Origin of the sequence: Phaeocystidibacter luteus (assembly GCF_008933115.1) — a bacterium.
Taxonomy (GTDB): Bacteria; Bacteroidota; Bacteroidia; order Flavobacteriales; family Schleiferiaceae; genus Phaeocystidibacter; species Phaeocystidibacter luteus.
In genome coordinates this window covers 346,030-461,372 of record NZ_WBVO01000001.1, presented here as the reverse complement: position 1 = coordinate 461,372, position 115,343 = coordinate 346,030, and the positions used below count along the sequence as shown (strand labels likewise).

Annotated in this window: 107 protein-coding genes (2 of these 107 only partly in view); 53 read left to right on the top strand and 54 right to left on the bottom strand. The window is 46.3% G+C overall.

All coding sequences use genetic code 11. The annotated features are described in order from the left end of the window. The 3 genes from F8C67_RS02005 to F8C67_RS01995 all read right to left on the bottom strand — a co-directional run. Positions 1 to 265: the 5' end (the start) of a trimeric intracellular cation channel family protein gene (locus F8C67_RS02005; protein WP_151666114.1), read on the bottom strand. The gene continues 347 nt to the left of window position 1, outside the view; only the first 265 of its 612 coding nucleotides appear in the window; the start codon lies at positions 263 to 265; the stop codon falls past the left edge of the window. A 21-nt stretch (positions 266 to 286) separates the two neighbouring features. After that, positions 287 to 658, bottom strand: coding sequence for a VOC family protein (locus tag F8C67_RS02000; RefSeq protein ID WP_151666113.1), 372 nt, complete (start codon positions 656 to 658; stop codon positions 287 to 289). 77 nt (positions 659 to 735) lie between these two features. Beyond that, the gene (locus F8C67_RS01995) at positions 736 to 1,005 is read right to left on the bottom strand and encodes an RNA recognition motif domain-containing protein (RefSeq protein WP_151666112.1); all 270 of its coding nucleotides are present in this window, start codon (positions 1,003 to 1,005) and stop codon (positions 736 to 738) included. Positions 1,006 to 1,844: 839 nt separating this feature from the next. On the opposite strand from F8C67_RS01995, the gene F8C67_RS01990 reads away from it, so the two are divergent. From F8C67_RS01990 to F8C67_RS01980, 3 genes are all read left to right on the top strand, one after another. Next, positions 1,845 to 2,375 (top strand): hypothetical protein, encoded by a 531-nt coding sequence (locus F8C67_RS01990; protein ID WP_151666111.1) that lies wholly within the window; start codon positions 1,845 to 1,847, stop codon positions 2,373 to 2,375. 63 nt (positions 2,376 to 2,438) lie between these two features. After that, complete coding sequence (fabG, locus tag F8C67_RS01985) at positions 2,439 to 3,185, top strand: 3-oxoacyl-[acyl-carrier-protein] reductase (RefSeq protein ID WP_151666110.1); 747 nt, start codon at positions 2,439 to 2,441, stop codon at positions 3,183 to 3,185. A gap of 3 nt (positions 3,186 to 3,188) precedes the next feature. Further along, complete coding sequence (locus F8C67_RS01980) at positions 3,189 to 5,240, top strand: hypothetical protein (protein ID WP_151666109.1); 2,052 nt, start codon at positions 3,189 to 3,191, stop codon at positions 5,238 to 5,240. Between the two features lie 51 nt (positions 5,241 to 5,291). Here F8C67_RS01980 and F8C67_RS01975 read toward each other — a convergent pair whose 3' ends face one another. Then, a complete protein-coding gene (locus F8C67_RS01975; protein ID WP_151666108.1) occupies positions 5,292 to 6,395 on the bottom strand; it encodes a TlpA disulfide reductase family protein in 1,104 nt (367 codons plus the stop codon). A gap of 92 nt (positions 6,396 to 6,487) precedes the next feature. Here F8C67_RS01975 and F8C67_RS01970 point away from each other — a divergent pair, with 92 nt between their 5' ends. Both F8C67_RS01970 and sucD read left to right on the top strand, forming a co-directional pair. Further along, positions 6,488 to 8,638, top strand: coding sequence for a S46 family peptidase (locus F8C67_RS01970; RefSeq protein ID WP_151666107.1), 2,151 nt, complete (start codon positions 6,488 to 6,490; stop codon positions 8,636 to 8,638). Positions 8,639 to 8,715: 77 nt separating this feature from the next. Beyond that, entirely contained in the window at positions 8,716 to 9,585 is an 870-nt protein-coding gene (sucD, locus tag F8C67_RS01965; RefSeq protein ID WP_151666106.1) for a succinate--CoA ligase subunit alpha, read from the top strand. Between the two features lie 356 nt (positions 9,586 to 9,941). Here the strand turns inward: sucD and F8C67_RS01960 are convergent, their stop codons facing one another. Beyond that, positions 9,942 to 10,403, bottom strand: coding sequence for a hypothetical protein (locus tag F8C67_RS01960; RefSeq protein WP_151666105.1), 462 nt, complete (start codon positions 10,401 to 10,403; stop codon positions 9,942 to 9,944). A gap of 244 nt (positions 10,404 to 10,647) precedes the next feature. Then, positions 10,648 to 11,346 (bottom strand): M15 family metallopeptidase, encoded by a 699-nt coding sequence (locus F8C67_RS01955; RefSeq protein ID WP_170266315.1) that lies wholly within the window; start codon positions 11,344 to 11,346, stop codon positions 10,648 to 10,650. Positions 11,347 to 11,474: 128 nt separating this feature from the next. Here F8C67_RS01955 and F8C67_RS01950 point away from each other — a divergent pair, with 128 nt between their 5' ends. Next, entirely contained in the window at positions 11,475 to 12,485 is a 1,011-nt protein-coding gene (locus tag F8C67_RS01950) for a T9SS type A sorting domain-containing protein (RefSeq protein ID WP_170266314.1), read from the top strand. A 54-nt stretch (positions 12,486 to 12,539) separates the two neighbouring features. Here the strand turns inward: F8C67_RS01950 and xseB are convergent, their stop codons facing one another. From xseB to F8C67_RS01935, 3 genes are read right to left on the bottom strand one after another with little or no spacing between them, the layout of a single operon-like run. After that, complete coding sequence (xseB, locus tag F8C67_RS01945; protein ID WP_151666102.1) at positions 12,540 to 12,746, bottom strand: exodeoxyribonuclease VII small subunit; 207 nt, start codon at positions 12,744 to 12,746, stop codon at positions 12,540 to 12,542. Then, entirely contained in the window at positions 12,739 to 14,127 is a 1,389-nt protein-coding gene (gene xseA / locus F8C67_RS01940) for an exodeoxyribonuclease VII large subunit (protein WP_151666101.1), read from the bottom strand. The genes xseB and xseA overlap by 8 nt, the downstream gene beginning before the upstream one ends. Next, the gene (locus tag F8C67_RS01935) at positions 14,124 to 14,477 is read right to left on the bottom strand and encodes a DUF4260 domain-containing protein (protein WP_151666100.1); all 354 of its coding nucleotides are present in this window, start codon (positions 14,475 to 14,477) and stop codon (positions 14,124 to 14,126) included. Before F8C67_RS01935 ends, xseA begins: the two co-directional genes overlap by 4 nt. Positions 14,478 to 14,564: 87 nt before the next feature. Between F8C67_RS01935 and F8C67_RS01930 the strand changes: the two genes are divergently transcribed. The 6 genes from F8C67_RS01930 (at position 14,565) to F8C67_RS01905 (ending at position 21,155) form a co-directional block, all read left to right on the top strand. Continuing rightward, complete coding sequence (locus F8C67_RS01930) at positions 14,565 to 15,572, top strand: SRPBCC family protein (protein ID WP_151666099.1); 1,008 nt, start codon at positions 14,565 to 14,567, stop codon at positions 15,570 to 15,572. Positions 15,573 to 15,682: 110 nt separating this feature from the next. Then, positions 15,683 to 17,329 (top strand): DUF255 domain-containing protein, encoded by a 1,647-nt coding sequence (locus F8C67_RS01925; RefSeq protein ID WP_151666098.1) that lies wholly within the window; start codon positions 15,683 to 15,685, stop codon positions 17,327 to 17,329. Between the two features lie 36 nt (positions 17,330 to 17,365). Continuing rightward, positions 17,366 to 18,109, top strand: coding sequence for a DUF3575 domain-containing protein (locus F8C67_RS01920; RefSeq protein ID WP_151666097.1), 744 nt, complete (start codon positions 17,366 to 17,368; stop codon positions 18,107 to 18,109). Between the two features lie 126 nt (positions 18,110 to 18,235). Next, positions 18,236 to 19,033: a 1-acyl-sn-glycerol-3-phosphate acyltransferase gene (locus tag F8C67_RS01915; RefSeq protein ID WP_223277497.1), complete on the top strand. Its 798-nt coding sequence runs from the start codon at positions 18,236 to 18,238 to the stop codon at positions 19,031 to 19,033. Between the two features lie 5 nt (positions 19,034 to 19,038). Continuing rightward, on the top strand, positions 19,039 to 19,998 hold the full coding sequence (locus F8C67_RS01910) for a GNAT family N-acetyltransferase (protein WP_151666096.1): 960 nt from the start codon (positions 19,039 to 19,041) through the stop codon (positions 19,996 to 19,998). Between the two features lie 35 nt (positions 19,999 to 20,033). Continuing rightward, positions 20,034 to 21,155: an acyloxyacyl hydrolase gene (locus F8C67_RS01905; RefSeq protein WP_151666095.1), complete on the top strand. Its 1,122-nt coding sequence runs from the start codon at positions 20,034 to 20,036 to the stop codon at positions 21,153 to 21,155. 3 nt (positions 21,156 to 21,158) lie between these two features. On the opposite strand, the gene F8C67_RS01900 is transcribed toward F8C67_RS01905, so the two are convergent. The 7 genes from F8C67_RS01900 to F8C67_RS01870 form a co-directional block, all read right to left on the bottom strand. Next, positions 21,159 to 21,848: a DsbA family oxidoreductase gene (locus tag F8C67_RS01900; protein WP_151666094.1), complete on the bottom strand. Its 690-nt coding sequence runs from the start codon at positions 21,846 to 21,848 to the stop codon at positions 21,159 to 21,161. A gap of 108 nt (positions 21,849 to 21,956) precedes the next feature. Beyond that, positions 21,957 to 24,179, bottom strand: a complete 2,223-nt coding sequence (locus F8C67_RS01895) for a TonB-dependent receptor (protein ID WP_151666093.1) — start codon at positions 24,177 to 24,179, stop codon at positions 21,957 to 21,959. A 17-nt stretch (positions 24,180 to 24,196) separates the two neighbouring features. Further along, on the bottom strand, positions 24,197 to 24,568 hold the full coding sequence (locus F8C67_RS01890; protein WP_223277496.1) for a heavy-metal-associated domain-containing protein: 372 nt from the start codon (positions 24,566 to 24,568) through the stop codon (positions 24,197 to 24,199). A gap of 49 nt (positions 24,569 to 24,617) precedes the next feature. Then, positions 24,618 to 25,016, bottom strand: coding sequence for an HYC_CC_PP family protein (locus F8C67_RS01885; RefSeq protein ID WP_151666092.1), 399 nt, complete (start codon positions 25,014 to 25,016; stop codon positions 24,618 to 24,620). Between the two features lie 52 nt (positions 25,017 to 25,068). After that, positions 25,069 to 26,112, bottom strand: coding sequence for a sensor histidine kinase (locus F8C67_RS01880; RefSeq protein WP_151666091.1), 1,044 nt, complete (start codon positions 26,110 to 26,112; stop codon positions 25,069 to 25,071). A 58-nt stretch (positions 26,113 to 26,170) separates the two neighbouring features. Further along, positions 26,171 to 26,581, bottom strand: coding sequence for a hypothetical protein (locus F8C67_RS01875; protein WP_151666090.1), 411 nt, complete (start codon positions 26,579 to 26,581; stop codon positions 26,171 to 26,173). 60 nt (positions 26,582 to 26,641) lie between these two features. Then, positions 26,642 to 27,298, bottom strand: a complete 657-nt coding sequence (locus F8C67_RS01870) for a hypothetical protein (protein WP_151666089.1) — start codon at positions 27,296 to 27,298, stop codon at positions 26,642 to 26,644. A gap of 145 nt (positions 27,299 to 27,443) precedes the next feature. On the opposite strand from F8C67_RS01870, the gene F8C67_RS01865 reads away from it, so the two are divergent. Continuing rightward, entirely contained in the window at positions 27,444 to 29,171 is a 1,728-nt protein-coding gene (locus tag F8C67_RS01865; protein WP_151666088.1) for a hypothetical protein, read from the top strand. A 101-nt stretch (positions 29,172 to 29,272) separates the two neighbouring features. Next, on the top strand, positions 29,273 to 29,923 hold the full coding sequence (locus F8C67_RS01860) for a hypothetical protein (protein ID WP_151666087.1): 651 nt from the start codon (positions 29,273 to 29,275) through the stop codon (positions 29,921 to 29,923). 61 nt (positions 29,924 to 29,984) lie between these two features. Here the strand turns inward: F8C67_RS01860 and F8C67_RS01855 are convergent, their stop codons facing one another. The 5 genes from F8C67_RS01855 to F8C67_RS01835 form a co-directional block, all read right to left on the bottom strand. Then, positions 29,985 to 30,455, bottom strand: a complete 471-nt coding sequence (locus F8C67_RS01855; RefSeq protein ID WP_151666086.1) for an exosortase F system-associated membrane protein — start codon at positions 30,453 to 30,455, stop codon at positions 29,985 to 29,987. After that, positions 30,439 to 31,017 (bottom strand): exosortase family protein XrtF, encoded by a 579-nt coding sequence (gene xrtF / locus F8C67_RS01850; protein WP_151666085.1) that lies wholly within the window; start codon positions 31,015 to 31,017, stop codon positions 30,439 to 30,441. Before xrtF ends, F8C67_RS01855 begins: the two co-directional genes overlap by 17 nt. A 49-nt stretch (positions 31,018 to 31,066) precedes the next feature. After that, complete coding sequence (locus F8C67_RS01845; protein ID WP_151666084.1) at positions 31,067 to 32,179, bottom strand: PorP/SprF family type IX secretion system membrane protein; 1,113 nt, start codon at positions 32,177 to 32,179, stop codon at positions 31,067 to 31,069. After that, on the bottom strand, positions 32,154 to 40,799 hold the full coding sequence (locus tag F8C67_RS14445; protein WP_151666083.1) for a PKD domain-containing protein: 8,646 nt from the start codon (positions 40,797 to 40,799) through the stop codon (positions 32,154 to 32,156). Before F8C67_RS14445 ends, F8C67_RS01845 begins: the two co-directional genes overlap by 26 nt. A gap of 205 nt (positions 40,800 to 41,004) precedes the next feature. Beyond that, positions 41,005 to 41,652, bottom strand: a complete 648-nt coding sequence (locus tag F8C67_RS01835) for an AlbA family DNA-binding domain-containing protein (RefSeq protein WP_151666481.1) — start codon at positions 41,650 to 41,652, stop codon at positions 41,005 to 41,007. Between the two features lie 107 nt (positions 41,653 to 41,759). On the opposite strand from F8C67_RS01835, the gene F8C67_RS01830 reads away from it, so the two are divergent. Then, a complete protein-coding gene (locus tag F8C67_RS01830; protein ID WP_151666082.1) occupies positions 41,760 to 42,155 on the top strand; it encodes a hypothetical protein in 396 nt (131 codons plus the stop codon). On the opposite strand, the gene F8C67_RS01825 is transcribed toward F8C67_RS01830, so the two are convergent. After that, on the bottom strand, positions 42,152 to 42,448 hold the full coding sequence (locus F8C67_RS01825; RefSeq protein ID WP_151666081.1) for a GNAT family N-acetyltransferase: 297 nt from the start codon (positions 42,446 to 42,448) through the stop codon (positions 42,152 to 42,154). The genes F8C67_RS01830 and F8C67_RS01825 overlap by 4 nt on opposite strands. Then, positions 42,435 to 42,938 (bottom strand): acyl-CoA thioesterase, encoded by a 504-nt coding sequence (locus F8C67_RS01820; RefSeq protein ID WP_151666080.1) that lies wholly within the window; start codon positions 42,936 to 42,938, stop codon positions 42,435 to 42,437. Before F8C67_RS01820 ends, F8C67_RS01825 begins: the two co-directional genes overlap by 14 nt. A 101-nt stretch (positions 42,939 to 43,039) precedes the next feature. Here F8C67_RS01820 and F8C67_RS01815 point away from each other — a divergent pair, with 101 nt between their 5' ends. Next, positions 43,040 to 45,379: a T9SS type A sorting domain-containing protein gene (locus F8C67_RS01815; protein ID WP_151666079.1), complete on the top strand. Its 2,340-nt coding sequence runs from the start codon at positions 43,040 to 43,042 to the stop codon at positions 45,377 to 45,379. A gap of 80 nt (positions 45,380 to 45,459) precedes the next feature. Here F8C67_RS01815 and F8C67_RS01810 read toward each other — a convergent pair whose 3' ends face one another. The 11 genes from F8C67_RS01810 to dnaA all read right to left on the bottom strand — a co-directional run bounded on the left by F8C67_RS01810 (position 45,460) and on the right by dnaA (position 56,471). Beyond that, positions 45,460 to 46,518, bottom strand: coding sequence for an NAD-dependent epimerase/dehydratase family protein (locus tag F8C67_RS01810; RefSeq protein WP_151666078.1), 1,059 nt, complete (start codon positions 46,516 to 46,518; stop codon positions 45,460 to 45,462). 105 nt (positions 46,519 to 46,623) lie between these two features. Continuing rightward, entirely contained in the window at positions 46,624 to 47,511 is an 888-nt protein-coding gene (locus F8C67_RS01805) for an SGNH/GDSL hydrolase family protein (RefSeq protein WP_151666077.1), read from the bottom strand. Next, positions 47,511 to 48,962: an MBOAT family O-acyltransferase gene (locus tag F8C67_RS01800; RefSeq protein ID WP_151666076.1), complete on the bottom strand. Its 1,452-nt coding sequence runs from the start codon at positions 48,960 to 48,962 to the stop codon at positions 47,511 to 47,513. The genes F8C67_RS01805 and F8C67_RS01800 overlap by 1 nt, the downstream gene beginning before the upstream one ends. A 66-nt stretch (positions 48,963 to 49,028) precedes the next feature. Continuing rightward, complete coding sequence (locus tag F8C67_RS01795) at positions 49,029 to 49,928, bottom strand: aminotransferase class IV (RefSeq protein ID WP_151666075.1); 900 nt, start codon at positions 49,926 to 49,928, stop codon at positions 49,029 to 49,031. Continuing rightward, entirely contained in the window at positions 49,925 to 50,638 is a 714-nt protein-coding gene (locus tag F8C67_RS01790; protein WP_151666074.1) for a sulfotransferase-like domain-containing protein, read from the bottom strand. Before F8C67_RS01790 ends, F8C67_RS01795 begins: the two co-directional genes overlap by 4 nt. After that, positions 50,635 to 51,720, bottom strand: coding sequence for an AI-2E family transporter (locus F8C67_RS01785; protein ID WP_151666073.1), 1,086 nt, complete (start codon positions 51,718 to 51,720; stop codon positions 50,635 to 50,637). The genes F8C67_RS01790 and F8C67_RS01785 overlap by 4 nt, the downstream gene beginning before the upstream one ends. 109 nt (positions 51,721 to 51,829) lie before the next feature. Then, entirely contained in the window at positions 51,830 to 53,209 is a 1,380-nt protein-coding gene (gene mnmE / locus F8C67_RS01780) for a tRNA uridine-5-carboxymethylaminomethyl(34) synthesis GTPase MnmE (protein ID WP_151666072.1), read from the bottom strand. A 36-nt stretch (positions 53,210 to 53,245) separates the two neighbouring features. Further along, entirely contained in the window at positions 53,246 to 53,467 is a 222-nt protein-coding gene (locus F8C67_RS01775; RefSeq protein WP_151666071.1) for a DUF3820 family protein, read from the bottom strand. Further along, positions 53,464 to 54,198, bottom strand: a complete 735-nt coding sequence (locus F8C67_RS01770; RefSeq protein WP_151666070.1) for an SAM-dependent methyltransferase — start codon at positions 54,196 to 54,198, stop codon at positions 53,464 to 53,466. Before F8C67_RS01770 ends, F8C67_RS01775 begins: the two co-directional genes overlap by 4 nt. Beyond that, entirely contained in the window at positions 54,191 to 54,643 is a 453-nt protein-coding gene (locus tag F8C67_RS01765) for a low molecular weight protein-tyrosine-phosphatase (RefSeq protein ID WP_151666069.1), read from the bottom strand. The genes F8C67_RS01770 and F8C67_RS01765 overlap by 8 nt, the downstream gene beginning before the upstream one ends. 394 nt (positions 54,644 to 55,037) lie before the next feature. After that, positions 55,038 to 56,471 carry a chromosomal replication initiator protein DnaA gene (dnaA, locus tag F8C67_RS01760; protein WP_151666068.1) on the bottom strand — a complete coding sequence of 478 codons (1,434 nt, stop codon included), beginning with the start codon at positions 56,469 to 56,471 and terminating at the stop codon, positions 55,038 to 55,040. 222 nt (positions 56,472 to 56,693) lie between these two features. Between dnaA and F8C67_RS01755 the strand changes: the two genes are divergently transcribed. Next, positions 56,694 to 57,101 carry an acyl-CoA thioesterase gene (locus F8C67_RS01755; RefSeq protein WP_151666067.1) on the top strand — a complete coding sequence of 136 codons (408 nt, stop codon included), beginning with the start codon at positions 56,694 to 56,696 and terminating at the stop codon, positions 57,099 to 57,101. Positions 57,102 to 57,104: 3 nt separating this feature from the next. On the opposite strand, the gene F8C67_RS01750 is transcribed toward F8C67_RS01755, so the two are convergent. The 4 genes from F8C67_RS01750 to ribD are packed head-to-tail and all read right to left on the bottom strand — an operon-like array spanning position 57,105 to position 61,416. Beyond that, positions 57,105 to 58,910 carry a M36 family metallopeptidase gene (locus tag F8C67_RS01750; RefSeq protein ID WP_151666066.1) on the bottom strand — a complete coding sequence of 602 codons (1,806 nt, stop codon included), beginning with the start codon at positions 58,908 to 58,910 and terminating at the stop codon, positions 57,105 to 57,107. Between the two features lie 12 nt (positions 58,911 to 58,922). After that, positions 58,923 to 59,537: an IMPACT family protein gene (locus F8C67_RS01745; protein ID WP_151666065.1), complete on the bottom strand. Its 615-nt coding sequence runs from the start codon at positions 59,535 to 59,537 to the stop codon at positions 58,923 to 58,925. Then, positions 59,534 to 60,385, bottom strand: coding sequence for an EamA family transporter (locus F8C67_RS01740; RefSeq protein ID WP_151666064.1), 852 nt, complete (start codon positions 60,383 to 60,385; stop codon positions 59,534 to 59,536). Before F8C67_RS01740 ends, F8C67_RS01745 begins: the two co-directional genes overlap by 4 nt. Beyond that, the gene (gene ribD, locus F8C67_RS01735) at positions 60,382 to 61,416 is read right to left on the bottom strand and encodes a bifunctional diaminohydroxyphosphoribosylaminopyrimidine deaminase/5-amino-6-(5-phosphoribosylamino)uracil reductase RibD (RefSeq protein WP_151666063.1); all 1,035 of its coding nucleotides are present in this window, start codon (positions 61,414 to 61,416) and stop codon (positions 60,382 to 60,384) included. Before ribD ends, F8C67_RS01740 begins: the two co-directional genes overlap by 4 nt. A 79-nt stretch (positions 61,417 to 61,495) precedes the next feature. On the opposite strand from ribD, the gene prmC reads away from it, so the two are divergent. From prmC to porD, 10 genes are all read left to right on the top strand, one after another. Then, positions 61,496 to 62,317, top strand: a complete 822-nt coding sequence (gene prmC, locus F8C67_RS01730) for a peptide chain release factor N(5)-glutamine methyltransferase (protein WP_151666062.1) — start codon at positions 61,496 to 61,498, stop codon at positions 62,315 to 62,317. A 68-nt stretch (positions 62,318 to 62,385) separates the two neighbouring features. Continuing rightward, the gene (gene ligA / locus F8C67_RS01725) at positions 62,386 to 64,398 is read left to right on the top strand and encodes an NAD-dependent DNA ligase LigA (protein WP_151666061.1); all 2,013 of its coding nucleotides are present in this window, start codon (positions 62,386 to 62,388) and stop codon (positions 64,396 to 64,398) included. Continuing rightward, positions 64,395 to 64,916 carry a DUF6913 domain-containing protein gene (locus F8C67_RS01720; protein WP_151666060.1) on the top strand — a complete coding sequence of 174 codons (522 nt, stop codon included), beginning with the start codon at positions 64,395 to 64,397 and terminating at the stop codon, positions 64,914 to 64,916. The genes ligA and F8C67_RS01720 overlap by 4 nt, the downstream gene beginning before the upstream one ends. Further along, complete coding sequence (gene dapA / locus F8C67_RS01715; RefSeq protein WP_151666059.1) at positions 64,906 to 65,790, top strand: 4-hydroxy-tetrahydrodipicolinate synthase; 885 nt, start codon at positions 64,906 to 64,908, stop codon at positions 65,788 to 65,790. The genes F8C67_RS01720 and dapA overlap by 11 nt, the downstream gene beginning before the upstream one ends. A gap of 73 nt (positions 65,791 to 65,863) precedes the next feature. Further along, on the top strand, positions 65,864 to 66,703 hold the full coding sequence (locus tag F8C67_RS01710; protein ID WP_151666058.1) for a UDP-2,3-diacylglucosamine diphosphatase: 840 nt from the start codon (positions 65,864 to 65,866) through the stop codon (positions 66,701 to 66,703). After that, entirely contained in the window at positions 66,690 to 67,694 is a 1,005-nt protein-coding gene (locus tag F8C67_RS01705) for a glycosyltransferase family protein (RefSeq protein WP_151666057.1), read from the top strand. The genes F8C67_RS01710 and F8C67_RS01705 overlap by 14 nt, the downstream gene beginning before the upstream one ends. Before the next feature lie 38 nt (positions 67,695 to 67,732). Continuing rightward, positions 67,733 to 68,542 carry an outer membrane protein assembly factor BamD gene (locus F8C67_RS01700; protein ID WP_170266313.1) on the top strand — a complete coding sequence of 270 codons (810 nt, stop codon included), beginning with the start codon at positions 67,733 to 67,735 and terminating at the stop codon, positions 68,540 to 68,542. Beyond that, positions 68,542 to 68,874: a DNA-directed RNA polymerase subunit omega gene (locus F8C67_RS01695; RefSeq protein ID WP_151666055.1), complete on the top strand. Its 333-nt coding sequence runs from the start codon at positions 68,542 to 68,544 to the stop codon at positions 68,872 to 68,874. The genes F8C67_RS01700 and F8C67_RS01695 overlap by 1 nt, the downstream gene beginning before the upstream one ends. A 7-nt stretch (positions 68,875 to 68,881) precedes the next feature. Continuing rightward, on the top strand, positions 68,882 to 70,087 hold the full coding sequence (coaBC, locus tag F8C67_RS01690) for a bifunctional phosphopantothenoylcysteine decarboxylase/phosphopantothenate--cysteine ligase CoaBC (protein WP_151666054.1): 1,206 nt from the start codon (positions 68,882 to 68,884) through the stop codon (positions 70,085 to 70,087). Then, positions 70,080 to 70,997 (top strand): type IX secretion system protein PorD, encoded by a 918-nt coding sequence (gene porD, locus F8C67_RS01685; protein WP_151666053.1) that lies wholly within the window; start codon positions 70,080 to 70,082, stop codon positions 70,995 to 70,997. Before coaBC ends, porD begins: the two co-directional genes overlap by 8 nt. Here the strand turns inward: porD and F8C67_RS01680 are convergent. Further along, complete coding sequence (locus F8C67_RS01680; RefSeq protein WP_151666052.1) at positions 70,975 to 71,580, bottom strand: hypothetical protein; 606 nt, start codon at positions 71,578 to 71,580, stop codon at positions 70,975 to 70,977. The two genes, porD and F8C67_RS01680, sit on opposite strands and share 23 nt — an antisense overlap. Before the next feature lie 133 nt (positions 71,581 to 71,713). Here F8C67_RS01680 and recN point away from each other — a divergent pair, with 133 nt between their 5' ends. The 3 genes from recN to F8C67_RS01665 all read left to right on the top strand — a co-directional run bounded on the left by recN (position 71,714) and on the right by F8C67_RS01665 (position 75,324). After that, positions 71,714 to 73,369: a DNA repair protein RecN gene (gene recN / locus F8C67_RS01675; RefSeq protein ID WP_151666051.1), complete on the top strand. Its 1,656-nt coding sequence runs from the start codon at positions 71,714 to 71,716 to the stop codon at positions 73,367 to 73,369. A 57-nt stretch (positions 73,370 to 73,426) separates the two neighbouring features. Continuing rightward, positions 73,427 to 74,239, top strand: coding sequence for an enoyl-ACP reductase FabI (locus F8C67_RS01670; RefSeq protein WP_151666050.1), 813 nt, complete (start codon positions 73,427 to 73,429; stop codon positions 74,237 to 74,239). Between the two features lie 704 nt (positions 74,240 to 74,943). Continuing rightward, a complete protein-coding gene (locus F8C67_RS01665) occupies positions 74,944 to 75,324 on the top strand; it encodes a hypothetical protein (RefSeq protein WP_151666049.1) in 381 nt (126 codons plus the stop codon). Here F8C67_RS01665 and F8C67_RS01660 read toward each other — a convergent pair. After that, the gene (locus tag F8C67_RS01660) at positions 75,321 to 76,901 is read right to left on the bottom strand and encodes a peptide chain release factor 3 (protein ID WP_151666048.1); all 1,581 of its coding nucleotides are present in this window, start codon (positions 76,899 to 76,901) and stop codon (positions 75,321 to 75,323) included. The two genes, F8C67_RS01665 and F8C67_RS01660, sit on opposite strands and share 4 nt — an antisense overlap. 138 nt (positions 76,902 to 77,039) lie before the next feature. Here F8C67_RS01660 and F8C67_RS01655 point away from each other — a divergent pair, with 138 nt between their 5' ends. The 9 genes from F8C67_RS01655 (at position 77,040) to F8C67_RS01620 (ending at position 84,075) form a co-directional block, all read left to right on the top strand. Further along, on the top strand, positions 77,040 to 77,942 hold the full coding sequence (locus tag F8C67_RS01655) for a MerR family transcriptional regulator (RefSeq protein WP_151666047.1): 903 nt from the start codon (positions 77,040 to 77,042) through the stop codon (positions 77,940 to 77,942). 106 nt (positions 77,943 to 78,048) lie between these two features. Next, positions 78,049 to 78,558 (top strand): RNA polymerase sigma factor, encoded by a 510-nt coding sequence (locus F8C67_RS01650; RefSeq protein WP_151666046.1) that lies wholly within the window; start codon positions 78,049 to 78,051, stop codon positions 78,556 to 78,558. Positions 78,559 to 78,561: 3 nt separating this feature from the next. Then, positions 78,562 to 80,046, top strand: coding sequence for a phytoene desaturase family protein (locus F8C67_RS01645; RefSeq protein WP_151666045.1), 1,485 nt, complete (start codon positions 78,562 to 78,564; stop codon positions 80,044 to 80,046). After that, positions 80,043 to 80,882: a phytoene/squalene synthase family protein gene (locus F8C67_RS01640; RefSeq protein WP_151666044.1), complete on the top strand. Its 840-nt coding sequence runs from the start codon at positions 80,043 to 80,045 to the stop codon at positions 80,880 to 80,882. Before F8C67_RS01645 ends, F8C67_RS01640 begins: the two co-directional genes overlap by 4 nt. Positions 80,883 to 80,894: 12 nt before the next feature. Then, on the top strand, positions 80,895 to 81,410 hold the full coding sequence (idi, locus tag F8C67_RS01635) for an isopentenyl-diphosphate Delta-isomerase (RefSeq protein ID WP_151666043.1): 516 nt from the start codon (positions 80,895 to 80,897) through the stop codon (positions 81,408 to 81,410). Continuing rightward, positions 81,407 to 81,823 (top strand): 6-pyruvoyl trahydropterin synthase family protein, encoded by a 417-nt coding sequence (locus F8C67_RS01630; protein WP_151666042.1) that lies wholly within the window; start codon positions 81,407 to 81,409, stop codon positions 81,821 to 81,823. The genes idi and F8C67_RS01630 overlap by 4 nt, the downstream gene beginning before the upstream one ends. Next, positions 81,777 to 82,493 carry a GTP cyclohydrolase I FolE gene (gene folE, locus F8C67_RS01625; protein WP_151666041.1) on the top strand — a complete coding sequence of 239 codons (717 nt, stop codon included), beginning with the start codon at positions 81,777 to 81,779 and terminating at the stop codon, positions 82,491 to 82,493. Before F8C67_RS01630 ends, folE begins: the two co-directional genes overlap by 47 nt. A 95-nt stretch (positions 82,494 to 82,588) precedes the next feature. Continuing rightward, complete coding sequence (locus F8C67_RS14255; RefSeq protein ID WP_170266312.1) at positions 82,589 to 82,738, top strand: hypothetical protein; 150 nt, start codon at positions 82,589 to 82,591, stop codon at positions 82,736 to 82,738. 38 nt (positions 82,739 to 82,776) lie between these two features. Beyond that, on the top strand, positions 82,777 to 84,075 hold the full coding sequence (locus tag F8C67_RS01620) for a cryptochrome/photolyase family protein (RefSeq protein WP_151666040.1): 1,299 nt from the start codon (positions 82,777 to 82,779) through the stop codon (positions 84,073 to 84,075). A gap of 9 nt (positions 84,076 to 84,084) precedes the next feature. On the opposite strand, the gene F8C67_RS01615 is transcribed toward F8C67_RS01620, so the two are convergent. Further along, on the bottom strand, positions 84,085 to 85,518 hold the full coding sequence (locus tag F8C67_RS01615; RefSeq protein ID WP_151666039.1) for a TonB-dependent receptor: 1,434 nt from the start codon (positions 85,516 to 85,518) through the stop codon (positions 84,085 to 84,087). Between the two features lie 84 nt (positions 85,519 to 85,602). Between F8C67_RS01615 and F8C67_RS01610 the strand changes: the two genes are divergently transcribed. Next, positions 85,603 to 86,376 (top strand): MBL fold metallo-hydrolase, encoded by a 774-nt coding sequence (locus tag F8C67_RS01610; protein WP_151666038.1) that lies wholly within the window; start codon positions 85,603 to 85,605, stop codon positions 86,374 to 86,376. Here the strand turns inward: F8C67_RS01610 and F8C67_RS01605 are convergent. Genes F8C67_RS01605 through F8C67_RS01575 form a run of 7 tightly spaced genes read right to left on the bottom strand, consistent with a single transcriptional unit; the run spans position 86,371 to position 93,317 of the window. Then, positions 86,371 to 87,648 (bottom strand): dihydroorotase, encoded by a 1,278-nt coding sequence (locus tag F8C67_RS01605; RefSeq protein ID WP_151666037.1) that lies wholly within the window; start codon positions 87,646 to 87,648, stop codon positions 86,371 to 86,373. The genes F8C67_RS01610 and F8C67_RS01605 overlap by 6 nt on opposite strands. Before the next feature lie 10 nt (positions 87,649 to 87,658). Continuing rightward, the gene (locus F8C67_RS01600; protein ID WP_151666036.1) at positions 87,659 to 89,665 is read right to left on the bottom strand and encodes a vWA domain-containing protein; all 2,007 of its coding nucleotides are present in this window, start codon (positions 89,663 to 89,665) and stop codon (positions 87,659 to 87,661) included. 9 nt (positions 89,666 to 89,674) lie between these two features. Further along, the gene (locus F8C67_RS01595) at positions 89,675 to 90,658 is read right to left on the bottom strand and encodes an alpha/beta hydrolase (RefSeq protein WP_151666035.1); all 984 of its coding nucleotides are present in this window, start codon (positions 90,656 to 90,658) and stop codon (positions 89,675 to 89,677) included. Continuing rightward, a complete protein-coding gene (locus F8C67_RS01590; protein WP_189660804.1) occupies positions 90,658 to 91,095 on the bottom strand; it encodes a DUF3299 domain-containing protein in 438 nt (145 codons plus the stop codon). Before F8C67_RS01590 ends, F8C67_RS01595 begins: the two co-directional genes overlap by 1 nt. Then, entirely contained in the window at positions 91,092 to 91,511 is a 420-nt protein-coding gene (locus tag F8C67_RS01585; RefSeq protein ID WP_151666034.1) for a hypothetical protein, read from the bottom strand. The genes F8C67_RS01590 and F8C67_RS01585 overlap by 4 nt, the downstream gene beginning before the upstream one ends. Next, complete coding sequence (locus F8C67_RS01580; protein ID WP_151666033.1) at positions 91,504 to 92,679, bottom strand: ABC transporter permease; 1,176 nt, start codon at positions 92,677 to 92,679, stop codon at positions 91,504 to 91,506. Before F8C67_RS01580 ends, F8C67_RS01585 begins: the two co-directional genes overlap by 8 nt. Next, entirely contained in the window at positions 92,676 to 93,317 is a 642-nt protein-coding gene (locus tag F8C67_RS01575; protein WP_151666032.1) for an ATP-binding cassette domain-containing protein, read from the bottom strand. Before F8C67_RS01575 ends, F8C67_RS01580 begins: the two co-directional genes overlap by 4 nt. Between F8C67_RS01575 and F8C67_RS01570 the strand changes: the two genes are divergently transcribed. Then, positions 93,316 to 93,699, top strand: coding sequence for a CoA-binding protein (locus tag F8C67_RS01570; RefSeq protein ID WP_151666031.1), 384 nt, complete (start codon positions 93,316 to 93,318; stop codon positions 93,697 to 93,699). The two genes, F8C67_RS01575 and F8C67_RS01570, sit on opposite strands and share 2 nt — an antisense overlap. Here the strand turns inward: F8C67_RS01570 and F8C67_RS01565 are convergent. Beyond that, a complete protein-coding gene (locus F8C67_RS01565) occupies positions 93,696 to 94,169 on the bottom strand; it encodes a DUF456 domain-containing protein (RefSeq protein ID WP_151666030.1) in 474 nt (157 codons plus the stop codon). The two genes, F8C67_RS01570 and F8C67_RS01565, sit on opposite strands and share 4 nt — an antisense overlap. A gap of 141 nt (positions 94,170 to 94,310) precedes the next feature. Here F8C67_RS01565 and F8C67_RS01560 point away from each other — a divergent pair, with 141 nt between their 5' ends. The 5 genes from F8C67_RS01560 to F8C67_RS01540 all read left to right on the top strand — a co-directional run bounded on the left by F8C67_RS01560 (position 94,311) and on the right by F8C67_RS01540 (position 98,192). Then, a complete protein-coding gene (locus F8C67_RS01560) occupies positions 94,311 to 94,916 on the top strand; it encodes a hypothetical protein (protein WP_151666029.1) in 606 nt (201 codons plus the stop codon). A 17-nt stretch (positions 94,917 to 94,933) separates the two neighbouring features. Further along, positions 94,934 to 96,238: an exonuclease domain-containing protein gene (locus F8C67_RS01555; RefSeq protein WP_151666028.1), complete on the top strand. Its 1,305-nt coding sequence runs from the start codon at positions 94,934 to 94,936 to the stop codon at positions 96,236 to 96,238. Positions 96,239 to 96,345: 107 nt separating this feature from the next. Further along, positions 96,346 to 97,071, top strand: a complete 726-nt coding sequence (locus tag F8C67_RS01550; RefSeq protein ID WP_151666027.1) for a pirin family protein — start codon at positions 96,346 to 96,348, stop codon at positions 97,069 to 97,071. Between the two features lie 11 nt (positions 97,072 to 97,082). Then, positions 97,083 to 97,922: a dienelactone hydrolase family protein gene (locus tag F8C67_RS01545; RefSeq protein ID WP_151666026.1), complete on the top strand. Its 840-nt coding sequence runs from the start codon at positions 97,083 to 97,085 to the stop codon at positions 97,920 to 97,922. A gap of 30 nt (positions 97,923 to 97,952) precedes the next feature. Next, positions 97,953 to 98,192, top strand: a complete 240-nt coding sequence (locus F8C67_RS01540; protein WP_151666025.1) for a TIGR03643 family protein — start codon at positions 97,953 to 97,955, stop codon at positions 98,190 to 98,192. A 68-nt stretch (positions 98,193 to 98,260) separates the two neighbouring features. Here F8C67_RS01540 and F8C67_RS01535 read toward each other — a convergent pair whose 3' ends face one another. Further along, the gene (locus F8C67_RS01535) at positions 98,261 to 100,843 is read right to left on the bottom strand and encodes an ATP-dependent Clp protease ATP-binding subunit (protein ID WP_151666024.1); all 2,583 of its coding nucleotides are present in this window, start codon (positions 100,841 to 100,843) and stop codon (positions 98,261 to 98,263) included. A 240-nt stretch (positions 100,844 to 101,083) separates the two neighbouring features. On the opposite strand from F8C67_RS01535, the gene gyrA reads away from it, so the two are divergent. The 7 genes from gyrA to F8C67_RS01500 all read left to right on the top strand — a co-directional run bounded on the left by gyrA (position 101,084) and on the right by F8C67_RS01500 (position 110,082). Further along, positions 101,084 to 103,615 carry a DNA gyrase subunit A gene (gene gyrA / locus F8C67_RS01530; protein ID WP_151666023.1) on the top strand — a complete coding sequence of 844 codons (2,532 nt, stop codon included), beginning with the start codon at positions 101,084 to 101,086 and terminating at the stop codon, positions 103,613 to 103,615. A gap of 39 nt (positions 103,616 to 103,654) precedes the next feature. After that, the gene (locus F8C67_RS01525) at positions 103,655 to 104,968 is read left to right on the top strand and encodes a tetratricopeptide repeat protein (protein WP_151666022.1); all 1,314 of its coding nucleotides are present in this window, start codon (positions 103,655 to 103,657) and stop codon (positions 104,966 to 104,968) included. A 163-nt stretch (positions 104,969 to 105,131) separates the two neighbouring features. Continuing rightward, on the top strand, positions 105,132 to 106,121 hold the full coding sequence (locus F8C67_RS01520; RefSeq protein ID WP_151666021.1) for a hypothetical protein: 990 nt from the start codon (positions 105,132 to 105,134) through the stop codon (positions 106,119 to 106,121). A gap of 38 nt (positions 106,122 to 106,159) precedes the next feature. Next, on the top strand, positions 106,160 to 107,539 hold the full coding sequence (locus F8C67_RS01515) for a LamG-like jellyroll fold domain-containing protein (protein WP_151666020.1): 1,380 nt from the start codon (positions 106,160 to 106,162) through the stop codon (positions 107,537 to 107,539). A 126-nt stretch (positions 107,540 to 107,665) separates the two neighbouring features. Next, positions 107,666 to 109,267 (top strand): ABC-F family ATP-binding cassette domain-containing protein, encoded by a 1,602-nt coding sequence (locus tag F8C67_RS01510; RefSeq protein ID WP_151666019.1) that lies wholly within the window; start codon positions 107,666 to 107,668, stop codon positions 109,265 to 109,267. Next, the gene (locus F8C67_RS01505) at positions 109,267 to 109,449 is read left to right on the top strand and encodes a CPXCG motif-containing cysteine-rich protein (protein ID WP_151666018.1); all 183 of its coding nucleotides are present in this window, start codon (positions 109,267 to 109,269) and stop codon (positions 109,447 to 109,449) included. The genes F8C67_RS01510 and F8C67_RS01505 overlap by 1 nt, the downstream gene beginning before the upstream one ends. A gap of 87 nt (positions 109,450 to 109,536) precedes the next feature. Further along, on the top strand, positions 109,537 to 110,082 hold the full coding sequence (locus F8C67_RS01500) for a hypothetical protein (protein ID WP_151666017.1): 546 nt from the start codon (positions 109,537 to 109,539) through the stop codon (positions 110,080 to 110,082). Here F8C67_RS01500 and F8C67_RS01495 read toward each other — a convergent pair. From F8C67_RS01495 to dinB, 4 genes are all read right to left on the bottom strand, one after another. Further along, a complete protein-coding gene (locus F8C67_RS01495; protein WP_151666016.1) occupies positions 110,079 to 111,125 on the bottom strand; it encodes a PA0069 family radical SAM protein in 1,047 nt (348 codons plus the stop codon). The two genes, F8C67_RS01500 and F8C67_RS01495, sit on opposite strands and share 4 nt — an antisense overlap. After that, entirely contained in the window at positions 111,122 to 114,124 is a 3,003-nt protein-coding gene (locus F8C67_RS01490; protein ID WP_151666015.1) for a DNA polymerase III subunit alpha, read from the bottom strand. Before F8C67_RS01490 ends, F8C67_RS01495 begins: the two co-directional genes overlap by 4 nt. 37 nt (positions 114,125 to 114,161) lie before the next feature. Further along, positions 114,162 to 114,989 (bottom strand): SOS response-associated peptidase, encoded by an 828-nt coding sequence (locus F8C67_RS01485; RefSeq protein WP_151666014.1) that lies wholly within the window; start codon positions 114,987 to 114,989, stop codon positions 114,162 to 114,164. Positions 114,990 to 115,091: 102 nt separating this feature from the next. Then, a protein-coding gene (gene dinB, locus F8C67_RS01480) for a DNA polymerase IV (protein ID WP_151666013.1) crosses the window boundary here: on the bottom strand, positions 115,092 to 115,343 show its end. 1,023 nt of this gene lie beyond the right edge of the window; only the last 252 of its 1,275 coding nucleotides appear in the window; its start codon lies beyond the right edge, outside the window — the gene reads right to left on this strand; it ends in the stop codon at positions 115,092 to 115,094.

The following is a 115,343-nucleotide window of genomic DNA, read 5'->3' as shown; positions in this document are numbered from 1 at the left end:
TCTTCTTCAATTTGATTACCCATTTGAAGAAAATGATGGCTGTGAGCACACCGGCGAATACGGAATAGAGTACGTAAGGGTCTCCGATCCAAACGAGAGGATGACTGTCCAGAATCAAATCTCGAAGTGTACCTCCGCCGATAGCGGTGAGAAAACCTGTGAAGCTTGCGCCGAATAGGTCGTTCTCAACATCGGCTACCGCAAGTGCACCCGAAATGGCGAAGAAATAGGTTCCGATTAATTCAAGTACGTATTGCGTGCTCATTTTGCGAAGGTAGGAAGGAAGTTATTCGGCGCCTATAAAACCGACACGATTTCCTTCGGAATCGCGCATTACTCCCATGAAACCAACCTCGTCGCTCACTTGAGTAAGCGGGACGATAATGGCTCCTCCTGCCGACTCGACTCTGCGAAGGCAATCGCTTACACTATCTACGTTTAAATAAATGACTGGTCCGGTTTCCCCGGGGTGATAAAAGGCGGGTAGACAGGCTAGAGCGCCTCCTACTTCATCTGGCTTATTGGGGAATAAGGAGAGGATTAAACCGTTGGCCAAGTTCATTCTCTTGAAGTCGATATGTAGAACCTCTCCGTAGAATTTTTCGGCTCTATCGATATCCGTAACGGGGATTTCAATCCATGCTGGTAGGTGTGCCATAATCGCGATAGCTTTCTACCAAAATAAAAAACGTCCCGCAATTGCGGGACGTTGTATCAATTCGAACAGTATGCGGCTTAGTATCGAGGTCTTCTTTCTCGGCGCTCTTTTTCGATAGCTTGATTCACTCGAAGTGGACGACCGTTAAGATCAAATCCGTTAAGTGCTTCAATTGCGCTGTTTGCGTCAGTGTCGTCATTCATCACAACGAATGCGAATCCACGACTACGACCGGTTTCGCGGTCTTTAATAACGCGGGCAGACTCAACGTCACCATACTGGGCGAAGAGATCCGCCAAATCCCCATCTTCAACTCCGTAAGATAGGTTTCCAATAAAAATGTTCATAGAACTAAAAATAACAATGAGCGCCAAAGGTAATTTAATTCCCGTTATGTTGACGTTAATGGAAGATTATTAGAATGTTGGGGGTGGAATTGCGGTGCAATAAGGCATTCTGAGAATGCAAGGCTCCTACGTCGCAAGATTGCTGCGCATTAAGACATTCTGTGAATGTAAGGCTCCTGCGTCGCAAGAATGCTGCGCATTAAGGCATTCTGCGAATGTAAGGCTCCTGGCGTCGCAAGGTTGCTGTGCAACAAGACATTCTGCGAATGTAAGGGGTTAGTTGATGCTTAGGCTTGGGTCTGACCTTACGAGCGAAGCGAGTCTTGCGCGGAGCGCCTTATCCCGCTGAAAGCGCGGATTCTTGTTCGACGAAGGAGAACCTTTGCCTGACGAAGGAAGGCATTCTGCGAATGTAAGGGCTCCTGGCGTCGCAAGGTTGCTGTGCAACAAGACATTTTGCAAATGTAAGTGCTCCTGACGTCGCAAGGTTGCTGCGCAACAAGACATTCTGCGAATGTAAGGGGTTAGTTGATGCTTAGGCTTGGGTCTGACCTTACGAGCGAAGCGAGTCTTGCGCGTAGCGCCTTATCCCGCTGAAGGCGCGGATCCTTGTTCGACGAAGGAGAACCTTTGCCTGACGAAGGAAGGCATTCTGCGAATGTAAGAGGGGTACCGCATACTATTAAGGTTAAGTCTTACGAGCGCAGCGAGTTTTGCGCGTAGCGCCTTATTCCGTGACAGCGGAATCCTTTTCCCGCGATAGCGGGAACCTTTCCCGCGCCAGCGGGACCCTTTCTCCGAGGAACGAGGAGAACCTTTCTTTTTCCTAGCTTTGCTACATGTTCGTATCTCGAGAAACTCAGGAGAGGTTAGATAACCTCGAACAGGAAAACTCAGATCTCCGAAAGCAAATCGGAGAAATGGAGAATTCAAAGCCCAATACCACACCATTGCGAACGGCAATGATCATTGGTTGGGTTATGTTTGTGTTGGCTACCGCTCTAGCCATCTACCTTTACGAAAACCCTATTGAGGTTGAGAAGACGGATACCGTAGAGATCGTTACCGCTTCAGGTCCACAAGATTGGAATGTGATTCCGGATTCAAACATTGTCTATACCGTACAGATTGGCGCTTTCGCTGAGTTTGATATTAAACCATATGCGGCCGATCTTGAGGGCGTGTATATGTTCGAGAATGATAACCTTCAAAAGGTGAGTCTCGGTACTTTCTCCACATTCAACAAAGCCCAAGAGTTTTTAAGCAAGATGTCTGAAATGGGACTAGAGTTCGCCTATGTAGTTGCATACGAGAATGGTAAGCCAATCGGACTTATGCACGCGGTGAAGAAACAAGCTAGTGAAGAATAGAATCTGCTTGCGTGTGTAACCGCTATCCTTATTTTTGTCTACAACTGAATTGATACAATCCCCATGAAAATACTAGAAGGAAAAACCGCTATCATCACAGGTGCCTCAAAAGGTATCGGTAGAGGAATCGCCGAAACATTCGTTAAACATGGCTGCAACGTAGCCTTCACCTTCTTGTCGTCTGTCGAAAAAGGCAAGCAAGTAGAAGAGGAGCTAGCCGGTGGCGATGTTAAAGTCAAAGGGTATCGCAGCGATGCTTCTGATATGGCCCAAGCCGAAAAGCTTATCGAAGATGTTCTCGCTGATTTCGGTCAGATCGATATCGTTATCAATAACGCCGGAATTACCCGCGACAATCTCCTCATGAGAATGGGTGAAGATGATTTCAACGAGGTGCTTCGCATCAACTTGAATTCGGTATTCAATATGACAAAAGCCGTTCAGCGTACTTTCCTCAAGCAGCGCAGCGGAAGCATCATCAATATTAGCTCGGTTGTTGGAGTTAAAGGAAACGCTGGTCAGGCCAACTACGCAGCCTCTAAAGCTGGCGCTATTGGATTCACTAAATCAGTTGCTCTCGAGCTAGGTTCACGCAACATCCGTTGTAATGCCATCGCTCCTGGTTTCATCGAAACGGAAATGACAGCTGTTCTCGACGAGAAGACCGTACAGGGCTGGAGAGATGCAATTCCATTGAAGCGCGGCGGATCGCCAGAAGATGTGGCCAACGCTTGTCTATTCTTGGCATCCGACATGAGTGGATATATTACAGGACAAGTATTGAACGTTGATGGTGGAATGCTCACCTAATTTATGACGTTTCAATCTCCATATGCATTTGGATTTATCCTAATCATCCTAGGGGTGGCCGCTTTGGTCACCTTTTTTGCTTACCGCAATTCAGGATTCGATAAGCCATTCAACATCGTGCTTCCAGCTCTGCGATGGATTGGTCTTACAGCTGTTGGACTCCTCTTATTGAACCCAGTGATTAGAGATACCTCAGTGACGGAGGAGCGTCCATTGTTAATCTGGCTTCAAGATGAATCGGAATCGGTAATCCTCAATGAAGATTCTGCCGAGTTCGTCGAATCCTATCAAGAGTGGGCAAATACCTCCATCAATCGTTTAGAAGAGAAGTACGATGTGCTTCAGTACGGATTTGACAAGGAAGTGACCGCCGCCTCGGGTGTTTTTGATGGCACAGCTTCAAATATCGAATTAGCCGTAAGAGAAGCTCTACTTCGATTAGATGGTAGAAATGCCGAGGGAATTGTACTGGCTACCGATGGCATTACGAACAGTGGAAGACCGTTGACCTCTGTTCAAACCAATCTTCATCCTATACATAGCATAACTTTAGGTGATACATCGGAGTATTTTGATATTCAAGTTGTTAGATTAACGGGGAATAAGGTTGCGTATACGGGAAATACTACGCCTATTCGTTTAGATTTTGAAGTACTTGGTGGCACAGCACGTTCTGTGAATGTCGCGTTGAAATCAGGCGGCATGCAGGTCGCTCAACAGCGTGTTTCCGTCAATAATCAACGAGGTTCAACGACCTTCGAGGTATCGTCGGATTCATCTGGAATAAGGGTGTATTCCGTCGAGATCGAAGCGCTCGAAAACGAATCCAACTTCGCCAACAACAGCAGGACGATCGATATCGAGTTTACGGATAAGAAGAAGCGCATCCTACTAGTAAGCCAGTCACCCCATCCGGACATTGCGGCTATTCGACTTCCGCTTTTGGAGGACGAAGCCAATGAAGTTGAGGTGATCTCCATGGAAGGTTGGAGCGAGGCGAACGCTCCCAAGTATGACTTGGTTGTCTTTCATGGAGTGGTTCCAAATGGCGAGCTCGCTGAGTTTGTTGAAATAACTGACGTCAGCATTCTGCTTATGACCACGGTTCAGGCGCCATTTATGGAGTGGGAGGTGAGTCTCAATCGCTTGTCTGGAGCTCCTATGCTTGACCGTTTTGCCGATGTGACACCGCGAATCAACGAATCTTTCGGTTCTTTTGAGGTAGATCAAAGTTGGGTGAGGAAGCTGCGCTCCTACCCACCGCTAAATGCTGAAATTCACGGTGAGTCGAGCTTTGGCTTCTGGACTCCTGTGCTCTTTGCAGATTTTGGTAACGTTTCTACACAGACACCTTTGGTAGCGCTTTCTGAGAAAGAAGGCCGTCGTTTAGCCTGGTTAAACGGTGAGGGATGGTGGAGGATACGAACCTACAGTTATGCTGAGTTTGGCACGCATCAACCTTATGACAAATGGATCCTAGGGCTTTACGACTGGCTTCTAACCAAACCTGGGGCAGATAGATTAGAGGTTGAGGTTCCGCGAAATGCAAGAAGGAATGAAGCGATTCGCTTTGTGGCACGTCCAAAAGACGAGGCGCTCAATCCTGTGAAAAATGCGTCGGTGAAGTTTACAGTTACACGCAATGGCGAACCTGTAGCTGAGCAGAATATGGCTGAAGCAGGTACGGGCCGGTATGTAAGCCAGTTGGAGTCATTGAGCCCCGGAGACTATCGCTATCGAATATCGACAGACATTGGAGGTGAAGTGTTGTCAGAAGCGGGTGTATTCTCCGTTTCAGATATCAAATTGGAAGAACTCGACACCCGCGCTCGATCAAAGGAACTTGCAGCCATTAGCGGTAATTCTGGTGGTGTAAATGTGCACTTCTCACAACGCGATAATCTGATTGATCAACTGATGGACAGAGAAACCAAGGTTGTGTTGCACGAAAGTGAATCAACAGAATCGCTACTTTCGAAATGGTGGCCTTATGTTTTAATCCTGCTCGTCTTCACAGCTGAGTGGGCATTGAGAAAACGTGAGGGCAGGGTATAAAAAAAGCCGATGAATCGACTTCATCGGCTTCTTTGTAGTTCTATTTCACGTCTAGTTCAGACGTTCCGCTAGCCAATCTTGCAATTCTTGTTCGCGAAGATCTTTGGCTACGATTACGCCGTTTTCATCCAACATTACGTTACTCGGAATAGAGCGCACGCCATATTTGGCTGCAGGCTCACTGTCCCAGAACTGAAGGTCGCTCATGTGCGCCCAAGTTAGATTGTCGTCGTTGATAGCTTTTACCCATTCTTCCTTTCCTCGGTCAAGCGAGATGCCTACTACAGTAAAGCCCTTGTCTTTGTAAAGCTCGAAAGCTTTCACCACGTTTGGATTCTCCGCACGACATGGTCCACACCATGATGCCCAGAAATCCACCAACGTATACGAGTCGCCAAGTTGCTCTGATAAACGCATGAGTTGACCTGTGGTGTCAGGTTGTGCAACATCCACAAGTGGTTCGCCGATGCGGACTCTTTTGAGAACCTCTACGCGCTGCTTGAGCTCGGATACCATTGGGCTCTTTCCGGCAGAAACTGGGATGTTCTGATAAATTGTGTCGAGCGTCAATGCCTCAGCTGAGTGTAGTTCGTTGAGGGCGATAAATGCACCGAAAGCACCATTTTCTTTGGCGATATCAATGAGTGCGCGCTGGTGTTGCGCCATCATTTTTTCGAATCCTTGAGAAAGATTGACGATCATGATGCTATCTCCCATCATGCTAGCCTGCTGAAACTCTTGATTGAGCTGTTGGCTATTCATCTGAAAGTTCATCTTCTCGTTAAAATACCCGTTCAACGCTTCGGCAAACTCTCCATCAGCATACGTGTGCTTTGTTTGAGCACCTTCTTTCGAAGCGTTTATTGTGAGATTACCGCTCTTCCCAAATACCAAGAATCGCTCACGAGAGTCAGGAAGGTTGATGAGCATCAACGTTGGGTATTCAAGTGAATCGACATCGAGTGTAACGGTGCCGTTTACAAGAGTTTCGGTATCTGCTTTCTCAAACCCTTTATCTGTACTTACTTGAAGCTCTACCGTTTGGCCTTCAATATTCGGATAATTAAGTGTTACGTGGAATGCAGTTTCCTCAGCGGAAGGCTGAGAACAAGCGGCTATCAATGCGATAGGCGCCAAGTATAGTAGCTTCTTCATTAATTGATGTGAATTTCCCCAAAATTAGTGGTAGTTCTTTCATCACACAAACGCACGTGTATCTTTGTGGACCTAGCAAAAAGAAATTACGTATGAAATTCAAATTTCAACTCGCCTGTGCGATGATGTCCATTTCGGCCATTGCAAGTGCGACGGAAGGAATGTGGCTTCCTTACATGCTGTCGGATCGCGAAGCAGAGATGCGCGAGATGGGTATGATGATTAGCGCAGAAGACATTTACAGTATCAACAACGGCAGTTTAAAAGACGCCATTGTAAGCTTTGGTGGATTCTGTACAGGTGAAATCATTTCCGATGAAGGCCTCGTGCTTACCAACCACCACTGCGGCTATGGAGCCATCCAATCGCATTCCTCAGTCGAGCACAACTATCTCGAAAACGGGTATTGGGCAATGTCTAGAGACCAAGAACTTCCAAACCCTGATTTGCACGTGCGCTTTGTGAAGTACATTGAAGATGTGACCACCCTCATACTTGATGGCGTCGACGATTCAATGAGCGAGGAGGAGAGAGAAGCTAAAATTGCAGAGAATGTCGAGAAGCTCAAAGAATCTCGCAGTGCTCAAGCCGACTATGAGTATGAGGTAAAGGAGATATACTACGGAAATCAATTCATCATTGTAGCATCCGTACGTTACAACGATGTTCGTTTGGTAGGTGCACCACCAAGCAGTATTGGAAAGTTTGGAGCGGATACAGACAACTGGGTGTGGCCGCGTCATACTGGCGACTTCAGTATGTTCCGTATTTATGCCGACAAGGATAATCAGCCTGCGGAGTACAGTGAGGACAACATTCCTTTCGTTCCATACAGAAGCTTGTCTATTTCTTTGAAAGGTACACAGCCAGGTGATTTCACGTTCGTTTATGGCTTCCCTGGTAGAACCGAAGAGTATCTGCCTTCAATTGCCGTTGAGCAAATGATGCACGAGTTGAATCCAATGAAGATTGCGATTCGCGATATCATTCTCAAGGATAGAAAGATGTACATGATTGAGGACGAGTCAATCGACATTCAATACGCTTCAAAGTACGCTTCAACTTCGAATGCGTGGAAGAAATGGATTGGTCAAGTTCAAGGAATCGAGCGTACACATGGTATTGATTCAATTAGAAGGGCGGAGGCGAGATTGCAGTATGCCTTGGCATCTGACGACCTCCTCTGGAATGAATACGGACACATTCTTCATGAAATGGAAGTGGCCTATACAGAAGCATTGCCGGTATTCAAGCAACGCGACCGATTTATAGAGATGGCCTACTTGGGCAATGAGGCGATGCGTTTCATTTGGGGAATAAGACCGTGGTTACTAGCTGCTGCTAGAGAAGATTCTACAGCTGTGATTGAAGGAAGTGAAAAGGTAGCGCAAGCACTTCAAGGCTTCTACAAAAATTACAGTGCTAAGGTAGATTCAACAGTTGCATTTGATCTATTCACACACTGGATGTCTACTGCCGAAGTAACTCCAGAATTCCTAATCGAGAGCTTCGCAACTGTGGATGGGGTAGATGTTTCAAAGATGTACAACGCCAATTTCTATTTGAGAAATACGGAGGCCGAACGAGTGTTGCAGCTTCTTGAGGAGGACCCTATGGCGTTTGCTCAAGAGGTATTGTACTCTGATGCATACAACATGACCAACGGTGCCTTCGCGCACTATATCGATAACGTAAGTCCTGCTTACCAAGCAGCTCAGGCTAAGATTTCCCGTTTGCAAGCCGAATACATGGCCTCACAAATGGAGGTAATGGATCCTTCATCGGTATATCCAGATGCTAACAGCACGATGCGCATCACTTATGGTTCGGTGGATGGTTTTTCTCCGGCTGACGGTGTGCGTTACAACACCCATACTTACTTAGATGGAGTGATTGCAAAGTACGTACCTGGAGACTACGAGTTCGATTTGCCAGCACGTATGATTGAGCTCTACGAGCAAAAGAACTATGGGGACTATGCCGCGGCAAACGGTAAGCTTCCGGTTTGCTTCATAGCATCGAATCACACTTCTGGAGGAAACAGCGGTTCGCCAGCCTTGAATGCCAATGGAGAACTGATTGGATTGAATTTCGACCGTGTATGGGAAGGTACCATGAGCGATGTTTATTTCGATCCTTCAATCTGTAGAAATATCATGGTAGACATTCGATATGTGCTATGGGTAGTCGATGTTTACGCCGGTGCTGGTCACCTTGTAGAAGAGATGAATACTATTCAGTAAATAAAGGGCTGACAAATTTCAGAATTGAGCTTACGTTGGCTACTTTTGCCGTGCCTCAAAAATGAGAAATTACAACCATGAGCGTACTCGTAAATAAAGACTCCAAAGTAATCGTGCAGGGTTTCACCGGTAAGGAAGGAACTTTCCACGCAGAGCAAATGATCGAATTCGGTACCAACGTTGTTGGTGGTGTAACTCCAGGTAAGGGTGGACAATCTCACCTTGACCGTCCAGTTTTCAACACAGTTGAAGATGCGGTAAAAGAAACTGGAGCTGACGTATCTATCATTTTTGTTCCGCCTGCTTTTGCTGCAGACGGTATCATGGAAGCTGCTAATGCTGGTATCAAAGTGATCGTAGCGATTACGGAAGGTATTCCAGTTGCGGACATGATTAAGGTGAAGGATTACATCTCTGGAATGGACGTGACATTGATCGGTCCAAACTGTCCAGGTGTTATCTCTGCCGGTCAGGCTAAGGTTGGCATCATGCCAGGCTTTGTTTTCAAGGAAGGACGTATTGGCATCGTTTCGAAGTCAGGTACGCTAACCTACGAAGCAGCTGATCAGATCGTAAAGGCCGGATTGGGAATCAGTACGGCAATCGGTATTGGTGGTGATCCAATCATCGGTACAACAACTAAAGAGGCCGTTGAACTTCTTATGAACGATCCTGAGACGGATGGAATCGTTATGATTGGTGAGATTGGTGGAAACCTAGAGGCTATTGCAGCGAACTGGGTTAAAGAGAATGGAAACAAGCCTGTAGTAGGTTTCATCGCTGGTGAAACTGCACCTAAGGGTCGTACCATGGGCCACGCCGGCGCTATCGTTGGAGGAGCAGAGGATACGGCTCAAGCCAAGAAAGCAATTATGCGCGACTGCGGCATTCACGTTGTAGATTCGCCGGCTGAGATTGGTGTTAAAATGGCGGAAGTAATCGGTTAATCCCGATTCAACCTGATAAAACAATCCCCTCTGTCTAACGGCAGAGGGGATTTTTTTTGTCTTAATGTGCGGAAACTACGTAGTAATTCGGGTGGAATTACGGTTTTACGGTCGGTGGATTGGTCGGAATTTTACAGTATTCAACCAATAAGCCTAAGCCATTATGAGAGAGATTGAATTGTTACTCGGTTCCCACAGCCACGTTCTGATACCTGATTGTATGGACGCGCTGCTAATCGAAGTAGAAGATCAAGATAGTTTCGACCATCCTCTCTTCATTGGATAGGCTTTACTACAACCAACCTAACCTGACCAATTCAGGTTGAAAGTGACCGCTTCGTGCGGTCATTTTTATTTTAAGCAGATTCCTGACCCCAATCGGCCGTGTCCATTACGTACGGTTTAAAGTATTGCATCGAGGTGTAGCTGAGCACTATACAACTTGCCAATCCTTCAAATAGAATAGCTATGCCTGTTTGGAATAAACTCAGCTTACCACCCCAGATTCCGCTATCCTCCGCTAGCTCAATGAACTGTGGGTCGATGATAGAAGCGTACAGGCTTAAGAATACCATAAAGAACACAATCGCCATTGCGCTCATGCGTATCCCAGAGAAGAATCCACTGAAGTACCCATGATTCCCATCCTTGAGAAACATCTTTCTGTGCAGCGAAAAGGTTCCGATTAGTACAATTACGAAATTGAAGAGCCTCAATTCGTGGTGCTGTTCTAAGCCAGCAAGTTTCATCAGCATAAAAAATCCGATGAGACCAGCAGCTGTTTTCAATGCGTAGCTCACAAGGTCTCGTATGTTCATAACTTGGGTTTTAAAATGTTAGTTTATTCATTAACAGCTTTTTACCCAGTATTGTTTAAAGGAATCCTCTTGTGCGAACTTTCTGAGGCGTGCACTATTTCAATTTTAATCCCGCTTACTTTGTAGTACCAACATCATACAAACCAAAGCACACTATCATGTTAAGCGACGAAAACCTCAGCGAGGATCACGCTCATATCTTACCCGAGCTTCAGGATGTTTTCTTCTCTGAAGAGGAAGTACCTCAATCGGCAGAGGAGGATTTTAATTGAGCAAATGATAAATCCATGATTTCATATTGATCCCAACCGGAGTAATCAAAATGCCACCATTCGTAGTTGTAGACTTCAAATCCGAATTCCGTCATCACCTTGCGTAAGAATACTTTGTTATACTGGGCTGTAGAGTCGGGCGACTCTGTGGTTTGATGGGCCGCCGAACTGAAGTCGTCGTACTTCGTTGGCATCTGCAGTTCACGGCCTGTTTTCAAGTCGTACAACGAAAGGTCTATCGCACACCCACGGTTATGTCTACTTCCCGAATATGGAGAGGCCACATAGTTGGTGTCTTTGTAAACTTGGTAGAATTTAACTGTTGCGGCATAGGGGCGGTACGCATCGAAGATGATGAGACCTAATCCATGTTTCGCTAAAGAGTCCTCTATCTGCGATAGCGATTTAGCAACGTCAATTCTGGTCCAGGCAGCCGCTTCAGGATATATAATTTCACTAGTAAAGTTATTCGCCGTGGCGTACCGGATATCAAAACGCGCCAAATTGAGCTCATTTTCTAAATCGACAAACCGATTAGAAGGCGATTTTTGGATGGATTTCTCATATTCTTCGACATCGCTCACGGGGGCGATACCGTAGGGATATTTCGGAGTTTCTGAACAAGATGTCAAAAAAATGAGCAAAGACGCGAACAGTAATTTGGCGTGCATAACTAACAGTTTTTCAGAAAAGTACGGCATGTGTTAAAATTCTGCCATTTTGTTTTTTGTGTGAATCACAAATGAGTTTGGTACGTAAATTGGTACCCGGTAACACAAATCAATTTACACAGGATGTCATGAAAAAACTACTCCTACTCACTTTGCTTCCAGCGATGTCTTTCGCTCAAGCTCAGAAGTCTCCTTCTTGGTTGAAGGCGGCTGATGCCACTGCATCAAATAACAAGGCCTTTGTTTATGTTTTCAGCAACTTTTCATCGGCTTACTCTGACCTAACCAATCAGGACTTTGTTTTAAATGGCGATTGGGATGATCCTTACATTCCAGTAGCACCTGCATTCCCGCTAACCACACTTGGTGTATCTGTGGATACCGTGTACATGGACTTTGGTTCATTCCTTTTCGGCAAGAGCAATGGTTCTAGCGACGAGGTAGTTTACAGCGCTATGTCAGCCGACCTCGTAAACCTCGGTGGCCTTACCGGTACTGGACTTTCACCTATCAGTTACGTTACTGAGGGTACTGCTCCAAACAGAATCTTCAAGTTTGAATGGAAGAATGCGGGATTCTACGATGAACTAGCGTATGGAACCAACAACAACTACATCAATCTCCAAACTTGGTTGTACGAGAATGGTACAATTGAGTATCACTTCGGTCCAAACATGGTTTCTGCCGATTTCAACGACAGCCTTTACTTTTACGAGTCTCTGATCAGCGGTGTGGCGAAGTACAATTCTAGCACATTCGACATTGAAGATATTCACATGTTGGAAGGCAACCCAGCATCTCCAACGATGATCGATTCAGTAGATCAACTTACAAGCTGGCCAGCAAATGGTACGGTTTATCAATTCGCTCTTCCTGGTGTTGGAATCGAAGATCAGCAAACCATCACCGTAAAACTCTATCCAAACCCTGCTATCAACGAGCTCAGAGTTCAGGCAGAGCCGAACCAAGTGTTCGACGTTGTTCTCCTCGACATGAGCGGGCAAATTGTTAAGAGAGGTGAACTTTCTTCGCAGACAGCTTTGAGTATTGCCGAGCTTCCTGCCGGTGTGTATCTCACCAAGCTAGTTGAGCGTGGAAGCGGTCAAACCCAAACACTTCGTCTTGTGATTCAACAATAATCACAACGCGAAAAAGATCTCGTGCCCCTTGCTCTAAAAGAGTAGGGGGCTTTTTTATTCCAGACCTAAGTCTTTGAGGATTTCGTCCACCTTCTTCTCCGTTTGATCAAGTCTCTCATAACAGTATTTGATGAGCTTGGAAGCTCGCTCAACATTCGCAGCAAGCTCATCAACACCGATTTCACCAGACTTCATATTCTCTAGAATCTCCTCAAGTTCTTTCGAGGCGCTCTCATAGGTGAGTTTTTCCTGCTTAGCCATTGTTTCTTTCTATGTGTTTCACTTCAGCCGTAACTCGGCTATCCGTTGTTTCTATTCCTATTTCTTCACCTTTTTTCAAACTTGTACCCTTGGTGACGATTGCACCTTCTCGCAGTAGGTAGGTGTACCCACGCTTGAGAGTGGAGGTCGGACTGTAAACCTCAATCAGCTCTTCAAGCATTTTGAGTTTATGTTGATTCCTAACGCGTATTTCTCTACTAAAACGATCGAGCTGAGCTAGTTGCGCGTCCGCCGTGTGTCGAGATTCACCAACCAATTCCCTAGATTCAGAGTTGATCAGATTTGTCATCATAACGAGAACCTCTCGTTTCAACGTGGAATACTTCTCGGTGTAACTCTTAAAATTTCGCGAGGTAGTTTCAAGCGAATACTTTGCCGAGCGGGTATACTCCCTTGAATAATGAGTGAAGAGTGAAGTCAGTTCGTTTTGCCGAGATCTTTGACGTTCAAGGGTAGAGCGGTAAATCTCCAATATCGACTGATAGTTTGTGGAAACTTCGACTTCAAAATCGCGTGCACGCTCTACAATCCAGGCACCAACAGCCGATGGTGTTTTTAGCGATTGTGCGGCCCACTCATCCATGACCGTTCGGTCCGTTTCGTGCCCAATGCCCACAATCACTGGGATGCTGCACTTGGCAAGTTGAGCATTCAACGCATAATCATTAAACGAATCTAAATCTAGCGCCGACCCTCCACCGCGAATGATCACAATGGCATCATACAATTGTAAGTCGATCGATTGGAAGGCCTTAACGATGGAGCCGGCGGCTTGTGTTCCTTGAACGGATGCGGGATAATGATCTAAACGAAATACGAATCCGTAGCTGTTCTTGTGTAGTTGATTCGACAAATCCGCCAAGCCCGCGCTGTTCTCAGCTGCTATGAGCGCAATTCGCTGAATGACGGCAGGTAGGTGAAGTTGTCGATTGCGAAGTAGAAGTCCTTCTTTTTGGAGGCGCGCAATCGTTTCTTTTCTCCTGCGCTCCATTTCTCCCAGGGCAAAGTTTGGGTCGACATCCACCACATGCAACGACAAACCGTAAACCTGATGATAAGTGATTCTGCATTTGCACAGTACCTCACGTCCATTCTCAAGAATGTTACTCAGGTTCAGTTTGTTGGTAAGCTCTATACTATCAGCCTGGCCTCGCCATAGAGCGGCACGAGCACGAGCAATCACCACATCATTCCGTTGCTCTACGAGGTCGAAATAATGATGGCCACTACCGTGACGTTTGTACGAGCTGATTTCGGCTTTGACCCAAACTTCATGGGGAGTGATTTTCTCCTCGAAAAGCTCGGTGATCCTTGCTAATACTCGACTTAAGCTATGTCCTGACGGTGAGTTTACACTCATTCTTTACCAATATAGCCGAGGTGCGTGTGTTTAAAACTGTCGGGGTACTTCAAGCCATACCCCATGAATCTATCCATAGAACTATGTCCAAATAGTATGATTCCCGTAAACAGCGTCCAGTCGCTCAACGTGTAGAAGCCAATCGCAGCAACTACGAGTGCCACGCCTTTATGATGAAACAGGTTGTAGAAAAATGCACCCATCTTCGTGTTTATGAGATATCCGAGCATGCCAATATCTGGAAGCAGGATAACGGCCCAGAACATCCACCAATCGTGACCTAAACGAAGGGTTAGGAGGTAGGCAAATACAAACTGAATTAGCTCTTCGAGGCGTAGTTGAGTTTTCATAGGGGCAAGGTTAAGAAATATGCTTGTGTTCGGACTCAATTTGGAATATCGTAAATTCGAGACGAATTCAACCTTAACTAGAAATTTATGAAAGCTGGAAGAATAATTTTGATTGCCGTTCTGGCAATCGTGATTCTGGGCGTGGCATCGTTCATGATTAAATCCGACTACGCAGTAGATAGAACCACCACTATCGACGCACCGAAGTCCCAAGTTTACGCTACTCTTAGCGACTTTTCACAATTTACGAAGTGGGATCCATGGTCAAAAATGGACCCGAACATGACCGTAGAGTATTACGGCGACCCTGGTACAATTGGCCATGGTTACAAGTGGAGTGGAAACGACTCTGTGGGAACCGGTTCGATGGAAATCATCAACATGGGTGAAAATACCATTGAAATACAATTGTCCTTCATGGAGCCGTATGAGTCTTCATCTCCGACAAGCTACACTATCACTGAAACCGAAGAGGGAACAAGTGTTACGTGGAGCATGACAGGAGAAGTTCCAATGGCTATGAAGATGTTTATGGACATGGAAGCAATGATTGGCAACGACTTCGACAACGGTCTTTCGAACTTGAAATCGATGATGGAGTCAATGGAAGCTGCTCCTAAGTACACGATTCAGTCAGTAGATATGCCGAATATGACGCTTGTTGGTATGCGTCAGCAAGTGAAAATTTCTGAGATGGACGCTTTTTGGTCTGAAGAGAATATCGGCGGACTTTATGCTGCGCTTGGCCAAGCTGGCGTACAATCTGGTCATCTTGTAGGTGTGTACTATTCTTGGGATGAAGCCAATGACATGAGTGATCAAGCTATTGCCGTTGTGGTTCCAGAAGGTACTACGGTAGAGGGGTATGAAACGATGATGATGCCTGCTGGAAGCGCGGTGAAAACAACGCATCACGGTAGCTGGGATAACTTAGACAAGGCGCACATGGCACTTGAAGCACATTGTGTAGAGAATGACATCCCAATGGGTGTTGCCATGCACGTTTACACTGTTTCAGGAGAGGATGTTCCGGAAGAGGAGCAAGTAACAGAGATTTACTATCCAACCCCTGCAGCCGAAGGAGAAGTGATGTAAGATCACGACCTCACGAAAACTTGAAGAGCGCCCATCGTGGCGCTCTTTTTTTGTTTGTACGTTTTAAAATCTAGGTGTTCAATTACGTCGTATGTAGAATAAACACTAGAATGAAACGTCTTTTACTTTCCACATTTATACTGTCGGTATTCCACACGTCTGCTTCCGAAATTCATTGGGAGGAGTGGTCAAGTGACATATTTGAACGCGCCGAGCAGGAGGGTAAACTCGTTCTACTTCATTTAGAAGCAAACTGGTGTCACTGGTGCCATGTTATGGAGCGCGAAACGTATTCAGATGAAGAAGTGGTGGAATTCGTCAACGCTAATTTTATAGCGGTTCACGCAGATCAAGACGACCATCCCATACTCGGAAATCGCTATCGCGCATACGGCTGGCCTGCAATCATTCTATTTAATACAGCAGGGGCCGAAGTCAATAAAATCGCGGGCTATCGAGGTCCAGACCGATTCATGAGTATTCTGAAAAACGCAGTCAACAACCCCGTAGAATTGCGTCCCCGTTCTCGAGATTTCAATCCTAATGTTTCTGTGTCCGAGCAATGGCAGAATCGATACCTAAACACATTGGACACTGTCAAGGGCGGGTATAAGAGTGCTCAAAAGTATGTTGACGAGGCGCTTTTCGATTGGTCGATGCTCCAGCCATATGCCCATGTGAGCGCGAAATGGCTTGAAGTATCTATGCGCGGTTCATTGGAGTTGATTGACCCTGAGTGGGGTGGAGTTTACCAGTATTCGGTTCATTATGGGTGGACAGATCCACATTATGAAAAGCTAATAGAGAAACAGGCTCGGTACATCCGGCTTTACGCTCAATGGTTTCAGCATACAAATGATACTACCTACTTGGAGGCCATGCGTGACGTACTTAAATACACTGATGAATTTCTGAGTGCAAACGACGGTAGGTGGTTCACGGCTCAGGATGCTGACTTAGAGAAGGGAGTTAAGGGCCATGAGTTCTTTGCCCTGGATAGTTTATCGAGATACAGAGCGGGCATACCTGCGATTGACTCTAACATCTATGTAGAGCAAAATGGAACGATGATATCTGCCTGTGTATACGCATGGGCTGCTACGGGCCAAGAGCGCTATTTAGAGCGTGCCAATAAGTGTCTTCTCGCTATGGAAACAATGAAGCGCAATGGGCTCTATCAGAATGGTGACGGGCTACTAACGCTTAGAGATCAATTGAATATGCTAGAAGCTCTTGTGTTGCTATATAGACCTGATAGTCAGGAGTCTTATAAGGTTCAGATTGAATCTCTTATTGAATCAATTCACGATACCTTCTACGAGGATGGTCACTTCCTTCCGTGGGTTGCAGAGATGGGCTTGGAACCTGAATTTGATTTGGAATTGCAGTGCAGAGCAGTTGCTATCTTGAAATCGGCAAACTCAGTGATACAAGACTCAAAAATCGAAGGTGTTTCTAAGCTCATGTGTGAGCAAGTCTGGGAGAATGTACAAGCGCCAGAATTGTTATCCTCTCCCTATTCTATGCCTGAATGGAAGATAGCTGAGCGAATGATGGAACAAGAAGTTGGCACGGTCTACTTGGCGGGTTCTGCAGAAGAACGTCTAAGAGGAAGGCGAGTAGCCATTTTACTTCCTGATAGAAATTATCGCATAGTTGAAACCGAGCTCAACAACCCAGAACTAGAAAGTTACAGTCAGGTTCCGGGAGTTTACTTGTGCAGAGACGGCCGTTGTCAACAGCCAATTCTTTTTTAGCCTGTGTAAAACACCTCTAAAGTTGTATTTTTCGATATGCGAAAACTACTACTGACCGTCCTCCTTTTGGGATTTGGAGTGTTGCATGCACAGTCACCCTCTTCAGATTCTTTGATGTACCCGAACATCGTTCGCTGGAATCTAACACCCTTTCTAGTTTCTAGTCCACAGAGTATTGTGTTGGGATATGAAAGGGTTCTTTCGGAAGATCAGTCCTTTTCTGTAAATGTTGGACATGTCCAGTTTCCGCTAGACCTAAATTGGATAGACAGCACCTCGGAGTATGTTGGCACTGAGCGGAATACGGGCTTTAGTTTCGCTGCGGACTATCGGTTTTACTTCCGCGATAGAAATGCAGATCCGGCACCATCTGGTGTTTACTGGGGGCCGTTCCTAACGTACTATTACTTTGATCAACGGCACCGATTCAATTATTATGAAAACGGAAACCCGGAGGATGTTGTAGTGAACAATAGTATTCATGCTATTGCTGCAGGTGTAGAGCTTGGGTATCAGTTTACCTTGGGTGATCGATGGACCATTGATTTGATATTTATCGGTCCAGCTTACGGATTTTACGGAATTAAGGGGGAAGTAGATGGAACCTTCCCGAACTCAGTTACCGAAGGTGAGGTTTACCAGAGAACACGTGACTTCCTGATTGACAGCTATCCAGACTTGATTAAGAGCTTTGAAAATGGTGAGTTTTCTTCTTCTGGATTTGGTGGCACATGGGGCTTTAACTTCCGATATGTGCTGCAGGTTGGATATAGATTTTAGGAATTAACAATGGCTATTGAATAACCATGGTTTGCAGATAAACACTCGACGTGGTGAAATCGTTACATTTGCGCATTCAGATAAGGCCCAGTGAGCACTCCTGACAAGTATATAGACATAAAGAAGGTGATCCATAGCAAGAACCCAAAGCTTGCTAAGTGGATGCCAGGATTCATTCTACGCTACATCAAGCGAATCGTTCATGAGGATGACCTCAATCGTGCTATGCGCGACTTTGGACACCTTCATGGCGTTGATTTCGTGAACGAAGCGGTGAACCACGTAGGAATCAAATTGATTACTAAAGGGCTTGAGAACATTCCGAAAGAAGGCGGGGTTATCCTTGCTGCCAATCACCCGTTGGGTGGTCTTGATGGTATTGCCTTCATGGCCGCAGTAGGAAAGGTGAGGAGCGATATGCAGTTTCTCGTAAATGATATCCTTTTGAATGTTGAGAACTTCCAACCCCTCTTTATACCGGTTAATAAGCACGGCGCCAATCCTCGTGCGGCACTAAAGATTATTGATGAAGCTTATGCTTCGGATAGTGCAGTCATGGTTTTCCCAGCCGGCTTGGTTTCAAGGAAGATAGAGGGTAAAGTGCAAGACTTAGAGTGGACAAAGAGCTTCATCTCAAAGGCGATGCAGTACAAGCGAGATGTGATTCCAGTGCATATTGACGGAAAGAACTCAGCTTGGTTTTACAATCTGAGCAGATTTAGACAGAAATTCGGAATCAAGGCCAATTTAGAGATGTTCTACTTGGCGAATGAGATGTACAAGCAACAAGGTCAAACGATAACACTTACCTTTGGCAAACCTATACCTGCTAGTACTTTCGATAAATCGAAGACACAGAACGAATGGGCTAATTACGTACGTGAAGAGATGTACGCATTAGCTGGCAACACTGAAGATAAATGATTGAAATGGAGAAGATTGCAGATCCTGCTGAAGTTTCAGCCGTAAGAGCTGAGCTCAATGAAGGAACCTTTCTCCGTTATACCAATAAGGGGCAAAATGAAGTGCACCTCATTACGGCCAAAGATGCGCCGAATGTGATGCATGAAATTGGTAGACTAAGAGAAGAGGCCTTCCGCGCTTCTGGTGGAGGAACGGGACTTGCGCTCGATATCGACCATTACGACACTTCTGAATTCCCATACAGCCAAGTCATTGTTTGGAATGAAGAAGACAGCGAAGTCATGGCGGGTTACCGCGTTCTCGACTGTCGCGAAATCAACAAGCAAGCGAAGGGGATGGACCTTCTAGCGACCAATCACCTCTTCAATTTCTCAGACAACTTCGTTAAAAATTACCTCCCACAAACGCTAGAACTTGGACGTTCATTCGTTCAACCTAAGTACCAAAAGGGTCAAGAATCTAAAAAAGGTCTATTCGCACTAGATAATTTATGGGACGGATTGGGCGCTGTGATTTATCGCAATGAATCCATCAAATATCTGTTGGGTAAGGTGACGATGTATCCGACTTATGATCGAGATGCGCGCAATGCGCTACTTGCTTTTCTAGCAGTGTATTTCCCTGATAGAGATAATCTTGCGATGCCTATCAATCCATTAGTTGGAGAGTCAGACTTGGCACCTTGGAAAAAGCAGTTTGACGGGAAGAATTACAAAGAGGCATATCTTCTGCTAAACACATTCATCCGTAGCAAAGGACTCAACATTCCACCGTTGATCAACAGCTACATGAACCTTTCGGATACGATGCACACCTTCGGGACGTCCATCAACGATGAATTTGGTGATGTAGAAGAAACCGGTATCCTCATTATGACGCAGGATATTTACGCCCCTAAGTACGAAAGGCACATCCTTTCTTATCCACAACATTCTGAATACGGGAAGCCTCACTGGATGGAGTAATTTCTTAAATTGGTGGTACAACAAAACCGCTGACCATGAAATTCCAATCCACCATTTTGATGCTGTGTATCAGTCTTTTCGCGCTTGCTCAAGAGTCTGAAAAGAAAGGCAGATTCATGTTTGTTGAAGCCCGAGGTCACAGTGGTATCCATTTTTATACGGGCGAATCCCTAGAAAGTGCTTTGTCAAGCGGCTATGGTAGCCTTGAAATTCGTGTGGGTTGGCAAACAGACGGCACACAAGCATGGACCGGAGCTTACGGCTATCCTTCTTATGGCTTTGGTTGGTATTCAGGAGCGATAGGGAATCCCGAAATTCTAGGTCAGCCCAATGCCCTCTACGGGTTCCTTAGCTTTCCTATTTCAATTAACCGTCGGCATACCTTCATTAGCGATTTAGCCTTTGGTTATACGTATGACTTAAACCCATACGACCCTGAAAATAACCCGCTTAACGATGCTATTGGTGCGCGAGGTGCGGTTTACTTTAACTGGGGATGGGGTGGAAGATATAACCTCAACAGGGAGTTGGATTTGACCTACGGAATTGACTTTACACACTTCAGTAACGGACGCTCATTTCAACCTAACTACGGCCTCAATATGATGGGGTTATTCTTGGGTACCCGTTATCACTTCAACACCCAACAAAACGAGGTGGATGATGATATTCGTCCCGAGCTTATTCTTCCCGTTCGTCCCGATTATCCAAACGAATGGCCGGATTACTCGAATACCAGTGAGCATAACGTTCTCCTATACACAGCGATAGGAACTACTCAAAATGGCGAAGATGCCGGTACGAGTAACCGCTACTTCAACTCGTCCATTACCCTTGAGTATCAGTACTTCTTTAACATGAAACACGCCGTCGTTGGCGGTTTAGACTTCTTTTACGACGGAAGCCTAGTGGCCTTTGATGAAGATCCAAACATGTTCGGATATCACCTGGGTTACGACTACAGAGTATGGATTTTCTCGATTCGTTTGCAAGCCGGAGGATACTTCTCTGCACCTGAGCGCAAAGGAGGATTCTTCTTCCGACCAGCAGCCAAGTTCGATATCTATGAAGGACTTTATGCTCAGGTAGGACTGAAAACCCTAAACGGAGGTGCAGCTGACTGGGTGGAGTTTGGAGTAGGGTATGAGCTCTGGTAATCCTTAACAATTAGGATCGTCTACCGCGCAAGAATCAGCCGATTCCTCTTGGGTTGGAGTAGCCTCAGCCGCAACCTCTTTCAAGACGTTCTCAAACGTGCTGATGGGTTGCGCTCCTGATACCGCATACTTCCTGTCAATCACAATGAAAGGAACCCCGCTTATTCGAAAATCACGTGCCAGTTGCACATCTTCCCTAAATCCTAGAGCAGCTTTGTCTGATTCTATTGATGCTAAAACTTCCTTTCGGTCTAAACCAACTTCTACTGCCAAATCAGCCAATACGTCAACATCGTTAAGGTCCATTCCTTCAGTGAAGTATGCGCGTAAAAAGCGTTCCTTCATTTCGAGCTGTAATCCGCGCTCCTTGGCGAAGTGCATTACGTAGTGCGCTTTTTCGGTATTGGCTACAATGGCCTTATCGAAATCGAAGTTCAGTCCAACAGCGGCAGCTCTTTCTACCACTTGATTCGTCATGTTTTTCACCTGATCGGGCGACATCCCTTTACAAGCAGAGAGGTAATCATAAAGAGTTTGTCCCTCACTTGGGCGTGCATGTGGATCGAGCTGAAAGCTCTTCCATTCAATTTCAACCTCATTTTTGAGCCCGGTATTTTCCATCGCAATCTCCAAATGTCTCTTTCCGATATAGCAGAAGGGACAAACGACGTCAGACCAAATTTCAATCTTCATGCTGTGCAAAGTTTGATGCAAAGGTACACTTTCGTGTTTAAACATTAATCATTTCAAATCATAGAAAAGCCCTACCGGAGCAGGGCTTCTCATGAGTGTTGTTTCGAACTAGCCGTTGAAGTTGTAATAGAAACCCAAGTATAACATACGGCCGAATATTGGACCATATACACGATTGGTTTCAAAGCTTCGGCTTTTCGTATTGTCGGCGTTTAGGATGGGGTTTTCTTGTCGATAATCGAGGAGGTTTTCAACCCCTGCATACACGTCCCATTCTTTGCCAAATCGTTTATTCACTTGAAGATGAACCATGGAGAAGGATGGCGAATAATTGTCAAGCGGTTCACTATAGTATTCCGTGCTCAACAATCTTCTAGATCCATACCAATTGTACGTGGCATCGAACTTCCAGCCACTCTCGTCCAAATGATATCCAAGGTTCAAGAAGCCTCTGTGTGTTGGTACACCAAAACTTTGGTCTTCTCCGCCTGTAAATGCATCTCTCGCATCGAGGTATTTGTATGCTACGCGAACCTCCAGGTTTTCCAAGGGCTCAAAGTCCAGTTGGGCGAGGAGGGAAGTGCTACGACTACCTTCAGCGAAGTAAACGGAGTATTCATAAGGACGCAGATCGTAATCGGCGATCATCTTATTTTCGAACCACGTGAAGAATCCATCTACGGATACCGTAGCGCCTCTATCGAAAAGTAGGAATACCTGCGAAACACTAGCACCTACGTTCCAAGCACGTTCTTGTTGAATAGTGTTCGATCCCAAGATGGCAAAATCTCGACCACTCGCTAAGCCGCTTATGTTCTCTGTGATTACGTTTGCCGTGCGCATACCTCGTCCACCGCCAATCCTCAACGTCGTATTTTCAGTAGCTTGATACTTCACGTTCATCCTCGGCGTAATCAAGGTTCCGAATAAGTTGTGGTAATCTACACGTACTCCAGAAACAACAGTCCAAGGTCCGTCTCCTGAATAGGTATACTCAAAGTAGGCTCCAGGAACAACCTCAGTTCTTTCGGTATTATAGAAGATTTGAGACAATCCGCCAGCGGTATCTAAGTACTCAGATATATTGTCGTACTGCAAGCTAACCCCCGTTTTGTACTTGTGGAACGTATTGCTGAAGATGTCTTGGTAAATACTGTTGAAGTACGCTGTGTTTTGGCGAGTAAGAAGTAATCTGTCGCCAAGGTTCGCTTCCATATTTTGGGAACTCACGTTGTAAACGAGTCCCAAACTTCTATAGGGAGCGGCACTTACCCAGCCGTTTTTACCGAATAGCTCATACCGTGTTGTGTTTTGTTCGAACAACCAAGGTGTTACTCCTGGCTCGTCGAAAACATCTTCGGTCTGCCCACTAGTCCGTGTGTCGCTGGCGATATTGAAGCCAATTTGCCCGCCCCATCCATTGTTCAGAAGGTATTTCCAGCGGTTGTGGAGGTTGAATTGTTCTCCTGTAGCCATATCAGCAAATCCATCTCCATTTCGATCTTGAGCAAATGGAACATTGCTGTAGTGAACGAGTGTTCCCATATCTACCTTATCGGAAACTGGAGTGTTTATCCACGCGTTCGTTTCAAAGCGAGCACCTTGATTAACGTATCCATTTAACATGAAGTCAAACTCTTGGGACGGGTGTTCGAATTCTACATTGATTTGCCCGGAAACACTCTCATAGCCATTAACAACCGAGCTCAACCCCTTGGTGAGTTGAATGGATTCCACAAAAGGTCCAGGAATGAGGGATAGCCCCATATTCGAGTTAAGAGCTCGTGCAAAGGGGATGTTTTCGCGCTGAATGAGAACGTACCTTCCGGCTAAGCCCAACATCTCAATCTGCTTAGTTCCAGTAACGGCATCCGTAAAGCTCACATCTACAGAGGCGTTCGTTTCAAAACTCTCACTCAGGTTACAACAAGCTGCCTTACGAAGCTCTGAACGATTGATGTTCATTTGCATCTGAGCCGATTCGAGGTCAATTCCTGTTTCCTTACCGCGTTCGGTAATCGAAACCTCTTCAAGTTCTGTGTTCGTGAGGAGGTTGAAATTGATTGTACCCTTTCGTGAAATGACCGATTTGTTCTGCGTTCCATACCCAGAGGCGTGTACCATGAGCATAGAAGCACCCGCGGGCTTTTCAATGGAATACTCTCCATTGGGGTTTGTAGTGGTAGTCACATCCGTCCCGTGCCACATGACTATAGCTCCAGGTATAGGTTCACCTGTAGCGGATTCGGACACAACACCTGTGATTTGGGCGTGCACGCCTAATGTCGAAAAGATCAACATAGACAGCAGCCCGAGCAACTGCTTATACATGTTCAAACCTTTATCGATTATTGGCGATTGCCAACTTTCTCTTCGTGAGCGCGAACTACTTCTGGATCTCTGTATTTACAGCAGTTGTGAATACTGTTGTACGCCTCTTCGGAGGCTGTAGAGTACTCCGTGTCGTAACCTGCCTCATTAATGGAAGTGTTGATGTCTTCCAGACTAACTTCCGAAGCGTCATACGTTAGTTTAAGCTCTTTTGTTTCGCTAGACCATTCCGCGCTTTCAACGCCGTCCATGTCGCAAGCACCTTCAATAGTGCGTTCGCACATACCGCAAATGCCGTTTACGAGAATGGTTGTGTCTTGAGTTTGACCAGAAACTTGTGTGGATAGTAGGAAAGTTAGACCTACTGTGAAAATGAATGAAAATTTCATGAGATGATGTTTTTGATTAAAAATTGATTCGTTGGTGGGGAATCAATTCTCACAAAAGCCATCTGTCGTAGCGTTCGCAAATCTGCCTACCCGTAAGAGGAGGGGCATTCGAACGTGGAATGAAATAATCGGGGTGGTTTTCGACGTGTAGGTCGAATGGTAGGCTTTCCCATGTAGCAATAGCTACAGGTTGTAAATCAGAGTTTTGTGGGGTAGTAGAGTGGTCGTATCCGTTGAACGACTTCATTTCGAAATCGCATGAATTCCGCTTGAGTTGAAGTTCGTTAGAAGTGTGTAAATCGACCGGGCAGCAAGGGGTGAATTTCTCACTAAAGCTACTCTCCATAAGCTCTCCTCCGCAATAATGTCCATTCCATGTAGCTGGACTTGCCGAGGTTAGCATCGTGGTTGCTAACAGTAGCGCTAGTATTTGTCTAAGAATTTTCACGAATACAAATGTACAAATCTTCAAAATGGACTAAAACCCCAAAAAGTTAAGATCAAGCCAATTTTAATGAAACACTGAACTTGCTGCCTTGTCCTTCGCCTTGACTTTCCGCCTGAATGGAAGCGCCTTGGTTGGAAAGAAGGGTTTTAGTTAGATACAGTCCTAACCCCATAGAAGACTCTCCTCGTGTGCCTTTCATATGGTCATTGAACGAACGATTGAATAGGCCGTTCAGGGTTTCTTCAGACATCCCAATGCCGGTATCTTCTATGCTTAAGAGATAGTGTTTACTGTAATCTGGCCTACCAACAATTCGAACCTGACCACCTTCCGGTGTGTACTTTAAGGCATTCGTCAGCAAGTTGGTGAGTGCCTGGCGCAACATGTTCTGGTTTGCCCTGACGAGCTCGTTTTGCACGGATACGGAGATATTGATACGCTTGTTTTTTGTGCTAGTAGACAAGCTTTCGACCACCTCTTTCACTGAATGAAGGATAGAAACATCGCCCATTTCGTCATAGGCTGAAATGTTTTCATGTTTCTGAATGGCCAGTACGACATCAATAAATGCCAATTGGTCGCGCATTAACTGTTGTAATTCCTTTAGCCTTAATTCCTTCTCATTATCATCTAGTTCAGGAAGCACCTCCAGTAAGCCAATCGCCGCACCAATTGGACTTCTTAAGTCGTGTGAAAGAAGCATGGAAAGATCTTCCTGTCGAATTCTACTGTTTTCCAACGATCGAAGAGCATCCTCTGTCAATCGCATCAGAGAAGAAACTTCATCAGCACCAGAAGCATTCCAATTCGGGAGCTTTCGAGTGGCTTTATAGCGCTCCACATCCGAAGCAATTTGACGAATGGGTAGTGTTAACTCTCTTAAGATGAAGAGTGTTAATATGCTAGATAGAAGGGTTACCCCAACCACAATAAGCACAGCTAGCCATGGCCTTAATGCCAAATCAGTAAACTGAATGGTTACGATTAACCCAATGACAGGGAGGTGTATTCCAAGAAAGGCTACCGCTAAGAACTTAAGCGGGTAACTTTTACGGAGCGTGGAGAGAGAATTCAATTTGTCATACAACGAGGCCATAATTATCTCTTTAGGTGTGAGATATACGAGAGAAAGCGAACTATGGATTTCAGAAATATCAGATCAGATTCGAGCCAAGCTTCACCAGCTTGGAAATCGATCTTTTAAAAGCGCGGTGCAACCACTGATCAGAATCGATCATTGAATGATTGTGTTCCTTCTTGTGGGCAAGGTCTTGAAATTTGTTGAGGAGAATGGTGAGTTCGTCATCCGAGAAAACGGAAAAGAACTCACTTCCGCTACGCAGCTTGTTTTTTCTAAATAACCACTCCTTTACTATCGTTCCCTTCGCATCTAGCGGAGGGGTGATAGCAGCTTTGAGCACGCTCTTGTAAGGCGATAGCACCGAGAAACCGTAATGGTCCTCAAGAATTTTAAAGGGGGTCATAAATAGGTGGCCAGTAGGGGGTTGCAGGCGTAAATATGCTGAAAGGGCTGACCAATCCCAAATTTGAACCGTTGTTTTCATGTTATCTATATAAAAAAAGGCGCCACTAAGACGCCTTTATGTATTGTATAGAATCGTGGGTTAAAGCGCGAATGTCATTCCGAGGGTGGCCGACATTAAGTAGTCGTTTGCGTCGGTGATTCCTTGAATACCGTCGAGGTAATCTGTTCCAGCCGCTTGTCCAGTTAGTCTAAAGTTGATACCCATCTTGTAGTTGAAGTAGTATTGGAACCCTAAAGTGCCAGAAGCCAGTGGCGCAACTACGGTTTGAGTTGGGCGATCGATATCTGTTTTCTTCACGATTACGTCCGGCGGGTAAGTAGAGCGGAATGATGCGAAGTGCGCACCCAGTCCTGCTTCAAAATACGTGAGGAAGGCTCCCTTCATGAATCTCATGTCGTCTCTGCCTGTCATGATAAGGCGCATACTTAGCTGTGCTTGGTATGCCATCCCTTCAACACTATGACCCGAAAGCCAGTTCTTGTCTTCCATGTACGTGGTGTTCATGGAATACGTGTTGAATGAGCCGCCGAATGACATGAAGTTACTCTTGTTCGCTCTGGTGTGGATAGCTGCGCCAAAGGTTGGACGAAGACTGTTGAAACCAATAGCGCTCTCTTGCATTTCTCCTTGTACGAATGAAGTACCGCCATATACTTCAACTTCTGTCCAACGTTGAGCATTGGCTGTAAACGAGAGGGCTACGAGAGAGAATAGAATTGCGGCTGTCTTTTTCATAGTGGGTTGTTTTGGATGTGCACAAATTGCTAAAGGATTGATAAACAGAGCGACTGTTCTTTCTTACAGAATTTCCTTACACATCCATGTACGGATGAAACGGGAAAATCAGTTTCATAGATGATTAACATCGTATCTTTCACCTATGAAAAGATGGTTTCTCTTTGTTATCGTTGGCTCGATGAGCACGATTTCTCTTCATGCTCAAAGTGAGGATTCTACATTTATAGCGACATCAGAATCAACAGTCCGCAATTCCACCGGAAATATTGTTGAAAAACTTGATCAGACTACTGTGACTCAAGGCAAGTTGTCTCAATTCATGACTTTGGATGACAGAACGCTATCCTTCAGTCGAGATCATGCATCTCATACCAGTATTTGGCCACAATATTCCGTCGTAGAGGAGAGAGAGGTTGTCAATGGAGCAAAGCTATCACCTTGGTCTAATGAGCCGCTCTTTGATGAATATCCAACCGCATGGTGGAAGCGAAAGCTTTTCTACGAACATCTCATCTTTATGTCTGGCGACGATTGGTGGATTAGTGCCGACCCAGTGTTGAACCTGGATGCAGGTGTACAATCCGGTATTGCCGACGGAACGATTAGCTCAAATCAACGCGGTGCTCGTTTAGCAGGAGGAATCGGGCAACAGTTTAGGTTTGAAACCATGCTCATTGAAAGTCAGGTTTTTCTACCAGAGTACTTAGATAGTTATGTGTCCGCAAGAGGGGTGATGATTGGTCAGGGTATAGCCAAGCCTTTTAAGACAGATGGATGGGATCACCGATGGGCCTCAGGAAATATCGCCTATACACCCAATAAGCACTTCACCTTCATGCTCGGTCAAGGCAAGTTTTTCTATGGTGAAGGGTACCGCTCACTTTTGTTGAGCGATAATGCATTGAACTATCCATATTTCAGAATTGAAACCACTTTTGGTCCATTTAAGTACATCAACCTTTGGACTCAGATGTATGACACTCGCGATGTTGTAAACCTCAATCCTGGGAACAGGCGTAAATGGATCTCTTCCCACTACTTGAGCTGGGATGTTACCGAAAAGCTCAACCTGAGTTTCTACGAAGCCATTGTTTACGGTTCAGATACCACGAATGGCGGACTTGATGTCAGTTATTTCAACCCGATCATTTTCTATCGACCAATAGAAGATCAAATCGATAGCCGCTTAGGGAATGCACTTTTGGGAATGAACGCATCCTATAAGTTCGATGGGGGACATACCGTATATGGTCAGTTCGTTCTCGACGAGTTCAATCTTTCCGCTCTCAGAGAGAACAATGGAAGTTGGTTGAATAAGTTTGGATACCAGTTGGGATACCGATTCGACCACAACATCACAACACATGATCGCTTGAGTATCCTTGCCGAATGGAACGAAGTGCGTCCGTTTACCTACACACACCGCAACGTGCTCACCAACTATGCGCATTTCTCACAGCCGATAGCACATCCATTGGGGTCCGACTTTTCAGAGATCGTACTGCGTGGAGCTTGGTATCACAAGAGATGGACAACGCAATTGCACTTCTCGTATGCCATCAAGGGATTAGCTATTTTGGAGAATGGCGTGTACTACGGAGAAGGAGCAGACCTCTGGGTTGGATACGATTCGCGTAGTAGTGATGACGGTTTCGGTCCACGCAATGATCCTTCCACGACAATTCTCAATGCTAGAGCCACCATGGCCTATACCATCAATCCAGCTTGGCAAATGGATGCCTTTGTCACGCTGGGCTTTAGAAGTGGGCTCGTATATCCATACATCGAACAAGGTCAATTGTCTGGGTCGAACACCTGGATTTCAGGCGGCATTAGAACGACAATTTTCCGCACATATAGCGACATCTAATTCCGTCAGAACTTTCCATTAAGGCATGTCTGACGGAAAAACCGTGCGACATGGTTTACGGAGGGGTCGTTACTTGCTGGCAGTACTAAACATTTACTGCCATGAAAAGACAATTACTGTTCGGTGCTATTATCTCAATTTTGGGAATAGTACCCCTCCAGGCTCAAGAATTCGGTGTTTACACTGGCGTTCAAGTCGTAAGAGGAGAGCTCACAGAGTATAGTTTTACTCCAGCATCTATCACATCTATTAATGCATTTTGGGACATTGCCGAAGCTCCACACTGGAGATATGGAGGCGAAATCCGATATGCTTCTATGTCTCTCACCCCATCCATAGATAATGGTTGGCTTCAGGAATATCGTGCAGAAGGAAACGACTTCTCTGTGATGATGAGCATGCGATACTACTACAATACTCCGGCGAACTTTTACAAGCGCCGTCGCTCCTTTCTCATTTGGTCACACTTTGGTGTTGGCTTTCACGCGATGAACTATCAGAGCACGGCTTACGGAGCTAAAGGATTCGGATCGTCGAACAAGACACAACTTTCGGAAACGCGTTCGGCTCAAGCCGGTGCGCTGGAGTTTGGAAGCGGAATGCAGTACTATTTTGATGACCATTGGTCAATCACCCTCGTTGGAGGCGTTCAGTACACTGGGAATGACTACCTAGATGGTGTATCTGGAATTGGAGATGGAGAAGACTGGCCAGTTTACGCTATGCTGGGTGGGTCTTATCGACTCTTCTAAAGCTTTTTCGTGCCAATTCTATCGCAATTGGTTAGCCCTGAGGGGGGTGAAGGGAGTTAGCTCAGCTGGCTCCCTTTTTTTCATTCTTTTGTCGCTCCATATGGTACAGGTATGGAATCAATAGCATCATCAGTACTGGGTTGAGCACGATTCGATGAACGTTCGCTACCATAGACGTGTAGCCATCCGGCGCATAGTATACCAGTAGGAAATAGAGCGGAAGTAAAACGAGCATTCCAAAAAGCAAGAGTCCAAAGGCAAACTTTGTGTACCTCTGGTTTTGAAATATTCCGTGGATAATCATGATGCTGAACAGGTCGTTCAACAGGTATCTCACCGATTTATTCAAAATTACTTCGCCAGCGGGGAACGAAGTCAGGTTCTCTGTAGTGTCGTAGAACACCCGATGCTCCCCATGCAACCATGCCCATACGTTCAATTGATGCTTGAGTACATATACCGTGCATAGTCCGAGGAAGCCAAGGATAAGCACTTTCCAATTCGGACGAATGAACTCAGGCAGTAGTTTCATCTTCCTCAGTTTTCACGGTACCGCCGTACTTATTCACCCACCAAACCCACAGTATGAAAATGGCTCCGTATAGAAAAGCCGTGAAAAGGTACTTATGGAAGAAGTGAAAGCCTTCACCTCCATAATCCACATTTAAAACACCCAATAGAAGAATCCGCGTGATATTCGCCACATGAATAAAGGCTAATCCCATGGGGATGAACCATATCAAGGCTTTCCATCTTCCTCCAAAACCAATAATGAATGCGAGGAATATGATGGCATTGCTAATGGCATTGCAGCCTTCCTCTACACTTACAGCGTAGGTGTCGTTGAAGTACAGGGAATCCATCGTTTGCTCATCCTCAGTTGGATAGGTGAGGTGATGGTCGTACAAGATTTCTACTTCATACCCGAAGAGCTCCGCGGCCGTGGCAGTTTGATGGACGATATACCTCGTAATCGGATCCGTTACGGGAGGCTCAGCCGTATCGTATTTGTGTATGAATACGGAAGAGTACAAAAAGGAAAGACCCAACCAAGTGAGTCCGAACCGTAGTAAAAAGTAGATTACGCCTTTCATCGGGTGAAAGATACAAATACCCGAAAGCAATTAGAGGGATTTCAACGTGTCACGGTCGCCAGATACTCCAATTTGATCGATCGGCCCTCTTCAAGTCCAAATCATAACAGTCGATAGAACGCGCTCGACGTGCTCCTTTCTTGCAGAAAGACGTGCCCTTGAAGTTGTAAATGATGCCGATTTCATGTGTGCCTGCCGTATTCTCCAATCCCAAATTTGGCAGCGTGAAATCGTAGCTGTACCCTAACGTCAAGTTACCAATGGTGTACATGAAGCTGAGAATGAACGAATCGTAGTCGTTATCTACCATGAAGACATGCTTCTTTCGGTAGGCGATACCCATCATCAAATTACTCATCACATCGTAATTCATGTTCAGCGTATTTGTGCGCAATACCTGCTGATGATCCATAACCCACCCAATACTGAGGTAATGCGGGTTATTGGTAAACTTACTGGTCTGGAAGTGGGTGTAGAAATAGCCTGTATATCGAGGAAGTAGGCGAGTTTCCATGTTGAAGAAGGATTCAACCGGCTGATTGATGTGGAAGGCCGCAACGCCCATGCTTGCATAACTACCTCTGTTCCCAAACGCAAAACGGAAACGGGTACCAACCCCCATGTCGAAGACAAAGTTGCTGACCTCGTTTTGAGGGTTAACCTGACTTTGATTTACATACATTCCTAAGTAAGGGTCTAATTGATCAGAGAAAACAAGGTCATCCCAATTCAATCGGCGTTGTCCTACCGCTAGCTGCAATCCAAAACTCAGGATATACTTTTTGTTTCGAGTGGCGCGCAAGCTTCGTCCGAATCGTCCAGGTAAGTGAACAGCTACCAGACCTGCAACATTGGTGTTTCGCATATAGCCTTCACCCTCGGTGTCGTCAAACAAACGAAGGCCTAGTCCCAAGTTCCAATTTGGACAACCGCCCTGAATGTAAGCCATGTTCGTTTGAAACCTACTCGGTACACGTGTCCATTGTGCGCGGCTGTTCAGTCCAACACTCAAATCGCCTTTACCACCCGTAAACGCCGGGTTGAGGTAAAGTTGGTTGATGTTGAATAGTGAGAATGCCGGATCCTGTGCCTCAGCGGAATACGCTGCGCACACGGCCAACACAAGGAGGGCAGACTTAACGTATGAGCGTAACTGTTCCAAATCTCAATACTCTTCCATCATCATATCGCTTACCAGGCCAGATGTAACCGTCAATAAATACGGCTTGTATCTTCCACACATAAGCACCTGAAGGTAGTTCATCTGTACCTTCATTCATAAAGGTGCCATTCCAAGGTTCAGTTGGAATACCTTCTTCTGAACTCAATTCCGTGGTTTCAAAAACCAAGTTACCGTACGCATCAAACACTTCTAATCGGTATTCTGCGATGTTGTTTCCTTTAGGCAAGAACACGTTTCCATCTCCTACATTCAGCAAGTCTGGAGCAAAGGCGTTCGGCACTTCTAGTCTGTAAGCAAGTAGTTCAACCGAGTAGCAAATACTATCCGGACATCCGTAAGGGTTATCCACAAGTAAGCATACTTCAAACTGAAGATCTCTCTCGTATCTCAATCCACGGTAGCTGTGAATCGGATTCTCCTCTAAACTTGCCGTGCCATCTCCAAAGTCCCAGCGATAGGTAGTGTTGCCATCAACTAGCGTCGATTGATTGAAGAATTGCACCGTTCCATCACTATTAATCTGGAAGGTAAAGTCGGCCACAGGCTGAGGATACACCGAAATTAGATTGGTTACCGTGAACGTGTCAGTACACCCAAAGCTGGTTTCAACAACAAGACTCACTGTGTAGAAGCCAGGATCGTTGTACGTATGCGTAACTCCGCCTACCTGAGTTGTAGCAGTGGTTCCATCTCCGAAGTCCCAATAGTACGTTTCAATTGAACCCAGTGGGAAGTTAAATGAGCTCGAGCTTGTAAAGGCTACAGTTAGAGGAGCACAACCGTAGGTAGTATCTACATTAAAGGAAGCCGTAGGGTAAGGCGAGACGATGACCTGTGAGAAGGCGGTATCTGTACATCCAGCGTTGCTTTCAACTATCAATCGTATGTCGTAAACACCTGGGTTTGTAAACGTAAAGCTTGGGTTCTCAACCGAATCGGTAAGCGAACCTGGGTTGGCTAAGTCAAAGTCCCACAAGTAGCGATCAGCACCCACGCTGTTGTTTACAAAATCAAAACTCTGCGGTGCGCCACATGAGCCTGTGGATGTTTTAACCGTATCGAACGCTGCAGTAGGAAGAGCGTTGATTACTGCCTGATAGGTAATGCTGTCAATACAGCCGTTCGAGGTAGTATGCACCAATGTTACATCATACACTCCAGGAGCGGCATACGAATGCGTTGGCTCATAATCCGTGCTGGTATTACCATCACCAAAGTTCCAAAGCGTTCCAGAAAGCGGCGTTTGAAGAGTGTCCGTAAGGTTGTCAAACGTAAATGGTTGTTCATTCAAGCAAAGGTCTACAGGAACGAAATCTACAACTGGACCAGGGTGAACGACGACGTTTTGTACAGCGGTATCTGGACAACCATCAGTGGTGTTGACAATTAACGTGACGGTATAGACCCCTGGATTCGAGTATAAATGTTGAGGGTTGACAAGGAAACTCGTATTCCCATCGCCGAAGTCCCAACTGTAAGAGCTGATAAAGGCCGAGTTGGCAACCGTATTGTTGACAAAGGTCGTTGAGTCACCCTGACATACATCGTTGGCCGTGAATTGAACGTTCGGGGTTTCGTATACCTCAATGGTAACAAAGGTTGTGTCGAACGTACAGTTGTCGTTGGCAAAGAGGGCCACGGTGTACGTGCCCGGCTGATTGTAAGTGTACACGATTGTATCTCCAACCGCTGGTTGCGTGCAATTGCCCGTAATTGTGTCATAGTCCAAACACCATGTAAAGTTCTGAGCACGGAAACTGGCGTTGGCGAATGTTACGGTCAGCGGCGCACAGCCTTGGCGCGGACTAGCGTCAATAAATGCATTTACCGTTGCCCGTCTCACCGTTATATTCACCGATGTGCTATCGATGCCGCATGGGTTGTAAACGTATTGACGAACGGTGTAAACTGTGTCTAAATTCGGACCCGCATAAGTGTATTGGTGCGTCTGAGCTCCCCAAATAAACGTCGTGTCGCCATTCGGTAGAATGAGTGGAGTTCTGTACACCGTATCAATAGTGCCGTCGCCATAATGAATCACCACGTAATCTGGACTGCCATTTACCTGACCGTCGAGCTGGAATTCCACCGGCATAGGTGAACAACCGATGAATTGATCTGGAAGTATACCAGCGCTTGGGTTAGATCTAACCGTGGCGGTTCTTGTAATCGTGTCAAATCCACAGCAGTTGCCAACCGTTAGTTCGATGTAATAGGTCGTGTCTCGGATGTTGCTCGGTTGGAAGGTTGGAATGTTGCCGGAACCGCTGGTGTTTGAAGTGTGTAGGATTACTCGATTTCCTGCATCGTTAATCGCATATACCACCCACGCGTGAGAAGTGATGGTACCCGTACTTTGATTCGTTGCATTCACTTGAAGTGGACCACAACCGTAGTTTGTGTCTAGAACGAAATCAGCATTCGGCGGTGTTTGAACGTAATATGTTTTGACAAGCGTATCTCTACAACCGTACTCAGTTTCAACAATCAACTGAACGTCTACAAAACCCGAGTCGATGAAGGTGTGAATGGCTGTATCGGTAGAATAATCTGTAATTCCATCAGCATTCATATCCCATTCCCATGCAGTGATATTTCCTCCAAGTGGGGAAATAGTCGATAAATCAAAGAATGTGGAAGGTAGGTTAACGCAAAGTGTGTCGGCTCCACAGGTGCCATTTGCGTCGAAATCTGCAACTGGACGAGGACGTACTATCACGGTGTCCGATACAGTGTGGGTACATCCTCTAGCATCTGTAATGGTAAGGGATGCTACGTAAACACCAGGGCTAGAGTAGAGGTGTGTTGGATTTTGGACAGTATCCGTCTGGCTATCGCCAAAGTCCCAAGCCCAGGCCACAATACTTTGCGTACCCACGCTTTGATCATTAAATACAGTGGCTTCGCCGCCGCAGACTTCCGTAGCCAAGAAGCTCGCCACTGGATTGGCCCAAACTACCAGATTTTGCTCCGTGGTATCGCTACATCCAGATCCAGAAGTTACAATCAGCTGAAGCGTATACGTACTATCAAATGCATTACTCGTATTCGTAAGTACGAGGTTCGGGTTCTGAGCATTACTCACGAGTACACCATCTAGATACCATTCATGCGACACACCCGCAGTTGAGGTGTCGGTAATAGCCACATTGAGCGGAGCGCAACCGCTATCCGGCGTTGCAATAAAGCCAGCTACTGGATCTTCAATGGTGGAGAAGGTCACTTCCGCTGTATCGTCCGCACATCCGAATGGCGAGGTGGTAATCAGTCGAACGATGATTGTATCCCCGTCATTTAGCAAGGTGTGGCTCAGCGCGAAAGGTCCGTTGTAGCCTGCCAAAACGGTACCCGTATTTGGATCAACCACCTGCCAGATATACTGACTATTTGCGTCTGGGTAAAGTGTGATGTTTACCACGGACGAATCAATCGTAAATGGAGCACAAACCGTAAGTGGGCTACCTGAGAATTGAGCGATAGGATCCGGGTGAACCGTAATAGTGTCATAAACGGTATCCACACAACCAAAGGCGTTTGTCGCAATGAGTCGAACGACAAAACTCGTATCCGAAGTACCGTTGTTCGTGTACGTTGTAGTAGGATTTGTCGCAGATGAAACCTGACCGTTGCCAAACACCCAGCTGAAGGTCATGCTGCTTGTGTCCATCCCCGTTTGATTTGGGGTGGAGATGTTGCTGAAATCAACTGTAAACGGTGAGCAGCTATCGCTCAAGGCAGTTGTAAACCCAGCAGTTGGTGTTGGGTAAATCGTGAATGAGGCTGAATCGTAATCGGCACATCCTCTGCTGTCAATCACAGATTGATAAACCGTATACACGACTGAATCTGAAGTGCTAGCAGGGAAGGTGATCGTTGGATTCGCCGCCGCAGGATCAGAAATGACAACTCCAGTACTAGGAATTACACTGTAACCATAGGTGATGGCTGTCCCACTTGCGATACTACTCACGGTTACGGATGAAGGTCCGCAATCATTACTAGGAATGGAGAATCCGGCGGTAGGACGGGCATAAACAGTGACGTTTTGTGCAGTTGAATCAACACAACCGTTTGGAGAGGTTATCACCAACCAGATAGTGTATGTCGAATCAAAGGTTCCTTGAAAATCTGGGAACACGAACGAAGCTAAACTGTCATTCCCATTAAAGATCTGAACCGAAGGAGAACTCGCTCCCCATTGGAAGGTCGACCCCGTTTGCGCTCCACCCGTGAATGAGGCCGAAATGCTATCTGGAGCACAGAAAGGAGTAGGTAGGTTGAAGGAAGCATCCGGATTTGGATGTACCACGATGTTTTGCTCCGTTGTATCTGAACAGCCCGAGCCAGAAGTGATAATGAGCTGAATGGTGTAAATCGAATCCACATCATTAGAAGTATTGTTCAGAATGATGTTTGGATTCTGTTGATTGCTAAAGAGCTGACCATTAACGTACCAGTTGTGCGATACGCCTACTGTGCTGGTATCGGTAAAGGAAACGTTCAAAGGAGCACAACCCGAATCTGGACTTGCCACAAAGCCGGCCACAGGAGCAGCAATCACCGTAATGGTTACATCCGAGCTGTCCAAGCAGCTAGTCGCCGTATCCGTCTGAATAAGTCTATAAGTAGTGGTAATTACCGGCATCACCGATACAGTTCCAGAGGTAGCGAACACCGGATTTCCCGGAATGAACCATTGATACGTATATGCGGCATTGTTTGATGTGCCGATAGTGATTGAATCGCCTATACATATGGCAGTATTTGGACCTGCATCAACCGGAGGAAGTGGATTGATTGTGATCGTAACCGTATCGGTGTTCACACATCCCGTGGCTGTGTCCGTAACCGTGAGTATGTAATCTAGCGTGATCGCCGACGCACCGGTATTGGTGATTGTCACAAATGGCTGTTGAGCGTTAGGGTCGCTCAATCCGGTAGTTGGCGTCCATGTAAAGGTGGAAGTTCCAGGAATGTTCGCTTGTAATTGTACGGAATCGTTGGAACAGTAGTCTAGATCAGGACCAGCATCCGCAACTGGTAAAGGGTTCACGAGTACATATACATCTAATGTATCACCAACACAATTGGTTGGAGCAGGACCCGCAGCATAAATCTGATAATGCACATATCCTGGAGGACCGAAGTTATTCGTTAGGAAGTCACCGATATTTCCAGTGCCGTTCGAACCTCCAGAAATCGAATCATCCATCGATACGGTAACATAGTCGAACGTCGTTCCCGCAACATCTGCTGTTGGGAAGAATGTAAAGAGATCACCCGAGCAAATTTCGAAGCTATCAATCGGGTTTGTGATGTTTGGAATGGGATAGACAATGACCGTAAGAGTAGTGGTGTCACCTTCGCAGTCAGTGGGGTTCGGGCCAATGGCGTACAGCTCGTAAACAACTGTATCTATCTGATTACTAGCGTTGAATAGGGTGTCTTCTATCGTTCCTGTTCCTGTAGCATCGGCACCAGTTATACCGCCCGATTGAACGAGATTCCAAAAGATTGAAGAAGAAGCAACGCTTGAATTTGGAATGAAGAGTATGCTATCGCCTGAGCAAATTTCGCGCGTGAAAGGACCACCAAGATCTGGACGATCGTTTACCGTAATTGTAATAGTATCGCTTAGTTCGCAGCTTCCATAGCCTGTGGTGTAGTACAAGTCAAATGTGCCTACCACATTCGGTATGAACTGGTTGCCTGATAATATTGAAGCCGGGCCGTTTGTGGTCCACACGCCACCAACCGGCACACCCGAAAGTGGTATTGTATCAGAATCAATACAAACTATAGTGTCAGGACCCGCTACCGGCGGTACTGGGTCGATTACTGTGATGAGAACCGTATCCTCGTCGTAACAGCCATTTACATCCGTGAAGCTATAGATCAATTGATGAGTGCCAGTACCCGCGACGCTTGGATTGAAACCATCTGGGGCAACCACGCCGGTACCTGTCCAAGTGCCGCCTGGAGGAGAATATCCTTGAAGCGTTTCAACTACATTGGTGTTACAGTAAATGGTATCTGGACCTGCATCTACATAAAGTATGGGTTGATAAACGGAAACGTCAATCGTGTCGCTCGACGTACAGCCAAGAGAATCAGTTACGAATAATACGAAGGTTGTATCGCCGAAGAGCCCTGCAACGGTCGGGTCTAATCGGGTAGAATCGTTGAGGATTCCACCTGGTGACCAGTAAAACGAGTACGGAGGAGTTCCACCCGAGATGGTACCTAGCAGGTCGATAGAATCACGTGCACAGACGGTTATGTCTGGCCCTGCATCGACTATAATTTCTGGGTTTACTGTCACAGTCACTGTTGTGTCGGAAGTACATCCCAAAGAATCGGTTACCGTAACTTGATACGTAGTAGTTGAGGTGAGATTAAACAGTCCAATGGTATCCGTTGTGGCAGAGAACCCGCTAGGCGGAACCGTTTCCCATTGATATGTGTATGGCGGATTTCCTAAAAGCACACCTACACCGAGCACTGCGCTTTCGTTGTAACAGATGGTCGTATCTGGAGAGATGTCCAAACTTGGACCTGTCCTGAAGGATATGAGCCTACATGCTGAATCAATTCCACATTCGGTTTCAACCACTAAGCAGACGGTATAATCCCCTGTATCGGTGAATGAAACAAGCGGTCTAAGGTCATTTGGCCCCGTGCCTCCTGTATAGCTCCAACCTGTGGCTGGGAAGATGTGCCAGCGGTATTCAATGAGGTTGGAATTGTTGAGGTCAACTTCTGCGCCGTTGTTTGGTATGCCTCCCGATGGATTGAGATTGATGGTGTCTAGTTCACAGAAAAGCTGATCGGCAGGCATATTAACAACGGGCTCAGCTCCAACGACAACAGTGGTGTCCCAGAATACGCTATCACAATCATTTACAGCGTAGTAGCTTACTGTGTATGTTCCCGAAGTATCAAATCGGAATATCGAGCTATCGCCAGATAAGGTCGTGCCATTGATGTTAGACCATGCGCTATCGGTTCCATTGACCACAAAGCCAGATACGGTAGGGAAGCAAGACGTGAAGAATTGCGAATTGTTCCACATGGTCAGTTCCATAGGAGCACAGGTTCCGTTCGTGGCGGTTTGAACGTTGATATCTGGATCGTCGCCAACGCAAATCTGGATGCAAGCCGTATCGTTTCCGCACGGGTGCTGAATGGCTACGCATACTTCGTAGAAGCCGGTGTCGGTGAAGGTCACGGTTGGGTTCGGACCATTGTCACCGGTGATTGTCCAACCTGTAGCAGGTGTTACAATCCAATCTCTTGTGTAGGTGGCAGAACAGTTTCCACCTGAAACATAGAATGCAGAATCAGAAAGGTCGGTAAGCTGAACGGATTGTCCAACACACACCGTGCTATCGTTTGCCTGAAGGTCGATTTCAGGTGCTTGTGAAATTTCGATGGGACTTGCCAAGGCTTGGGTGGTGCCACATGGGTTTGTGGCGCGAATCCGCACGTAGTAAGAGTTCGGGTTGCCAAGAAGGTCAGTGGTGCCACATGAAGTGGTTGTATAGGTATAGCTGACGGTATCAGGTGGAGGGTGATTGAAAATCATAACCGTTCCATCGCCAAATTCAACTTCGTATGTCGTTCCAGGAGGGTTGTTTGTCGTATTCAGAATCGGTACGTCTAGCGTAAACGGAATACAACCTTGTGAAGAACCAATACCAATTCCCACGTTGGGGTTTTGACCGTTGAAGAAGTTGTATGTATTGGTATCCGAACAACCATTTGCTGATGTTACCGCTACGGTAATGGTGAAATTACCGAGAGCGGTGTAGGTGTGACTTGTACCATTGGGAAGGGTAGCGCCTGTGTACGGTGCAGAGCCATCTCCCCAATCAATGTAATAACTCGTATTTGTAGCTAGGGTGGTGGAGATGTTGTCGATAGACAACGTGTAAGTAGCTGATCCACCTGCTGCAACGCAGTTTGCAAAAGGGGTGAATGGATCCTGATCGGAAATCGACGCATCTGGGCCAGCCGTTAATGTGAAGTTCGCACAAGCCTGTGCAGAACATCCTCCCGGCTCCGTGTAGGTGTAACAGATTTGATGTGTCCCTGGACCAGCCGCTTCTGGGTCGAATATATTGTTTGTCACCCCCGGACCACTGTAAACGCCACCTGCCGGAGATCCACCTGTGAGTAAGAATGGTGCGTCGGACGAACACATGTTTGTGCTAGGTGGGGTGTAGGTCACTGTAGGAACGTTGTTAGAAACAATCACCCAAATAGTGTCCGAAACAATCAAGGCCCCATCTACTGCCGTAACGGATGCATAGTAAGTCCCCGCTGTGATGTAGTTAACATTATGCGGACCATTGCCTCCTCCTGAAGTTGGATTGCCTCCGGGGAATGACCAAATTATGATGGGATTATTGAAGCCAAATTCTAACGACTGATAGGTAACTATAGTCTGCTCACAAATTCTCAGCGTATCATTGGTGGCTGCAGGAGTAGATATAGGCAACAAGGTCTGTCCAAATATCGCCGAACTCAAGCTGAGCGAGACGAGTAAAATGAACCAGCGCAAGGAACGATAGGTGGTGTACGTTCGAGCCGTTAGCATCTTAAAAATAAATTCTTAGGTCTAGGTCTGGCGTTGCTCTCTCAAACAACTCTCCGAAAGTAGGAAAAGTAATTTTGGAATATGCCGAAAATCAGACAAGTCCTACATGGAAAGTTAAGTGTTTATATCTGATTTACAGGCATTAAACGATTTGTTGACCTCTTAACCAGATCAGCAATACACACCTGTACTTGTCTGAGAAGCGTTATAAATCGTGGTTTTCCGCAATATCGGTGTAAAAAATTCCGTGTTGATCGATGTCGAAATCAATCAACTCCCACCTCAAGAAAGTGGCCAAAATCTTACGCGCTTCGGTGGGGGAGATGCCGGCAGTTTTGATGAATTTGGATATGGTTACCCTTTCACCAGAATTGATTAGATCGTAGAGCTTGCGATGGACATCGTTATACTGAGCCAATACTGCAGATTTTGACCCTTCAGCCTGCATTTTCCAGCATTCGATTATGACACCATTGGCTGGATGATTCTCATCGTCCTTTCTAAAGTAAGCCCATTCCTTCTTTGTTTCATCGATTGCGTAATGGGGACGCTCTGAACTGGGCTCGACTTCAATTTCAAGAACCTGCTTGCCATTGACGTCGTGAATCGTTGCGGTGAATCCTACTTCTGGTGTGGTGTACATCTGGCTGGCAGATTCTATTACGTGGTATTCTTCGTCACTTCGCACTCCCGCAATTCTGCCGTTATCTTTCACGCCAATGAGCAATCTACCGCCGTCTGTGTTGGCAAACGCAACGAGGGTCTTGGCAATTTTGCGCGCATCATCTACCCGGAACTTGAAATCCTGTTGTTGATGTTCACCTTCTTTTATCAGCTTCTCGATATAATGCATCGGTAAATACAGCGTTGAGGGCTCAAATGTAGTTTGTCGGTAACGGATTCTCAATATAACTGGCCTTCGAGTAAACTGTTCGACGTAATTCTACGTATATGCTTTAGATGAAGGAGACAAATGAATGGATATCAGAAAGCAGCGTAGTTTGGGAAGATCCTTCGATCTGCTCAGAAGAGATGAGATTGAAGTCTATCGAACCAGAATTGCGCAGATTCGCAGTTGAGACATGCCTCATGCTGCCCGAATCGGCCATGGAGCCTTTCCTGGCTTTTATTGAACTCATAGAAAACGACAACTGGAATTACCGCAATGTCATCCAATTTAGGAGTGTGGTCATCCGAATTGTACATCTGCTTGAGCCACTGCATCTCAATGTGCAGAATTCTCATATCGATATGACCAAGTGGTATATGATTGAGGATTTTTCGGAATCGTGGAAATCAAAAATCGAAGATGTGCTCGAAATGTGGAATGGTGAACTACAGTTCTTGATGAACTAATCGTTCGGGTAAACGTCGCGGTAGGCTTCGTTTTGTTCCAGTACTTTTCTAGAGAACGGACAGATGGCATTGATTGTGAGATTGTTCGAACGGGCATCTTCTACCGCATGTTCTAAAAGCTGGCGTGCGGCGCCCTTTCCTCTCAAAAAGGGCAGAACCTCCGTATGGTGAAGGATTAGTACGCGCTCCAGTCGAGTAAACTTCATGTAGGCTTTAGGCGAGCCGTCTATCACAATTTCATACTGACCCCTGTTTTCTTCAGAGAGGCTTTCGCTGATCTTAAATTTGTCCATCTTTCATGAAGGGTTCCATCTCGTGTTCAATATCCTTTCTTAGCTCCATCAGTTTCTTTGCATAGAGCTCCATGTGCTGTTCTTCTTCTGAAGTAGGTGTCCATTTTGGCACTTCCGCCGGCTCATTATCGTCGTCAACCGCAACAAAAACAATCACACAATGGGTTGTTTTTACGCGCCTACCGGTCTTTGGGTTCGCCGCATGAATATCAACGGCAATGTGCATAGAGGTTCTGCCTGTATAGATTATTCGAGTATCAACCTCAACAATGTCACCTATTCGAACAGGCTTGTAGAACCTAATTCCGCCAACGTAGACGGTTACACAATAATACTTGCTCCAGTTAACAGCCAGTGAATAGCCAGCTTGGTCAATCCATTTCATGACGGCTCCACCGTGAACTTTGCCTCCAAAATTCACATCAGAAGGTTCGGCTATGAAACGGAATTTGAGTCGTGCGTCTTCCGCACTTGGGAATTGTATGCTCATATTCATCTAAGGTATTACAAAAGAAGGTCAGGGTGAAACGTTTCGTTTTGTAAGAATTTACTTACCTTCAAGTCAGCCTATTACAACCAATACCACTGACCATGAAACAGTTCTATCTCCTCGCGTTAGCCGGGATGCTATCCGCATTTCAGCTAAATTCTCAAACCTTATCAGCCCCCGATCCTCAAGGAGTCTTTGGAGGAAGGGTTCTTGCCATAGCTCAGGCAGACGACGGTGTTAGCCCCACACGGATCTACTTTGCTACCGAAAGTGCCAACTCATTATTCTACGCAGATGTGAATTATTCCGGCGGAAGACCAGTATTTGACAGTGTACATCCGGTGCCTTCTGCTGATTGGGATGATGGCTATGGCAGCAATATTCAGCAAGTCCAAGCCTTTCATACCACCATGGAAGTTTTTTTCTTAGCCATGGGTACGGTGTATAAAACGGATCCTTCAGCTACGAGCGCTACCATGGTGCAAGGCATGGTCAAGAATTTTATCATAGAAGGAAATACCTATCTAGCAGTTCTGAATGGTGCCATGCCGTCGAGCAACGACTCACTTGTTTGGGGTTCGATATCAACGTCAGGAACACTCACAATAGGAGGAGGGTTAGATTTAACACGGCAGTTTAATGGTCCGCCGCAAATGGTGGTAGATCCTACAACCATGTACCTGAAACTATTCGAACCAGGGGCTACCCCATATCAACTGTCTATCAATCAAAATATCAATTCATTAACGCCTTCAGCAAGTATAACCTCAGCAGTAAACCCAGCTCCGGTAGACCCGAATATTGAATGGATGACTTTTGGTGTCTCTCCAACTGGAGCGTGGTACGTTGCTGGTGGTCCCGCCTTTGGAACGCCTCCGAATACCGATCGTAAGATTGGCATCTCTTGGGATAACGGCGCTACCTGGACCACAGGAGACTTTAACCTGCCTGGCCCTCCGGGAGGTGTGCCCGGACAGAATTTTCAGTTCACGGCGGTAGGCGCACTGCAATACGGCGTATACTGTGGTAGAGCGTATTCAGATTCTATCGGGGCTCCGGGCTCTTGGACAGAGATCGGGCGACTCTTCACGGGGAATAACAACAAGGCAAACGACGGGCACGTACTAATCGATTCAAGAAGCCAATCCACAGTTTACCTCACAACCAATGTTGGTTTCGGCGTTTCTCGGTATGCGGCCGATTCTGTTTTCGGAGCTAACGAAGGACTTACCGCGGTGCAAGTAAATGGAATCGATATGACCCCTAGTTTCGCCACAGGCTACGTTGCTAGTAAGTCCGGAATTAGAAAAGTGGAAGCTTTTAAAAGCGGAAGTCCGATATGGACAGACCCCATATTTCCGCAGGGCGACGGTTCGCCTTACTTCAGTGTAGCAATGGATCCAACCGATAGCAATACGGTGTATGTTGGGAACGGAAGGGTGTATAAAACCACGAATGGTGGCGTGAACTGGAACCTCGTATTCGACCCAATGATGGGTGGAAGTCATGGCGCAACGTACAACTACCCCAGAGTGGGTACGCGAGTAACAGGTCTTGCCGTTTCTCCGGTAGATCACAATATTGTTTATGCCACGTATGAACTCGAGAATATCGATGATGGAGGCATTTTCATTTCGACCGACGGCGGTGCCACGTGGACGCAAGAGCTTATTGTGGCTGGCTCTCCAGGTAAAGATGTGGATGCAACGGATGTAGTGGCTCTCGATGAAGGCGGGAAAAGTGTGTTTTACGTATCGCTTAAATCGGATCCTATGACTTCAGGCTATTCGGGTGTCTACCGAATGGAGGAGTCGGGTAGTGGTACCCGTACCGTGACCGCAGAGTCGGCCTTTGGGGCGACAGATGCCGTTCTTGATTTAGAGCTGACGGACAACGCAGATACAGTTTTAGCATTGTACTACACAAGCAGTACAATTAATCCGCCTGTTCGTGTATACATGAAAGATATAGCGACTTCGAGTTGGAGTTTCGTGGTGGGACCAAATGGACCGACGCCAACGGCTTTGACTTCTGGTGGCGGACAACTCTTTTTAGCGTTGAACAATGAAATTCATAGTCATCCTATTGACAGCATCTTAGGGCCATGGAACCTGGCGTATGCTTATCCAATAGGTACGAGGATTGAGAGCCTGTTCTATGATGAGCTCTTAGTTGGAACAGGTACAGGTCTTTACGCACAAGACTTTACGAATAATGTATCTGTCATTGAAGTTGAACCGACTGAGGTAGTCGTTTATCCCAATCCAGCGGAGCGTATGATTCACTGGGATGTAGAGGACGACGTCACCCTCACAAATCTTATGGGCCGAGACTTGGTTCAATTGAGGGCTTCAGCGGAGTTGGACGTAAGCCAACTCCCCGCTGGAGTCTATATTCTCAGAGGGGAAAAGATAGGCGTACATCGCATAATCGTTCGCTGATAGCGGTACGCTAATCATGTCGAAGGGCGAGGTAGAATGATCTATCTCGCCCTTCTCTTTTATTCTAAACGGTGGAAATCTTACTTAGCAGCAATCAAGCCCTCGTCAATCATTACTTGAAATGCATCATTCAGACTTTCCTTTTGAGGTCGGAATTCAATTCCCAACTCTCTCTTGATCTTGGAGTTGTCAGCCTTCCACTCAATATCCACGTTGTTTTTAATGAACTTTCTAGTGAACAGCTTATTCGCCATAGGGCCCACAAGCATGAGCAGCCACTTCGGCATCGGGCGCTTAGGAAGAGGGTAGTTACCGTACTCTTCAGATAGGATTTGCCCCATTTCAAGCAAATTGGTTGAATGCGCTGAGGTGATATACCGTCCTTGAGCTTCCGGCATGAAACCAGCGTTGTAGTGGGCTTTAGCCACATCTCGAACATCAACCATACCAATGCCAAGTCGAGGGGCGCCCATCTTAAGCGTTCCGTCACCAATCTGTTTCATGAAATCAAATGTGGCAGACGTCACGGCATTCGCATTGAGAGGTGGACCCACCACTAGACTCGGGTTGATGGTCACTAAGTCCCATTGGTTTTGCGACTTTTGAATTTCCCATGCCTTTTTTTCTGCAAGTAGCTTTGAGTATGAGTATGGCTGATAGTCCAAACTAGCCGTGGTGTTCCACACTTCTTCTGTAATTCTACCTCCAGGGGCGTTGTGCGTGTCAATTGCATCTGTGTAAATCGCTGCACAACTGCTCGTTACGACAACACGCTTGACAGAAGGAGTATTCTTGGCGGTCTCTAAGACATTTGCGGTACCCTTTACGGCAGGATCGATGAGATCCTTCTGAGGGTCATTATAATTTGTGATGAAAGGTGAAGCAGTGTGGTACACCAATTCACAGTCCTCCATAGCTTCTGCGTATGAGCCTTCTTTCAACAAATCGCTCGCGAAATATTTGATTTCACCTTTTGAGTTTTTGGCAAGCTCATCGAGGTGTGCAACCTTCTTCTTGTTCTTTGGGTCGCGAACAGCCGCATGAACGGTTATGCCGTTGTCCAGCAGCTCTTTCACCAACCAGCCTGCCACGAATCCAGTGGCGCCGGTTACTAGTACAGGTTTACTCTTGTCTATCATGGTTATCTTGATTTCGTGATTACGGGAACAAATGTATTGGAGGCGCTACCCTACAAGTAACACCAACTACCGTTTGTACAACACAAAATCGCGATACGGGATTCTCTACCTTTCTTTCAGGTAGTTGTAGATGTATTCAGCGCAAATTCCAGCACCGGTTTCATTCCAATGACGGTCGAAACCATAGTTATAAGGAGCATCGCCAAAATCAATCTCTATATAGGGCAATCCTTGGGCCTTAGGGTAAGAGGCGTTAAGCCTACCCGTTTCGTAGAGTATGACCACATTGTCTGAAAGTCCAGATAGCACGTCCAGCGGTGGTCCAGCGGATTTCATACATTCGATACCTCCAGCCAAGCCGACTTTCTCTAGCATTTTCTCCGCGTTTCTACCTACTTCAGAAAAGTTTCTTGAAAGGCCTTGATTTCGGTTGAGGTAGTAGGGGAGTTGCCACTCGAATCCTTTCGGTGTATTGGGCTTTGCCTTGTGACCCATTCCCACGAAGCTGGGCAATTCAGCGAATAAATCGGATTCGTTCAATAACACAAAAATAGCGTCATACCCACGGGCTTCTGCACGTTTAGTAAGAAGCTCGTAATCCTTGAGATTCGCACCAGATCTACCGTACTCATGCACGACTAGTTCCGTGTTCGATAACTGCTCTAATTGGCGACCTATAGAGTTTTGATAATCAACCCTTAATCCTTCGATGTATGAATCTCCGATGATAGCAATATGGACAACGGATGAGTCCCAAATACCGTAGTCTATTGCACTGTTGTATCCCTGCGGATTTATCCAGAATTCAGCATCAATTTCACCTCTGCCGCCCGAGCGAAATTGTCCTGTTTCTCCGGGTTTCAGCATGAAGTTTCCATCCACATTCGCCTTGGGTACGGAATGCGTTGCCCAACCCGTTGCTTGTAGCACAATCTCCAAAATGAGGAGTGTTATAATCAATAAAGATGCTATGTGAATCAGAAACCGCTTCATCAGAACTGGAAGTAAATGAAGGATTGTGCGGAATCGATAGGGATGCTGAGAATTATGGCGAGGATCAACGCCACATCAACACAGGTCCGAGCCCAAACGCGGCTTGAATAAAGATTGATTTTTTGAATTGACATTCCGTATTCAATGAATACAAATAGAATCAAAAGCACAACCTCAAAACCAAATGGCTGATTGTCATACGGGTTTAGTGAGAGTACATCTCCACCGCTAAAGGTGAAAATCTGATAAATGTAATCGCCTGCAATGCCTATAGAAGGTGCTCTGAAGAAGATCCAGGCGATACAAACCCACGCGAAGGTCAATAGCACCTTGCCAAAATCAGCAGGCGCCATCATCCAGGCGGTAACAGGCTTATGTTCAGATAGGTGTTTCCGATTTGTTCCAATGATGAAGCTCGGGATAAAGAGCATTGCGTGAATGCCACCCCACGCGAGGAAAGTCCAATTTGCACCATGCCAGAATCCAGATACTAGAAATACGATGAAAACATTTCGAATGGCTTTGTTTTTATCAACTCTAGATCCACCTAACGGAATGTATAAGTAGTCTCTAAACCAGGTAGATAGCGAGATGTGCCAGCGACGCCAAAACTCCGCGATATTCCTAGAAAAGTACGGGAGGTTGAAGTTTAGCATCAGCTCAAATCCAAGTAATTTAGCTAGACCTCGTGCGATGTCGGAATAGCCGCTGAAGTCACCGTAAATCTGAAAAGCAAAGAAGACAGCGCCCAGAACAAGTGTTCCTGCTGACATGGAACCGTAATTCTCGAAGATGTGATTGACGCTCGGCGCGAGTGCATCGGATATGGCGATCTTTTTAAACAAACCCCATAAAATCAAGCGAATTCCTTCCGTTGATTTGGCATAGTCGAAATAACGACGCTTGAGCATTTGAGGGAGTAGGTTGGAGGCGCGCTCGATTGGACCTGCCACAAGTTGTGGAAAGAACGATACGAAGGCCGCAAACGCTATGAAATCTCTAGTTGGCTCTAACTGACGACGGTACACATCGATGGTATACGACATGGTTTGGAAGGTGTAGAAGCTAATCCCAACCGGAAGAACGATGTCCAGCGTCGACCCGCTAAATTCCATTCCGAAGTATGAGAAGGCGTCTGCAAAGCTGTCAACGAAGAAGTTGTAATACTTGAAGAAGCCCAGCATACCTAGGTTTGCCGCCATGCTGATTCCGAGGAGTAGCTTGCGAGTTGACGGGGTATTGGTCCTCTGCAACTGCAGTCCAACTGCATAATCGATAATCGTGCTAAGGATGATTAGGCTGGTAAAGCGGATATCCCACCAAGAATAGAAGAGGTAGCTGAATGTGAGAACAATGAGATTCTGCCACTTGAGTTTGAGCGGTTGTACAAGCCAGTACGCCGCGAAAAACACAGGAAGAAATAGTACAAAATCAATCGAGTTAAACAGCATGGCTGCCTGGCTTGTCTAGTCGTTCAGTTGGCGAAAGTAGAGTATTTATGGGGAATTAATTGAACTTTAGATCTTCTGACAGTGCTGAGGAATGCTCTTGTTGAAGGCCTGTCTAACCGATTGAAACAAGCTGTTTTTTGCAGCATTCGGAATCTTCCTCCCATCTAGTTCCACAATTGGTGTTAGCTCTCCCATAGTGCCAGACGAAAACAGCGCATCGGCGGAGTAGAGTTCGGACAAGCTCAAACGAGCCTCCGTAATTGAAATAGCATTCTCCCTACACACTTGAATGACGTGGTTTCGGGTGATGCCGGGTAGACATGCATCGGCATGTGGCGTGAAAACTTCGTCTCCTTTTATCATGAAGATGTTCACATCGTGAAGTTCGGCAGCAAATCCATTCTGATCGAGCATTAATGCGGCATCAACACCGGCGGCTATCGCTTGTATTTTGGCCTGTATGTTATTCAATAGATTATTGTGGTGAATCTTGGAATCGAGGAATTGGGGCGCATTTCTGCGAATCGCCGAGGTGATTGCGGTGATACCCGCCTCGTTGTCGAATACGATCTGCTTGTGTTCAGCCAAAACGATAAGTGTGCTGCCATTTTCGTTCACCCTAGGATCCATACTGCTAGTTACTTTTTCACCTCGAGTGAGTGTCAATCGGATGTGGGCGTTATCCGTCATCCCATTAGCGGCTAGTGTTTCCGAAATGGCTTTGTGAATGAACGTTCTTGAAGGAATGTCAGCAAAGGCTAGCGCTTTTGCGGAATGGTCTAATCTGTCAAGGTGTTTATCGAGATGCAAAATGCCTTCTTTGTAGACTCTCAGACCTTCCCAAACTGCATCGCCTCCTTGTACGGAGCTGTCGAACACACTCACTTTCGCCTCTTTTCGAGGATACAATTTATCTCCCACCCAAACTTGAATGTTCGCATTGATTGGATTGTACTCTTGTTTCATAGTAAACTGTTTTCGAGAAGTGATTGATAGTAGGGAAGTGCTCGTTCGAGCAGTTCTTCGCCGTGAGAATTCAATTGAGAATAGTTTGATTGAAAGGGTGTGAACCCCGTGCTTTTATGAGCATTTGAATACCAATACTGCGCCCAACAACCGTCGTACGCTTTTGGTCCGGCAGACCATGAAAGCATCTTGTCGTCCATTGGAATATCAAGGGCTTCACAAAGCGTATTCAAGCTTTCCCGCGGATTTTCAGCTAACCGTTCAGTTGGAATTACAAATGCGGGTAGGTCGGCATTTTTGTATTGTTGAAAAAGCTTCCATTCCTCTTCTAGACCGATATCCTTCAGAGAGGGGAGTGGTATTACCTTTTGAAAGGATGCGATGAGCTTAGCTGGATCACGCACTAGAAAGATAGCCTTCGACTCTGGTAAAGGCGGCAAGTTCATATCAGCAAAATGATGGGCCATGTCCTTCACATACACATGTTTACCATCTTGATTAAGCTGTGTAATTCTTTCAGCAACCGTGGCTGGATCCGTCGACTGTGACTTCAAGATGTCCTCCCGTCCCGGATGTGATAAATCTGGATTCACGTTCAGGTAGGAAGCGTAGAACGGTTCATCTAACGGTATAATGTCAGTGCGCTGAGCAAAGCTGTACATCAGGGCTGTACTGATGTTTCGTGGACCAGAAATGGAATGTATAATCATTCTTGAACTGAGGTAGAGGCATCATCATCATCGCCGTTTAGCCAAGCCACAAACAGTTTGTAGCCGATGGAAACAATGATTGCGCCGGTGAATAAACCGATAAATCCCGACATGAGGAATCCGCCGATAACCCCTAGGAAGATGACAATCATAGGGACAGACGCGCCCTTTCCAAGAAGAATGGGCTTGAGAATATTATCCGACGCGCCTGCGAGTAGCAAGTAGACGGTCCACAGCGAAGCTGGAACTGGTCCCATGTTCGAGTAGAGCCAAAATGCGGCCAATAGACTGACAGGTAGCACGGGGAGTTGAAGGATGGCGAGAACAAGCGCGACGAGCGTCCACGCTCCAGCGTATGGAACACCGGCAATGACCAAACCCAGACCCACTAATATCGCTTGAATAAAAGCGACGCCGATAACACCTTTAACCACACTGCTCACTGTTTTGGAAATGATATTCGTGAATTCCTCCCCTTGATCTCCAACGAGTTTGTGGAAGAACTTAACCGAAGTTTGTCGTGTACCTGGTGTTGCCAATAACACACCTGCAATTAAAATGGAGATGATGAGGCTGATGATACTTCCACCAATGCTGGCGAGTCCTTCTACGAGGGTATAACCAAAGTGTCCGATTTGATCGATGTACCGGCTTGTGAAGCCTTCCAAATTTTCGGAGGCTTCTGACCAAAGTCCAAACACTTTATCGCCAACAACTGGCCATTCTCCAACTTCACTTGTTGGTGGAGGAATTGTCAGCGACCCAGCGTCAATACTAGCTTTGAGCTGTTGTACTCCATGCACGAGCGATTCCATGAAAATCCATGACGGTATAACAATGATGAATAGTCCGACCAATACAATGACGATGGAAGCTCTTTTCGAATTATCTCCCATTCGTTTTTTAAGGTTGAGATGTAAAGGGCCGGCTGCAATAGCTAGAATAACACCCCACAGAATGACCCCTGCAAAGGGGTAGAGGAGGCGGAGGCACCATGCGATAAGTAATAAGAGGAAACCAAGTCTAATCGTGATTTCAGCCACACTTTTAAAGCGCTCATTTACGTCAATGTTGTTCTTCATTGGTGTATCGGATTGCGTAGGTTAGGTCGTGCTCATCTGCAGTGATAAGCAAGTTGCTTAAAGATACACTTTAGGAATGGTGGGGGAAAGGGTGGGAAGAAGAGGTTGATTACTTTCCGATACAGAAATTCGCAAAGATGTTCCCCAAGAGGTCGTCCGTTGTGATCTCACCGGTGATTTCGCCTAAGTGTGCGAGCGCCTGACGAATGTCGAAGGCTACGAGGTCGCCGCTTAGACCTGTGTTTAGGCCTGTTCGAATACGGTCAACGTCCTCCTGTGTTCGAAGCAAGGCTTCGTAATGGCGCGCGTTGGTAATGACAGTATCGTTGGCATTCAGACCTTTCATGTCAACCGTTTCCAAGAGGAGCTCTTCCAATTCCTCAATGCCAGATTTCTCCTTGGCAGAGAGCCTAACATCTACTGGAAGGGAGTCAATCACGTCGGTTTCAGAAAGCTTATCCGTCTTATTGGCAATAACAACCACGGGTTTATTGCCCGCTTTAGCTTTAATGGCATCAATACGATTGAGTTCTTCTGTCGTGTCAATATCGTTCGAATCAAAGAGGTAAAGCACAACTTTTGCCTGCTCAATCTTTGCGTAACTGCGCTCTATCCCAATGCGCTCTATTTCATCGGTTGCTTCTCTAAGGCCTGCGGTATCGATGAACCGGAAGGTCAGGCCACCGAGGTGAATTTCATCCTCAACCGTATCGCGCGTAGTGCCGGCAATATCACTAACTATCGCACGCTCTTCTTGGAGTAAGGCGTTGAGCAACGTGCTTTTTCCAGCATTCGGTGCACCGACAATTGCAACGGGGATTCCCTCCACAATGGCATTTCCGAGAGTGAACGATCCAATCAATCGGACAACCGTCTTTTGGACAGCATCTAGCAATTCATGTAGGCGGTCTCTGTCTGCAAATTCGACATCCTCCTCTCCAAAATCGAGCTCAAGCTCAATCATGGAGGCGAAGTCAATAAGTTCTTGTCGCAACTTCGAAACTTCCTCACGCACGCCTCCACGCATCTGATGCATAGCCACTTGGTGAGCGGCCTCACTTTCACTGGCGATAAGGTCACCCACAGCTTCAGCCTGACTCAAGTCCATCTTGCCATTGCCAAATGCACGCATGGTAAACTCACCGGCACGAGCTGGGCGAGCACCCTTTTTGATGAGCAGTTCCATCATCCTGCGCTGGATGAAAGTCGATCCGTGGATGTTAATCTCTATGACATCTTCACCGGTGTAAGAGTGAGGGGCGCGGAAAAGGGAGAGAAGTACCTCGTCTACGAGCTGGTCGCCATCTACAATCGATCCGAAATGAAGCGTTTGTCCCTTAGCGTCGAGCAGTGACTTGCCGGCTTTCGGACTCTTGTAAATCGAATTTGCAATTTCAATGGCCTTTGGGCCGCTCAGGCGAATAACGCCGATAGCGCCCATGCCTGGAGGAGTTGCGAGTGCACAGATAGTATCTTCGATGTACGACATGCCGCAAAGGTCGTTGTTTTGATGCGATTGACAATCCTACTTCCTATGCTCGGCAATGATGGGTCCAAGGAGGTAGTCCAATCCATTCGATTTAATCTCTAGTACCGTCTGGAGGCGCATTCCCAGCTTGCCTTCGGGAAAACCTTTACGCGCAAACCATTCCAAATAACTTACGGGAAGTTCATTCAAATAGCGACCTGCATACTTGCCGAAGGGCATCTTATGCGTGACAATTTCTACTAGAATTTGTGGATTCACAGCTGCTGACCAAGTAGGAAGATGGATGGAAGTTTATCTAGATTGGGCTTCTCAGCTCTCCATTCCCCAATGGTCCTTGTCGCAATGTTCTCTTGCGGAGCTGTGATGCTTGAGGCAATACAGAGCAGGGTAGCATCATCACACACAGCTAGAATGTCATCGAGTAGCTTGTGGTTTCGCAAGGGCGATTCAATCATGATCTGCGTTTCTCCTTTGATGGCTTTCTTCTCAAGTGCTTGAATCTTCTTTTTTCGAGGTGCTGATTCAGCAGCCAAGAAACCATTAAATGTGAAGCTGTTGCCATTTAGGCCAGAGGCCATCAGAGCAAGAATGATAGAGGATGGACCGATAAGAGGTATGACGCGAATGCCCATTCTATGCGCTTCGAGAACAAGATCGGCACCGGGGTCGGCAACCGCCGGAATACCTGCATCCGAAATCAGTCCTACGGGGTATCCTTCTAAGCAAGGTTTGAGTAGCTGTGGAATTTCAGTTCGCTCCGTGTACTGATTGTAAATCTCGAAATGCATGCTTGGCTGCGATTTCGGCGGATACACCTTTCTAATAAACTCGCGCGAAGTCTTTTCGTTCTCCACAATATAATGGTCGATCGAGTCAACGACTTTCTTGATGGAAAGTGGTAAAACTTCGAGTGGTTCGGTTTCCGCAATTCGCGATGGAATGAGGTAGAGCGGAGCAGATGGTAGGGATTCTTCTACGGAGTTATCCATGTTTTTGAACGATGGCCAAAGCGGCTTTAGTGATCATTTGGTATACGTCTTCGAAACCTCTGTCACCCCCGTAATATGGGTCTGGAACTTCCATACCCTTAGGGAATTCGTCTACTTCATTTAGGAGGAGGGAAACTTTAGACACATCGTGCTCATCTCTTGCGAGCTGCAAGACATTCTTTCGGTTTGAATCGTCCATCACGTAAATGCGGTCGAAGTTGTCGAAATCCTCAACGCTAAACTGTCGGCCAACGAGTTTGTCGATTCGAACCTCGTGCTTACGGGCGGTCAGAACAGCTCGCGGATCGGGGTTCTCGCCAACGTGATAGGCGCTTGTTCCGGCAGAGTCAACCTCAATATCAGTCCCTTGGGCATGCTTCCGCAAGATTCCCTCAGCCATTGGAGATCGGCAAATATTGCCCAAACAAACCATTAGAATTTTCATGAATCAGGTCTATTGTCGTGAGGATGGAAGGTAAGGAAAGAGGATGGAAGGGGCAAGGTCCGCCTGCGGCGAAAAGTGCTCCCTTTGGTCGCGAAGGTTCACTGCTCTGCCATTCGGCAGACCGTCAAAAGTTAGCCTTCCTTCGTAAGGCTAGAGGGTTTACCACCTGGCGATGGTAGAACGCTCAGGATACATAATGGGCGACGTTTCATTCGATGGATACTGCGATGTATTGTTGCTTCTACTTCGGTTGAACTACCCCCTTTTCCCGCACCAGCGGGAATCCTTTTGCCCTTGGCCGCTAGGCCCAGGGCAATCCTTTCCGCCGGCAGGCGGATAAAAAGAAACCCCTCACATCTCTGCAAGGGGTTCTTCATTCTTTCGGGCCAGGTGTTTAAGCTAGCGTGAGCTTTTTCTTTAGGTCGTCGACGTACGTGCGGAAGCGTTTGTCGGTCTCCGCCAAGTTGTTTACCGTGCGGCAAGCGTGAAGTACAGTAGCGTGGTCTTTGTTTCCACATTGCGCTCCAATCGTTGCTAGTGAGTTCTTTGTAAGTTGTTTTGCAAAGAACATGGTAAGCTGACGTGCCTGCACGATTTCGCGCTTGCGGGTCTTCGATTTCAACAGTTCCATAGGCATGTCGAAATAATCGCATACCACCTTTTGGATATAGTCGATTGAAATTTCGCGCGTGGTGTTCTTCACGAACTTGTCAATCATCTGCTTGGCGAGCTCAACCGTAATCTTCTTTTTGTTCAGGCTGGATTGTGCCAATAGTGAGATTAGAGCTCCTTCCAATTCGCGCACGTTGCTATTGATGCTGTACGCGAGATATTCGATTACGTCGTCAGGCATCTCAATGCCGTCCGTAAATAACTTCTTGCGAAGAATGGCGATTCTTGTTTCGAGGTCTGGTTTCTGGAGGTCAGCACTCAAGCCCCATTTGAAGCGAGAGAGTAGGCGTTGCTCCATGCCTTGAAGATCAACCGGTGCACGATCGGAAGTAAGCACTACTTGTTTTCCGTGTTGGTGTAGGTGGTTGAAGATCTCGAAGAATACGTCCTGTGTTTTTTCTTTTCCACTAAAGCTCTGTACGTCATCAATGATGAGCACATCGATCATTTGGTAGAAGTGTACGAAGTCGTTCTTGGTGTTGTTCCGGATTGAATCAATAAACTGCTGGGTGAACTTTTCAGCAGATACATACAATACCGTCTTTTCGGGGTAGCGGTCCTTAATCTCGATTCCGATTCCGTGTGCGAGATGTGTTTTGCCTAAGCCAACTCCTCCGTAGATGAGCAGGGGATTGAATGATGTTCCTCCAGGTTTGTTCGCTACGGCAAATCCAGCCGAACGCGCCAGGCGGTTGCAATCTCCCTCGATAAAGCTTTCAAACGTGTAGTTGGGGTTGAGTTGTGATTCGACGTGTACCTTCTTCAGTCCGGGAATGACAAAAGGATTGCGAATTCCGTCATTTCCGCCGATCTCCACAGGCATCGACACCTTCGGATTTTTGATCGGTCCTCTGTTCGTACTCGGAATTTTCACCGTGTGCGGATTGCTGTTTCCGTAGGTGTTTTCCATAACAATGCTGTAGACCAACTTAGCATCATCTCCGAGCTCTCTCGTAATGGCCGATTTCAACAACTTGATGTAATGCTCCTCAAGCCATTCGTAAAAGAATTTACTAGGCACCTGAATGGTGAGCACCACACCTTGAAGCTTTAGGGGCTTGATAGGCAGGAACCACGTCTTGAAAGCTTGGCTATTGATGTTATCTTGAATGTAGTCAAGACAACCCTTCCAGACGGTTTCAGCGGTTCTGTCCATCGATAGAAATTAGGTGGTTAGTACAGTAATTTTTAGGAGCACACATTGTCTTCGGTCAAGGATCTGACCCGTGCTTGCTTCCACGGACAAATGTGTGAACAAAAAAGTTATTAAAAAAGCGAAATTGTACTTGACTTTTAAGTTTTTTAGCCACATCTTCTGGCACTCACCGCCCCGCCGCAATCCCAGTGTTTTCGCGGGAACTCATTAAGAATCAGACGCATGGTTACAATTGAAACTTCGACTCGTGTTCGCTACAGCGAAACCGACCAAATGGGGGTAGTTTATTACGGTAACTATGCTCAATACTACGAAGTTGGACGCGTTGAGTTATTGCGAAATCTAGGCATGAGTTACCGCGAATTGGAAGAGGCCGGAACCATGCTTCCCGTCCTAAAATTGGAGTGCAAGTATATCCGCCCAGCCAAATATGACGACCTCCTAAGAATCGTCACCATAATCGACGAAATGCCTTCGACCCGAATAACGTTTAAACATGAAATCTATAACGAGGAAAATGTCCTTCTTAATATAGGTCTAGTGTCCCTCGTGTTCGTAGATATTAAAAGCGGACGACCACAGAAAGCTCCGCAATCTGTGGCCGACATTTTTTCTCCGTATTTCAAGTAGGGATTAGTTCAATCGAACGAGCTTTTGTCGATGTGATCTTCCCTGATCGTCCGTAAGCTGTAAGATGTACGTGCCTGTGCGAAGGCCAGAGCTGCTGTACGTCCATCGCTCCGTGCCGCTTTTAATGGTGCCATGGCTGATAATTCTGCCCGACATGTCCATCATGTAGTAGCGATAATCACGCTCGCTATTCAAGTGTACATCTATGTTCTCACCACGCGCAAAGCCCGTTGTATTATAGAATAGCACCTCTTGTCTATCGTCTAGTTCTGTCAATCCAATTGGGTTCGCCGGTAAGATTCCGTGATTTACAAAGGCTTCCCAAATAGGCTGAACGTGTTGCCCTCCATACAAGGTGCTGTCCGCATCTACCACAGCCATCGCTGCTTGAGGCATTGTCATTCCTGAGGCATAGCTGTAAACTCCTTGAAGTACAATCTTATCCGTTACCTCCCTGCCGAGCTTGCCCCAAATCTCCATCAATGCAGAAGCCCAAATATCTGTGTGCGTGTAGATGCTATTGAAGGAGAGGTTCTGGTAATTCTTGTTGTTTACGTTCGATGCAAATCGGCCATTCCAATATTCATTATGTCCATCCCAAGAGAATACTCTGTCGTAACCAAATGGTGAAACCGAGCGGCTGTAACTCGCTGCTAGATAGTCGCCTAGAGCTTCATCGAGGCAGCCTCTTTCCGTGCCTGAATTCGAACTCGGACTTGCACTGTGGCTGATGGCATGACCGTATTCGTGAAGTACCACATCCGCGTCCTCCGCATCATCTACACCACCTTCTCCAAAGCGCATACTCGGTGGATTCGTACTTCGGTTAAAAGAAGATTGATCCGCGCCACTCCATGCATTCGCATCTACATTGATTTGATATCCACATAAGTTGAAGCCCAAACTCTGCATGTAGAACTGATACTGAGTAACGTGGTAAAATGCATTGACTTGTTCGAAGGCATCTGTTGAGCGCGAGTAGTGGAACTGGGGACTAGACTCCGTCGTAATTGCGGTCGATGGTGAATCGAAGTCACTAATTTTTACATAGGCGTTCTGTAACCTAAATGTGCCATTGTTGTAATCGGCAACCACGTCGCGCTGAACGCGCAAAGGGTCTAGGTTCGAGCTATTTGCATCGCCTTGATCTTTGTATGGATCCGCATAAACTGATGGAACCATCGTCAGTGGATCTGGATCAAACACCATCACGCTCACGGTAGTATCTATGTAGAGGTTCAAATCTCTCTTCCAAAGCGTATTTCCTTCTGCTGAGTTGACGAATTCCTCAAACTTCAAACCGTCGGCAACAACCTGACGAACAGCGGGTTGAAGCGTTTGTCCATTGTAGAACCACACTCCCCTGATTGGCTCTCTCAAGAAGTCTTCTGAATTCAACGGTGCTGTTGATTCGAGTATTGGAGTACCCTGTGCCATCGAAGTGGGGAATACAGTTGCTGTAATCAGCCTAACACGGTTGGACAGATCGATATGCGCAACGAGCTCAGTCCCAAAGACTCTTTGACCTTGAATAAATTGAGCGAAGTGATAGTGCGTCCCAGACGGGCTCTGAGCTGTAGCTACCAACTCAAATGTAGAGCCATTCGTTTGTGGTAACTTGTTGAAAAAGTGAGTCTTAATCTCGCTCACTGCATCATTTTGAATAACAAATCCACCGTACCATTGGACAGCCTCTTTCTGCATGAGTGGGTGAGAATAGATGCTCTCATCATGCGAATGATTGTGCTTTTGACCTAGGGCCGAAAAGCCGATGAGGAGCGCAAATGCTGTGGTAAGGTGTAATCTCATAATTCGTAACAGTCAGAATTCACCTACAAACTTAACGTTTTCTAGGGTTTCTATGTTGATTTTCAACGACTCATAGTTCGCTCTTCGTACGCTAAATTCAAATTCACAGTCGTATTCCATTTTCCTTTGCTCGATTCTAGCTTCATGCTGCTCGAGCTGGTATAGAACCTGACTCAAGTGGGCGTAATCGGTGGTTATTTTAGCGGAGTATTCAAGCTCACGTACTATTATAGAAGCGCTATTTATGGCCATTTCCGCAGCGGTTCGGTAGGCATTGATCAAACCTGAAACACCAAGCTTCGTCCCACCGAAATAGCGAACCACGATTGCACCAACGTTTATCAACTCAGCAGATTGAAGTGCGTGTAGAATAGGTGTTCCAGCCGAATGTGAAGGTTCACCGTCATCATTCGCTCTATACTTCAAATCATCTGGGTCAAATCGGTAGGCGAAGCAATGATGCCGCGCCTGGTGATGTTCAGTCTTGATCGTTTCCATCGCCGATTTGAAGTCTTCTTCACTCTTCATTGGGAACACGTAACCAAAGAACTTGCTGCCTCTGTCCTTAAAAAGCGAATCAGCCTGTTTTTCAATCGTTCGGAAGGTGTCTTCGATCTTATCACTCATTGTGCCGACATCAATATAATCGCCGCTGCAGCGCTAATTAAGCCAATGGCTCTCCATTTAGTAATACGCTCATTAAAGAGCAGAAGTGCCGCCAGGGCCGAAAGCGCTACTACGCCCACGTTGTTGATAGGGAAGAGGACCGCACTTGGGTACTCTCCGCCTAACGCTTTCATTAAGAAGTAAATACTACCGTAATTCGGAATTCCCAGAATCAATCCCCATATCCAGCTCTTAGCACTCCATTTTGCACTTTTCTGGACGTATATCTTATAAATCACGAAGAGTACACCAAGAACTCCAGCAATGCCAAACGCCGAACTTGTGAAGTAGCTCAAATGATTCTCGTGTACCACGCCATTCTCAATAATCTTCAAGAATGAATCGAGCAGGCCACTTCCTATAAACAGTATCGTGAGGCCTACCCAACCCGAATTATTCCTCTGTGCATCACCCGAAGGCCGATTAATTGCATATACGGCGAACAAGGCCAAAAGGATTCCTACAACTTGAGGAATGTCGATATAGTCATTCAACAAAAGAATCCCGCTTAGAATAGGGATGACAACCGACATTTTCACGGTTACGGATACCACATTCACACCGTGATCTTGCGTAACCTTCGCCATCAGTTGGAATAGGGTGATAAACATGATTCCGATTACGAATGGCCAAATACTCCATTCGGTGTACTCTATGGATTCTTGAGGCAAGGGTAGCCATCCTAAAGTGCCAGCAATGAAGTAGTTGGCTACGATGGCCTGAAGGTTGTCTACACGGTATTTCGAGAAGAGTTTGAAAAGAATAAAGATGATGGTAGAGCACACAATGCTCAGTAAGATGTACATCATATCCTCGTGAATCTTTTCCAGTTATCCGCCCCAACTTGTTCTTCCCATTCGAGTTTCGCGTTTGATAATTGTGGGGCAGGGGTGCCGGAGGTGAATTCAGTTGGACCAACAAGTAAAAAGGCCTCATCCCAAAGATTCTCCGCCACAAATTGATTGAGTGTTTGAGCGCCACCTTCCACAAGAAGGTGAGTGATGTTCCGTTCGTGAAGGCCGTGAAGCAACTCAATCACAGAGTTCGCATTCCACGCTTCAACCGGTTCGCTGTACCCGTGCTGGTCTGCATTACGGCCTACAATCCAAGTAGACAAACCGTCCGAAATCACCTTTGACTTAGAGTCGACTGGTCGGTTTGCCCAAACCACGCGCTGTGGGTTGCTTCCTGGCCATAGTCTCGTAGTGAGCGACGGATTGTCTAGTGATACCGTTTTTCCACCCACGAGTATCGCATCTACTTCAGCTCTGAGGCGATGCACGCGTTGTTTCGACTCTACTCCTGTAATCCATGCAGGTTCCCCAGCTGAACGCCTATCTGGATCTGGCGCGATAAAACCATCGCTGCTTTGAGCATACTTTAGGGTTACATAAGGTCGCTCGGCGCTATGAAAGGTGAAAAAGGCTTTGTTCAGCTCGGTACACTCATCACTAAGAAACCCCTCTTCAACGCGTATCCCTTTATCCTTCATCATTTCGATACCCTTTCCGGCAACAGCACTGTGGGGATCGCGAGTGCCAATCACAACATGTGGAATGCACTCTTCGATTATTCTTAGCGCACAAGGCGGGGTTCGGCCAAAATGTGCGCAAGGTTCGAGATTCACGTAGATGGTGGCATTGACGAGTCTTGAGCGATCTACAACCGAATTGATGGCATTGACTTCAGCATGAGGCTCGCCAGCCTTGTGGTGCCAACCTTCGCCAATGATTTCGCCATTCTCGACAATTACGGAACCTACCATCGGATTCGGACTCGTCTTTCCTCGTCCAAGTGCTGCCAATTCTAGACATCTCCGCATGTAGATTTCGTGATTCATGGCTCAAAAGTAACATTGTAAGAGGATTTGACCATCAATTTCAAGATGTTCAAGAGGATTGCAAATATCTTTGCTACCTATGACAGGCAGGGAACTTCAAATGTTCTGGAATGATTCTCTTTCCAGTGTTTATGAGCCATCAGAGGCCCAGCAATTATTGCGAATGTGGCTTGAGGATGTCCACGAGGTATCTCGGATGGAGTGGATCTCAAGTGCCGATCGAGAAGTTCATTTTGACGTAGAGAATGTTCTTGAGCGCCTACAAAAGGGAGAGCCAATCCAGCACATTATTGGATTCGCGTATTTCATGGACATGAAGTTTCAGGTGAATTCCGATGTGCTCATTCCTCGTCCCGAAACCGAAGACCTCGTCAGATGGCTCGTAGATCACCTTCCCGAGGGCAGTCGTGTTCTCGACATAGGAACGGGGAGTGGCTGCATTGCCATTACGCTCAAAAAGTATAGGCCAGATCTCGAATTGACCGCATTGGATGTGTCTGTTGACGCCCTTAAGGTGGCCCGCAATAATGCCAAAGAACTAGCTGTTGAAGTCCGTTTTATCGAACACGATATTCTCTCTGGCCTGCCACCGGGAGACTGGGACGCAATCGTTAGCAATCCTCCATATATAGAGGAAAAAGAACGGCCTGGAATGTCAAAGAATGTGGTTGACTTTGACCCTAACTTGGCATTATTCGTTCCAGACGGGCGGCCAGAGCTGTTCTATGAAGAAATCTCGAAAGTGGCTGCGAGCATGCCTTCCAGACCTTGGCTTGCGTTCGAATGTCACATCAACCATACCCAGAAAGTAGCCCAAATCATGCGTGATTATGGTTGGAAGGGTTTGGAGATACTCGACGACATAACAGAAAGACCTCGCTTCGTAATCGGTCGTTCATAAGTTGAAGCTGAGAATCTTTGAACCCAACTGCGAAATGCGGAAATTTATCCGCCTTAAAGTACCCTTTGATGTCAGCAGCAAAGCAACGCATAGATCAGCTTCGAGAAGAGCTCGAAGAGCATAATTATCGCTATTACACGCTTGATAATCCGTCGATTAGCGATTTCGAGTTTGATAAGCTGCTAGAAGAGCTCATTGCTTTAGAAAAAGCCAACCCCGAATATTTTGATCCAAATTCGCCATCCCAGCGAGTAGGAGGGCAGATTACAAAGAACTTCCCTACGGTTGTTCATAAAAGACCTATGCTCAGCCTCAGTAATACGTATAGCCGCGAGGAGGTGGAGGATTTCATCCGCAGAGTTAAATCGGGACTTGAGCGAGAAGACGTCGAATTCGTCTGTGAACTGAAGTACGACGGAGTGGCCATCGGTATTACCTACGTGAATGGTCAGTTTAATCAGGCCGTTACACGTGGCGATGGCACGCAGGGAGATGACGTATCCACCAATGTGCGCACGATTCGAAGCGTCCCAATGAAGCTCAGAAGCTCTGATTTACCGGAGGAGTTCGAAATCCGAGGGGAGATTTTCATGCCGCTTGAGGCATTTGAAAAAATGAATGCTCAGCGCGATGCCGAGGGCTTAGATCGTTTTGCAAATCCTCGTAACTCCGCATCAGGAACCCTGAAAATGCAGGATTCATCGATAGTTGCGAGCCGAGGTCTCGATATATTCCTGTACTACGTCCTCACCGGAGACAAGCGTTTTGAAACCCATTATGAATCTATTCAGGCAGCCAAAGACTGGGGATTTAAGACTCCAAGTGAAGATTTAAAGTATATCGCCAAGGCGTCCAATGTAGATGAGATCTTTGATTTCATCGGCTATTGGGATGAGAACCGCAAAAACCTCCCGTTTGAGATTGATGGTGTTGTCGTAAAAGTCAATCGCTACACCGACCAAGAGGTGCTCGGCTTCACGGCGAAATCGCCAAGGTGGGCCATGGCTTATAAGTTCAAGGCCGAAAAAGTACGCACACAGTTGCTTGAGGTGACGTATCAAGTTGGACGCACGGGAGCGATTACGCCTGTCGCAAACCTAGAGCCAGTACAGCTTGCAGGAACAACAGTGAAACGGGCGTCTCTCCACAACAGCGATCAGATAGAAAAGCTTGGACTGCATGTAAACGACTTCGTCTACGTAGAGAAAGGGGGCGAGATTATTCCGAAAATTGTAGGTGTTGATGAGGGGGCGCGTGATCCTGAAGTGGCTCCAGTTCTATTCATTACTCACTGTCCAGAGTGCAATACAGAGCTCGTTCGTCAAGAGGGCGAGGCACAACATTATTGTCCAAATGATGCCACCTGTCCGCCCCAACAGCGTGGCAAAGTGGAGCATTTCATCTCAAGAAAAGCCATGGATATTGATGGTTTAGGGGCGGAGACCGTGAATTTGTTGTTTGACAACGAGCTAATTGAGACTGCTGCAGACCTTTATACCCTCACGGCAGATGATCTTCTGCCTTTAGATCGATTTGCCGAGAAATCGGTGGAGAACATGCTGAGGGGCATCGAGGCTAGCAAGTCCGTTCCGTTTCCTCGTTTCCTCTTTGCATTGGGGATTAGATATGTAGGTGAAACGGTGGCAAAAAAGCTTGTCAAGGCCTTTAAAAATTTGGACAATTTGATGTCGGCTTCACGTGAACAATTACTCGAAGTCGATGAAATTGGAGAACGAATTGCAGACTCGTTACTCTTTTATTTTCAAGAAGATAAGAATCTAGAAGTCATTGAAAGATTTAAATCTTACGGCTTGAGTGTTGAGCTTGAAGAAGCTGAAGGAGCAACCGATACACTAGCTGGGAAAACATTTGTAGTGTCGGGCGTATTCGACGGTTACGAGCGCACTGAGCTAAAGCAACTCATTGAACTTCACGGCGGTAAGGTCGCTTCGTCCGTATCCGGAAAGACGACCTATTTAGTTGCAGGAGAAGGAATGGGACCAAGCAAGAGGGCCAAAGCCGAAAAGCTAGGAGTAGAGATTTTGGATGAAGCAGGATTTAATGCGTTGATAGGAGCATGATTATCGGCAGAAAATATTGGTTTAAGAAGGTGAAATCGCAAGCCATCGAAAGGCTAAGTTTCAGGGGCTGGGAAGAAGTTCGAACGATTGCCGTTGTGGTTCTACAGGAAGATCAAGAGTTGAGCGCTGTCCTTGACAAGGTAGCAGATGCTTGGCATCATGATAACAAACAGGTGCAGGTACTTCGAGTATCTCGAATGAAAATGACCAAGAGCAAGGCCTCCTTACGCGAGCACAACACGATATATTGGAATGAAACCAATTGGAAAGGAATCCCCAATAGTTCAGAATTTAATGAGTTTGTCAACCGCCAATATGATGTGGTTTTGCACCTTTGCAAACAGAACGACGGACTTCTAGAGTTTCTGCCGTATCTCTTTAAAACTGGGATACTTGTCGGTCCATCTAATGTTGATATGGATGCATTTGACCTGCAGATTCAACTCGAGAATAGAACATGGAAGGAAGTGTTCCAAGAAATTGAAAACTGGCTAAAGAAGATTAAAAATGTCGCATAAATTCACAGGTACAGGCATTGCGCTTGTCACACCATTTAATTCAGATGGAAGTGTTGATCACGCAGGTTTAGAGAATGTAGTGAAGCACTGTATCGCAGGAGGAGTGGAGTATCTCGTAGTTCTTGGGACTACGGGTGAGAGTGCGACGCTCAATACGGAAGAGAAGTTTGAAGTAGTTTCTACCGTGATTCGCACAAACGCTGGGAAACTACCCGTTGTGATGGGGTTGGGCGGAAACAACACTGCGGAAATCGTAAATCAGATTGAAAGTGGAATTCCCGAAGGAATCGACGCTATTCTATCGGTAAGCCCATATTACAACAAGCCTACACAAGAAGGTATTTATCAGCATTACAGCGCCATTGCGGAGGTTAGCCCTGTGCCAATCATCCTGTACAATGTGCCTGGGAGAACGTCTTCTAACATCTCTGCCGAAACCACAGTGCGCTTGGCTCAGGATTTCGAAAATATAGTCGCTGTAAAAGAGGCTTCAGGAAATATGGAGCAGGTGATGGAAATCATCAATAATAGACCAGATGGTTTTGCCGTAATAAGTGGAGATGATAACCTGACCTTCGGCATTATTGCTCATGGCGGAGATGGCGTAATTTCGGTAAGCGGACAAGGATATCCTGAGATTTTTACTGAAATGGTGCGCGAAACGTTGGCTGGTAAGCTTGACGAAGCACGCGAGAAGCATTACCAACTTTTTGAGGTGACCAGAATGCTATTTGCAGAAGGAAATCCTGGCGGCATTAAGGCAGTGTTAAAACAAAGAGGAATTTGCGGAGATACACTCCGACTTCCGCTCTGGCCCATTTCTAACGATTTGTACATGAAGCTTGAGAATGAAACGGCTCGCTTGACCAAGTAAGCCTTCTCATTTCTTCATTTCTCATTAACCTCGAGGTAAGAACAGGGGTATACTTTTGTTCAAACCTCGAGACATGAGAAAACGCTTACTCGAAACCGTGGTAATAAGCGATGTTCACCTAGGAACATTTGGCTGCCACGCCAAGGAGCTTCATCAGTATCTGAGAAGCATCAAGCCCAAAACCCTCGTACTCAACGGAGATATCATCGACATCTGGAACTTCCGCAAAAGGTATTTCCCGAAGTCGCACATGCGCGTGCTCAAACGCCTACTCCACATGGCTAGTAAGGGGACAGAGATCTATTATCTGACTGGGAATCACGATGAATTGCTAAGGAAGTTCGCAGATTATGACCTTGGGAATATTCACCTGAGAAATAAACTCGTCATGGATCTGGACGGCAAGAAAGCCTGGATGTTCCATGGAGATATATTCGATGCAAGCATCCAGAATGCCAAGTGGATTGCCAAACTTGGAGGATGGGGTTACGACTTGTTAATCCTCATGAACAGAGCCATGAACTTCTTGCTCGAGAAAATGGGTAGAGAGAAGTACAGCTTGTCGAAAAAGATCAAAAACAGCGTGAAGAAGGCGGTCAAGTTCATTTCTGATTTTGAAGATACAGCCGCTACGCTAGCGGTTGATCAGAAATACGACTACGTCATCTGCGGCCATATCCATCAACCACAAATGCGCGAGGTTGAAACGAAGAATGGAAAGACCATGTATCTGAATTCCGGGGATTGGGTCGAGAACTGTACCGCACTGGAATACAACAAAGGGAAGTGGTCGCTTTACCAGCACGATTTGAGCACAAGGCAACAAGACGAGCGCGATTCACTCATTGATGCAAGTCCAAAGGCTATCTTAGCTGAACTACTTAAAGAATCACAAGTAATTGCAGCGAACTAAGGTCCTTTATGCGATTCAAGGCACTGGAAATGGCCATGTTTCCCGTGCACGCGCGCTCTATCCTAAACTCATTGAAGAATTCGATGTAGACCTCGCCTTGGTAGGAGGGAACAGCGACGTCGATTTACCGTCGGCTCCCGTGTGGACAGGCAAGGGAATATCCATGGAATATGGAGGCGACGGAAGTGTGGATATCCTGAAAACTCTTGTGAGCAACAATATTTTCAAGGTATTCCGGGAAGTTAGAGAGATCCCGGTGGAGCAATACGATTTCATTATCAATGATTTTGAGAGTATTTCTCTTCGAGCAGCTAAGCGGAGAAAAGTTCCTGTTCTAGGACTGAGTCACCAGGCTGCTGTGGCCAACCCAAAGTCGCCTAAGACGAAGAAGGTTATGCCGATGGGAAAACTGGTGTTAAACAACTACGCCCCGGTAAGGGACAGTATCGGTTTTCACTACCAACGGTATGCAAATGACATCCTGTTGCCCATTATCCACGATGACATTCTTCATGCCTATTACATGCCTGGAGATAGGGTAGTGGTCTATCTTCCCGCCTACTCAAAAGCTGAGATTTCAGAGAAGCTATCCTCGCTTCCGTACAAGTTCAGCATCTTTCATAAATCGATCGAATCTGAGCAGGAAATGGGAAATATTCGTTGGAACCCTATTTCAGGCAAAAAATTTTCAGAAGAATTAATCTCCTCAAAGGCGGTTGTTTGCAGCGCCGGATTCGAGCTTCCTTCAGAGTGTTTACACCACGGAATTCCACTGGTTGTCGTTCCAATTGCGGGTCAGTATGAACAGTGGTGCAACGCAGAAGCGCTAGGTTTAATGGGCGTTCCAGCGCTTGAGTCGCTCTCTTCGAGTAAGTTGGAAAACGCACTTGCGAAAGCCATTGCTCAACCAGTTAAACCTCAACATTATCCCGACGTTCGGGGTGAAGTTATCCATCAAATTAAAAGTTGGTGGGAGCGAATGCGAAAATGACCCTTTACACGTTGGTGTATTCTCATTACTTTTGCAGGATGTTTCGTAAAAACGCACTTATTATTTTACTCTTGTCGAGCGTGCTAATGCTCACAGGTTGCTCTGAATATCAACGTGTATTAAAGAGCACAGACTTGGATTACAAATACACCAAGGCTGTGGAATACTACGAGGAAGGTCAGTACAACAAGGCACTTCCCATTTTTAAAGAGTTACGTGAACTCTACCGCGGAACAGTGAAGGTGCAAGACGTATACTATTATTATTGCGCCACGCTTTTCGGAATTGAAGACTATATCCTAGCGGGATACCACTTTAAGTTCTTCTACCAAACCTTTCCGTCGCACCCACGTGCAAACGAAGCTGCGTATATGACCGCCAAGTGTTACTACTTGGAAGCTCCGAAATGGAGTCTGGATCAGGCATACACGTACAAGGCGGTTAATGAATTACAGTTGTACATCAACACACATCCTGGTTCTTCATACATTCCAGAATGTAACGACATGATCGATGAATTGCGAGGTAAGCTCGAAAAGAAGAGCTACGAAATCGCATATCAATATTACCATACACGCCAGTATCGCGCTGCGCTTACGGCGTTTGCCAACACGCTGAACGATTTCCCGGACACGCCGTATAGAGAAGAGGCGATGTTCTACAGAATGAGATCGGCATTTTTGTTGGCTGAGAACAGTGTTCTCGACAAACAGGCAGATCGCTTCAAAGCAGCGAGAACGGCCTATTTGGATTTCGTTCGTACCTTCCCGGACAGTGAGTTCAAGGATGATGCAGACGAGACTATGACAAAGATTGAAGAGTATTTGAACGGTAAATCAGTTTCTTGATGGATTACAAGAAGAGTCAAGCCGCGCGCACGACTGTAACGCGCAATTTGAATGAAATCGACGCACCTACGACCAACATTTACGAGTCACTCGTAATGATTGCTCGTCGCGCCGACCAACTCAATGACGAGATTCGCGAAGAGCTTCACGAAAAGTTGGAAGAGTTCGCAACTCACACAGAGAACTTAGAGGAGATCTTTGAAAACAAAGAGCAAATCGAAGTTTCTAAGTTTTACGAAAGCCTTCCTAAACCAACTGCACTCGCACTACAAGAGTGGTTGGAAGGAAACGTATACGTACGTTACCCAGAAGACGTAAAGAAAGTATTTTAAGTAGCTCATGCTGCGCGGAAAGAAAGTCCTGTTGGGCGTTACCGGCAGCATTGCGGCCTACAAGTCGGCTCATTTAGTTCGACTCCTTGTAAAGGCGGGTGCTGAAGTGCGTGTTGTTCTCACGCCTACAGCATCCGACTTTGTTACACCCCTAACGTTGTCAACTCTTAGCAAGAATCCCGTTTTGGATTCTTTCACAAACGACGATACAGGGGCCAAGGTGTGGAACAATCACGTGGAGCTCGGTTTGTGGGCTGATTTGTTTATTGTCGCTCCAGCGTCCAGCAATACCATGAGCAAGATGGCTTCTGGACAATGCGACAATCTGTTAACCGCTACCTATGCATCGGCAAAGTGTCCCGTATTCATTGCTCCAGCTATGGATCTCGACATGTACGCACATCCTGCGAACCAACAGAATCTTTCCAAGCTCGAATCGTTCGGAAACCACATCATCCCTTCCGAATCTGGCGAATTAGCCAGTGGTTTAGAGGGCAAGGGACGTATGGCAGAGCCTGAGCATATCGTTGCTTTTGTTGAAGATGCACTCGCACAGGATAAACCGTTGTACGGCAAACGTGTGCTTATCAATGGTGGACCAACCTACGAAGCGATTGATGCAGTACGCTTCATCGGAAACCGCAGCACCGGAAAGATGGCCTTTGCCTTAGCACAGGCCGCGCTGGAGCTTGGCGCTGAAGTTAACCTCATTATGGGCCCCTCACATTTAAATGCAGCGGACCCGAAGCTAACGATCACACGGGTTGAATCAACCCAAGAGATGCACGATGCCGTGATGAGTGGTGAGGCGAATGCGGATATTATCATTCTTTCCGCCGCCGTTTCTGATTACAAACCGAAAGTTCAGATTCGTGAAAAGCAGAAGAAATCTGCCGACTCATGGAATATCGAACTCGAACCAACTGTAGATATACTCTCGGCTTTAGGAGCGAAGAAGGCTAACGGGCAGTTCCTAGTTGGATTTGCCCTAGAAACGCAGAACGAGGAGGAATATGCACTCGGTAAACTCAAGCGGAAGAAGCTCGATATGATTGTGCTGAACAGCCTCCGCGATAAAGGTGCAGGGTTTGGTCACGACACAAATAAGGTAATTATATTCGACGCAGATAAGAATAGGACTGAAGTTCCGTTGTTGTCCAAGCGCGAAGTTGCCAACGTAATTCTAGAAAAGATAATTGAACGCTATGCTTAAAAAGGCCATCGCCTTAATTGCTGTTTTCTTCACAGCCCTCTCACTGCAAGCTCAGGAAATTCAAGCCACTGTGCGCGTGACAGCTCCTAGTGTTCAGATTACGGACAAGTCCATTTTCACGAATCTTGAAACTAGGCTTACCGAGTTCATGAATGGGCGTAAATGGACCGAATTAGAATATCAGCCGGAAGAGCGAATCACATGTACGTTTGTGTTCGTTATTGATCAGTACGACCAGCAGAGCGGCCGGTTTAGTGGTCAGCTTCAGCTGAATTACAGTCGACCGATCTATAACAGTACGTATCAATCACCCGTACTAAACTGGATTGACCCGTATATCCAGTTTACCTATGTTGAAGGATCTCCGATTGACTATGTTGAAAATCAGCATTTGAGTAATCTCACGTCGATCCTCGCATTCTACGCTTATGTGTTCATTGGATTGGATCACGACACCTACGCGCCGGGAGCAGGAGAGCCTTTTTACGTTAAGGCTCAGACTATTACAGCTGCTGCGCAAAATGATAACTCGGCGACTGGATGGAGATCATTCGACAGCAATAGGAACCGTTATTGGATGGTCGATAACTTGTTGAACCCAGCGTTTGATCAAGTCTCAAACACGCTCTATCAGTATCATCGCCTGGGTTTGGATAAGATGTATGATCAGGACCAGCAAGAAGCGGCTAAGCAGGCTATTAAGAACAGCTTAATGGCTTTGAAGGATGTCTATCAGCGTCGACCAGGATCATTCCTCATTCAGCTCTTCATGGAAGCAAAGAGTGATGAAATCATTTCCATCTTCTCGAATGGACCATCTATGCAAGTATCAGACTTGGTGGAGGTACTTCAGCAGATTGACGGGCCGCGTAGCTCGGATTACGACGCTATTCTCCAGGCTGGGAATTAAATAGGTCCATTCGAACGCCAACAGATAACTGCCTATATACGTTGTCCCAGGTGTCGGGAACCGCGTTCCCGAAAATTGGGTCTATCTCAGAAGCAATGTTGATGTAGAATCCATATCCTTTTCGAGGAGTGAAATTTATATCCACGGCGATGACCGCTCCCCGAATCCGTAGATCATCTATGTCTCCGTTATTTTCAAACCATAAATCTGTGTAGCCATCGAGGTACAGTAATTTTGGAACCAATTCCAGGTGTTTGGATTGAACAGCATACCCCACGCCGAACTTATACGTCTCCAGCATTTCATCGCCAGTGATATTTCCGCCATTATAGACGATTGTAGTGTGCTCGCCAAAATTCATATCGACAGCTAACACAATTCTCTTAATTCTAAATTGAAGTCCGATATTCAAGCTTCGTGCACGTGAATTGAACTCGGGCGAGCTCTTGTTATATTGTAGCATTGAGTACCCCATCCGGCCATCAACACGCCAAGGTTGGATATTTTGACTTGGAGTTTGAGAATGTGCAGTTATCGTAAAAAAGATGAGGAGTACGACGAGATTCGAGATGAGCTGCTTCATGAGAGAATAGTTTATACAGATCGAGATAAATCTGTGGTTTGATGACTGAATTTAATGAATTAAAGGAACTCTGTTGAATATCACTTCACACTCACATTTCATTTTATCTTTGTTCTTCTCACTTTGAGTTTGCATGATTACACACCTACACATTCGAAATTACGCGCTCATTTCAGAGTTGGATCTAGATTTCACCTCTGGGTTTTCTAGTATTACAGGTGAAACTGGTGCGGGGAAGAGCATCCTTCTCGGCGCTATGGGTTTAGCTTTGGGAGATAGAGCAGATCTCAAATCGGCACTCAATTCCGATGAGAAATGTGTGGTGGAACTCACGGTGAATCTCACAAACTATCAGCTTCGTTCTTTATTTGAATCGCTCGACCTCGATTACAGCGATGAGACCATCTTGAGAAGAGAGATTCTTCCATCTGGAAAGTCTAGAGCCTTCGTCAATGATACACCCGCGCGTGTCTCTGATTTAAATGAGGTAGCCCAAAGGTTGATTGATATTCATTCACAGAATGACACGCTCCTTCTGAGAGACACTCAATTTCAGCTTTCGTTGATTGATCAACTTGCAGAGAATGAAGTTGAACGTGATGCCTTTAAGCTTGCTCATACCAATTGGAAAAAGGCCGTCAAGGCGCTTGAAGAGATTGAGCGTGAATTGACCGGTGGCCAAGATATGGACTACCAGAAATTCTTGCTAGACGAGCTCATTGATGCCCGATTAGAATCTCCGGAGGAAGAAGATGCGATAGAAGAGGAGCTACATCGATTGCAGCATGCAGAGGAAGTTGCTGAAACCATGGGCGATTCAGACCGATTGATGAGTGCTGACAATGGAATAATGAATCAGTTGGAAGGATTGATTCAAAGTATGACGAGTGCTTCGAAGTACGATTCTAGAGTCCACGATTTGCTGGAGCGTGTGCGAAGTGTTCAAATTGAACTTTCGGACATTCAAGGGGAGCTTGAACGCATAGCTTCGAATGCGGATTTCGATCCAGAGCGATTGCAGGTTTTAGATGACCGAATGAGCTTAATTCAACATTTGAAGAGTAAGCACAGAGTATCGCTTTTGTCGGACTTAATTGACGCCAGAGAGGAGATAAGCGCTAAAGTTGATCTCTTTGCCAATATGGAAGAGCGGATTGAAGAGGCCAAATCGGAATGTGTCAAAGCTGAACAAGCTATGGCGGAGGCCGGAACTGCACTCACTGAATCTAGAAGCGAGGTTCTGCCAAATATTGAAACCAAGATTGGTGACTTGCTAACTGAGCTCAATATGCCGAATGCACGGATTATGATGGCTCTCGATGCGAGGGATCAACCTGGCCCGACTGGATATGATGAAGTTAGTTGGACATTTAGCGCCAATATGGGTCGAGATGCTAAGCCTCTTCACAAAGTGGCAAGTGGTGGCGAGCTTTCACGAGTAATGTTGGCTCTAAAAGCCATTATGGGAAGCTCGAAGCGACTTCCGACCATCATTTTTGATGAGATAGACACCGGAATTAGCGGAGAAACTGCAAAAAGAGTGGCCACTATTCTAAAGAGAATGGGCGCCGAAATGCAGGTTTTGGCCATTACACATTTGCCGCAGATTGCTGCCGCAGGAAAGTCTCATTACTTGGTCGAGAAAACTGAAATTGAAGGAGTTACAAGAACTCAAATACGAATCCTCAATCCAGACGAAAGAGTGGAAGAGGTGTCGAGAATACTGAGCGGCGACGCCGCGAGTGACGCTGCAAGGGCTAATGCTGCCGAGCTACTTTCACTCAATTAGGGTGGGCAATTCACTATCTTAGCCGAATCGAACAACGCAATTAACTTATCCTACGATATGTCAAACAACTTGTTGAAAGGAAAAAGAGGCATCATCTTCGGTGCATTGAATAAAGAGTCAATCGCCTGGAAAGTGGCTGAACAATGCCATGAGCAAGGTGCAGAATTCGTTCTAACAAACGCTCCAATCGCCATGAGAATGGGCGAAATCAACGAGCTTGCAGAGAAGACGGGGTCTAAGATCATTCCTGCCGATGCAACAAGCATGGAAGATCTTGAAAACCTTTTCAAAGGTGCAGTAGAAGAGTTGGGCGGACCGCTTGACTTCGTTCTTCACTCCATCGGAATGTCGGTGAACGTGCGTAAAGGAAAGCACTACACTGAGCTCAACTACGATTGGTTGGAGAAAGGCTGGGACGTTTCAGCAGTATCGTTCCACAAGGTGATGCAAACAGCATGGAACCTCGACGCAATGAACGAGTGGGGGTCAATCCTCGCGCTAACTTACATGGCGGCTCAACGTACATTCCCGGATTACAACGATATGGCCGACAATAAGGCCTATCTCGAGTCAATCGCTCGTAGCTTCGGTTACCACTGGGGTGTTAAGAAAAAAGTCCGCGTTAACACGATTTCGCAATCACCTACGATGACAACCGCGGGTAGCGGAGTTAAAGGCTTCGACGGATTTATCGCTTACGCGGAGAAGATGTCACCTCTTGGCAATGCGACCGCCGACGAATGCGCGTCATACTGCGTAATGATGTTCAGCGACCTCACCAAGAAAGTCACTATGCAAAACCTCTTCCATGACGGTGGATTCTCGAATGTAGGGGTTAGTGATATGGTGATGGATGAGTTTATGAAATAGGGTGTCTAGACCTTTGGATTAATAGACTAACAGACTTATAGATCAATGGACTTATAGACCGTTGGACTGTTGGACTGAAGTGTTGACAGGGAGACTAACAGCACACTGGATATAGAAAGGCATGAGCGAAAGCTTGTGCCTTTTTTTATGCTGGAGTATGGAGGGTTGGAGGGAGAGACTTCCTCGATCCTCGGAAGTAAGGCTACGCAAGGTGCTTCGCACAAGACTTCCTCGATCCTCGGAAGTAAGGCTACGCAAGGTGCTTCGCACAAGACTTCCGCGTTTCTCGGAAGCAGGGCTACGCAAGGTGCTTCGCACAAGACTTCCTCGTTTGTTGGAAGTAAGGCTACGCAAGGTGCTTTGCACAAGACTTCCTCGTTCCTCGGAAGTAAGGCTACGCAAGGTGCTTCGCACAAGACTTCCTCGTTTGTTGGAAGTAAGGCTACGCAAGGTGCTTTGCACAAGACTTCCTCATTCCTCGGAAGTGGGGCTTCGCAAGGTGCTTCGTATAATATTGCATCGTTCCTTGGAATAGTCAATGCGAGAAGTAGTTCAGTCCACTTACGACCGAAGGGAGTTTTACTTTCGAAGAAAGTCTTAATGCGCAGCATTCTTGCGACCAAAGGGAGCATTACATCGCTCGCGATGTCCTTATCTCAGATTTTCCGTATCTTGTTAAAGAACAGCCCCTAAGAACAATCATCATGCATCTACGAAACGAAGAGCTCACACTGCTCTACAACGCCAACAATTCGCGCGACCGGCAAACGCTGGCCATGGCGATGACCATTACCTCACACATCAATAAGCAAGAAGTCAATTCTGTGAACATCTCTGGGACCATGTTCAGATTGATGGTTGACCGGTTGCAGACCGACCCTAAACGCCTGTTGAACAAAGCCGACTTGGAGTATCAAAGAATCCATAGAGGGAGTGAATACAACACAGCAATTTGGCTTGAGGCAATCAAGCGTAGACCAGAGCTTCTTAGGGCACCAGTTGCCATGTACCGAGGCAAGGCAATTATCTGCGATACCCCGACGAGTATTTTTCGTCTTGTTGGTCCTGCTAGCGCTACGGCTTAAAACTCAGACTTCATGTGGAACTTGATCTTGTCGAATTTCTCCTGCGCCATTTGCAAGCCAAATTGAGAATCGGCCAAGAATACAAGCTTTCCAAATTTATCCTCCGCCAAGTAACGCTGCTTTAGGCGTTTGAACTCTTCGAGCTGACCTTCGTCAGAGCTTTCAATCCAACATGCCTTGTAGGCCGGAAAGTTCTCGTAGGAACACTTCGCATTGTATTCATGCTCTAAACGATATTGGATTACCTCGTATTGAAGCGCACCTACGGTCCCAATAATTTTACGACCGTTTTGAATCAAGGTGAACAGCTGGGCAACGCCTTCGTCCATCAATTGATCGATGCCCTTGTTCAACTGCTTGGCCTTCATTGGATCCGCATTGTTGATAAAGCGGAAATGTTCAGGTGAAAAGCTCGGGATACCAGTGTAATGAAGGTCTTCGCCTCCCGTAATGGTGTCGCCAATCCGGAAGTTGCCGGTGTCTGGTAAGCCCACAATATCTCCTGGGTACACCTTGTCAACAATTTCCTTCTTAGAGGCCATAAAGGTGGTAGGGCTCGAAAACTTGAAGCTCTTGCCCAAGCGGACGTGCTTGTAATTCGTGTTTCGTTCAAATAGACCAGATACGACTTTCACAAAGGCAATTCTACTTCTGTGATTCGGATCGATGTTCGCGTGAATCTTGAAAACGAATCCTGAGAACTTGTCCTCCATTGGATTCACTACACGCTCTTCTGCAGCCTTAGGTTGTGGGTTTGGCGCGATGTCGACGAAGCAATCGAGCAATTCTTTGACGCCAAAGTTGTTGAGAGCGGATCCGAAGAATACCGGACATAGGTCGCCCTTAATGTAATCTTCTTGAGAGAACTCTGGATAAACTCCGCTGGCGAGCTCGACCTCTTCTCGCAAAGTCGCTGCAGACTCTTCTCCGATATGCTGGTCAAGTGATGCATCTTCGATATTGTCGAATTCAATGGATTCAGCAATCTTCTGCTTGCTGTTGGCGCTGAACAACTGCAGATTCTTTCCGTACATATTATATACGCCTTGGAAGCGCTGTCCCATTCCAATAGGCCATGAAAGAGGGCAGAGGTTCAATCCAAGCTTTTGTTCTACCTCATCGAGCAAGTCAAAGGCATCCTTACCCTCACGGTCGAGTTTGTTGATGAATACAATCATCGGTGTTTGGCGCATTCGACAAACTTCTACGAGTTTTTCGGTTTGAGCCTCTACGCCTTTGGCAACATCAATAACTACGATTGCGGAATCAACCGCTGTGAGCGTTCGGTAGGTGTCCTCAGCAAAATCTTGGTGACCTGGAGTATCGAGAATGTTGATCTTCTTACCACCATATTCGAATCCCATAACGGAAGTAGCTACCGAGATTCCACGCTGCTTCTCGATTTCCATGAAGTCAGAAGTAGCGGTCTTCTTGATCTTGTTGGACTTCACAGCTCCGGCCTCCTGGATGGCGCCACCAAAGAGAAGGAGCTTCTCTGTAAGTGTGGTTTTACCTGCATCCGGGTGGGAGATGATGCCAAATGTTCTTCTACGTGCTATTTCTTCCTTAAATCCCATGGATAATCTACTCTACATGTTCGGCCGGCAAAGGTAGGGAATAGGCTAGTTCTAGCGACATATGAAAATATTCACATGATGTTAGCACATTTGTTTAACTTTGTGGTTATATCTTTTAAACAGATGTAGTATCCATTCATGGAGAGTAAGTACTCAATAAAAGATTTAGAACACCTCACTGGCGTCAAGGCCCACACGATTCGTGTATGGGAACAGCGCTACGATGTGGTTACTCCCGAGCGTACCAGCACGAATATTCGTTATTACAAGGATTCCGATTTGAAGAGACTCCTGAACGTTGCCGTGTTGGTGCACAGCGGTATGAAGATTTCTAAGGTTGCGGCCTTGTCTGATGCCGAGCGACATACGCTAGTGCTAGATTCCTCGAAGTATCAGGGCAATTACGAAAGCCAGATCAATGGGCTCAAGATTGCGATGTTGGAATACAACGAGGTATTGTTCGACCGCATCCTTACGAATTCAATAGCAGCTGTTGGCTCCGATGAAACCTTCACCAAGGTGGTCGGTGGCTTTATTCAACAAGTTGGAATCCTCTGGCAGACCAACACCATTAGTATCTCCCACGAACACTTCGCTTCGAATCTCATCAAGCAAAAGCTGTATGTGGCCATAGATAGATTGATGGAAGGCTCTACACAAGAGGAGGGGAAGACCTTCCTGCTTTACTTGCCAGCAGATGAGCTGCATGAGCTCGGACTACTATATCTGAACTACATTCTAAAGAGTAGGGGACACAGAGTGATCTACCTAGGACAGTCTCTGCCGCTCGATTACATCACCGAGGTATTGGACAAGGTTCACGTAGATGCGCTAGTGAGCATTTTCACGACCAACCCATACGAAGGGGATCTTCATCATTATTTCGAAAAGGCTACCGAACTCATTGGTTCTAAGGAGTTAGAATGGTACTGTGGTGGTCGCCAAGTGCAGTTCTTCGAGAGAAACGGTCTCGATAAGCGCTTCATTCTCTGTAAAGACGTAATGGAGATGCGCACGGAACTCACTGCTAATCAGCATTAAGACATATTGTTTAACTGTTTGAGCAAAAATATTCAACAAAATATATTGATGTTCCAACAAATTGTTTAACTTTGACTTGCTTTTGTTAAACAAAACTACAGACGTCATGTCAAACGCAGAGTTCGGGTCGCTTATTAATGAACATCATCAGTTTCTCAAGCAGTTAGCCCTCAAGCTAACCAAGCGCTTGGATGATGCAGAAGATCTTATTCAAGAAACGTTTTACAAGGCCATTAAGAATCAGGACAAGTACCGCAACGGTACCAACCTGAAAGGGTGGTTGTACACCATTATGAAGAACACCTTCATTAACAACTACCGCAAGAAGAAGAACCAAAACACTTTTGTTGATGAAACGGACAACAGTTACTTCATCAACTCAACCGTATCGACCAAAGATGTGAATACCGACAGCTTGGTTGATCACGAATTTGTGATGCGTCAGATAGAGTCTATTGAGAAGAACTATCTCGAGGCATTTATGATGCACTATAACGGCTACAAATACGAGGAGATCTCTGAAATCTTGGACATCCCTCTAGGCACTGTAAAAAGCCGTATCTTCTTGGCAAGGAAGAAAATGATGGCCAAGCTTAAGGACTATCGCATCAAATAAACCATGAACAAACCATCAGCCATAGTAATCGGGAGCGGGTTCGCCGGGCTTTCCGCAGCTACAACGCTTGCCGATAAAGGCTACGACGTTACGGTATTAGAAAAAAATGAGCAAGCCGGTGGACGAGCTAGAAAGTTCAGTTCACACGGCTTTACTTATGATATGGGACCAAGTTGGTACTGGATGCCCGATGTGTTCGAAGACTATTTCGGACGCTTCGGCAAGAAAGTATCAGACTATTATGAGCTCGAGAGACTCGACCCTTCGTACCGGGTCTACTTTAAAGATGGTCCCGAAGATCTACCCGCAGATCCTGAAGCACTTTACGCGATGTTCGATTCAATCGAACCGGGGAGTGGGGCGAAGTTAAAACAGTTTTTAGATGAAGCGGCCTACAAATATGAAGTAGGAATTAAGGAATTGGTGTACAAGCCAGGTCGCTCCATCATGGAATTTGCAGACATGCGGGTGTTAAAAGGCCTCGTCCAAATGCACCTGCTTACTTCCATGAAGGCCTACATCCGCAAGTCTTTTTCCAGTCCCAAACTCATTCAATTACTCGAGTTTCCAATTCTCTTCCTCGGCGCGATGCCGAAGAATACACCGGCTTTGTACAGTCTGATGAATTATGCCGACATGGCCCTGGGCACATGGTACCCAAAGGGCGGCATGCACAAGATTGTAGAAGGAATGGTGAGTCTGGCCGAAGAGAAAGGTGTGAAATTCGTGTACAACAGTGAGGTGCTGCGTTGCCATTACGAAGGAAACAGTATCTCGGAAGTCGTGACCATTTCATCCAATTACAAAGCGGATGTCATAGTTGCCGCTGGCGATTATCATCACATGGAGCAGCGCGTACTTCGCAGAGAGTCACGTGCTTATTCCGAAAAATATTGGGATTCAAGAAAACTCGCTCCAAGTAGTTTGCTTTACTATTTGGGCTTAGACCGAAAGGTAGAGGGACTCTTGCATCACAATCTGTTCTTCGACAGTGATTTTGATGTACACTCTAAGGCTATTTATGAAGATCCACATTGGCCTGAAGACCCACTGTTCTACGTTTCAGCTCCTTCACTCACAGATTCTACAGTAGCTCCGGAAGGAAGCGAAAACATGTTTATCCTGATTCCGGTAGCTCCAGATATGAAGGAAACCGAAGAGATTCAGGAAAAATACTTCCAAATTGTGATGGATCGATTGAAGTCACATACTGGAATTGATTACAGAGACCACGTCGTTTTCCGAAGAGACTATGCCTATTCGGATTTCGTGAACGACTATCATGCCTTCAAAGGCAATGCATACGGATTGGCAAATACGCTAAGTCAAACGGCTATTTTAAAGCCTAAGATGAAGAGTCCTAAGGTGCCAAACCTTTACTACACCGGACAATTGACTACTCCGGGACCTGGTGTTCCACCAAGCCTGATTTCAGGTCAGGTTGTTGCCCAAGAGATTGAAAAAGACCAATTAAAGCGTACAGCATGAAAGCCTTGTTTGACCAACTGTCTTTTCGCACGAGTAGGATTGTAACCCAACGTTACAGCACATCATTCACCCTTGGTATCCTTGGGTTGAAGAGCGAACTCCACGATCCAATCTATGCCATCTATGGATTCGTTCGTTTTGCCGATGAAATTGTAGACACCTTTCACGAGTATCCTAAAGAGAGATTGCTCCAGGATTTTAAACGTCAGACTTATCAAGCAATAGAAGATGGAATCAGTTTGAATCCCATCCTCAATAGCTTCCAATCGGTTGTAAGACAATACAACATTGACCATGACCTTATAGAGACCTTCTTGCGCAGCATGGAGATGGATTTAGATCCTACCCGCGAGTACGACAAGGAGATGTACGACACATACATTCTTGGTAGTGCCGAAGTTGTAGGGTTGATGTGCCTTAAGGTTTTTGTAGACGGAAATGAGGAGCGTTACCAGCACCTGAAGTCGTCTGCCATGAAGCTGGGCTCAGCATTCCAGAAAATCAACTTCTTGAGAGACCTAAGCGCAGATTTCCATCAGTTGGGCAGAAGCTACTTCCCAGACGTTGATTTGGGCAACTTTGACGAGGAAGCTAAACGCAGAATTGAAGCTGATATAGAGGCGGATTTTGCTGCAGGCTTCGAAGGAATTAAACAATTACCTAAGGGTTCGCGTTTTGGAGTATATATCGCTTATGTGTATTACTACGCACTCTTCGGTAAAATCAAAAGAACGTCCGCATCGGTGGTGTTTAAAGAAAGAATCAGAATTCCGAATAGAAGAAAGTATCGACTGTTCGTGAGTTCTTACCTTCGCCACAGTTTTAATTTGCTCTAATAATTCAAATACATGGCAGAACTCGTTATCCTGGTCGACGAGCGTGATCAACAGCTCGGACTGATGGAGAAAATGGAAGCCCACCGCAAAGGACTACTTCACCGAGCATTTTCAGTATTTATTCTCAATTCTAAGGGCGAGATGATGATTCATCAACGCGCCCTTCACAAGTACCACTCAGGAGGATTGTGGACCAACGCATGTTGCAGTCACCCTAGAGATGGCGAAACCATTATTGAAGCGGGACACCGTCGTTTGATGGAAGAAATGGGATTTGATACCGACCTAGAAAAGGTTCTAGAGTTTACCTACAAGGCCGAGCTAGACGGAGGCCTAACAGAACATGAGTACGACCACGTGATGGTCGGGCATTTTGAAGGTGAACCAAAACCGAACCCTTCCGAAGTCGCTCAATGGAAATGGGTGAATGTTGATGATCTGAAGAATGACATCGAAAAGAGACCCCAACGATACACTGAGTGGTTCAAAATCATTTTCGATCGATTCATTCAATCTGTAAATGTATGAAGGTTACCGTAAGTAGACATGCGCACTTTAATGCCGCGCACCGCTTGCACAACCCTAGCTGGTCGATGGAGCAAAACGATGCTGCCTTCGGCAAGTGTAACAATCCGCATTATCACGGTCACAATTACGAGCTAATCGTATCAGTGACCGGTCCAATTCAACCTGAAACAGGCTACGTAATGGACATGAAAGAGCTCGCGGATCTGATTGAGGAACACGTGGAGAAAAAACTCGATCACAAAAACCTCAACGAGGAAGTCGAGATTTTCAAAACGCGAATTCCAACAGCAGAGTGGATTGCCGTTACCATTTGGGAATGGCTGCGTCCACACATCACGAACCAATTATCCTTAAAGGTGAAGTTGTATGAAACACCAAGAAATTTCTGCGAATTCAGCGGCCCGCAAGAGTAATCACTCTATTGCCGACGAGATTTTGCAAATCGTAGATAAGTCAGGCGACGACCACGTAGGTACTTCGAAGGAAACCCCTTTGCGTCCTGATGCATTTGATATCTCAGATGCCGAGAAAGTGGATTTAATTGAAGGAAAGTTCAGAGACATTCTGCACATCCTCGGAATGGACCTCAACGATGATAGCCTTTCAGGTACACCGCGCAGAGTCGCTAAAATGTACGTTCAGGAGGTTTTTCAAGGGTTGAATCCAGCAAACAAGCCAGAAGCAAAGCTTTTCGACAATAAATATCAGTACGGTGAAATGCTCGTTGAACGCGATATCACCGTCCAGAGCTATTGTGAACATCACTTCGTACCCATTCTAGGGAAGTGTCACGTGGCCTACATCTCTAGTGGAAAGGTTGTTGGTTTGAGCAAAATCAACCGCATCGTGAAGTATTTCTCTAAGCGCCCACAAGTGCAAGAGCGATTAACGGAGCAGATTGCAGAAGAACTCAAGAAAGTACTTCACACCGAAGACGTAGCGGTCTATATCGATGCCGAACACCTTTGTGTTTCAACCAGAGGAGTTGAAGACTGTGGTTCGAGCACGGTAACAACCCACTACAGCGGGGCTTTCGAGAAGAAGTCTACACGCAAGGAGTTCTTACAGTACGTAAAGGGCTAAGGCTCAGTGCAGTGAAAAAATGAACATTTCATCTGTTTGGTGAGAGGTTCTTTTCATTGTATCCTTGGACTACACTTGACTCACAGAAATACTTCATGAAAACCCTTCGCAAGCTTTTTAAGCCTTCGTGGAAACACAAAGAGTTTAATCCTGAAAAGGAGATAAAAGCCCAGAACAATACAACGCCAGACTTGGTTGAAGAATATGATTCAGCCCTCACCGAAATCGAATTGCGCGACAGATAAACGCGTGAGATAGAGTAGGGCAAAAACATTCCTCCTCTATGAGTTCTGTAGCTCTTTTTTGGCATCGACGAGATCTCCGTATCCATGACAATGCCGGACTTTTTAAGGCGTTAAGCGCCGATACTCCCGTTCAGCCTGTCTTTATCTTCGATTCGTCCATTCTCGACAAGCTCGAGGATAAGGATGATGCTCGTGTATCATTCATTTACAGAGAAATTCAACGGCTAAAGTCAGAGTACGAGCAGCTCGGCGCCTCTTTACTAGTAAAGTACGGCGATCCGCTTAAAGTCTATGAAGAGCTTCTCCAGGAGTTTGACGTAGAAGCGGTTTTCACCAACCGCGACTATGAACCCTACGCCCGAGAACGAGACAAGTCTATTCATCAGTTTTTAAAGAAGAATGATGTTGACTTCATCGGAGCCAAAGACCATGTCATCTTTGAGAAGTCTGAGGTTGTAAAGGACGACGGCGATCCGTATCTGGTGTACACTCCATACAGTAAGAAGTGGAAAGCTGCCTTGCAAAGCGATTCGTTTAGGGCCTACGACACGTTAGATTTAGCTGAAAATCTGCATCAAACAAAGCCATTTAAGCTATTGGAATTGAGTGATATGGACTTCGTTCCGTCTACAATAGAGATTCCGGCTAGGCAGTTTCCCGAGAAGATCATTGATGGATACGACGAAACGAGAGACATCCCATCGATTCAAGGAACCTCTAGACTGAGCGTGCACTTACGATTCGGTACCATTTCCATTCGTGCGCTTGCCAAATTCGCTCAAGAACACAACGAGAAGTACCTAAACGAGCTTATTTGGCGCGATTTCTATCAAATGATTCTCTTTCATCATCCCGATAGTCCGGATACGGCAATCAAGTCCAAGTATGACAACATAGAATGGGAGCACAATGAAGAGCATTACGATGCTTGGTGTGAGGGTAAAACGGGCTACCCGCTAGTAGATGCCGGGATGCGCGAATTGAACGAAACCGGATTCATGCACAACCGCGTGAGAATGGTTGTGGCAAGTTTCCTCACGAAGCATCTGTTGCTCGATTGGCGCTTGGGAGAAAGGTATTTTGCCCGCAAGCTGCTCGACTTTGAATTAGCTTCAAACGTAGGAGGGTGGCAATGGGCCTCAGGCAGTGGTTGCGACGCCGCACCTTACTTCAGAATATTCAATCCCGAATCTCAGTTGGAGAAATACGATAAGGATTTGAAGTACGTGAAACGCTGGGTTCCCGAGTATGGAACCAGTTCGTATCCCGAACCTATCGTCGTTCATAAGGAAGCTCGTGAACGCGCGCTAGACCGCTACAAATCAGGGTTGAATTAATCGTAAGACTTACTTGCCGCCTTTCTCTACATCCTCCTGAACCTCAAATCCAAAGAGGCCATTTTCCTTGATGATGTTGTCTACATAAGCAGGTAGAGCACCTTCCCAGCCGTCTTCACCCTGACGAATCTTCCTCAAGACTTCTCTGGAGAAAATGTGAAGAATCGATTCATCGAAGTCGTCAATATCAACGATACGACCGTTGTAGATCAAATAATCGAAAATCGGACGGAAGCGAGGGTGTACCTTCAAGTTCTTGCTAGTCGTAAGCTTTGACTTGGCTGTAGGCTTGAACGGATATACGTAAATCTTGATATCCTTTGAGAAAATCTTACCGAAGGCCTCGAGGATTCCGCCATTCAAATTGCGGTAGTATTTCTCATTGAAGATTTCCTCCAGGTTTGGAATACCCATGATGAGGCCCGATCTGCGCGGTGTGAATCGACCGAAGTAATCGACTAGTTTGTAGTACTCCTGGTAATTCGAAATAAGTACAGTCTGACCTAAAGAACAGAGGATTTCCGCTCTGTCTAGGAAGTCCTGCTCATCGATTTCACCTTCGGAGAGTAGGTTGTTAAGCGTGATTTCGAAGAGAACTACGAGTTTATCTCGTTCTACCTTGCGTTCCTTTACGAACATGCGGTAGCCCTTCTTAATCATATCGATATTCACCTTAGTTACTGGGCGGAAAGATCCGCGTAAGGCGAGCACGTTTTTCTTGTAAAGTACCTCGGCTGGAAGAAGGTTGTTCCCTTCAGGTCCGAAGATTACAGCGTCTGTAAATCCATTCTTGATGAGCTGAAGGCTCATGAGGCGGTTGTCGACATTCTCAAAGTCTGGACCCAAGAAGTTGATCATATCAACCTCAATAGCATCCCTAGAGATATTGTCGTAAAGCGAATGAAGAAGTTCACGTGGATCATCCCAAAGGTGGAACGCTCCATGAATGAGGTTTACCCCCATGGCACCAATGGTCTCCTGCTGATACTTGGCCTCGTTTTCATGCATTCTAATGTGAATGATGATTTCGTTTGGCTCCTTCTCAGGCGAAGTCTGGAAGCGCAATCCCAACCATCCATGACCCTTAAAGGTCTTTGCGAAGTTGATGGTGGCAACCGTGTTGGCAAAAGCGAAGAAACGCTTATCTGGATGCTTTTCTCGATCCAGACGTTCTGTAATCAAACCGTACTCATGGTCGAGCATCTTTCTCAATCGCACTTCCGTCACATAGCGGTTGTCCTTCTCCTTACCGTAAATAGCATCGGAAAAGTCCTTATCGTATGCCGACATGGCCTTTGCGATGGTTCCGGAAGCTCCTCCGGCTCTAAAAAAGTGACGAACGGTTTCTTGACCAGCTCCAATTTCGGCGAATGTGCCGTAAACATTCGGGTCAAGGTTGATGCGAAGCGCCTTTTGGGCGGGGTTGAGGACAATGCGATCCATGTGTGTTGCTTAGTACAGTCGTACAGAGTCAAAGGTAACGAGAATGTAAGTGTTTGTCGAGAATTTTGCATGTATTTTTGACCTATGGAATTAATTCTCACCGGCACAGGAACTTCTCAAGGTGTACCAGTAATTGGCTGTAAGTGTGAGGTTTGTACTTCCTCAAACCCCAGAGATCGACGGTTTAGGTCAGCCGCCATTTTCAGAGATCGTGCCTCCGGTTGGGCCGCTGCTATAGATTGCGGACCTGACTTTAGGCAGCAAATGCTTGGAATTGAGCAGGATAAGCTAGAACACATTTTGATGACTCATGAGCATATGGATCATGTGGCTGGTATTGATGATGTTCGAGCCTACAACTTTACCGCTGGAGTTACCATGAATATTTGGGCTACGGAACGAGTACAGAACCGGCTAAAACAACAATTCTCCTACGCGTTTCACCATGAACCATATCCCGGCGCGCCAAGAATTAATTTGAGAGATCTGCCCAAATCGGAATTTAGCCTGAACGGTATAGCTGTGATACCGCTTCCTGTATGGCATGGCAGTTGGCCTGTACATGGCTTTCGAGTTGGAGATGTTGCCTATATCACAGATGTAAATGGCATTGATAATGAAACTCTGCAGAAACTAACTGGACTAAAATTTCTTGTGCTCGGAGTTTTACATCACGAACCGCATCATTCCCATTATCACTTGGACAAGGGCATAGAGGTGGCGAAATCAATTGGTGCTGAAATGACCTATTTCACCCATATTTCCCACAGAATGGGGTTAGAAGCTGAAATGAATGCAAATCTTCCCGACGGAATTCAGTTGGCACACGACGGACTCAGAATTCCTGTGACCCTATGATTCGGTCTTGAAATACTCTCCTTTGTTGAAAATCCCAAATGCGCGTCCTTGAAGTGGTTTTCCGAGGAAGGGTTGGTTGTACGCTAAGCTTTGTGAGTCGGCTTTATTGGCAGTCCAGCTTACCTTCGAATCGAATACGGTAAGTTCGGCCGGTGCACCTTCTACAATTTCAATCGGACCAAGGTTATACGCCTCGCGTGGTCCGTGTGAAAGACATTGAACCCAAGTCTCTAACGTGATTTCTTTGGAGAGCTCTGCGCCATATAGACCAAAGGCTTGCTCAATGTAGGCCATCCCAAAGGAAGCGTGTTGGAATTCGCATTTTTTACGCTCGACGTCCATAGGGTTGTGATCTACCGCGATGGCGTCAATTGTACCATCGTTCACTCCGCGGATCAGTGCTTTGCGGTCTTCTTCGCTTCGAAGTGGCGGTTGGACTTTATAGAAGGAGTCATACTCGTGAAGGGCAGCATCGGTGAGAAGTAAGTTGTAGAGATTTACATCGCACGTGATATTGAGGCCGTTGGCCTTGGCTTGACGAATTCGTTCTACTGAGCCTGCCGTTGATATTCTCGACAGGTGAAGGGATCCTTCGGTGTACGCACAGAGTTCTATATCGCGCGCCACAATGAGTTCTTCACTCAAGTTGGGAATGCCTTTTAGACCGAGATAAGTTCCTGTATGCCCCTCATTCATTTGGCCATCGTTCGCAAGCTTTGGTTCGAAAGGAAAGTCGACGACTGGCATTTGGGCTGTCTTTGAATAAAGCAGCGCCATTTTGAGGAGGTTCGGGTTGGTGACAGGGTTGTGATTATCCGAGAAGGCTACAGCTCCGGCTGAGAACATGTCGAACATCTCCGTCATTTCCTCTCCCTTCATATCGCGAGATAGCGCGCCGATAGGGTATAGGTTGACCGGGAGTACCTGTCCCTTGGCGTAGATATATTCGATATCGCTTTTGCTCTGGATTACAGGCGAAGTGTTAGGAGTCAGGCAAACTGTGCTGAAACCACCGCGTAAGGCGGCCATCGAGCCAGATTGCAGGGTTTCGCGTTCTTCTTGTCCCGGATCTGCGAAGTCTGAGTGCATTTCAACCCATCCTGGGGAAATGGAAAGACCTTCTAAATTGACTTCTTCTTCATCATTCTCTGCTTCTAAAGCCTCGCCAATGGCGGTAATTTGCTCGTCCACAATTCGAATATCAACAGTCTGGCCGTTGTACGGAGAGCGCGGATCTACTACCTGCGCTTTGCGAAGAAGAATGCTTGTCATGACCGCAAATTTAACTTTTTGGTTGTCGCCAGAGAATCATTTCTAAAAGAAGAACACCTACCACGGCAAGAATCCACCATTTTGAATCCTGTCCTTCGCCCTGCAAGCTTGCAAGTACCTTGGAAATGTCGGACTTGTTATCAATTTCAGAAATGGTGTGTTCGTATCCTTTTTCACTGAGTTTTCCTGAGAGTGCATCGCTTGTAAGTAAAGCAGGGTTGCTTTCTGCAGAAGAGGTATTCAAAGCGATTGTTTCAATAGCCGTATTGTCTTTCCACAGGATTGCAAAACCAGGGTCGAGTTCTGTTGCGTAAAGATTGATTTCGGTTCGGACACCCATACTGCGCTGTTGGGGAATGACTTCTACCGAATCTTGTTTCAACATAACTACCTGATCACTGCCAGATTCCTCATGTTCAATTAAGAAGCTAGTCGCAGTCCCGAGCTCAAATGAATACCATTGAGGCTGACCTTTGAAAATGGCCATTTGATAGAGTAGTGGGACATACAGTTCACTCCAGCCATTCTGATCGGCAACGGGGTGGGCATTCCACTGATAAATTTGTCCAAATCCACGTTGATACCTCACGAGGCTTGGGCTACCAGAGGCAGACTGCAATAGATTTGTTCCACCTTGAATTCTATAGTCATCCGCGATCGGGAAGTGCGTGTCGAGCGTCGGTAATTGAATCCTCTTTGGGTCTTCATAAAAGACTCCATAGTAGAACGCATCGCCATAATTCACCTCAATGTTCGAGATGTTCACCGTATCTGCTTCCCCGTATTTACTTATGTTCAAGGTTGATAAGTCCTGTTCTGAAGGCCCGAACGGTAGGATGAGTGCAGAGGTGCCACTTTCAATTGCTTCATTTAAGCCACTTGCCAATCCACTTGGCCAAGCTCCTCGGGTGCGATCCAGCACAATCAAGTCGAAATTAGAAAGTCTGCCGTATGGAATTTGAGCGTAGTTCACAGACTCAAGCACAACGGCCGAATCATTGATAAGCTCAGTTAGAGGGAGGGTGGCAGAACTAGCATCGTAAATGTGAAGCATGCTTAACTCCGATCTCACGTTGGCAGTGAGGAAATACGAGTCATCATAATTGATGGCATCGTCCTGAATCCTCAACTCTATAGTCTGAACATGATTGGAATTTACTTGGAATGTGATGCTAGATTCCAAAGAAGACTCAGCTTCAACCAAATGTGATTTTGCGCCACGCAATTCGCCGTTCACCCATAGCTCTGTCGGAACATCAGAATCTTCATCACCATAGTTCACAAGGGAATAGCCAAGTTCTAAGGCCTGATTAGGAAGGATTACGGGCGAATTCACCCAAGCTGAATCTATAGTCAGATTCGCCGCTCTTCCCACGGGTTGAATGAGGACCGGCAGTAATTCTATTTTGAGGTCCGATTCATCGAGGTCATCCAAGGTGACTTCCTGGGCATCCGTGAGCATGTAAACCTGCGCTGTATCTGTGATGCCGTAGGTAGAAATTCTACGCATGACATCCTGCCAAGTAAGTGAATTCTTCGACGGCTGGATTCCACGAACCGCTTTTCGAGCCGCAGTCGCGTTTAGGGGGATGGCATCAGCACCCTCACTACTTGCAGAAATCACGTGGAAGGTGGCATTTGGATTCTGATCGATGATGTTATCCGCGGCTTCAAGGGCTACAACCCACATCGGACCTGTGCTCGCCTTGCGCGTCATGCTAGGAGAGTTGTCTACGTAGATTACAACTTCGCTTCTTTGCTTCGAAAGTTGATCTCCAGAAGGGATGAAAGGCAGAGCAAACGCCAAAGTGAGCAACGACCAAGCTAATATTCGAAGTAGCAGAATTAGCCAATGGCGTACTCGCTGTTGTTTTCGGGCCGACTTCTGCACGTTCTTCAAAAACCGAATGTCGCTGAAAAACACGGTTTTGTAACGCTTCAGTTGAAGAAGGTGAATGATGATTGGGATTGACACCCCCAACAAGCCCCAGAGCAAAGCAGGATTAAGAAATTCCATGTAACAAACTTAAGGGGCTGTGGTGTCTTTAGCAACGGGCATAAAGCCATTGGACGTTAAAAAGTGAATAGTGGTGTCCGTCAATTCTCGAACTACTGAGCTATAGCGACCGTTGGCAATCACGTGTGAGTTAGCCGCTAGTTCAATGAATTGCTTATTCGGAACGTCCAATTGACTATAAAATTCTCGCATGTGCGGAACGCTTACCGCATCGTCTTGCTTTTCTTCACTTTCGTACCAACATGCCACCATCACCGGTACATGAATTGACCTCACAGCCTCTTCATCAAATCCAGTTTCTACTAATTCTTGCATTTCTGGAAGTGACTCTACCCGGTAATAGCGGTACCAGAATTTCTCGTAGTAGGGGTCAGATATCTGCAAATCCCTAAAATTGGAATTGAGAACCATTCTTGCGATTTGCTCACCCCAAGGGTCGTTAAGTAAAAATGCTGCGCCATCATTGGGCATCACGTTCGGAGAATAGTACACCAGCGCCGCGATTCGTGAATCTAATTGGGCTAACCGCGTGGCGAGTGCTCCGCCTGTAGAAGTGCTCACTACAATTACCGAATCGCCAATGGCCAAGGCCTTTTCGAGACCTCGAACAGCGCTGTGCCAGGCAGAATCGGCTCTGAATTCCATTAATGGATTATCTGTAACCAAACCGTGGGCGTACAGTCTTGGTGCTACCAGGTTGTAGCCAAAATGCTCGTACAATTGGGAGTGGACGGGGTTTCCTTCTTCTGGACTTGCGCTGAATCCGTGTAGGTAGAGTATTGAATATGGTGTGGCTTGACCTGAGAAGCGAAGCAAAGTCTCATTTCCTTCTTTCACACCTTTTGGATCTAAGTTGGACTTCGTGAGAAGGTTCTCAGCGTCGATGTTTCGAACAACTGTCCCCGAATAATTCGGAGTATCGGGTGTTGGTCCCGATAAATATACCACCACCAGGATGACGAGAAGGAGAAGGAAATAATGCTTGGCTTTCATTAAAATAGCTTGGTAATAACTACATCAGTGAGCATGTAGTGAAACTCTAAACCGGGATTCACATTGACTTGCAGTGTGCCCCGAACGGAAATTACATCATCTGTTTTTAGCTGGGGAGGTGTGTCCGTGAAGGTCAATCCCATCACGGTTTCGGGGCCTGCGCCTCCACAAAAGAAACAGGAACTAAAAGCGAACGCTGAGAGGACGTAAACTTCTCCTGAAACATCGAGAGGAATTACGTAGCCCGTAATTATAACTTCTTGATTGTCAAGCGCCAATATCTCTTCTGAGAACTCGGCCTTCAAACTCCATTCGCTTCTTTCCCTATCATAGAATTCGACGAAATCAACATCTTCTAAATCAGCCCACTTGATAGTCGTCTGAGCAACGGATGAAACGCTGACGCATAGGCAGAGTAGTAGGGTTGAAATTCTCATCCTGCAAGTTCAGTGTTATAGAGCGTGAAAAAGAAACTTCCAGGCTTGGCCTGGCCTAGGACGAGTTTTCCTTTCAAAATAACGTATTGATCCGTCAGCAGATGTGGCGGCGAACTATCGAAGAAAAGCTGAATAACCGTTTCGGGACCTGCATTGCCGCAAAAGAAGCATTGCTGCAAGGGAAACTGAGAAAGCACATAAGTCTTCAATTGAACGTCTACAGGAACGATGTAGCCAATTATCAAAACCTCTTTGCCATCCCAAGCCTTCAACGCTTCCGGGTATTCTGGATTTACAAACGCCCCATCTTCATCAATGTCGTAACCTGTACCCGTAAAGAGGGTCCATTCCAAAGTCATTTGAGCGTTACTCGAAAGGCTGAGTAGTAAAGTGAATAAAATGAGGTATTTACGCATTCTTTAAGTTCTTGTGAATGGTGGTTTTGAAGATACGAATGACAGGTGGAATGGCAATAATCAATCCAAGTATAATAGCAACCGCAAGGAGCTTGAAGTCGGTAGAATTCATCACTTCAAATTGAAGCTCGAGGCCATAATCCACCGCAATCGTAGGAGACAAAGCGTATATCGTAAGTTTGATGAATAGCATACCTACTACCCATGCGCTTCCAAGGAGGAGCAAGGTTTGAGTCCAGATGGTGAGCGCTAGTCGGAACGGGCTCAATCCAAATACACGAAGTAAGGTGTGATCAAATTGTTGAGCACGCACCGTTTCGTGGATAGTAATCCCAATACTCAAGCCGCCAAGAAGCAGAAATAGTGCGCTTAGGGCGATGAATGCCGACTGAGTATTCCCGAGTAGGGCGTGGATTCGATTCACTTCGATACTCGGCAATACGGCTTGGAATGTTGATTTTGAGTTTATTAACCTTGGCAACTGAAAGAGTGCCATAGGTGATGTAGTTTCTATAAGCGCCGCAGTAATCTCCTTGCTTTCCTCGTCAGAATGGTGAACATGCCACACGCTTGAAAGACTGGTGAGTAAGATGCGATCCGCAACTGTGCCTGTATTCTCGTAAATACCAACTACCACATAGTCCTCTTCGTGCTCGTGTCCGCTTTCAGCGTTGCCGTGCTGACCGTGAAACGTGCTTCCGACTTTCAATCCCAATTCCGCAGAGAGTGCTTTAGAGAGAGCAACCTCCATTTCATTCTCGGGAAGCTTGCCTTCTGTCGGGTTGAGTGAATAAAGATCCGACCAGCTTGCGTCGGCCCCAAGTATTCTTCGTCCCTTGTACACGTCGCCGTAGGAAATACGTGTAACGCGCTCAATCATTGGGTTTTGAGCGTATTCGTTGACTTCCGAAAGAGAAATGTTTCCGGTTGGATTATCGATATGGTAAACGTTCGCCAGTAGGCCTTGTAACGGCGATCCTTTGGCACACCAAATTTGGTCGATAGAGGAGAGGTCATTTACAAGCTGGGCGTCGGTACTCTTTTCAAACGTGAAAAATCCACTTACTAAGGCCAAGCCGATGCACACCATAGCCCATTGAATGAATAGTCTTGATCTGCGGGTCCAAACCTGTAGAAAGCCTAGTTTAAACGTGTTCATCTGTCTCATTTTCCAAAGTTTATGGTGTTGGAAAAATGCGACTTCACTCTGTTGTCATGCGTTACGATCAGCACACCGATATTTAAATCGGCTACGAGTTCATCAAAAATGGACAGTATAGATTCGGTGTTAACGTCATCGAGTGCACTGGTGGGTTCGTCTGCCAAGAGGAATGAAGGGCGGGTAGAGAGCGTGCGAACAATAGATAGACGCTGTAATTCGCCTACGGAGCACTCTTTGGGCTTCCGATTTAATAAATGGTCGACATGAAGCCTATTGGCTAATTCGGCAATGTGATTGGAATCGAGCTGGTGTTTCTGTGCAAAGGCAGGTAGGCTAAGGTTGTCGGAAACGCTCAACTCATTCAAAAAGTGGTTGTTTTGAAAAACTAGACCTACATTTTGGGCTCTCAGTTTGTCTCTTCTTCTTTCGGATGTACCTTTTAAACTCGTTTCTCCGTAGTGAACATCGCCTTTTTGAATGGCTAAGATGCCAGATAAGAGCTGGAGCCACGTACTTTTGCCAGAGCCGGAAGGTCCAATGGCGGCAAGTACTTCACCGCGATTTATTCGACCGTCAGGAAACGAAATCGTATTCGTCTGGTTATATGAATAGGAAAGTGAATTCCACTCGAGTTTATCTATCATGAAAACAAATCTAAAACAAGAAAAGGTCTTAGTACTAGGTGCACACCCAGATCCTTCTCGGTATGCCTATCGCGCAGCGCATATGTTAAAGGATGCAGGGCATGATATTGTTCTAGTGGGACGTAGAGATGGATCGGTAGCTGGAAGTGAGATTCAACGCGAAATTCCATCCTTTGCGCCCGGCGAAATCGACACCGTAACACTTTACGTGAACCCTACCATTCAAGAGGGTTATAAGTCTGTGGTTGAGGCACTTCAGCCGAATCGTGTAATCTTCAATCCAGGAACAGAGAATCCAGAATGGATGATAAGCCTCAAGGCAAAGGGGATTGAGCCAGATGTTGCTTGTACACTCGTTCTCTTAAGTACTGGACAGTATTAAAAGAACACGACAATGGCCTTGTACAAGGCGTAGGCTCCATAAATTATTTTGAGTCCTGTTCCGGCAAGGAACCCTATAAATGATCCAACGGCGGACTTCATGGCGCGGTCGGAATTTCTTTCATGAATCATTTCGCCTACGAATGCACCAATGGCAGGGCCGATAATAATTCCGATTGGTGCGAAGAACAGCCCGAGAATCAATCCGACGGTAGAACCTCGTATCCCAGCTTTCGTTCCTCCGAACTTCTTTGTGCCCCAAACGGGAATGTAATAGTCTAGAGCCGTTATGACGCCCGCTATTATGGCCATCCAGATTAAAAATGTATTGGAAAAATCTACGGTTTCAGAGAAGGAAATCACGAGTAATCCTGCCCATCCGAGGGGTGGGCCAGGTAGGATAGGCAAAATACTTCCGGCAAAACCGGCCAGTAGAAGTGAGAACCCTAAGATGAAAAGAACTATGTCCATTTGGGGGTATTTTTCAGGGAGTAATGATGTGAAGATAGTGAGGAAAATAGCTCGTTCCAGAGGCGATTGTAAGAGAATTCCGTAGAAATCAATATATTTAGCTGATTTTCAGGAATCAACCACCTACCTACCTATTGAACTATGCTCCAGAACCGAAAAGGAGAGGAATGGCGTACGCTTGTATTCGAAGCGGACAATGCACCCAAGAAGAAGTACGCGGTTTCGAACTACGGAAGAATTGCTGCTTTTGTGAGCGATCTGAAAGATGGTCGATTACTTAAAGGAGGCATAATCGGAGGCTACCCTTCGATGAAGATTCGAATTCACCGAAAAGACAAAACGCATTACATCCACAAGCTCGTGGGTGAGTATTTTGTAGATGGATGTGAGGGCGATAAAGACCGACTCATTCACCTCGACTACGACAAGCGAAACAACCATTTCTCCAATTTAAGATGGGTGAATCGAGAAGACTACCTCGAACACCAGCGCAAGAATCCCGCTGTTATCAAAGCTAAAAAGAAACAGGCTGAATATTTGCCCGAAGTAGGGCACAAGCTGAGTTCAACGGATGTCATGCGCATTAAGAAGAAGATTTGGGATCCCTCGCGCAAAACGAGACTTCGAATGATAGCCAAGCAATTTGGTATTTCAGAAATGCAACTCTATCGAATTAAATCCGGCGAAAACTGGAGTCACGTTCGTGTTGAAAACGAACCTGAACATACACTTCGAAAGAACAGATAGAGTCCGTACATTTCGGTGTGTTTGCAGTAGTAGATGTTGAAACGACCGGAGGGTACGCGGATAAGCACCGCGTGATTGAAGTTGGGATTGCTATCTCAGACGGAGAGCGCATTGTAGAGCGATACAATCAGCTTATTAATCCCGAAAGAAGCATACCTCGGCACATTACTCAACTCACAAATATTCGTCCTGAAGACGTTCAAGATGCACCAACTTTCAAAGAGGTGGCATCTCAAATCTATGATTTGTTGCAGGGGAATGTGTTCGTTGCCCACAACGTCAATTTCGATTATTCCTTTATTAAGCGAGAATTAGACGAGGCAGGATATACCTGGCAAGCTAAGAAGCTGTGCACCGTGAAGCTGACGCGTGCCATTGTTCCAGGTTTGAAACGGTACAGCCTGGGCAACCTTGCCGAACATTTCGATATCGTAAACCCAAGCCCCCACAGAGCTCTAGCGGATGCGGAAACCGCCGCTGATATTCTACATAGGCTCTTTGAAATAGATAAAGATGCGATTGATCGAACTCTCAATCAGCGCAATGGGGTGTCGCAACTTCCCATGAATTTAGATCCGGAAGTGTTTCATAATCTTCCTGAAACACCTGGTGTGTATTACATGAAAGATGAGGCGGGAAACAATCTGTACATCGGAAAGGCGATCAATATCAAGCAACGCATCTCTCAGCACTTTACAGGAACCTCCGGATCGAAACGTCGACAACGTTGGATACGTGAGATTTTCAATATTGAAACCGTCGAAACTGGTTCTGAAGCATTGGCATTGTTGCATGAAGATCACGAAATACGGCACTATTGGCCACCGTATAACGCTGCTCAAAAACACCCAGTGGCGAAATGGGGCGTTGTGAGTTACAAGGATAGAAAGGATACCTACCGCTTTGCAGTTCAGCGCGCTGAGAAACGAGTGGATGTCCTTGCGCATTTCTACAGCTATACTTCGGCTCAACAATACTTGGCCGAAGCGGTGAAGGAATACAAACTCGACCCCAGATTAAGCGGATTGGGCTGGGAGGGAGATGTTTCGAGAGAAGATCATCAATCTAATGCAGCCAAATGGCTCAGTGAGGTTTCATCAGAATCAATAAGCGCGGTTCTGATTTATCCGGGGCCCACTCATAATGAGATTGGATTTGTTCATATTGAAGAAGGAAGGTACGCAGGTATCGGTACGGCATTAAAAGGAGCGACAACAGAAGACATGCTGGAGAAGAAGTGGCACGCTCATGAGAGTCCTACCGCTCAGCAAATACTCGGATCACTTTTGAGGTCGGAAGACGTTGATATCCAGTCGATATAATCGCTTTCTATGTGGTATGTATCGCGCTCTATGTGCTCGTTGAAATAGCTAAATATGTCATATCTTTGTTATAACATTGATTACCAATATAACTAGAAAGGAACATCATGGAAAAGGTAATTCATAGATCATCAGATAGAGGCCATGCGAATCATGGCTGGCTCGACACCCATCATACATTCAGTTTCGCAAACTGGTACAATCCAAATCAGATGCATTTCGGTGTACTTCGCGTTTTGAACGATGATATCGTCGCGCCCGAAAAAGGATTTGGGCAACATCCACATGCCGATATGGAAATCGTGAGTATTCCATTGCGAGGAGCATTAACCCACCGCGACACCATGGGCAATGCACAGGCGATTACGACGGGTGAAGTACAGGTGATGTCCGCCGGTACAGGCTTGCAGCACAGCGAGTTTAATGAGAGTAGGGAGGAAGAGGTGAACTTTCTTCAATTGTGGATTTTCCCTGAAAAGAGAGGCGTTGAACCTCGCTACGAACAGAAGAAATTCGAGTCAGAGAATCGTGTAAACGGATGGCAGCAGGTTGTTCGTCCACGTGAAGAAGATGGCGATGGACTTTGGATAAACCAAAACGCCTACATGCACTTAGTTGATCTTGAATCTGGCAAGAGCTCTGATTACACGGTGAACAGCTCCGGAAATGGCGTTTACTTCTTTGTAATTGAAGGTGAAGTTGCCATCGGCGATGAACAACTTAACCGGCGCGACGGTATTGGTATTTGGGACGTCGATTCAATTTCTGTTTCAGCATCTAAGGATTCACAGATCCTCGCTATCGAAGTACCTATGGAATTGCCGAATTTCTAATTTGAATTGATATGAAATCTACCATCCTACTTGCGACCTCGATTTTAACTGTGTTTTCAGCTCAGTTGACGTATGGTCAGTCGTGTTGTGAGGCCAATTCATCCTTTGTCGCTATGGCTGAGGATCCAGAATTCGTGGAATCACACGAGCTACCCGCCAAAACTGTAGAGCATGCAGAACACGGCGATGTGGCAGGCGTATGGGTAGATTTTGAAACGGATGGCGAAGAAGCCAGAGGTTATGCGGTTGTCACGAATGATGACAACCGCTGGATCCTCGTTTTCCACGAGTGGTGGGGATTGAATGAGAATATCCAACGCGAAGCGGAAGATTGGGCGAATAGTTTAGGCGTCAACGTTCTTGCAGTCGATTTGTACGATGGGAAAGTTGGAGCTACCCGAGAGGAAGCTTCCGCATTAATGCAATCTGCCAATGCTGAACGCATACAAACTATCATCGCAGGTGCATTTGACTATGTGGGCGATGATGCTATGGTTGGCACAATTGGATGGTGCTTTGGCGGAGGATGGAGCCTTCAAGCGGCCATCTCTGGCGGAGAACAAGTTGTGGCCTGCGTAATGTATTATGGTATGCCGGAGAAGGACATCGAACGATTATCGGAATTGAATGCTCCTGTACTTGGAATATTTGCGGCAAAAGACAGGTGGATTAATGCGGAAGTTGTTGAGGAGTTTGAAGAAAACATGGAGGAGGCAGGAGAGGAGCTCACGGTAGAGGTGTATGATGCGGATCATGCCTTTGCGAACCCGAGCAACCCTGGCGTTTACGATGAAGAAGCTGCGCAAGATGCACGACAGAAGGTGTTTAGCTTCTTTACTTCTAAGCTTTAAACTAATCATCAATCCTTCTGTTGTAGGAATATGACGGAACAAGAGATAGATCGCATTATTGAGATGGCCTGGGAAGACAGGACTCCTTTTGAGGCGATAGAATATCAGTTTGGACTCAAGGAGAATGAAGTCCGAGAGTTGATGAGGAAACACATGAAGGACTCGTCGTTCAAAATGTGGCGAGAGCGGGTAAAAGGCAGAGCTACAAAGCACAGAAACAAACGTCCCTTTGAAGAAGGACGATTCAAGTCAAGCAATCAGCGATTCTGACATAAACTGACACAAAACAAAAGCCCCGACGAAATTCGCCGGGGCTTTTCTATTTGGGGGAATGACAATTATTCTGAATCCTCGTCTTTCGTAGCCTCTTTACTTTGTGGCTTCTCAATAACGATGGTGATTTCGTCGTTCTTCTTGTCGAAATCAATCTTCACGATATCGCCTTCTTCAACTTTCTTGCTGATAATCTCCTCTGCGAGGCTATCCTCAATATATTTCTGAATGGCGCGTGCAAGTGGACGAGCACCGTAGGCTTCGTCGTATCCTTTATTCGCAATGAAGGTCTTGGCCGCTTTCGAAATTTTCATTTCGTAGCCCAAGTCGCGAATTCGTCCAAACAACTTGGCCAATTCCAAATCGATAATCTTGTGGATGTCCTCCTCTTTCAATGAGTTGAACAATACCACGTCGTCGATACGGTTCAAGAATTCAGGTGCAAAGGCCTTTTTGAGTGCCTTCTCAATGATGTTCTTGGCGTTGTCATCTGCAGACGATGAGCGAGCTTGTGTACCAAACCCAACACCTTGACCGAAGTCCTTCAATTGTCTACTACCAATATTGGAAGTCATAATGATGATACAGTTCTTGAAGTCGATCTTTCGACCAAGGCTGTCCGTCATTTGACCATCATCCAATGCTTGTAGCAATAGGTTGAAGATATCTGGGTGCGCTTTTTCGATTTCGTCGAGCAATACAACGCTGTAAGGCTTTCTGCGAACCTTTTCGGTAAGCTGTCCACCTTCTTCGTAACCAACGTATCCCGGAGGCGCTCCAACAAGTCGGGAGAGTGCAAACTTCTCCATGTATTCGCTCATGTCAATACGAATGAGCGCATCTTCTGAATCAAATAAGGTGCGAGCCAGCTCTTTAGCAAGCTGTGTTTTACCTACACCGGTAGGACCCAAGAAAATGAATGAGCCGATTGGTTTATTCGGGTCTTTGAGTCCGGCGCGGTTTCTCTGGATGGCTTTCACCACCTTCGCTACGGCGTTATCTTGACCAATCACACGACCCTTGAGGTCTTCGCTCATTCGAGTCAAACGCTGGCTTTCATGTTGAGCAACGCGTTGTACCGGGATTCCGGTCATCATCGCTACAACTTCGGCAACATTCTCCTCGCTAACAACTTCACGGTTTTCTTTTACGTCGGCTTCCCATTGGCGTTGCGCCTCTTCGAGTTGTTGTTCTACACGCTTCTCGTCATCGCGAAGCTTGGCAGCTTCTTCATAGCGCTGCTTTTTAACAACTGAAATCTTATCCTCACGGATTTTCTCTAGTTCTTTTTCGAGGTCTAAAACATCCTTAGGGACTTTGATGCTGGTAATGTGAACGCGCGAGCCCGCTTCATCTAGAGCGTCAATTGCTTTATCCGGAAGGTGTCGATCGCTGATGTAGCGCTGCGTAAGATTCACACAAGCTTCAAGAGCTTCGTTTGTGTAGTTTACGTTGTGGTGTTCCTCGTAACGATCCTTAATGTTGTTGAGGATTTGAACCGTTTCTTCTGGAGATGTTGGTTCAACCATTACTTTCTGGAAACGACGCTCGAGTGCACCATCTTTTTCGATGAACTGTCGATACTCATCAAGCGTAGTTGCGCCCACACATTGGATCTCTCCACGTGCAAGGGCAGGCTTGAACATATTGGATGCGTCGAGGGAACCCGTGGCTCCACCAGCTCCAACAATAGTGTGAAGTTCGTCGATAAAGAGGATGATGTCATCGTTCTTTTCGAGTTCGTTCATCAGGGCCTTCATTCGCTCCTCGAATTGTCCGCGGTACTTTGTGCCGGCAACAAGCGAAGCGAGGTCAAGTGTAACAACGCGTTTGTTGAACAGCACTCGGCTTACCTTCTTTTTGACGATTCGGAGGGCGAGGCCTTCTGCAATGGCAGATTTACCTACACCGGGTTCGCCGATGAGTAGCGGGTTGTTCTTCTTTCTACGTGAAAGGATTTGCGAAACGCGTTCGATTTCCTTTTCGCGACCAACAACGGGGTCGAGTTTCGACTCTTCGGCGAGTTTTGTCAAATCGCGACCGAAATTGTCGAGTACGGGAGTTTTAGTCTTCGCTTCTCCTTTCTGACGAGAACTTCCGCCTTGGTAGCTTCCGCCACCTCCAGGTTTGTTTTCGAAATCGTCGTCATCATCACCAAACGGCATTTCTGCTTTTGGGTCAGACGGCGGAGAAGGGTTATCTCCTTTATCTAAATGATGAGCTTGAAACTCACCTTTAAAGCTTTCGTAGTCGATGCCCATCTGTTTGAGTAGTCGAGTTACAGGATCGTCCTCATTCCTCAAAATACAGAGGAGTAGGTGGGGTGTCCTGATGATATTGCTTTGGAAGATTTTGGCTTCCAGGAATGTGGTCTTGAGAGCCTTCTCCGCTTGGCGGGTAAGGGGGAGGTTCTTTTTGGAAGATAATTGTCGAGCCGCGGAAGGCACTGATATATTTTCAATTTTCGTCCGCATATTGCGGATGTCCACGCCTAAATCTTCTAAAATTTGAACGGCCGTCCCTTCACCTTCGCGAATCAAGCCGAGCATCAAGTGCTCGGTGCCGATGTAATCATGCCCTAGGCGAAGAGCTTCCTCTTTGCTGTAGCTGATAACATCCTTTACTCTCGGTGAAAAATTCTCGTCCATGTGTAATAATCTGCTGGTGTGTGATGTGTATGTATACAACGAAAGTTGTGCCAGCTTGGTTTAAATCAAATGTACCGTTTCGGTCCTTCAAACGGAAATTAAAAAAGAATGGAGTTATAAACACGGAAATGTGTAAAAAGTGTAGTTTTTTCGCGCTTTCAACCCATGGGGTAACGAACAGTAAACCCTATTTTTGAAACTTGTCGAAAGACTGTATTGTGTCCAATGTAAACTGACATTATGGCCGAAGGAGAAAGGATCATACCGATAAACATCGAAGAGGAAATGAAGTCCTCTTACATCGACTATTCAATGTCGGTGATTGTTTCGCGCGCTCTACCAGATGTGCGTGACGGATTGAAGCCAGTGCACCGCCGTGTTTTATACGGTATGCACGAGTTGGGCGTGTTGTCTAACCGCTCGTATAAGAAATCAGCTCGTATTGTGGGTGAGGTACTTGGTAAGTTCCACCCGCATGGTGATAGCTCTGTTTATGATACCATGGTGAGAATGGCCCAAGACTGGTCACTCCGCTACACGTTGGTTGACGGACAGGGTAACTTTGGTTCCGTTGATGGCGACAGTCCTGCCGCCATGCGATATACCGAGGTTCGCTTGAAGAAGATTGCTGAGGAAATGCTTATCGATATCGAGAAGGATACGGTAGACTTCCAGCTGAACTTCGACGATTCCCTCAAGGAACCAACCGTGCTTCCTACACGCATTCCGCAGCTCCTTGTAAATGGAGCATCGGGTATTGCGGTAGGTATGGCGACCAACATGGCGCCGCACAACCTTACAGATACGATCTCTGCTACCATTAAGTATATCGATAACAACGATGTTGAAATCGATGAGCTTATTGAGTCCATCAAAGCACCTGACTTCCCAACGGGGGGTACGATCTACGGATACGAAGGTGTACGCGATGCATACCATACAGGTAGAGGTAGAGTAGTACTTCGCGCGAAAGCCAATATCGAAGAGGTGAATGGCCGCGAGTGCATCATCGTAAATGAGATTCCGTACCAAGTGAATAAGGCCGACATGATCAAGAAGACGGCCGACTTGGTGAACGATAAGAAATTGGACGGTATCGCCGATATCCGCGACGAGTCGGATAGAAACGGTATGCGCATCGTTTATGTACTTAAGCGTGACGCTGTTCCAAACGTTGTTCTCAATAAACTATTCAAGTACACGTCACTTCAGTCGTCGTTCAGCATCAATAGCATTGCATTGGTGAACGGACGACCTGAGATGCTCAACTTGAAAGATCTCATCAAACACTTCGTAGACCACCGTCACGAAGTTGTTGTTCGCCGTACCAAGTACGATCTTGCTCAAGCTGAAAAGCGTGCTCACATCCTCGAAGGCTTGTTGATTGCAATTGATAATCTCGACGAGGTTATCAAGCTAATCCGCGCAAGTGCGACAGTTGATGAGGCGAAAGACGGATTGATGAGTGAGTTCGGACTGTCAGAAGTGCAGGCGAAAGCCATCCTCGAGCTTCGTCTACAGAAGTTGACAGGTCTAGAGCGTGACAAGATCAAAGAGGAGTACGCCGAATTGATGGAGAAGATTGCTTACTTGAAGCGCATTCTCGACGAGCACGACTTGCGTATGTCAATCATCAAGGAAGAACTCCTTGAAATCCAAGAAAAGTACGGCGATGAGCGTCGCACCAACATCGAGTATGCCGGTGGTGATGTGAGCATCGAAGACATGATCCCTGATGAGGAAGTGGTAATTACCATTTCAAATGCAGGATATATCAAGCGTACTTCGCTTACAGAGTACAAGACGCAGAGTAGAGGTGGAGTGGGTTCTAAAGCCGCTTCAACTCGAGATGCCGACTTCATTGAATACGTCTTCGCAGCGACGAACCACCAGTACATGTTGTTCTTCACAGAGCAAGGAAGGTGTTTCTGGTTGCGAGTGTTCGAGATCCCAGAAGGAACCAGAGCGAGCAAGGGTAGAGCTATCCAAAACTTGATCAACATTCCTCAGGATGACAGTGTAAGGGCCTTTATCAACGTCTTGAACCTGAAGGACGAAGAGTACATCAACAACCACAGCATTGTGATGTGTACGAAGAAAGGGGTGATCAAAAAGACATCGCTTGAACAGTACAGTCGCCCACGTGTAAATGGTATCAATGCCATCGGTATCCGCGAAGGAGACCAGTTGTTGGAGGCTAAGCTCACTGACGGTAACTCTGAAATCATCATGGCCGTTCGTTCCGGTAAGGCAATTCGTTTCCACGAGTCTGCTGTTAGAAACATGGGACGTACTGCTTCGGGTGTGAGAGGTATGACTTTGGCGAATGACGATGACGAACTCGTTGGAATGGTGTGTATCCAGGAAGGTGAAGGCGATATCCTCGTTGTGAGCGGAAAAGGATACGGAAAGCGCTCATTGCTAGAAGATTACCGAGTTACAAACCGCGGTGGTAAGGGTGTTAAAACCATGAGCATCACGGATAAAACAGGAAACCTTATTGCGATTAAGGGTGTTACGGATGAAGATGATTTGATGATCATCAACCGCTCCGGAATCATGATTCGCATGGAGGTAGAGCAGTTACGCGTAATGGGTAGAGCAACGCAAGGCGTTCGTCTAATCAACCTCAAAGGAAAAGACGAAATCGCAAGTGTGGCTAAAGTGCCAACGAGTGACGAAGATGAAGCGTTAGAAGATGTGGAAGGAGTAGAAAATGAAGGTGGAGTAGAGGGCGAAGGAGAAGCTGGCACGGAAAGTGCACAAGATTAATTCCGAGACCTGTAGAACATTCTTTATTTTTGCAAAACTTTGAAAACCACAGAAAACAAGAATATGTATTCAAAAGCACGTTTATTGGCGCTCGTTGGATTCATCGGATTGAGTGCGACGTCTTTCGCACAGCGTCCTGAAGTAACCAGCGCAGCAATTGCGGTTGATCGTGGAGACTTGGCTGCAGCACAGCAGCACATCGACGAAGCGAAGGCTATCGTTGACGAAAAAGGCCCATCAGCTGTAAGCGAAAGTACTCTTCAGAAGTACTACTATCGCCGTTCTGAGATTTACTATAAGATGTACGCAGCTTCAAAGGATATCACTTCTTTGAACGAAGCCATCGAAAATGCAACTGCATTGTTGGCCTATAACAAGGCTGTTGATGATGATGACTACACAGATGACATTATGGAATTGCTTCCTACAATGTTTAGTGATATGTCGCAAACAGCCGCAGTTTACTCGCAAGATGAGGCTACTAGAGCGGATGCGTACAACATCTACAACGACCTTTACAATTTCAAGAAAACGGATGGAGTAGGTCAAATTGATACTACATCATTGTACTACATGACATTGCTTGCTTCACAAATGAAGGACACGGCTCGCACCATTGAGCATTACAAGCAATTGTTGGAAATGGGGTACAAGGGACGTCAGTGGACGGCCATGTATGAAGGTCAGCGTACGCCAATTGAGAGCAAGGAAATGCTCGACATCTATTTGGAGCGTGAAATCGTATCTGATCCTGAACTAAGCCCATCTATCAACGAGGAGCTTTGGATTCAAGCTATCTACTGGATGAACATTTCTGGTCGCAAAGCTGAATTCAACGAGTATTTGGCAAAAGCAATGGAGCTTTACCCAGATAACTCAGACTTGGTGATCTTCCAGCTTCAAGACTACTTGGACAGCGAAGACTACGATGGAGCATTGGCCAACTTGGAAACACTTCGTCAGGCTGACCCAGGAAACGCACTTTACTTGTACAACATGGGATTCATTCACCACGTTTATAAGGAAGACCGTGACAAAGGGTTGGAATTCTACGACTTGGCAATTCAAGCGGATTCAACGCACAAGGACGCGTTGTACCAGGCTGGTTTGGTATACGTAGAGTATAGCAACGTTAAGGCTGACGCAATGAACGACGTACCGAGCAACAAGCAGCGTGAGTACGACGCATTGAAAAAGGAAAAAGAGGATTTGCTCAAGAAAGCACTTGAATATTTCTTGCTTGCAGAAGCTCAAGATCCGGAAGATAAGACGACACTTCAATCTTTGGCGAAAGTATATTACCAGTTGGGTAATGCAGAGAAAGCGCTAGAGTACAACGAGAAGTCACAATAAACGAGGCACTGAGTAAATGTCTCAAAGGGGAGTCATTCATTTGATTCCCCTTTATTTTGAGAATATCAATTGAACATAATATTAATTATAGGAAAGTGTAGTTTGACAAACAATCGGTCATATGGGATCTCTCAGTTATCTTTAATGCTAATACAGCGCTCGCATGAAACACATTTTCGCTCTTCTTTTTATTAGCACACTATTCTCGGGCACAATCAAAGCCCATCAAGATTTGATTTGGACTTTGACTGATACGAGCCATGTTGTTCAGTTGAAATCTGGCTTTTACAATTTTAATTTGACGAAACTGGAAGTTTTTAGTTCACATTTAAAAAATCTACTTCGTGAGAATGATCAGCAGGATTCGGTCTTCATAATTATCAGATTTGACCATATATACATTCCGAATTTTAGCGAGCCGTTTTCAAAGTTGAAATTTTTAGATAAAGTCCAAACAGACTCACTTAGTGCTAGTCGGTACAGTTTCCCAGAAATGAATCTTGGCTCAAAAAGGATTTGGTTAGTTCGCATCGCACAAGAAGAATTCGATTATTCCTTGATCCTGGCTCAAATTGAGTACTTGCTTAATAACCAAACCAAGCTAGAGTCACAGCGGAGTACTCTTGAAAGTTCATACCTCGAATTCAACGATATTTTGCCAAAGCCTACTATCCATGATGCTTTTAACCAAAAGGGCTTTCATATTCCAGTTCGAAAATTCGTAATAGCCACCACGGTGCATTTCTTACCTGCGGATCATAAACTGGAAAGCAACCTCATTGAATATCGAATTCTCGACTCTGAAGAAAAAATCATCTACTCTTTTGAAAATGCCTTGTACACTGAATTGTTCGGCGATAGTCTGTTGGCGATTGTAGAGACAAAGAATAAGATTACAATTGTCAATCTAAACAAGAACCGTCATATATCCGGTAGAATTCCTCTAGGAGGATACATGAGTTTCTTTCCTCCAAGAATCGTATTAGCTGAGCAGAACTCTATTCATTATAGGTTCATTATCACGCAGGAAGCAGCTAGTGAGTTTGACTGTGATGGAGATTCAGCTCTATACCCAGAGTATGTGGAAATAACATTTGATGCAACCACGCTGGAGTCAGAAATCATTGATGACATCGACCCATGCGGCCAATAGGCAAAATTCCCTAACTTCTCTCTCAAACCCCACAACCCATGAAACACCTCTCTACCCTCCTAATGTCAGCGTGTATTGCCGCTTCTAGCGCGGCATTCGGGCAAAATGCGTTTAATTTCGACGGTGTCGATGACTATGCGACCGCCGCCAATGCTTCTGGCTTTGTAGCCGGTTCTCCTGCTATTTCACTTTCTATGTGGGTCTATCCCACCGCTTCAGCACCCACCCAGCACGGCGGCATGGCCGGATTTAGAAACGAAACCAGTGACGATTTCTTCATTCTGCAATTGCAAGGAACCACGAACATCGAGGCGCGATTTCGCAATAGTTCTGGAACACATTTCACCATCACATATACGTCCGGGATAAACGTGAATGCCTGGAATCACTATGTACTTACCTATAATGGTAGTCAGCTAAAACTGTATCACGACGGATCTTTAGTAAGCACGGTATCTGCCAGCGGCACACTCGCCTCCTCCACTACTCCATTCGGTATCGGACGCACACCATTTGGCGGTGGAGGCTTCCATTTTCAAGGCGATATGGACGATGTTGGACTTTGGGATAAAAGTCTGACCGCCGCAGAGGTTACCGCCCTATATAACGGTTGTGGTTACGATGTGACGGACCAGAATCTACAATTGTGCTATGAGTTCAATCAAGGCACTGCGGGCGGAAACAACGGCTCAATTACTTCATTTATAGATAGTAAAGGGAATGCAAACGCGAACATCCTCAGTGGTGCGCTTTCTGGCGCTACATCCAATTTTGTGACTGGTGTCCCAAGTTATTCCTACTCCAATATCTCCGAAACCCTTTGTGAGAGCTACACTTCTCCCACAGGAATGATCTATGATTCCACGGGAACTTATTTTGACACCATCCCAAAGGCGAATGGCTGCGATAGCATCATAGAAATCAATCTCACCATTAACCGTCCCGATACAAGTGTTACCGTTTCTGGCGACACCCTCTACGCCAACGAGTCAGGTTCGCAAGTAACCTACCAATGGTTCGATTGTGATTCAGGTTTCGAATTGATTGGTCAAACCGCGCCATTCTACTACCCTTCCGCAAATGGTACGTACTCTGTAATTGTGACCAAAAAAGGATGTGAGGACACCTCGGGTTGTCACACTGTGTTTGTGAACGATATTGGCATAGCGGAAGACTTTGCCACCGGAATCGATATGTATCCGAACCCCGCAAAGCATTCAGTCACTGTAACATCTGAGTCCGATCCTATAAACAAAGTTGAGATATTAGACTTGACGGGCCAATTGGTTCATTCTCTTCATGATATGGAGGAAACTTCGGTTCGATTGAATGTTTCAGAGCTCTCTTCGGGCGTTTATTTGATAAAGGTTTACAATTCAAGCAAGGAGCTAAAAGTCAGTCGATTGGTGATTGAATAAGGCCTTACACGAATTCAGCTTGTTAAATCCGACTCTTATTGGGGTCGGATTTTCTTTTTGGCGTCTCCTCTACTCTTTTCTCTCCAAAACTCTCCCTACCTTTGCACCCTCAAAACAGTATTGGTCGTGATTACAGTCAACAACGTATCTCTTCAATTCGGCAAACGCGTTCTTTTTGACGACGTTAACCTCAAGTTCCACGGTGAAAACTGCTACGGAATCATTGGTGCTAACGGTGCCGGGAAGTCGACATTCCTCAAGATTCTCTCTGGCGAGCAGCAGCCAAACTCTGGTTCGGTTTCTCTAGAGCCCGGTAAACGAATGGCATTCCTAAAGCAGGACCACTTCGAGTACAATGAATGTCGCGCTATTGATACCGTAATGATGGGTCACGAGCGTCTCTGGCAAATCATGCAAGAGAAAGATGCGATCTATGCTAAACCGGATTTCTCTGAGGAAGACGGAAACAAGGCCGCTGAGCTCGAGAATGAGTTTGCCGAAATGGACGGTTGGAACGCTGAGCCAGATGCAGCAGCGCTTCTTTCAGGTTTGGGTATTGATGAAGCTGATCACTTCCGCTTGTTGAAGGACCTCGACGGTTCACAGCGTGTGCGAATCCTTCTCGCTCAGGCACTATTCGGGAATCCAGATGTTCTTATTCTGGATGAGCCTACGAACGACTTGGATATCAAGACGATCACGTGGTTAGAGAACTACCTACTCGACTTTAAGAATACGGTGATTGTTGTATCTCACGACCGTCACTTCCTAGATACCGTGTGTACTGTTATTGCTGATATTGATTTCGGTAAGATCAACCTATTCACTGGTAACTATACCTTCTGGTACGAATCCAGCCAACTTGCGCTACGTCAGCGTTCAGCAGCAAACAAGAAAGCCGAAGCTAAGAAGAAAGAGCTTCAAGAGTTCATTTCTCGATTTAGCGCGAATGCCTCGAAATCACGACAGGCAACTTCTCGTAAGAAGCTTCTTGAAAAGATCAACTTGGACGACATCAAGCCGTCTTCTCGTAGATACCCTGCCATCATCTTTAACCAAGAGCGCGATGCAGGAAATCAGATTCTCGATGTAGAGAACTTGAGCTACAGCGTAGACGGAGAGCCGCTTTTCACAAATGTTAACTTAAAAGTTAATCGCGGTGATAAGATTGCCTTCATTTCTGATAATGGCTTAGCTACCACATCATTCTTCAGAATTCTGATGGGTGAGATCAAGGCAGATAAAGGTGAATATTCATTTGGACAGACTATCACAACGGCTTATTTGCCGAATGAGAACGAAGAATACTTTAACAGTAAGGAAAACCTCGTAGACTGGCTTCGTCAGTATTCTGAGGAAAAAGACGAGGTGTACATCCGTGGCTTCCTCGGAAAGATGTTGTTCTCTGGTGAAGAGGTATTCAAGAATGTTTCGGTATTGTCGGGTGGTGAGAAAGTTCGTTGCATGATTTCACGTATGATGCTCGCTCAGGGTAATGTTCTCATCCTCGATGAGCCTACCAATCACTTGGATTTGGAATCTATTCAGGCATTCAACAACGCGCTGAAGGACTTCCCTGGAACGGTACTCTTCACGTCGCATGACCACACCTTTGTAGAGACTGTTGCAAATCGCGTTGTGCGTCTTGCTCCTACTACATTTGTTGATAAACTCATGTCGTTTGATGAGTTCCTAGCCATGGAAGCAGCTCAAGAACAACTTGCTTAATGCTCGAACACTTTACCAATTGTCCGTTTTGTAATGCTGATATTTCGGTGCTGATAGACCCCTCGGTACCGCAACAGAATTACATTGAGGATTGTGAAGTGTGCTGTCGACCTTTAGAAATCAACTTGACCATTGAGAATGGTGAATTGATGAGTTTTGACATTCAGGCATTGGAGCAGTAAGAAGTTTCTGTTCAACTTTCATCCATTCTTACAGGAAGTAATGGCACGATTTCTGAAATTGCATGTGTAAATCAATGCAATTACACGATGAAACGCATTCTACTACTCCCAATCCTTGCACTTAGCTTAGCTGTTGTTATGCCGAGCTGTAAATCGGTTGATCAATACGGTGCAGAACAAGAGACTCCATTTAGAGGTTCGGATTACGAATCTTCGCGTAGATATTTCCGAGCTGTAGGTAAGGCTCAGAGCTCAGACGAGCGAATCGCCAAACGCAAATCGGACATGGATGCACGCACACAGCTTGCGGCTATGGTGGATGTGACTATCCGTGAAGTTGCAGACGATTACCTAAGAGAGTCAGCTATGGTAGATCGTGACGAAGTGATGTCGCAATTCCAGTCCCTCGCTCGCCAGGTAATGGATACGCGTTTAGCAGATGTGCGTAAACTCGATGAGAAGACGTACTTCAACGGTGAGAAATACACTGTATTCGTGGCTTACGAGATTCACAAGAATTCGATGTTCGACATGCTCGAAGATCAGATTGAACTTGAGGCAGAGCGCGACGAAGCGGTCGTAGAAGCCATGAAGGACATTCTAGAAGAAGCTAAAAAACAGTCCGACGGCTAATCGAATAGACCCATTTGTCGGTCCTTCAATTTTGTAAAATGCTCGCTTGACAAGGCGGGCATTTTTTTATGCTTGAAATACTTCGTTTGTCCCACCGCATAGGCTTGCCTCATAGTTTCGGATACTCTTCCTGTCCCCGACATCCGGATTCCGTACCTAAAGGCATTTACTTTTCCACCATGTGTGTCGCGTATTGTATTCATCACCTTTGAGTGCCTGTCCGGATAATGCTCCATCAACCATTCGCTGAAGATGTCTCTCAAATGCCCGTTTAGTCGAACTGTAATGTACCGCGCTTGAAGGGCTCCCGCTTCTGACACTGCTTTCATCAATGGAAGTAGTTCATGGCTGTTCAATCCTGGAATCATCGGAGCGATCATGGCCATGGTGGGTATTCCCTCCTCTGATAGTTTCTTTATAGCAGCTAATCTCTTGTAAGGTGCACTGGCCCGTGGCTCTAGCTTTCTCTGTAAGGAGGCGTCTTCTGTGGTTACTGAGAATGCAACCCGAACGAGGTCGTGCTCCGCCATCTTCTTGAGTATGTCAAGATCTCTGAGTATCAATGCGTTTTTCGTGATGATGCCAATAGGTTGTCTGTATTCCCAAGCTACCTCGAGCAGTTGTCTTGTTAGTTCAAGTTTCCTCTCAATGGGCTGGTAGCAATCTGTATTCCCTGAAAGCATGATGGCATCGCCTTTCCACGAGGGAGTATTTAGTTTTTTGCGCAGTAATTCTGCTGCATTCGCTTTGTATAGAATCTTGCTTTCAAAGTCTTCTCCACTGTTATACCCCCAGTATTCATGGCTGTTTCTAGCGTAGCAGTACGGACAACCGTGTTCGCAACCTGCGTATGGATTCATCGACCAATCCATGGATATGTCGGGACTACTTACCGGATTCACAATGGATTTTGGATGTGTTGGAATCAGCATAGTTTTCACTTTCTGTTCCGCTTCTTCGGGAAGAATCCAGTCGTCTATCTTCTCGTATAGATTTGTTTCAAATCGATTATGTGGTTTTGTTGAAGTCCCTCTCCTACTCATACTGCTCTCTTTTCTAGCTTGTTTTCCCACTCGTCTTCTTCAGAGAATCTAGGGTCTGGTATCAAATCGGCTTTGACACAGCTTTCTACTTCTAAACTGTAGAATCCAAATTCCTCTACCACTTTGCCTTCCAGGATGTAGACACCACGACCTCTAAACGGATACTTTGCCACAACGGGAGGAAAATGCACGGTGTCAAAGACATGTCCCGTTCGATCTAGGAAAGTCCCAAAGTGCATTCGCTTTCCGTTTACAGTTTTGGTGTCCTTGCGAGTGACGAGGTAACCGTAAATCCTCACATTACGACCGTCATTACTCGGCAGGTCGGATGCCAGAGTTAGTGTGTCTGGGTCTTCTTTGAGCAAATGGAAAGGATTGCTCAGCGGGAATCCCAGCAGTTCTATTTGATCATACACTTCCTCGAGCTTGGATTGATGCAGCGCTGGAAGCGTGTAGTTCTTGCTTTCCGGTCTAAACATGCTCGGGGTCTCCTCTACGGGTGGCTTCTTCTCGAGTTTGAAGTGTGCTTCCCAAAGCAAGGCGCGTTTTGACTTGCCTGTGAATCGGAAGGCGTTGATTCGAATGAGGATGCTCACCTGTTCGATACCGATAGGCACACGGTCGATGAAATCATCGAAATCCAAGAATGCACCGGCTCTATCGCGTTCCTTGAGAATCTTCAAGGCGGTCTTGTCTTCTAGCGAATGAAGATGCATAAACCCTAGGTAAATGCGCTTTCCCTTGATGGTTGTGTGGTAGTCTCCGTCGTTGATGCAGGGTGGGCAAATTTCTGCTCCGGCCATGCGTGCTTCGTGGACGTAGAACTCGGTTCGGTAGAATCCTCCAAAGTTGTTGATTACCGACACCATGTATTCCAGCGGGAAGTGCGCCTTTAGGAATAAGCTCTGATAGCTTTCCACTGCATACGAAGCAGAATGTCCTTTCGCGAAGGCGTATCCAGCGAAGCTTTCAATTTGTCTCCAAACTTCGGCCGATTCTGACTCTGGATATCCCTTTGACTTACAATTGATGAAGAACTGCTCCTTTACCTTTTGGAACTCTTCACGGGATCGGTATTTGCCTGACATGCCGCGGCGCAGCACGTCTGCTTCACCAAGAGATAGCCCCGCATAGTGGTGAGCAACACGAATCACATCCTCCTGGTACACCATTACACCAAAGGTTTCAGGCATAATCTGTAACAGTATAGGATTCGCGTCCTTACGGCGTTCTGGGTAGCGGTAGCGCAAGATGTACTCTCGCATCATTCCAGACTTTGCTACACCTGGACGAATGATAGAGCTGGCCGCCACTAGTGCTAGGTAATTGTCGACTTTTAGCTTTTTCAAAAGCATGCGCATGGCTGGCGACTCCACGTAAAAACAACCAATGGCCTTGCCGTTTCGAAGCAAATCCTTCACACTCTCATCCTCCTTGAAGCGCGGTATATCGTGGATATCTACTTCTGAAGCTCGTTCCGGCTGGTTTTTTCGAATAACCGCAAGGGTGTCTTGAATTTTACTCAACCCACGCTGACTAAGGATATCGAACTTGTAAATCCCAACATCTTCCGCAACGACCATGTCGAACTGCGTGGTAGGAAATCCCTTAGGAGGCATGAAGGTCGCAGAGTATGCCTGCACAGGCTTTTCGGTAATGAGAATTCCTCCAGCGTGAATGCTCAGGTGACTTGGGAAGCCTTGTATATACTGGCTATACTTTAGAACTGCACGCACAACCTGATCGTCGGTTCGCCCTCTACTGAAGTGGCCTTGGGACAGGTGGTCAATTTCATGTTTTGGCAATCCGAACACCTTTCCGAGCTCTCGCACAACCGCCTTAAATTGGAAGGTGTTGTAGGTTGCCAAGAGTGAGGTGTTTGGGAATCTCTTGAAGATGTAATCCGTCATGTCGTCACGGTCCTTCCAAGAGAAGTCTATGTCGAAGTCTGGCGGATTAACTCTGTAAAGGTTGATAAAGCGCTCGAAGTACAAGTCGAGCTCCATTGGGTCAACGTCCGTGATTCTCAACAGGTATGCAACGACGCTGTTGGCGCCACTGCCTCTACCTACGTAGAAATAGCCTTTACGCCGAGCGTGGTGCACAATGTCCCAGTTGATGAGGAAGTACGATACAAAGCCCTTTTCGCGGATGATGTCAAGCTCCTTTTTTAGGCGCTCCTCCACGTCTTTGCCCGCCTTTGGGTAACGATACTCTAGTCCGTCTTTGCAGAGCTTTACAAGTAGAGCGTAATCCTTTACTGATGAGCCGGTGTATGACGTTTGGTTTTGTGACTGTTGTTCTTCTCCGAAGCCAAAGTACACGTTGCATCGCTCTAGGATGTTCGAACTGCGGATGAGCCATGCGGGCCTGTTAGCGTATGCATCCTTGAGGAATGTGACGTCTGAAATAATGTCAGACGCCTCAGCTACCTGCTTCGAAGCCAGTTTACTCAATAGCGTGTTTTGATCTACCGCTCGAAGAAGTCTGTGCGCGTTGAAGTCACGCTTGTGGCGGAATGTAGCCGTTGCAAGCGCAACGAAACGGCTCTCTTCCCAGTCGGATTTACGCCAAGTGCTTCGGAACATTTCGTGGGGAGCGATTCCGATGTACTCATTTGATCTAAGCGCCCTCCTCGGTGCATTTCTCAAAGGGTAAATCACCACAACTTCGGAATCATCCCAATGCGGTGCTTCCGAAGGCATTTCAATCTGACCGTGAAGCACGGCGGTTAGGAGTTCGTTGATCTTCTGGAAGCCTGTATTTGTAACAGCTAGAGCAATGAACTGCTGCTCTACTCCCTTCCTGAAGTCGATACCAACAACTACGTGGATGTTGTACTTCGAGGCTAATCGAAGAACCTGTAGCGAGGCTGATGTGCTGTTGATATCAGTCACCGCAATACGGTCGTGTCCTAAGTCTACCGCGGACTGCAGGAGCTCGTCGGGCGACATCGCACCGTATCGAAAACTGTAATATGTATGACTATTTAAAAGCACACCTATGACTTTTGTGTCTCTTGAATTCTCTCGTTAATTAAAACAGGGATTGTTGTCTGCCCTTCTCGTCTCTCCCGCGCTGTCGGGCGCGTGTTTCGCCCATTCCTTCTAGCCTGAGCTCTTCGTAGATTTCATAATCGTACTCCTTGAACACTCGTTCCCCTGTGGGTTTTAGGAGTTCAACGCCTTGTGCTCGAGGGTTCTTTATTGCCGGGTCAATCGGGTAGGCGTTCATTCGTTTGGCGTCGTACGGTTCGAGCATGGCCGTGACGTCTTGAATCGGCAAGTCGTTCGATATCCAATCGCTTTCCTGGTCGGGCTCCAGGATAACAGGTGATCGATGGTGACCAATCTTTTGCATCAGAGGGTTGGCGACAGTGGTGAGGATGGCGAATGAACGAAGTATTTCCCCCGTATCTGTGTTAACCCATTCGTCCCACACTCCCGCAAAGGCAAAAGGACGCCTCTCTCTGAGGTAGACTACGTAGGGCTTGCTGAGCTTTTCCTTCTCTGGGCCTTCGATGAATGCATCGGCGAGCACTAGGCAACGTCGGTCGCGAATAGATTTGCGAAACATTGGCTTCTGAAGGATTCCTTTTGCCCCGGTATAGCTAGGGTCGTTCTCCTTGTTGTGGTCTCCCTCAGACCTGGCATTGAAAACATACATCGGTTTCTTTGCCCACTGTGGGGTAAAGCCAAACTGAAAGTGCTGAATACTGTTTGGGGATTCATCGGCAATCACCGGGGCTTTTGAGCCAGGCCCGACATTGGCATTTACGCGCCACAAATCAGGTGTAGCAACTTCTGCATTGAAGCGCTTTTCAACGGCTTTCACCTTGCTAACTGTAACGTATCTACCACACATATCTACCGATTTATCCGTTTACAAACGGGTTTAACTGAGTTGTTTTTAAGTCCTGAAATACAGAAATTTACATTTTACACATAAAGAATATCTATCAGCGTTTTACGCCCTGCGGTTCGCCAATAGGTTCGGTGGATCGCCGTTGAACGGGTTCGTCATTCTTCCAATGGTTCGCGCCTGCATTCCGGCTGCTCGAATAACGGATCGGTCGCCGTACTTATCTCTCATTTTATCCATTGCTTGATACAGCTGTTGTATCTCCACATTGTCTTCAAACAGGTTCATCTGATGTCCTCCACTTACGAGGTGACTCATCCGCACCCCGATTAGTCGAACAAGGAGTCTGCGGTCATA

Excerpts from the sequence above, each read along its gene's own strand:
- F8C67_RS02000 (WP_151666113.1), bottom strand. The coding sequence starts at position 658 with ATGGCACACCTACCAGCATGGATTGAAATCCCCGTTACGGATATCGAT.
- F8C67_RS01995 (WP_151666112.1), bottom strand. The coding sequence starts at position 1,005 with ATGAACATTTTTATTGGAAACCTATCTTACGGAGTTGAAGATGGGGAT.
- F8C67_RS01990 (WP_151666111.1), top strand. The coding sequence starts at position 1,845 with ATGTTCGTATCTCGAGAAACTCAGGAGAGGTTAGATAACCTCGAACAG.
- fabG (WP_151666110.1), top strand. The coding sequence starts at position 2,439 with ATGAAAATACTAGAAGGAAAAACCGCTATCATCACAGGTGCCTCAAAA.
- F8C67_RS01980 (WP_151666109.1), top strand. The coding sequence starts at position 3,189 with ATGACGTTTCAATCTCCATATGCATTTGGATTTATCCTAATCATCCTA.
- F8C67_RS01975 (WP_151666108.1), bottom strand. The coding sequence starts at position 6,395 with ATGAAGAAGCTACTATACTTGGCGCCTATCGCATTGATAGCCGCTTGT.
- F8C67_RS01970 (WP_151666107.1), top strand. The coding sequence starts at position 6,488 with ATGAAATTCAAATTTCAACTCGCCTGTGCGATGATGTCCATTTCGGCC.
- sucD (WP_151666106.1), top strand. The coding sequence starts at position 8,716 with ATGAGCGTACTCGTAAATAAAGACTCCAAAGTAATCGTGCAGGGTTTC.
- F8C67_RS01960 (WP_151666105.1), bottom strand. The coding sequence starts at position 10,403 with ATGAACATACGAGACCTTGTGAGCTACGCATTGAAAACAGCTGCTGGT.
- F8C67_RS01955 (WP_170266315.1), bottom strand. The coding sequence starts at position 11,346 with ATGCACGCCAAATTACTGTTCGCGTCTTTGCTCATTTTTTTGACATCT.
- F8C67_RS01950 (WP_170266314.1), top strand. The coding sequence starts at position 11,475 with ATGAAAAAACTACTCCTACTCACTTTGCTTCCAGCGATGTCTTTCGCT.
- xseB (WP_151666102.1), bottom strand. The coding sequence starts at position 12,746 with ATGGCTAAGCAGGAAAAACTCACCTATGAGAGCGCCTCGAAAGAACTT.
- xseA (WP_151666101.1), bottom strand. The coding sequence starts at position 14,127 with ATGAGTGTAAACTCACCGTCAGGACATAGCTTAAGTCGAGTATTAGCA.
- F8C67_RS01935 (WP_151666100.1), bottom strand. The coding sequence starts at position 14,477 with ATGAAAACTCAACTACGCCTCGAAGAGCTAATTCAGTTTGTATTTGCC.
- F8C67_RS01930 (WP_151666099.1), top strand. The coding sequence starts at position 14,565 with ATGAAAGCTGGAAGAATAATTTTGATTGCCGTTCTGGCAATCGTGATT.
- F8C67_RS01925 (WP_151666098.1), top strand. The coding sequence starts at position 15,683 with ATGAAACGTCTTTTACTTTCCACATTTATACTGTCGGTATTCCACACG.
- F8C67_RS01920 (WP_151666097.1), top strand. The coding sequence starts at position 17,366 with ATGCGAAAACTACTACTGACCGTCCTCCTTTTGGGATTTGGAGTGTTG.
- F8C67_RS01910 (WP_151666096.1), top strand. The coding sequence starts at position 19,039 with ATGGAGAAGATTGCAGATCCTGCTGAAGTTTCAGCCGTAAGAGCTGAG.
- F8C67_RS01905 (WP_151666095.1), top strand. The coding sequence starts at position 20,034 with ATGAAATTCCAATCCACCATTTTGATGCTGTGTATCAGTCTTTTCGCG.
- F8C67_RS01900 (WP_151666094.1), bottom strand. The coding sequence starts at position 21,848 with ATGAAGATTGAAATTTGGTCTGACGTCGTTTGTCCCTTCTGCTATATC.
- F8C67_RS01895 (WP_151666093.1), bottom strand. The coding sequence starts at position 24,179 with ATGTATAAGCAGTTGCTCGGGCTGCTGTCTATGTTGATCTTTTCGACA.
- F8C67_RS01890 (WP_223277496.1), bottom strand. The coding sequence starts at position 24,568 with ATGAAATTTTCATTCATTTTCACAGTAGGTCTAACTTTCCTACTATCC.
- F8C67_RS01880 (WP_151666091.1), bottom strand. The coding sequence starts at position 26,112 with ATGGCCTCGTTGTATGACAAATTGAATTCTCTCTCCACGCTCCGTAAA.
- F8C67_RS01875 (WP_151666090.1), bottom strand. The coding sequence starts at position 26,581 with ATGAAAACAACGGTTCAAATTTGGGATTGGTCAGCCCTTTCAGCATAT.
- F8C67_RS01870 (WP_151666089.1), bottom strand. The coding sequence starts at position 27,298 with ATGAAAAAGACAGCCGCAATTCTATTCTCTCTCGTAGCCCTCTCGTTT.
- F8C67_RS01865 (WP_151666088.1), top strand. The coding sequence starts at position 27,444 with ATGAAAAGATGGTTTCTCTTTGTTATCGTTGGCTCGATGAGCACGATT.
- F8C67_RS01860 (WP_151666087.1), top strand. The coding sequence starts at position 29,273 with ATGAAAAGACAATTACTGTTCGGTGCTATTATCTCAATTTTGGGAATA.
- F8C67_RS01855 (WP_151666086.1), bottom strand. The coding sequence starts at position 30,455 with ATGAAACTACTGCCTGAGTTCATTCGTCCGAATTGGAAAGTGCTTATC.
- xrtF (WP_151666085.1), bottom strand. The coding sequence starts at position 31,017 with ATGAAAGGCGTAATCTACTTTTTACTACGGTTCGGACTCACTTGGTTG.
- F8C67_RS14445 (WP_151666083.1), bottom strand. The coding sequence starts at position 40,799 with ATGCTAACGGCTCGAACGTACACCACCTATCGTTCCTTGCGCTGGTTC.
- F8C67_RS01835 (WP_151666481.1), bottom strand. The coding sequence starts at position 41,652 with ATGCATTATATCGAGAAGCTGATAAAAGAAGGTGAACATCAACAACAG.
- F8C67_RS01830 (WP_151666082.1), top strand. The coding sequence starts at position 41,760 with ATGAAGGAGACAAATGAATGGATATCAGAAAGCAGCGTAGTTTGGGAA.
- F8C67_RS01825 (WP_151666081.1), bottom strand. The coding sequence starts at position 42,448 with ATGGACAAATTTAAGATCAGCGAAAGCCTCTCTGAAGAAAACAGGGGT.
- F8C67_RS01820 (WP_151666080.1), bottom strand. The coding sequence starts at position 42,938 with ATGAGCATACAATTCCCAAGTGCGGAAGACGCACGACTCAAATTCCGT.
- F8C67_RS01815 (WP_151666079.1), top strand. The coding sequence starts at position 43,040 with ATGAAACAGTTCTATCTCCTCGCGTTAGCCGGGATGCTATCCGCATTT.
- F8C67_RS01810 (WP_151666078.1), bottom strand. The coding sequence starts at position 46,518 with ATGATAGACAAGAGTAAACCTGTACTAGTAACCGGCGCCACTGGATTC.
- F8C67_RS01805 (WP_151666077.1), bottom strand. The coding sequence starts at position 47,511 with ATGAAGCGGTTTCTGATTCACATAGCATCTTTATTGATTATAACACTC.
- F8C67_RS01800 (WP_151666076.1), bottom strand. The coding sequence starts at position 48,962 with ATGCTGTTTAACTCGATTGATTTTGTACTATTTCTTCCTGTGTTTTTC.
- F8C67_RS01795 (WP_151666075.1), bottom strand. The coding sequence starts at position 49,928 with ATGAAACAAGAGTACAATCCAATCAATGCGAACATTCAAGTTTGGGTG.
- F8C67_RS01790 (WP_151666074.1), bottom strand. The coding sequence starts at position 50,638 with ATGATTATACATTCCATTTCTGGTCCACGAAACATCAGTACAGCCCTG.
- F8C67_RS01785 (WP_151666073.1), bottom strand. The coding sequence starts at position 51,720 with ATGAAGAACAACATTGACGTAAATGAGCGCTTTAAAAGTGTGGCTGAA.
- mnmE (WP_151666072.1), bottom strand. The coding sequence starts at position 53,209 with ATGTCGTACATCGAAGATACTATCTGTGCACTCGCAACTCCTCCAGGC.
- F8C67_RS01770 (WP_151666070.1), bottom strand. The coding sequence starts at position 54,198 with ATGGATAACTCCGTAGAAGAATCCCTACCATCTGCTCCGCTCTACCTC.
- F8C67_RS01765 (WP_151666069.1), bottom strand. The coding sequence starts at position 54,643 with ATGAAAATTCTAATGGTTTGTTTGGGCAATATTTGCCGATCTCCAATG.
- dnaA (WP_151666068.1), bottom strand. The coding sequence starts at position 56,471 with ATGGACAGAACCGCTGAAACCGTCTGGAAGGGTTGTCTTGACTACATT.
- F8C67_RS01755 (WP_151666067.1), top strand. The coding sequence starts at position 56,694 with ATGGTTACAATTGAAACTTCGACTCGTGTTCGCTACAGCGAAACCGAC.
- F8C67_RS01750 (WP_151666066.1), bottom strand. The coding sequence starts at position 58,910 with ATGAGATTACACCTTACCACAGCATTTGCGCTCCTCATCGGCTTTTCG.
- F8C67_RS01745 (WP_151666065.1), bottom strand. The coding sequence starts at position 59,537 with ATGAGTGATAAGATCGAAGACACCTTCCGAACGATTGAAAAACAGGCT.
- F8C67_RS01740 (WP_151666064.1), bottom strand. The coding sequence starts at position 60,385 with ATGATGTACATCTTACTGAGCATTGTGTGCTCTACCATCATCTTTATT.
- ribD (WP_151666063.1), bottom strand. The coding sequence starts at position 61,416 with ATGAATCACGAAATCTACATGCGGAGATGTCTAGAATTGGCAGCACTT.
- prmC (WP_151666062.1), top strand. The coding sequence starts at position 61,496 with ATGACAGGCAGGGAACTTCAAATGTTCTGGAATGATTCTCTTTCCAGT.
- ligA (WP_151666061.1), top strand. The coding sequence starts at position 62,386 with ATGTCAGCAGCAAAGCAACGCATAGATCAGCTTCGAGAAGAGCTCGAA.
- F8C67_RS01720 (WP_151666060.1), top strand. The coding sequence starts at position 64,395 with ATGATTATCGGCAGAAAATATTGGTTTAAGAAGGTGAAATCGCAAGCC.
- dapA (WP_151666059.1), top strand. The coding sequence starts at position 64,906 with ATGTCGCATAAATTCACAGGTACAGGCATTGCGCTTGTCACACCATTT.
- F8C67_RS01710 (WP_151666058.1), top strand. The coding sequence starts at position 65,864 with ATGAGAAAACGCTTACTCGAAACCGTGGTAATAAGCGATGTTCACCTA.
- F8C67_RS01700 (WP_170266313.1), top strand. The coding sequence starts at position 67,733 with ATGTTTCGTAAAAACGCACTTATTATTTTACTCTTGTCGAGCGTGCTA.
- F8C67_RS01695 (WP_151666055.1), top strand. The coding sequence starts at position 68,542 with ATGGATTACAAGAAGAGTCAAGCCGCGCGCACGACTGTAACGCGCAAT.
- coaBC (WP_151666054.1), top strand. The coding sequence starts at position 68,882 with ATGCTGCGCGGAAAGAAAGTCCTGTTGGGCGTTACCGGCAGCATTGCG.
- porD (WP_151666053.1), top strand. The coding sequence starts at position 70,080 with ATGCTTAAAAAGGCCATCGCCTTAATTGCTGTTTTCTTCACAGCCCTC.
- F8C67_RS01680 (WP_151666052.1), bottom strand. The coding sequence starts at position 71,580 with ATGAAGCAGCTCATCTCGAATCTCGTCGTACTCCTCATCTTTTTTACG.
- recN (WP_151666051.1), top strand. The coding sequence starts at position 71,714 with ATGATTACACACCTACACATTCGAAATTACGCGCTCATTTCAGAGTTG.
- F8C67_RS01670 (WP_151666050.1), top strand. The coding sequence starts at position 73,427 with ATGTCAAACAACTTGTTGAAAGGAAAAAGAGGCATCATCTTCGGTGCA.
- F8C67_RS01665 (WP_151666049.1), top strand. The coding sequence starts at position 74,944 with ATGCATCTACGAAACGAAGAGCTCACACTGCTCTACAACGCCAACAAT.
- F8C67_RS01660 (WP_151666048.1), bottom strand. The coding sequence starts at position 76,901 with ATGGGATTTAAGGAAGAAATAGCACGTAGAAGAACATTTGGCATCATC.
- F8C67_RS01655 (WP_151666047.1), top strand. The coding sequence starts at position 77,040 with ATGGAGAGTAAGTACTCAATAAAAGATTTAGAACACCTCACTGGCGTC.
- F8C67_RS01650 (WP_151666046.1), top strand. The coding sequence starts at position 78,049 with ATGTCAAACGCAGAGTTCGGGTCGCTTATTAATGAACATCATCAGTTT.
- F8C67_RS01645 (WP_151666045.1), top strand. The coding sequence starts at position 78,562 with ATGAACAAACCATCAGCCATAGTAATCGGGAGCGGGTTCGCCGGGCTT.
- F8C67_RS01640 (WP_151666044.1), top strand. The coding sequence starts at position 80,043 with ATGAAAGCCTTGTTTGACCAACTGTCTTTTCGCACGAGTAGGATTGTA.
- idi (WP_151666043.1), top strand. The coding sequence starts at position 80,895 with ATGGCAGAACTCGTTATCCTGGTCGACGAGCGTGATCAACAGCTCGGA.
- F8C67_RS01630 (WP_151666042.1), top strand. The coding sequence starts at position 81,407 with ATGAAGGTTACCGTAAGTAGACATGCGCACTTTAATGCCGCGCACCGC.
- folE (WP_151666041.1), top strand. The coding sequence starts at position 81,777 with ATGAAACACCAAGAAATTTCTGCGAATTCAGCGGCCCGCAAGAGTAAT.
- F8C67_RS14255 (WP_170266312.1), top strand. The coding sequence starts at position 82,589 with ATGAAAACCCTTCGCAAGCTTTTTAAGCCTTCGTGGAAACACAAAGAG.
- F8C67_RS01620 (WP_151666040.1), top strand. The coding sequence starts at position 82,777 with ATGAGTTCTGTAGCTCTTTTTTGGCATCGACGAGATCTCCGTATCCAT.
- F8C67_RS01615 (WP_151666039.1), bottom strand. The coding sequence starts at position 85,518 with ATGGATCGCATTGTCCTCAACCCCGCCCAAAAGGCGCTTCGCATCAAC.
- F8C67_RS01610 (WP_151666038.1), top strand. The coding sequence starts at position 85,603 with ATGGAATTAATTCTCACCGGCACAGGAACTTCTCAAGGTGTACCAGTA.
- F8C67_RS01605 (WP_151666037.1), bottom strand. The coding sequence starts at position 87,648 with ATGACAAGCATTCTTCTTCGCAAAGCGCAGGTAGTAGATCCGCGCTCT.
- F8C67_RS01600 (WP_151666036.1), bottom strand. The coding sequence starts at position 89,665 with ATGGAATTTCTTAATCCTGCTTTGCTCTGGGGCTTGTTGGGGGTGTCA.
- F8C67_RS01595 (WP_151666035.1), bottom strand. The coding sequence starts at position 90,658 with ATGAAAGCCAAGCATTATTTCCTTCTCCTTCTCGTCATCCTGGTGGTG.
- F8C67_RS01590 (WP_189660804.1), bottom strand. The coding sequence starts at position 91,095 with ATGAGAATTTCAACCCTACTACTCTGCCTATGCGTCAGCGTTTCATCC.
- F8C67_RS01585 (WP_151666034.1), bottom strand. The coding sequence starts at position 91,511 with ATGCGTAAATACCTCATTTTATTCACTTTACTACTCAGCCTTTCGAGT.
- F8C67_RS01580 (WP_151666033.1), bottom strand. The coding sequence starts at position 92,679 with ATGAGACAGATGAACACGTTTAAACTAGGCTTTCTACAGGTTTGGACC.
- F8C67_RS01570 (WP_151666031.1), top strand. The coding sequence starts at position 93,316 with ATGAAAACAAATCTAAAACAAGAAAAGGTCTTAGTACTAGGTGCACAC.
- F8C67_RS01575 (WP_151666032.1), bottom strand. The coding sequence starts at position 93,317 with ATGATAGATAAACTCGAGTGGAATTCACTTTCCTATTCATATAACCAG.
- F8C67_RS01565 (WP_151666030.1), bottom strand. The coding sequence starts at position 94,169 with ATGGACATAGTTCTTTTCATCTTAGGGTTCTCACTTCTACTGGCCGGT.
- F8C67_RS01560 (WP_151666029.1), top strand. The coding sequence starts at position 94,311 with ATGCTCCAGAACCGAAAAGGAGAGGAATGGCGTACGCTTGTATTCGAA.
- F8C67_RS01550 (WP_151666027.1), top strand. The coding sequence starts at position 96,346 with ATGGAAAAGGTAATTCATAGATCATCAGATAGAGGCCATGCGAATCAT.
- F8C67_RS01545 (WP_151666026.1), top strand. The coding sequence starts at position 97,083 with ATGAAATCTACCATCCTACTTGCGACCTCGATTTTAACTGTGTTTTCA.
- F8C67_RS01540 (WP_151666025.1), top strand. The coding sequence starts at position 97,953 with ATGACGGAACAAGAGATAGATCGCATTATTGAGATGGCCTGGGAAGAC.
- F8C67_RS01535 (WP_151666024.1), bottom strand. The coding sequence starts at position 100,843 with ATGGACGAGAATTTTTCACCGAGAGTAAAGGATGTTATCAGCTACAGC.
- gyrA (WP_151666023.1), top strand. The coding sequence starts at position 101,084 with ATGGCCGAAGGAGAAAGGATCATACCGATAAACATCGAAGAGGAAATG.
- F8C67_RS01520 (WP_151666021.1), top strand. The coding sequence starts at position 105,132 with ATGAAACACATTTTCGCTCTTCTTTTTATTAGCACACTATTCTCGGGC.
- F8C67_RS01515 (WP_151666020.1), top strand. The coding sequence starts at position 106,160 with ATGAAACACCTCTCTACCCTCCTAATGTCAGCGTGTATTGCCGCTTCT.
- F8C67_RS01505 (WP_151666018.1), top strand. The coding sequence starts at position 109,267 with ATGCTCGAACACTTTACCAATTGTCCGTTTTGTAATGCTGATATTTCG.
- F8C67_RS01500 (WP_151666017.1), top strand. The coding sequence starts at position 109,537 with ATGAAACGCATTCTACTACTCCCAATCCTTGCACTTAGCTTAGCTGTT.
- F8C67_RS01495 (WP_151666016.1), bottom strand. The coding sequence starts at position 111,125 with ATGAGTAGGAGAGGGACTTCAACAAAACCACATAATCGATTTGAAACA.
- F8C67_RS01485 (WP_151666014.1), bottom strand. The coding sequence starts at position 114,989 with ATGTGTGGTAGATACGTTACAGTTAGCAAGGTGAAAGCCGTTGAAAAG.